Origin of the sequence: Nonomuraea sp. NPDC049695 (genome assembly GCF_040674955.1) — a bacterium.
GTDB classification, from domain to species: domain Bacteria; phylum Actinomycetota; class Actinomycetes; order Streptosporangiales; family Streptosporangiaceae; genus Nonomuraea; species Nonomuraea helvata.
On record NZ_JBFANV010000008.1, the window covers coordinates 1 to 114,440 of the forward strand.

Consider the following 114,440-nt stretch of genomic DNA (forward strand, 5'->3'; position numbering starts at 1 on the left):
GCCCGATCTACCTGCGCACGGCGGGGGACCTGCTGGCCCCGGCCGCCCGCACAACCGGAGGGGGCTGACCCCGCGCCTCACGGGGTCAGCCCCTCTCCCCAGGACGCGGCCCGCTGACTACGCGGGCAGTCCCCTCGCGTCCGGGGCAGCCGCCTCCGCTAGTCCTTGCAGAGGCAGAACGTGTGCCCGGCCGGGTCCAGGAACACCCGGAAGCTGTCGTCCTCGCTGGGCTGGTGCTCGTGCTTGGTGGCGCCGATCTCGAGCACCTGCTTCTCCGCCCTGTCCATGTCGGTGACCGTCAGGTCGAGGTGGAGCTGCTGAGGCCGTTCGGGATCGGGCCAGGTCGGGGGCCGGAAGTCCGGTGCGCGCTGGAACCCCAGCCGCTTCGGGGAGCCGCCGTCGCTCACCACCGCCCACTCCTCGTCCGCGTACGTGACGGGCCAGTCCAGCACTCGCGAGTAGAACTCGGCCAGGGCCCTCGGATCGGGACAGTCCAGCACGGTGGTGCGGAACTCCGCGATGCCGCTCACTCGATTCACCTCTCAGGGTCGTTTTGCCGGGACAACGTCAGACAAGAATGAATGCCATGGCTGCCAACTCGTTCATGGTGCCGCTGGGCACTCCAGCGCCCGCCTTTGACCTGACCGCCATCAACGGCGGCAGCGTATCGCTCGAAGACCTCAAAGATTCACCCGCCACTCTCGTGGTCTTCCTCTCCAACCACTGCCCGTACGTGCGGCACATCGAGAAAGGCCTCGGCACCCTCGCCGCCGACTACGGCGCCAGGCTGTCGATCGTCGCGATCTGCAGCAACGACAGCGTGACCTACCCGGACGACGATCCGACTCACCTGGCGGAGCAGGCCGCTCGGGCCGGGTTCACGTTCCCGTACCTGCTGGACGACACCCAGGAGGTGGCCAAGGCGTACCGGGCGGCGTGCACGCCGGACTTCTTCCTGTATGACGCGCAGCTCCGGCTCGTCTACCGGGGTGAGTTCGACGGCGCGAGGCCGGGCAACTCGCTGCCGGTGACCGGGGAGTCGCTGCGTGCGGCCATCGACGCCGTGCTCGACGGCCGGCCGGTGCCCGAGGAGCAGAACCCGTCACTGGGCTGCGGCATCAAGTGGAAACCGGGCAACGCACCCGCGTGATCCACGTGCACGCCGTTTCCGTCGGGGCTACTGGCCGGCGGTGGCGATGGCGGACGGGAGCGCGAGCAGCAGTTCGTGCGGCTCGCCGCCCTGCCAGTGGCGGACCAGCCGGTTGCCCGCCTCCCCGGGGTCGAAGCCCTCACAGCCCAGGGGGCCGAAGCAGCCCGCCTGGTCCAGCATGAGGATCAACGGGTCGTCATCGGGGAGCCTGGCCGCGTAGGCGGCGGTGTCGAGGAGAGCCAGGGCCGTCCTGGCGTTGCGGCCCTCGTCCTTGGACTCCACGCGGTCGAGGCGGCGCCATGCCTGGGCACGGAGATACGCGGCGAGCGATTCGGACCTACTCACGACAGACCTTCTTCGATCACGTACAAAGGGCTACGACATCATCACGCAAAGTTACGCGCTTTCGTGGGATGTTTGCCAACTCCAGCCAGTCGGGACCCCGTTCACCACCAGCCATGGGGCACAGGGCATCATTTGTGGCATGAGTGCGTTCGACGACCTGTATGCCGCCAACGCGAAATTTGCCAAGAGGTTCGCAGACTCCGGGCTCACCGGCCGGGCCGCTCGCGGTCTCGCCGTGGTGACCTGCATGGACTCCCGCATCGACCCGCTCGGCCTGCTCGGCCTGAAAGCCGGCGACGCCAAGATCATCCGTAACGCCGGCGCCCGGGTGACGGACGACGTGCTGCGCACCCTGGTGCTGGCCGTCTACGTGCTCGGGGTGGAGCGCGTGCTCGTCATGCCCCATACGGACTGCGGCATGGCCAAGGTCACGGATCCGGACGTGCACGCGCTGACTCAGGAACGCGGGGTGGACACCCGCAGCCTGGAGTTCCACACGGTGCCCGACCAGAACGAGGCGCTCCGCCACGACCTCACCCGGATCAGGTCCACGCCGTTCCTGCCTCAGGGGATGCCGGTGGCGGGCGCCATCTACGACGTCCACACCGGCCGCCTGACACCTGCGCCGTTCTGAGTCAGTTCACGGATGAGAGGTGCCCGGTTGTGGCGGCGGCACAGCACGACCGGGCACGCAAACCACCGCGCCAGAGCCGCCGAGCGGCGCGCCGTGGACCGATTCCCTTGGGAACAACCGCCACACGGCCCTACAGGAGCCCCTGAGGCGTCCGTGCGCGGCCCCCCGCACTCCGGGCGTCCCTGTGGGCCCCCTGACGCCTGTACGTCGTTCCTGGCCTCATGAAGGGTGATGCCCACCCGCTGCCTAGGACGACCGCGCCACTGGTCAAGAGCACCCGGTTCTTCACAAGCGCGCAAAGGCGCCGACCAGCGTCGAGCCCCAGCGGCCCTTACCAGGCGCGCCGGGACCGACAGCCGGGCGGATCGTCAGGCGTCGATGTGGTCGCGGTCCACCTCGGCGGCGCTCTTGACGATGAACTCCCGCCGTGGCGCCACGTCGCTGCCCATCAGCAGGTTGAAGATGGCCTCGGCCTCTTGAACGTCCTCGATGCGGACCCGGCGCAGGATGCGGTGGCGCGGGTCCATGGTCGTCTCGGCCAGCTGGTCGGCGTCCATCTCGCCCAGACCCTTGTAACGCTGCACCGGGTCCTTCCACCGCTTGCCGCGCCGTTCGAGATCCCGCAGCACCTTCTGCAGCTCGCCGTCAGAGTAGCAGTAGATGTACTTCTCCTTGCCCCGCCCGGGGTTGGTCAGCTCGATGCGGTGCAGCGGCGGCACCGCGGCGAACACGCGCCCCGCCTCCACCATCGGCCGCATGTAACGGTGGAAGAGCGTCAGGAGCAGGCAGCGGATGTGCGCGCCGTCGACGTCGGCGTCGGCCATGAGGATGATCTTGCCGTAGCGGGCGGACTCGATGTCGAACGAGCGCCCGGACCCGGCCCCGACCACCTGGATGATGGCGGCGCACTCGGCGTTCTTGAGCATGTCGCTCATGGACGCCTTCTGGACGTTGAGGATCTTGCCCCGGATCGGCAGCAGCGCCTGGAACTCCGAGTCGCGAGCCAGCTTGGCCGTGCCGAGCGCCGAGTCACCCTCGACGATGAACAGCTCGCTCCGGTCCACCGCGTCGTTGCGGCAGTCGACCAGCTTCGCCGGGAGCGCGGAGTTCTCCAGCGCGCTCTTGCGGCGCTGGTTGTCACGGTGCTCGCGGGCCGCGATGCGGGCCTTGGCCGCGGCGACGATCTTCTCCAGAACGGCGCGGAGCGGCTGCTTGTAGCCGCGCGGCGGGTTGGTGAACAGCTCCCTCAGCTCGCGGGAGACCACGTGCGAGACGATGCGGGTGGCCGCCGAGGTGCCGAGCACCTCCTTGGTCTGGCCCTCGAACTGCGGCTCCGGCACCCGGACCGTGACCACGCCGGTCAGGCCCTCGGAGATGTCGTCCTTGGTGACGGGGTCGTCGCCGTTCTTCAGCAGGCGGGTCTCGCGCAGCAACTCGTTGATCGTGCGGACCAGGCCGCGCTCGAAGCCCGTCACGTGGGTGCCGCCCTTGGGGGTGGAGATCACGTTGACGAACGAGCGGACGGTCGACTCGTAGCCCTTGCCCCAGCGGATCGCCACGTCGACGGTGAGCTCGCGCTGCACCTCGGTGGGCGTCATGTGGCCCTGGTCGTCGAGGACCGGCACGGTCTCGTGGAAGTGGCCCTCGCCCTGCAGGCGCAGCACGTCGCAGACGGCCTCGTCGCGGGCCAGGAACTCGGTGAACTCGGAGATGCCGCCGTCGAAGCGGAACTCCTCCTCCACGCGCTCCTCGTGCCTGCTGTCGAAGACCGCGAGGGTCAGGCCGGGCACCAGGAACGCGGTCTGCCGCAGCCGCACGTGGATCTCGTCGAGCGAGACCTCGGCGTCGGGCAGGAAGATCTGCTTGTCGGCCCAGAAGCGCACGCGGGTGCCGGTGGCCTGCTTGGGGCGCGTGTCGCCGATCCGGAGCCCGGACTTCTTCTTGAACTTCGCGGTGGGGCCGGGGCCGTCGAAGACGCCGGGGACGCCGCGGCGAAAGCTGATCTCGTGCACGCGGCCGTCGCGGTCGACCTCGACGTCCACCCGCGAGGACAGGGCGTTGACCACGGAGGCGCCGACGCCGTGGAGGCCGCCGGAGGCGCCGTAGGAGCCGCCGCCGAACTTGCCGCCCGCGTGCAGCTTGGTGTAGACGAGCTCGACCCCGGCCAGGCCGCTCTTGGGCTCGACGTCGACGGGAATGCCCCGGCCGTTGTCGCGCACCTCGATGGAGCCGTCTGGGTAGAGCTCGACCTCGATGCGGTCGCAGTGCCCTGCGAGCGCCTCGTCGACGCCGTTGTCCACGATCTCCCAGAGGCAGTGCATGAGCCCGCGGCTGTCGGTGGACCCGATGTACATGCCGGGCCGCTTGCGAACCGCTTCAAGGCCCTCAAGCACCGACAGGTGACGAGCCGTGTAACCCGCCTCCACTAGCGTCACTCCAGCTCCCCTGGTCTAGGCATCGAACACGTGTGCGTAGCCTACCGTTCTTCCCACACGCGCGCGTACAAGCTTGCCACGCCGACACGTTTGCTGTTACCAACCGGCTGATCGTCATTACTTTGGGACACATTCCGCTCTGGGCGTAGCGAAGGGGCGGTTGGGAACGTCCACGTCCGGTTAGATGTTGTTCCAAGTGACTGACGCCAGATCCTCGCTTCGGCGGGGGTGACCCGAAAGGCGATACGTGACTGGAGCTCTCGCCCCCGTTAAGCCGCTGACGGCCCTCGACCGCTGCGACCGCTGCGGCGCCCAGGCCTACATTCGCGCGACCCTGCCTGTGGGTGGGGAGTTGCTGTTCTGCGCCCATCACGGGCGTCAGCACATTGCAGCGCTGCGCGAAAAGGGCGCCGACATCCTGGACGAGTCGGCTCGACTCAGCGAAACCCCTTCAATTGCCCACAACGACGAGCGCTGAGGCAGCGCTCGTCGTGCTGAGATAACCACATATTGCGTCACACAGAACGGCGACCCCGGCCCACCCGGGGCCGCCGTTCTGTGCGTCCGCATACCAAGAAGCGCTCGGGGGCGGCAGACCGCGCGTGTCAGCGCACCCGGTAGTGATACCGGCCTGCGATCTCCAGGCCCTCGCCGCGATAGAGCGCCTGGGCCGTCAGGTTCGCGGCGGTGGTGACCAGGTAGGCGGACTCAGTGTCCGCATGCCGCACCAGCGCCCGCAGGACCGCACGGGCCAATCCCCGGCGGCGGGCCTGAGGCAGGGTGGCCATGCAGTAGATCCCGAGCGTGTCGCCACGGGACATTCCTGACACACCCGTCCCCGGCGCATTCACCGGATCACCCTGCGGCACGGCGCGCCCGACGGCGAGGGCCACGCCGTCCTCCTCGTACGCCGCGTACCACGCCGGCACCCCCGTGCAGATGCGCTCCGCGTCCTCGAATCCGCTGCGGTACCGGCCGTCCACGGCCCACCACGCCTCCAGCCAGCCCCCCCACGGCCGGTCCTCGATCCTCACCTGGTACGCGGGCGGGCCGGCGGTGGGCGAACCGGCCATGACGACGGTCGGGTCGACCAGCTCGTAGCCTCGCCGTTCCAACTCCTCGTCCAGCCCGGGCGTGGCGTTCAGGCCCAGCGAGAAGACGCAACGCTGCCCGCGCTGCCGGTAGAACGCCTCCGCCGCCTCGATGGCGCCGCCCAGGTCGGCGGGCTCGCCCAGAGCAAGCACGGAGTTGGCCCGCTTGGTCACACCACCGGCATGACGGAACACCCATCCGTCATGGGCGTGCTGCTCGTAGGCGGGCCAGGCCTCATGGACAAGGAGGTCGAAATTCACCCGCGCAGCCTAACCGACCTCCAGGAACCTCCTTGACCAACCGGACCGCAGTCCGATAGCTTCCACAACGACCATAATCGGACCACAGTCCAGTTAATTGGAGTAAACGATGACCGCACTCATCACCCGGGAAGAGCTCAAGGCCGCCATCGACGCCGGCACCGTCACCGTCATCGACGCGCTCGGCGGCGACTACTACGCCAAGCAGCACCTTCCCGGCGCGATCCCGCTGGTGGAGGCCGAGGTCGCCGACCGCGCCGCGGAGCTGCTGCCCGACAGGAACGCCGCGATCGTCACCTACTGCAGCAACCCCGCCTGCAACAACAGCCAGGCTGTCGCCACCCGCCTGGAGGGCCTCGGCTACACCCACGTCCGCAAGTACCGCGAGGGCATCGAGGACTGGGCCGCAGCGGGCCTGCCGCTGGAGGGAGCGGCCACCGCGTAACCGTACGGCGTCGGCATGCGGCGGTGAGAAGCCTCCTACCAGGAGCAATAAGGTAGGGGCGTGCTGATCCTGTTGCCGCCGTCCGAGGGGAAAGCTTCTGAAGGCAGCGGACCGCCCGTCGGCGAGCTGTCTTTCCCCGCCCTCGACAAGGCCCGCAAGCGCGTGCTGAACGCGCTCATCCGGGCTTCCAAGCGCCGCGACGCCCTCGACGTGCTCGGCCTCACACCCGGGCTGGCGGGCGAGCTGGCCAAGAACGCGGCACTCAAGACGGCCCCCACCCTGCCCGCAGCCGGCCTCTACACCGGCGTCCTCTACGACAACCTCGGCCTCGACACCCTCGAGGACGAGCCCAGGAGGCGGGCGGAGGACTCGGTGCTGATCTTCTCCGGCCTGTGGGGCGTGGTGCGGATCACCGACCGCATCCCGCCGTACCGCCTGTCCATGGGCGTGAATCTGCCGCCCATCGGAGGGCTGGCCGCTTTCTGGCGTCCGCTGATCGCCAAGGAGCTGGATCGGGCGCCGGGGCTGGTGGTGGATCTCCGCTCGGCCACGTACGCGGGCGCCTGGCAGGCCGGTGAACGTTCGGTGACGGTACGGGTGTTCCGGGACGGCAAGGTCGTCAGCCACATGGCCAAGGCGACCCGGGGCGAGATCGCCCGAGCCCTCCTACGGCACGACACCGCCCCCGGCACGCCGGACGAGCTGGCCAAGACCCTCGACTCCCTGGGCTACACCGTCAACCTCGCCGCACCCACCCGCGCCAAGCGCCCCTGGACCCTCGACGTCCACGTCACCGAGCCGTCCTGATCCGTTACCGTCCCCGCCAGGCGAGCCCTTCACCGTGGTGGGTGCTCCTTGAGGGAGAACGCTCCTCGATGGCGAGCGCGCCTCGGCGACGGACGCTCCTTGGTGGCGGGCCCTCCTCGGTGACGGACGCTCTCCCGATGGCGGGGCCTTTCGGGGACGGGGGCCTTTCGAGGGCGATGACTGCGCTCGGCTGGGCGGCAATGCGCGCCGGCCACCGCCCACGTTGCGCCGAGCACCGCCGCCCAGCGCCTCACCGACCCGGCGCGGGATGGTGGCTGATGGCTCGGGCATCCGTCGGTCGCGGGACACGACGGTGCGGCACCGGTGCGGACGCACTTGGGGTGCGCTGTGGGAGGGCGCGGGACACCACATCGGCACAGGCGGGACACGCCGGCGGCGCAGGCATGGGCGTCACAACAAGCACAGGCCGGGCCGCCGGCGGCCCGAGCGTGGGCGCCACAACGAGCACAGATGGGAGCGCGGCCCGAGGGGCCGTGGCCACAGTGGGGTGAAAAGCACAGTGGGATGAAAAGCCGCCGCCCCACACCGGAAAGCTCCGGGCGGGGCGGCGGGTGGGGCAGGGGTCAGTCCAAGTAGTCCCGGAGGACCTGGGAGCGCGACGGATGGCGCAGCTTGGACATGGTCTTCGACTCGATCTGGCGGATGCGCTCGCGCGTCACCCCGTAGACCTTGCCGATCTCGTCCAGCGTCTTGGGCTGCCCATCGGTGAGACCGAAGCGCATCGAGACGACGCCCGCCTCCCGCTCCGACAACGTGTCGAGAACGGAGTGCAGCTGCTCCTGGAGCAGCGTGAAGCTGACGGCGTCGGCAGGGACGATGGCCTCGGAGTCCTCGATGAGGTCGCCGAACTCGCTGTCACCCTCCTCACCCAGCGGGGTGTGGAGCGAGATGGGCTCACGGCCGTACTTCTGGACCTCGACGACCTTCTCGGGCGTCATGTCCAGCTCGCGGGCCAGCTCTTCCGGCGTCGGCTCGCGGCCGAGGTCCTGCAGCATCTGCCGCTGGACTCGGGCCAGCTTGTTGATCACTTCGACCATGTGGACCGGGATGCGGATGGTCCGCGCCTGGTCGGCCATGGCACGCGTGATCGCCTGCCGGATCCACCACGTGGCGTAGGTGGAGAACTTGTAGCCCTTGGTGTAGTCGAACTTCTCGACGGCCCTGATCAGGCCCAGGTTGCCTTCCTGGATCAGGTCGAGGAACAGCATGCCGCGCCCGGTGTAGCGCTTGGCCAGCGAGACCACGAGCCGGAGGTTGGCCTCCAGCAGGTGGTTCTTGGCCCGGCGGCCGTCCTCGGCGATCCACTCCAGCTCGGCCTTGACGTCGACCGGCAGGCCGTCGGCCTCCCCGCCGCCCAGCTGCTCCTCGGCGAACAGGCCCGCCTCGATGCGCTTGGCCAGCTCGACCTCCTGCTCGGCGTTGAGCAGGGGGACCTTGCCGATCTGCTTGAGGTAGTCCTTGACCGGGTCGGCCGTGGCGCCGGCGGCGGCGACCTGCGCGACCGGGGCGTCATCGTCGTCGTCGGAGAGGATGAGGACCTCGTCCTCGGTCTTCTGCGCCGCGGCGACGTCGGCGGCCTTGGGCTCGTCGTCGGAGTCGTCGTCGGAGTCGGAGTCACCCTCCTCGGAGTCGCCCTCGGCGACGATCTCCTCGTCGTCGACGTCGATGTCCTCGAGGTCCTCCAGCTCGACGTCGCCGTCGAGCTCGAGGTCCTCGTCGTCGTCCACGTCGCCCCGCGGGGCGTCGGGTGCCTTCGGCTTGGTCTCGGCAGGCCCAGCGCTCTTAGGCTCGGCCTTCTTGGCGGCGGCGGGAGCCGCGGCCTTCTTCGCCGCCGGAGCGGCCTTCTTGGCTGGGGCCGCCTTCTTGGCGGCCGGCTCGGCTTCAGCGGTGCCCACGACCGCGGTCACGGTCTCGGGCTGCTGCTCTTTGGCGGCCGCCGCCGTCTTGGTCTTGACGGGGGCGGCAGTGCGGCGCTTTGCTGGACCACGAGACTTCTTCGGCGCAGCCGAATCCGCGGCGGTCACCACCACGGTCACGCCCTCTTTGCTGAGGTTCCGCAAGAACGCGGCGGCGTGCGACATGGGGATGTCCGCCTCCTCGAAGGCCTGACGAACATCCTCAGACTCGAGGAAACCCTGCGAGCGCCCACGCTCGAGCAGTCGCTGAATGACGGGCTCGTTCAGCTCTTGTGGCTTCGAGCGAGTCGAACTTGCAGGCGACACGAACACCTCTCGAACGAACGCGTGGCGACAATGGACCAAGATGCCCGCTGGGGGGCTGTTGCCTCTCTCGGAGATCGGTGAGGCCGTGCGGACCGCGACGGACCTGCACAGCATTGTGGCACGACCCTGCACTCCATACGGCCACCTCCCGGCGGTTGACCTCCACCCTAGGCCGACCAAGACAGTAGTGCGTACGGAAGCGGGGCACTGATACCCGAAAGCAACCGTTATGACTGTTTCATTCAGTCACTCTTCGTGGCTGGCGGGACGTGTATAGCTAGCGCGGTAACGTCATCATCCTGTTCATATCCAGACAGCATCCGGTCAACCAGGAAGTCCAGCAACATATGCGGACTACTGACCACCTCAGGCGGCGCTTCGGTCACAACACTGCAAAGGTCTGCCAAACCCGCGTCCAATCCGCGCTTCCTGTTCTCCACGAGGCCGTCGGAGTACAGCACAGCGGTATGGCCGGGCGGCACCACGAACCGGAACTGCCTGCGGCTGGTCGGCCAGCCTAGCGGCGTGCCGGGCTCTCCGTCGCTCAGGATCGCCGTGCCCTGGGGCGAGACCAGGACGGGTGGCGGGTGCCCGGCCAGAGCCAGCGTGCCCTCGCCGGTGCCCGGCTCGACGACCATGTAGGCCAGGGTCGTGACCTGCTCTTCCTCCTCCGTGGCCTCGAAGACCCGGTCGAGGCCGGTGAGCACGGCCGCGGGCGGCGGGTTGGTCAGCGCCAGCGCCCGCATGGCGTTGCGGATGCGGCCCATGCCCGCAGCGGCCTTGACGCCCTTGCCCATGACGTCGCCGACGACCGCCGCGACCCGCCCGTCCTGCAGCACGAACGCGTCGTACCAGTCACCGCCGACCTGGACGTGGCGGCTGCCCGAGCGGAATCGCTGGGCCAGCACCAGGCCCTTGACCACGGGCAGGCGGTCGGGCAGCAGGCTGCGCTGGAGCGTCTCGGCGGTGCGGTGCTCGCGCTCGAAGAGCGTGGCCCGCTCGACCGCCAGGGCGCACTGACCGGCCAGCGCCTCCAGGAAGACGCCGTCCTCCTGGGAGATCTTCTGTGGCCTGGTGAAGGAGAATCGGAGCGCTCCCAAGGCCCGCCCTGCGGCCAGCAGCGGCAGGCCCACCCAGGCGCGCTCGTCGCCGTGGGTGAGGAAGCCGGCCAGGACCTCCTCGTCGTCGCCCGCCTCGAGCAGCTGAGCCTTCAGCGACTCGGGCGACTCGGCGAAGACCGGCCTGCGGCTGTTGACCGCCATGGTCATCACGTTGGAGTGGGACAGCGGGATCTCGTCGCCGGTGACCCCGGAGGCCTCCAGGATGCCCTCGCCGTTGATCACCTTGAGCGCCGCGCGGTCGGGGTCGAGCAGCGCCACGGCCGAGCGGTCGGCGGCCAGGGCGGTGCGGCCGACGTCGATGATGACCTGCACCACCTGCTCGACCGTCAGCGCCTCGGCCAGCTGGGCGGTGGCGCCCTGAAGCCTGGCGGTGCGCAGGGCGGCGGCGCCGAGCTGGTCGGTCAGCCTGCCGCGCATCTCCTCGGCCTCGCGCTGCGGCGTGACGTCGGTGTTGGCGCCGACCCACTCGACGACCCTGCCGTGCCTGATGATCGGCACGGCACGCACCTCGAAGTGGCGGTAGCCGCTGGCGCGGGTGCGCACGCGGTAGTTCCACTCGAACATGGTGCGTCCGCGCAGCGCCTCCCGCCACGCCTCCTCGGTCTGCTGGCGCTCGTCGGGGTGGACGACCTCCAGCCAGCCGCTGGCCAGGTATTCCTCCAGGCCCTGGCCGGTGATGGCGCGCCACTGGGGCGCGTCCTCGACGACGGCGCCGGTGGGCGAGGTGATCCAGACCAGCTGCGACTGGGCCTCGACCAGGGAGCGGTAGCGCTCCTCGCTGCGGCGCAGCGCCTCCTCGGTCTGGCGGCTCTCGGTGACGTCCTGCCCGATCAGGGCGACCGCGCGCAGCTCGCCCGCCTCGTCGTGGACCGGCGAGAACGACAACGACCAGTGCCTGGTGTCGCCCTCCACCGACCGCACGCGCACGCGGCTCTCGGTGACCGGCGCGTCGCTCTCGATGACGGCCTGCACGGCGTGGGTGATGATCTGGCTGAGGTCGGCGGCAAGCACCTCGACGGGCTGACGGCCGGCCAGCCGCTCGGCGGGCACGTTGACGACGTCGCTGAACACGTCGTTGGCCCGCTGGATGAGGCCATCGCCGTCGAAGAACGCGAAGGCGAACTCGGCCTCCGACAGCATGCCCTTGAAGAGGGCGGAGTCTGAGATGTCCACATCCGACTCCCGGGGACGGGGAACGGAGGTCTCGGCGCTCATGGTCGGCACCTCCGTCGCGTGCCAGGGTCTCCCACGCGGCACATCTCCATAACTGTGTATCGGCGTAGCGCAGCTCCGGGCGACCGGATCCTGCAGTACATCATCGGCGATGGGCCGGTGCGGACGGAAGCCCCCGCCGCGGCTCGGTCGCCTTTAGGGTCTACGCATCCTGTCAAAGTCGCTCCACATTGCGCAGCAAGATCAGGTTACAGCGCCAGATTGCCGGGAGCCGAGTCCCGGCCACCAACTACTTGGCCGCGCGCTTGGCCTCCTGCTTGGCGGCCCGTACGCGGGCCAGGCTGTCGCCGTCGACCACGTCGGCGACCGATCGGTGTGACCCCTCCTCGCCATAGAGTCCGGCCGCCTCACGCCATCCTGGCGGTTGGACCCCCAACTGCTTCCCCAGCAATGCCAGAAAAATCTGGGCCTTCTGCTTGCCGTATCCTGGCAGGGCCATCAGTCGTTTCAACAGCTCTTTGCCGTCGGCCGCGTCGGCCCACATCTTCTCCGGCCGGCCGTCGTAGTGCTCGACGAGGTAGGCCGCGAGCTGCTGGACCCTGGCCGCCATGGACTTGGGATAGCGGTGGACGGCCGGCTTGCCGGCCAGCAGCGCGGCGAACGCCTCCGGATCGTAAGAGGCGATCTCCCCGGCGGTGAGGTCGTGCCCCAGCCGCTGGGAAATCGTGTACGGACCCGTGAACGCCCACTCCATGGGGATCTGCTGGTCGAGGAGCATGCCGACGAGCAGGGCGAGCGGACTTCTGCCCAGGAGCTCGTCTGCCTCGCTCCGCTGGGCGAGCTGGATGCGCATGGAGACAGCTTCGCATGAATGGACACCTGGTGAAGTGAACACAACCATCGCGGAGCCTTGACACCGGCCCGAGAAAAGGTGAAATGGGAGCGCAAGTCGCCCTGCAGCCATTCCTGGGGGTTTGCCCCTGGGTCTCCAGAGGAATCTCACATCTATGCTCGCTCTGGCCACACGGTTCCTGCGGGAACCGGTCAGTCTCAGGCTGGCCGAAGAGTTCCTGACCGTGCCCGTGGACACGATCGACCGCTGCGTGGCCGACGTGTGCGCGTGTGCGCAGCATCTCGGCGTCTCCGCGACGCCGGAGATCGTGGAGCGCATCGCTCGCGAGCACCTGCTCGCGATCGTCAACTCAGCGCCTCCACCCCGAAGTTCCCGGTAAGACAAAGAAGGCCCGAAAGTTCAGTTAAGTCCCATCCGGAAGTCCCCGATAACATCGGGGTCACCAGGCCGAGTTCTACGCACCGTTTACGCCTGGAATACGAGAGAGTGAGGGCGTGCGCCGACACCGACGAGATCCCCGGGAGAGCACCCCGCCAGACGACGTGTTCAAGGAGATGGTGCAGGCAGCTCGCGAGCTGCTGGCCGTGCGCACCCCGCTTGACGCGGAACTGATGGTCTCCGACATGATCGGCGCCTGGTGGGGCAGGCGGGTCAGGGGCGGCGACGTCGAGCAGGTGCTCGGGGAGGGGCTGGTCGACTATGCCGCCAAGGCCGGCACGCCGGCCTCGCTGACGTTGCTGATCTGCCTGGCCTATCTCGGCACGGCCCGCCAGGGCGCCAAGGCCGAGGGCGCGGCGCTGGCGATGATGGAGTCGGGGGTGGCCAGGCCCGGCTGGGCCGACCGGGTGGGCGCGGTGAAGCCCGCCGGATGCTACGTCTCCCGCGACGCGTACGGCGACCAGGACACGGTGATCTGCACCTTCGCCTACCGCTGGAACGAGGAGTCACTCCCGGCGGACCGCCACGCGCTGGTCATGGTCGTCGACTACAACATGAGCGGCATGGCCCGCGACGCCTGGGTGTCCTCGCAGGTCGACAAGCTGCTGGAGCAGGCCAGGGCCGAGGCGGCGGGCAATCCGCTGCTGCTGTTCGAGGAGATCGAGCCCGACCAGGCCAGGGCGCTGCTGGAGTCGGCCATGAAGGCCACGCGTGAGCCGAAGACGCCGCCGCCCGTCAGCGACAGCTACAGCGCCTACCACGCCTTCGCCAGGGCCAGGCTGAAGGCGCTGCCGCCGGGACGCAAGCGGCCGGCGCCGCGGCACACCGAGGCCCCGTACAGCAAGGAGCGCCGGGCCATGCTGGCGGCGGAGTTCCTGGCGTCCGACGCGGCCGAGCACCTGTCCGACCCCTCGGCGGCCTCGCGCTGCGCCGACCACATCATCGACTACGGCTGCGACCAGGACTTCAGCCGGCCGCTGCGGGTCTCCCCGACCAAGTGCGAAACGTTCCTGCTCGACTGGCTGCCGCGCAAGGTGATGCTGAGCGTGGCCGAGCAGGAGGCCATGCCGCACGTGCTGTCGGCGTGGGTGCGCTTCGCCGCCGCCCGTACGGGCCTGCCCGAGCAGGGGCTCAAGGCCACGCTGGACGCGGTGTGGGAGGCGATCGGCAAGTTCCCCGAGGCCTATCGCGACCCGACGTCGTTCGGTCTCGACCGGCCGCTGCTGGAGCGGCTGCTGCCGGACGGCGACCTGTCGGCGCTGGCCAGGCGGGCCTTCGCGTTCCCGTTCCTGCAGGGCACGCACAACGGGATCGAGCTCGACAAGCTCAACCCGGCCGACGAGGCGGACCGGCGCACGCTGCTCGAGATCGACCACGGCGCCACGATCGACCAGGAGCACCTGGCCTGGCACGAGGAGATCGCCACCCGGCTGTGGGAGGGCGACCCGCCGCAGCTCTGGGAGGCCGCCCAGCGCCTGCTGGACCTCGGCCACGACCGTCACGACGTGCTCCACGTGTTGATCGAGATCGCCGAGCGGATCGGCGACGACCCGGACGAACTGGCGGCCGCGCTCGACGACATCGCCGACATTCCCGACGAAATCTAGGTACGGACCGGCCGATCGGCCTTGAGCACGGGGAACTCCGTCGTTGTTCGCCACGCCGGGAGAGGCGCCGAGATAGCCTCTACTGCCATGGTGATCGACCTCAACGCCGACCTGGGCGAAGGCTTCGGGATCTGGCGGCTCGGCGACGACCTCGCGCTGCTCGACATCGTCACGAGCGCCAACGTGGCCTGCGGCTTCCACGCGGGCGACCCCGTGACGATCAGGCGCACGTGCGCGGCGGCGGTCGACCGCGGGGTGACGATCGGGGCGCAGGTGTCCTACCGCGACCTGGCGCACTTCGGGCGCAGGGAGATGGACGTCGAGCCGGAGGAGCTCTGCGCCGAGGTGCTCTACCAGATCGCGGCGGTCGACGGCATCGCCAGGGCGATGGGCGGCCGGGTCTCCTACGTCAAGCCGCACGGCGCGCTCTACAACCGGATCTGCCGCGACGAGGTGCAGGCCGCGGCGGTGATCGACGCGGTGGCCGACTACGAGCCCTCGCTGCCGGTGCTCACGCTGCCCGGTTCGGCGGTGCACGCGGTGGCGGCGGCCGCGGGCGTCCCGACGGTGAGCGAGGCGTTCGCCGACCGGGCGTACACCCCCGAGGGCACGCTGGTGCCGCGCAGGGAGCCGGGCGCGGTCGTCCACGACGCCGCCGCCGTGGCCGACCGTGCCCGCCAGATGGCCGTGGAAGGCTCCGTGACGGCCGTCGACGGCAGCCGGGTACCGATTTCCGCCCGTTCCATCTGCGTCCACGGAGACACGCCTGACGCCGTCCGGCTGGCACAGGGGGTGCGGGACGCGTTGCTGAAGGCCGGAGTGGTCCTGCAGGCGTTCGCGTGATCCGTACGGCCGGGGAGCACGGGCTGCTCGTGGAGACCGGGTCGCTGGAGCTCTCGCACCGGCTGGACGCGGCGCTGCGGGCCGATCGGCCCGCGGGGATCGTCGAGATCGTGCCGGGGCCCGAGACCGTGCTCGTCCTGGCTCCAGGAGCGGATCAGGGGCGGTTGCGTACGCGTCTGGCGGACGTCGTGGAGCGGGAGCGCGGCAAGGGCGGCGCGGCGGCGGCCGAGGGGGCGGCCGTGACGATTCCCGTCGTCTATGACGGGGCGGATCTCGATTCCGTCGCGGCGCTGGCGGGCATCTCGGTGGACGAGGTGATCTCCCGGCATTCGGGGCGCGAGCTGGTGGTGGGGTGGCTGGGGTTCGCCCCGGGGTTCGCCTATCTGACGGGGCTCGACCCGGTGCTGGAGATGCCCAGGCTGGACACGCCGCGCACGTCGGTGCCCGCCGGGTCGGTGGCGGTGGCGGGGCCGTACTCCGCGGTCTACCCGACCGCCTCGCCGGGCGGGTGGCGGTTGCTCGGGCGCACGTCCGTGCGGGTGTGGGACGTGACGGCCGACCTGCCCTCCCTGTTCAGGCCGGGCATGCGCGTGCGGTTCGAGCCGGCATGATCGAGGTACTGGCGCCCGGTCCGTACGCGACCGTCCAGGACCTGGGGCGGCCCGGTTTCGCCCATTTGGGGGTGCCCCGTTCGGGAGCGGCCGACGCGAGGAGTCTGCGGCTGGCCAACAGGCTCGTGGGCAACGCGGAGGGGCTGGCCGGGATCGAGCTGACGCTGGGGATGGCGCGGCTGCTGTTCCACGACGGCGCCTGGGTGGCACTCGCGGGCGCGCCCCTGGACACCGCTGCGGGGATGGGGGCGCCGTTCTGGGTGCCGTCCGGAGCGGAGCTGCGGCTCGGCATGCCCGCCTGGGGGCTGCGCACCTACCTGGCCGTGCGCGGCGGGATCGCGGTCGAGCCGGTGCTGGGCAGCCGCTCCACCGACTCCCTGTCCGGGCTGGGGCCCGAGCCGCTGCGGGCGGGCACGCTGCTGCCCGTCGGCCCGCCGGAAGGCGAGATCTCCGTCGATCTGGCGCCGCCGCCCGAGCCCGGACCCGCCGTGCTGCGGGTGACGCCCGGGCCGCGTGACGACTGGTTCGCGCCGGACGCGCTGGGCGTGCTGTGCGCGCGGCCGTACACCGTGAGCCAGGACAGCAACCGCGTCGGGGTGCGCCTCGGCGGCGCCGAGCTGGTCAGGGCCAGGGAGGGCGAGCTGCCGAGCGAGGGCATGGTCACGGGGGCGATCCAGGTGCCGCCGAGCGGGCAGCCGATCGTCTTCCTCGCCGACCACCCGCCGACCGGCGGCTATCCGGTGATCGGCGTCGTGCGCGAGGCCGACCTGCCGGTCGCCGCACAGCTCAGGCCGGGCGACGAGGTGCGGTTCACAGCTCGACCTGGCCGGTGACGCAGGTCACGACGGAGCCGCTCACCCACACGTTCCCCTCCTCGTCGGTGGAGATGTGCACCCGTCCGGCACGGTCGAGCACCGTGCCCTGGCTCGCCACGTACGGGGCCTTGGCCCGGCCCGTGCGCAGCAGCCACTGCGCCAGAGAGGCGTTGAGGCTGCCCGTCACGGGGTCCTCGATGGTGGAGCCGTGCGCGTGCGTGAACGCCCGCACCTCGAAGTCGTACGGCGACCCCTCGGGGTACGGGCCCGCAACGCCCAGGAAGTTGGGGACCAGGCCGGGCCGCAGCGCGAGCACCGACTCGGCGTCCGCGAGGAGCACCGCGATCCAGCCGGGCCCGTTGTCGGCCCACTCCACGTCCACGATGTCGTCGCGCTTGATCCGCAAGGACTCGGCGATCTTCTCGACCAGCGGCTCCTCCACGGGTCCCGACCTCACGAGGGGCGGCGCCTGGAACGCCAGCCCGCCCTGGGTCCTGCGCACCCGCACCAGCCCGGCCCCGCACTCCTGGACGATCTCTCCCTCCTCGTGCGGCACTCCCCCGGCTTCCAGCCAGGCGTGACAGGTGCCCAGCGTCGGGTGCCCCGCGAAGGGCAGCTCGACGGACGCGGTGAAGATCCGCACCCGGTAGTCCGCCTCGGGTGTGCTCGGGGGCAGCAGGAAGGTGGTCTCGGCCAGGTTCGTCCACGAGGCGAACCGCTGCATCTCCTCGGCCGTCAGGCCCTCGCCGTCGAGCACGACCGCGAGCGCGTTTCCCTGGTACGGGGTGGCGGTGAAGACGTCCACCTCGGTAAATGGGCGCAACATACCTGGAGTCTCGCAGACAGGTCTTTTCCCACCGGCACGGCGCCCCCAGACTGGACGGTGTGGCGGACTTTGACGTTGTGGTCCTGGGTTCCGGGCCAGGTGGGCAGAAGGCCGCGATCGCGGCGGCGAAGCTCGGCAGGCGCGTCGCGGTGGTCGAGAAACAGCACATGCTCGGCGGCGTGTGCATCAACACGGGAACGATCCCCTCGAAGACCCTCCGCGAGGCCGTCCTCTATCTCACCGGGCTCAACCAGCGGGAGCTGTACGGCGCCAGCTACCGCGTCAAGGACGAGATCACGGTCACCGACCTCGGGATGCGCACCCAGCACGTGATCGGCCGGGAGATCCAGGTCATCCGCAGCCAGCTCGCCCGCAACCACGTGACCGTGTTACAGGGCACCGGCCGCTTCCTGGACCCGCACACCGTCGGGATCACGCATGAGGAGGGCAAGACCGAGGAGACGAAGATCACCGCCGAGAAGATCGTGATCGCCACCGGCACGTCGCCCGCCCGTCCCGACAGCGTCGAATTCGACGACAGGACGATCATCGACTCCGACGCGATCCTCCATCTCGACCGGATCCCCGAGACGCTCGTCGTGGTGGGGGCCGGGGTCATCGGCATCGAGTACGCCTCCATGTTCGCCGCGCTCGGGACCAAGGTGACGGTGGTGGAGCGGCGCGACCGCATGCTGGAGTTCTGCGACCTGGAGATCGTGGAAGCGCTGAAGTACCACCTGCGCGACCTGGCCGTGACGTTCCGCTTCGGGGAGAACGTGGCCGCGGTCGAGCGCCGCCCGGGCGGGGCGCTGACCCTGCTGGAGAGCGGCAAGAAGATCCCCGCCGACTGCGTCATGTACTCGGCCGGACGGCAGGGCAAGACCGCCGAGCTGTGCCTGGATGCCGCCGGCCTGGCCGCCGACGCCCGCGGCCGGATCACGGTGGACACGCACTACGCGACCGAGGTGCCGCACATCTACGCCGTGGGCGACGTGATCGGCTTCCCCGCGCTGGCGGCCACCTCCATGGAGCAGGGTAGGCTCGCCGCGCAGCACGCGTGCGGCGAGCCTGTCGACGACATGCACGAGCTGCCGCCCATCGGGATCTACACCATTCCCGAGATCAGCTTCGTCGGACGGTCGGAGGACGAGCTGACCCGGGACAAGGTGCCGTTCGAGGTGGGCATCTCGCGGTACCGGGAGCTGGCCAGGGGCCAGATCATCGGCGACTCGTACGGGATGCTCAAGCTGCTCGTCTCCCCCGAGGACCGGCGGTTGCTGGGCGTCCACGTGTTCGGCACGGGGGCGACGGAGCTCGTGCACATCGGTCAGACGGTCATGGGGTGCGGCGGGACCATCGACTACCTGGTCAACGCGGTGTTCAACTATCCGACGCTGGCGGAGTCGTACAAGGTGGCCGCGCTGGACGCGATGAACAAGATGCGGGTGGTCGCCCGGCTCACCTCGGGCATGTGATCAAGTTCTATAGGGTCCACTTCTGGTTGGCGGCGCCCGTGCAGGTCCAGATCTGCAGGCGGGTGCCGTCGGCGCTGGAGCTGCCCGTGACGTCGAGGCACTTGTTCGCGGCCGGGTTCACCAGATCCCTGCCCGAGGTGTAGGTCCACTGCTGGTTGGCGCCGCCGGAACAGCTCCAGAGCTGGAGCCTGCTGCCGTCGGCGGTGCCGCGGTCCACCACGTCCAGGCACTTGCCGAGCGCGCGCAGCGTGCCGTCGCCGGGGCGGGTCCACTGCTGGGCGGCGGAGCCGTTGCAGGTGTAGAGCTGCACGGCGGTGCCGTCGGCGGAGCTGCCGCCGGCCACGTCCACGCACTTGCCCGCCAGGCCTGTGATGGCGCCGCCCGGGCTGCCGCCCGGCGTGCCCGACCAGGTGAAGGTGGCGGTGGTACGGGCCGGCAGCGCGTACACGAACGACTGGTCGCCCCAGTTGACCCTGACCGACTGGGCCGAGGTCCCGCCGTTGTGGGCGATCAGGGCCTTGGAGCCGTCGGGGTTGCGCCAGGCGACGTTCTGGATCGTGGAGTTGGCGGTGGAGTCGATCCGGTACGCCCCCGGCTTGACGAACTTGGTGAGGTGGCCGGTCGTGTAGTACTCGATCGTGTAGTCCACCTGGCCGGCGCGCGAGCCGCCCTCCTGGACCGTGATCAGGCCGGTGCAGGTGCCGCAGCCGCCGTTGTGCGGGCCCATGGACTGGTTGACCCCCAGGCTCCACTTGACCACGCTGCGGCTCCAGTTGCGGGTGTAGGTAACGATGTCGGCCATGTCCTCGTTGTGCTGGTTGCCGATCCAGGTGCCGCCGGAGTGCTCGGTGCTGAACATGGGCACCGACGGGTACTGGCCGTGCACCTGGCTGCCGACCGAGGGGTCGCCGGAGTAGCCGTGCCAGGCGATGCCGCCGAACAGCGGGTCGCCGCGCAGCGCCGAGTCGGCCAGGATGGGGCCGCCGATCTGGCCGTAGTCACCGTAGTTCCAGTCGTGTACGAGCACCTTTGTGTTGATCCCGGCGGCGCGGAAGGCCGGGTAGACGAAGTTCTTGGTGAGCTCGGTCAGGCCGGAGGCGTTCCAGTTCATGCCGGGATAGTCCATGGCGGTCGGGTTGGACGCCTGGCAGCAGTTGGGCTCGTTCTGGACCGAGAGGTAGTCCACCGGGACCCCGGCCGCCTGGTAGCTCTGGATGTACTTGACGAAGTACTGGGCGTACGTGCCGTAGTGCTCCCACTTCAGCCAGCCCATGTGGTCCATCCGGCCGTTGTCCTTCATCCAGCCGGGGGCGCTCCACGGCACGGCCATGACCAGCAGCGCGGGATTGAGCTGCTTGGCCTGGACGGTCAGCAGGCGGACGTCGGTGTCGTAGCCGTTGGCGCCGAAGTCGCCGAGGTCGCAGCAGGTGTCGTCGAGCGAGACCATGCCGGGGTGCGACAGGTCCGAGGCGCCGATCGGGTTGCGGACGAACGACAGGCCGATCCCGTCCGTGGGCGAGAACAGCTTGCGCATGACCGCGTCGCGCGTGGCCGCGGTGACGGGGCCGCCGCGCAGCAGGTAAGCGGTCGTGTCCGTGATCGACGCGCCGGCGCCCTCGAACTGCTGGTACGTGGTGCCCTCGTTGACGGTGATCGTCTGGTTGGCGGTGCCGCCGGCCGGGCCGAAGGCGATCGGGGTCTGCTGCTGGAGGCCGCGGGTGACGCTCCGGCCACCCGAGTCGGAGGTGGTGGTGAGCCAGACGTTCACCGGCTCGCCGGCGGCGTGGGCCGGGATCGGCACGGCCAGCCCTAAGAGGATCGCGCAGGCGAGCGTGAGTATTCGGGACACGGCTCTGCTTCCCTTCCGGGCGGGGGGTGATGCCCTTGAAACAAATGAAACAATAAAGAAACTTTCTTTTAGGTCAGCACGGGCAAAGAGCCGCGTCAAGCGATGAAACAAATGAAACAGAGTCAGACCGGACCGGTGGAGCCGCGGACGATCAGCTCGGTCTCGAGCGAGACGTGCAACGCCTCCACCGCGTGGCGGCTGAGCAGCCGCACCAGCAGCGTGACCGCCATCCGGCCCATCTCCTGCAGGGGCTGGCGGACGGTGGTGAGGGCGGGCGAGGTGGCCCTGCTGACGTCGATGTCGTCGAAACCCGCCACGGAGAGGTCACCGGGGACGCTCAGCCCGCGCTCGGCCGCCGCCCACAGCGCCCCGACGGCCATCTTGTCGTTGAACGCCACCAGCGCCGTCGGCCGCTCCGGCAGGTCGAGCAGCTCGCACGCCGCCAGGTAGCCGTGCTCGGTGCTCGGCTCCGGCACGTTCCGCACCAGCTCGGGCGCGAGCAGCACCCCGGCGTCGGCCAGCGAGGCCGTGTAGCCCGCCAGCCTGGCCTCGCTCGGCAGCCACGCCACGGGGCCGCCGATGATCCCGACCCTGCGGTGGCCGAGCCCGGCCACGTGCGCCATCAGCTTGCGACCACCCGCGAAGTGGGCGGCCGACACCGCGGCGATGTCCTTGGGCGGCGGTGTCCTCGGGTCGATCACCACGAACGGGAAGCCGCGGTCACGCAGGAGCGCCAGCTCCTCGCCCGGCTCCGGAGGCAGGATCAGGATCGCGCCCGCGATGTCCTGCCTGTCGGGAAGGCCGGGGAGCACCGGGGCGGCCTGGGCGGCCTCGCCCGCGCTGAGGATCATCTGCCTGCCGTGCAGCTCGATGGTCTCCCCGACCGAGGAGACGATGAGCCCGAAATAGTCCGTCAGCACGTACGGGCAGCGCACGTACACGGCGCCGGGCGACGGCTCGCGGATCGCGCGCGGCCTGGGCGCCTGGTCGCCGAGCCGGCCCACGGCGCGCTGCACGAGCTCGCGGGTGTGCGGGGCGACGTTGGCCTGGCCGTTCAGCACGCGGGAGACGGTGGCGATGGACAGGCCCGTCTCGGCCGCGATGTCACGCACCGTCGCGCGCGCCCTGCCGGCCCTGGCCGCCATCCCACGCCCCCTGCCTCCGCCTGCCGCCAGGATAGCCACCACGTGCGGGGCCCCGCCGCTCGACGGCCCGCGCCAACGGACCAGGGGGTGGGTCAGGGGGGCGCCGTCAAGGGGGCGCGTCGGGTCAGTCGGCGGCGGGGCGGCGGGTGCGGGGGGTGGGCTTCTTGCGGCCCGCCACCAGCGTGTCGCCCGGCGCCGGCGCCGGGTCCTCCGCCTGTGTGGTGTCCCGCTTCTGGGCGCGGGGGCGCGGGTGCGGGGCCGTGTCCTCCGTGGCGGATACCGGGGACTCCTTCGGATCCGGGGCGGGTGACTTGTCGGGTTCACGGAGTGAGGCGATGACGCGGTCGGCCTCCGAGTCCGCGGCGAACTCGTTCGCCGCCTCCGTCTCCCTCCTCCTGATCACCACCATGTGGTCCACGGACACCCGTCCCGCGCCCACCACGGCGAGCAGGAGGGAGGCGGCCCCGAGGAGGATGAGCTCGTTCATGCTGATCGGATTGAGCGGCGGGGCGACCAGGAAGACCGCCAGCGCCTCCGCGAACAGGACCAGCCCGGTGATCGAGACGGCCAGACCGGCGATGAGCAGCGCGCCGCCGATGAGCTCGGTGAGCATCGTGACCGTGGCCCAGGCGCCGGGCGCGGGGGCTCCTTGCTGGAGAAACTTCACTCCGGTGGCCTTGAGCCCGTCTTCCAGCTTGGTCCAGCCGTTGGCGAAGAAGATGCCGCCCACGCCGACGCGGGCGACTAAAGCAGCAAGATCACGGAGGGCCTGTTTCACGGTAGTTGTTTGCCCTAATCGGGACATGACACACCTCAATCACGGCTGAGCAGCATGGCCACCGCGACGGCGGTCAGGCTGAGCAGGACGACGCTGACGATCACGGTCGTGTGCAGAGCGTTCACGAAGGCCCACCGGGCGGCGTCCATGAGCGCGCCGCCCGCGCTGCCGCCGATCTCGTGGGCGACGTGCGCGGCCCCCGCGAGCGACTGCCTGGCCTGGTCCATGCCGCTCGCGGACACGCCGGGCACGGAGGGCAGGCCGGGGGCGTACACGATCGTGGTGATGGTGCCGAGCACGGCCACGCCCAGACCGGCGCCCAGCTCGTACGCGGTCTCCTCGATGGCCGCGGCCCCGCCCGCCTGGGACTCCGACGCCGACGACATGATCGTGTCGGAGGCCGCGAGCAGTGCCACCTGCACCCCGAACCCGATGCCCACGAAACAGATCGCGAGCGTCACGGGATGGGCCTCGACCCCCCAGCTCAGGGTGGGGGCCAGGGAGAGGGCGACGAGCCCGAGCCCGCCGCTCATCGTGGCCCGCATGCCGATCCTCGGCAGGATGTGGGCGGCGGCCAGACCTCCGGAGATGGCCGAGATCACCAGCGGCAACATCCTGACGGCCGCGTGCAGCGGACTGTCGCCGAGCACGAGCTGCAGGTATTGCGCGAGCATGAGCTGCAGGCCCACGAGGGAGAACACGCCGAGCAGCACGCCCGCCACCCCGGTCGCGAATTCGCGCCGCCTGAAGAGCCCCACCTCCAGCAGCGGCGCGCGCAGCCGCAGTTGCCGGCGGACGAACAGGCCCAGCAGGGCGAGCCCGCCGAGGAACACGAGCACCGACGCCCACAGCGGCATCAGGTTGCCCGCGCCCGCCTCCTTCAGCCCGAACGCCAGCGCCAGGATGCCGAAGACCGACAGCACCGCGCTCACGCCGTCCCATGGGCGGTCCTTGCGCACGGGCGACTCAGGGAGCAGGCGTACGGCGGCGGGCAGCAGCGCAAGGAGGATCGGCACGTTGATCAGGAAGACGGCGCCCCACCAGATGCCGACGAGCACGCCGCCGATGAGCGGGCCGACCGCCGCTCCGGCCGCCGCGACCGCGCTCCAGACGCCCAGGGCGATGGCCCGCTCACGTCTGTCGGTGAACACCTGGCGGATCAGCGAGAGCGTGGCCGGCATGATCATCGCGCCGCCGACGCCGAGCAGCGCCCGGGCGAGAATGAGGGTCAGCGGTGTCGGGGCGAACGCGGCCCCGGCCGAGGCCAGGCCGAACAGCACGTAGCCGCCCAGGACCAGCCGTTTGCGCCCGTACCGGTCGCCGAGCGTGCCGAACATGATCAGCAGCGGCGCGACCACCAGGGAGTAGGTGTCGATGATCCACAGCAGCTCCACCGCGGAGGGCTCGAGCGCGGCCGTGAGAGCGGGCACCGCGATGTGCAGCACCGTGGCGTCGACCGTGATCAGCAGCAAGCTCACGCAGAGCAGCACGAGAATGGACCAGCGGCGGTCCCGGTGCTCCTGATCGGCAGTCCGTATGAAAGGTGCGGCCTGTGTGACGGTCATGGGGCTCCTTGCGGGGCCGATCCGTTGACAGGGCCCGCACGTGCTCTTGGTCGGTGGTGCGGGAAGCCCGGCCGACGCTCGCTCCTCCCGAGCTCCTCAGCCTCGACTCCCACCGCTCCGGCTTGCGTCGCAGCTTAGGGTATGTCAGGCGCGCGTCATAGCGGTATCGGACGATCCACCCCTGACCGGAACCTCTCTAGAGAGATACAGCCATATGTCGGCATCTATCCAACATTGGCTTGCCAACCGATCATGGACCTGTGGGGATCGACGCAAGTGGCACAAATGACGATATTTCCGACAGGTCCTCACGCGAATGGTGTGACGAGTCCCTTGCCCGGCTGACCGCCGGCCGTCCGGAGTCCGCGCTCGACGCCGCCCGCCGCGCGGCCGACCTGGATCCGGGCGCCGAATGGGCGTACCGGCTCATCAGCCTCGCCCACGAGCGGCTGGGCCGCGACGCCGACGCGGCGCCGGCCGCCGAGCAGGCCGTGGAGCTGGCCCGCGGCTCCTGGCCGGCCCGGCTGCGCCTGGCCGCGGTCCTGCGCCGCGTCCCCGGCCGCTGGCGGGAGGCGGTGGAGCACGCCACGCTCGCAGGGAAGTTCGCGCCGGAGGAGCCCGGCCCCGAGGTCATGCGGGGCGACCTGGCCCTGCTGCGCGGCGACCACACCGGCGCCGTGCAGGCGTACCGGGCCGCGCTCGCCATCGACCCCGGACACCCCCAGGCCCGCGTGAACCTCGGCCTGGCCCTGCTGCGCTGGGACCGGCCGCGCCCGCACCACGATCCCGCCTGGCCCGTCGACCCGCGCGACACGGGCAGGGCCAGGCGGGCCCTGGAGGTCTGGTCCCGCCAGGCCCGCCTCCTGGTCGCCGTCGCCACGCTCGGGATCGCCGGGGCGGCGCTCTTCCTCGACTGGGGCTCCGGCGCCGTGCTCGGCGGGTTCGCGGTGCTCGTGCTGCTGGCGCCGCTGACGGTCAGGCAGGCGCGGCGGGTGGGCCTCTGGTCATACGTGCCCGCGATGCTCTGCAGGGATCCCTGGCTCGGCGCGGCGCTCGTGTCGAGCGCGGTGTCGGTGCTCGCGTTCGCCGCCTGGCTGCTGCTGGGCGCGATGCCGTCCGTGCCGTCCGCGTTCGATCCGGTATGGGCGGGGCTGGCGGGCATCGTGGTGCTGGGCTGGCCGGCCCTGGCGGCCGTACGGGCGCTGGCAGAGGCGTGGCGCGGCCGCCCGCTGCCGGCGATGGCCGAGACGGAGCGCGCCCTGACGGATCAGGTCCAGGCGCAGGCGGAGCGGACCGCGAAGAGGAACGTCGGCGTGATGCTCTGGATCGTCCTCGGCCGGACCTGGTCCGTGCTGGTCCCCCTGGTGGGCGGGGCCCTGGCCGTGGAGCCGAGGGCGGCCGTCGCGGCGGTCGCGGTGCCGTACCCGATGGTCCGCGGCTACCTGCGCGCCCGCCACCGCGACGATCGGTGGCTGCCGGTCGCCGTCACCCTCGTCGTCCTGTCCGCCGCCGCCTGCGCGGCGGGCGGCCTGCTGGAGGCCTGGCGGATCGAGCCGGCTGCGGCGTGGGCGTGGCGGGCGGGGCTGGGCGCGATGGGCGCGGCGCTGGCCGTGTTCGCCGCGAGGGTCGCGCGCGCCTGGTGGCGGGGCGGGCCGGGCCCGTGGCGGGCGTCCCTGATCATGTGCGACCTGCCCGTGGGCGCCGAGCCCTCCGTCGCGCTGGACCCGGAGGTGCGCCAGACCTTCTCGTACGCCCGCAGCATCGTGCTCTCCTTCGGCGACTCCCTCGGACCCAGGGTCGCGGGCGCGGTCGCGTCCGTCACCTCGTCGGGCGAGCTGCGGGTGATCACGGAGACGGAGGCGTGGGAGGCCATCGAGACCGATCCCCGCGTGGCGGTGTTCGCGGCGGACCCGCTGCAGCGGCGGTTCTGGGTCGAGGTGCGCGGGATCGCCATGGCCGACTCGGACGTCCTGCGCGTCACCCCCAAAGAGGTGCTCGTCGGGGAGTTCCCCGGCCGGCACCAGCGACGCTAGCTAGAATCTTGTTCTATGCGTACTTTGCGCACGCCGGAGGAGCGCTTCGCGGACCTTCCCGACTTCCCGTACGAGCCCCGCTACGCCGAGGTCGGCGACGGCCTGCGCATGGCGTACGTCGAGGCCGGCCCCGCCGACGGCGAGCCCGTCGTCCTCCTGCACGGCGAGCCGACCTGGTCGTTCCTCTACCGGCACGTCATGCGCGAGCTGGCCGCGGCCGGGCTGCGCGCGATGGCGGTGGACCTGATCGGGTTCGGCCGCTCGGACAAGCCGGTCGATCCCGCCGAGCACACCTACGCCAGGCACGTCGAGTGGACCCGCGCGCTGCTGCTTGACGCGCTCTCCCTAAGCCACTTCACCGTGGTCGGGCAGGACTGGGGCGGCCTGATCGGGCTGCGGATCGCCGCCGAGCATCCCGGCGCCATCGCCAGGATCGTGGCGGCCAACACGGGCTTGCCCACGGGTGACACTCCCATGCCCGAGGTGTGGCACCGGTTCAAGGACGCCGTGCGCAAGGCCCCGGTGCTGGACATCGCCAGGCTGGTCCAGGCGGGCTGCAAGACGGAGCTGTCCCAGGAGGTGCGCGCGGCGTACGACGCACCGTTCCCGGACGAGTCGTACAAAGCGGGTCCACGGGCCATGCCGGGCCTCGTCCCGATCACGCCCGACGATCCGGCCGCGCCCGCCAACCGCGCTGCCTGGCAGGTTCTCAGGACGCTCGACCGGCCGTTCCTGGTGGCGTTCTCCGACGGCGACCCGATCACCGGAGGTATGGCACCCGTTCTGCTCAGATCGATCTCCGGCACGTCCGGCCTGCGGCATCCCGTGATCCGCGGCGCAGGACACTTCCTGCAGGAGGACGCGGGCGCCGAACTCGGGCGGCTGATCGCCGCTTTCGTGACCTCCACCTAGCGTGTCAGGAGCGCCCAATCGTCGGTCTGGTGCGGTATAACCGGGGGCGGACCGGGGAGGCGTGATGCAGGAGTCCGGCAGGGCCCAGGCCGCGGGGCGGGCCGTGGCGCGGGATCTGTTCGAGAAGGTTCGGCTGCGTTATTACCAGATTCCCCCGGGGGTGCGCCGGGTGCTCTATGTGGTCGTGCTGGTCGCCACCATGGGCGTGGGCGCGGCGCTCGGGTGGGATCTGCTCAAGACCTTCCCCGTCGTCCTGCTGCTGCTCGCGTTCGTCGCGCTGACCATGCGCTTCCCCCGGGCGGCGGCCACCGTCCTGGTGGTGGCGGGCTGGATCCCCCTGGCGCTGCTCATCTTCTCCGGGCTCGACCTGTTCCCCCCGGGCTCCAACGCGGTGCACCTGATGGTCGCGCTGGCCCTGCCCGTCGCCGGGGGCGCCCACCTCATCCGCTGGGTGGCGCCGTGGGCCACCACGCTGCTGGCGCTCGCGCCCGCCGCCGTCCTGGCCGTGCCGTTCTCCTTCGTCACCGCGAGCGTGGCGGTCTGGGTGGCGTACGCCGTGGCCGCCGCGGTGCTGGTCTACCGCTTCCTGCTGGCCCGCAAGGTCAGGGCGGAGCGCGCCGCGGCCGAGGAGCAGCAGGTACGGGTCAGGGTGCGCGAGGGCAGGTTCGAGTCGCCGCAGGACAAGACGGGCGCTCCGCCGCAGATCTCCGTCGAGGAGGCGCTCGGCGAGCTCGAGAGCATGGTCGGCCTGGCCCCGGTCAAGGAGCAGGTGCGCTCGATCGCCGCCTCCATCGAGGCGTCCAGGCTGCGTGCCGAGGCCGGCTACACCACCGAGCGGCCCACCAGGCACTTCGTGTTCGTCGGCCCGCCCGGCACCGGCAAGACCAGCGTGGCGCGCGCGCTGGCCAAGATCTTCTACGCGTTCGGCCTGCTGGAGACCCCCTACGTGGTCGAGGCGCAGCGGGCCGACCTGGTGGGCGAGTTCCTGGGCGCGACCGCGATCAAGACCAACGAGCTGGTCGACAGGGCGCTCGGCGGCGTGCTCTTCATCGACGAGGCGTACGGGCTGGTCAACTCCTCCGACGGGCAGCCCGACAGGTTCGGCGCCGAGGCCGTGCAGACGCTGCTCAAGCGGGCCGAGGACGACCGCGAGCGGCTGATCATCATCCTGGCCGGCTACGAGCAGGAGATGAGCACGTTCCTGTCCAGCAATCCCGGCCTGGCCAGCAGGTTCGCCACCCGGGTGCGCTTCCCCGGCTACTCCCCCGCCGAGCTGGTCGAGGTCACCGAGCTGCTCCAGCGGCGCAGGGGCGACACGATGGACGCCGAGACCAGGCGCGTGCTGCTCGGCCGGTTCGAGGACGTGCACCGGCGCGGCCTGGTCGACGAGCTGGGCAACGCCAGGTTCGCGCGCAGCCTGGTCGAGGCCGCCGCGCAGGCCCGCGACGTGCGTGTGGTGGGCGCGGGCGGCACCCCGACCACGCAGGACCTGGTGACCACCACGACGCCCGACGTGACCAAGGCGTTCGACGAGCTGACCGCGCGCTTCCGCGGCTACGTCGCCACCCCCACGCTGGAGGAGGCGCTGGCCGACCTCGACAGGATGGCGGGCCTGGCGCCGGTCAAGCGGCAGGTGCACGCCATCGCGGCCCAGCTCCAGGTGGCGCGGATGCGGCAGGAGCGCGGGCTGCCCACGCCGCCGCAGATGCGGCACTTCGTGTTCGTCGGCCCGCCCGGCACCGGCAAGACCACGGTCGCCAGGGTCGTGGGCCGCATCTTCGCCGCGCTCGGCCTGCTGGCCAGGCCCGACGTGGTCGAGGCGCACCGGGCCGACCTGGTCGGCCAGCACCTCGGCTCGACCGCGATCAAGACCAACGAGCTGGTCGACAGGGCGCTCGGCGGCGTGCTCTTCATCGACGAGGCCTACAGCCTGGTCAACCCCGGCTACCAGGGCGGCGACGCGTTCGGCGCCGAGGCCGTGCAGACCCTGCTCAAGCGGGCCGAGGACGACCGCGACCGCCTCGTGATCGTGCTGGCCGGCTACGAGCGCGAGATGGACGCGTTCCTGACCACCAACCCGGGTCTGGCCAGCCGGTTCAGCCAGCGCGTGGCCTTCCCCAGTTACTCGCCGGGCGAGCTGTCCGAGATCGCGGTGCTGCTGGCGGAGAAGGCCGGCGACACCTTCGACGACGAGGCGCTGCGCGACCTCGACGAGGTGTTCGCCTGGGTGTGCGAGGAGCGGCTGATCGACGGCCTCGGCAACGGCCGCTTCGCCAGGTCGCTGTTCGAGCGCGCCGCCATGCGCCGCGACGTGCGGCTGGCCGCCCACGCGTCGCGCGGCGGGTCCGCCAGCTCGGCCGACCTGACGACGATCACGAGCGAGGACGTGCGCACCGCGGTCGACGAGCTCTCCGGGCGCTGAGGCCCCTCGCCGGTCCTCCGCCGGGGCCAAGGCGGAGTCCCGGTCCATGTTCCCCCACAGTGACGGGGCGATGTCGTAGAGTGAGCGGCGTCGGCGGTGACCAGGCCGATGCGCGGTGCACGGCGGAGGGGGAGCGATGGCGGGGTTCTTGGCCCGCAGGCTGCTCAACTACGTCGTGCTGGTCGTGGTGGCCGCCAGCCTCGCCTACCTTCTGGCGGCCACGGCCCTCGATCCGCGTTCCAACTACGCGCAGCGCACGCCCAAGCCTCCGCCCGCCGTCGTGGACGCGCAGCTCACGGCGCTCAACCTCAACGACAAGACGCCGCTGCTGCAGCGTTACGCCACCTGGGCGAGCGGGGTGCTGCACGGCGACTTCGGCAGGTCCGTCGGGGGCGCTACCGTCAACGACGATCTCAAGCGGCGCATGGGCGTGACGTTCCGGCTGGTCATGCTCGGGATGGTGTTCGGGAGCCTGTTCGGGGTGCTGCTGGGCGCCTTCGCGGCGGTCAGGCAGTACGGGTGGTTCGACCGCCTCTCGACGGCCCTGTCCTTCGTGCTGCTCGCCGTGCCGGTCGTCGTGCTGGCCAACACGCTGATCCTGGCCGGCTCCTGGGCCAACGAGCACGTCTTCAGGACCCTGGTGTTCATGGTGAGCGGCGAATACAGCATCGGGCTCGAAGCCGGGTTCTGGAGACAGCTGCTCGACCGGCTGCAGCACCTGATCCTGCCGACGATCTCGCTGTCGCTGGGCCTCGTCGCGGTCTTCAGCCGCTACCAGCGCAACATGATGCTCGACGTGCTCGGCGCCGACTTCGTCCGCACGGCCAGGGCCAAGGGGCTGACCAGACGCCAGGCGCTCATCAAGCACGCGCTGCGGACCGCGCTCATCCCGGTGGCGACGTATTTCGCGTTCACGTTCGCGGCGCTGCTGATGGGGGCCACGTTCACCGAGAAGATCTTCGGCTGGCACGGGCTCGGCGAGCAGCTGATCAACTCCATCTTCAGCAACGACGTCAACACCGTCGCGGCCATCTCCCTGCTGGCGGCGGTCGCCGTGCTCTGCGCCTCGCTCGCCTCCGACCTGCTGCAGGCCGCGCTCGACCCGAGGGTGCGGGCGTGATGACGCTTTCCGACGAGGAGCTGGCCGAAGAGCTGTCCGGCGGCGCCCTGGCCCGGGTGCCGTCCAGGGTGCGGGTGGTCTCCGCGCGCTTCTTCCGCTCCACGCAGGGCCTGATCGGGTTCGCGGTGCTGGCGCTGATGTTCCTGCTGGCCTTCGCCGGGCCGCTGTTCAGCAGGTGGACCTACACCGACAAGGACTTCACCGCGTTCATGCAGCCGCCGTCGCCCACTCACTGGTTCGGAACGCTCCAAACCGGGGCAGACGTGTACGCGGTGACGCTGCGCGGCATGCAGAAGTCCCTGGTCGTGGGGCTGCTCGCGGCCCTGGTCTCCACGGCGCTGGCAGCCCTGGTCGGGGCGTTCGGCGGCTACTTCCTGGGGTGGACGGACCGGGCGCTGAGCTGGATCACGGACCTGCTGCTCGTGCTGCCGGGCTTCCTGATCCTGGCCATCATGTCGCCGCTGTTCGGCGCCGGACAGTGGCCACTGTTCGTGATCATGCTGGCGCTGTTCCTGTGGATGGTCACCTCGAAGATCGTCAGGGGGATGACGATCTCGGTGAAGGAGCGGGAGTTCATCCAGGCCGCCCGCTACATGGGCGTATCCCCCGTACGGATCATCTTCCGCCATGTGCTCCCCAACCTGTCGTCCCTGCTCATCGTGGACGCCACGCTCAACGTCAGCAGCGCCATCCTCACCGAGACCTCGCTCTCCTACTTCGGGTTCGGCATCCAGCCGCCCGACGTGTCGTTCGGGACGCTCATCGCCGACGGGTCCAGGACGGCCGTCTACGCGCCGTGGACGTTCTGGTTCGTGGCGGGGCTGCTGGTGGTCACCGTGCTCGCGGTCAACCTGGTCGGCGACGCGCTGCGTGACGCGTTCGACCCCTCGGCCTCACGGAAGGCCCGGCGGTGAGTCCGGTCCTCGAGGTCAGCGATCTGTACGTATCCTTCGACGGCGTCCCGGCCGTGCGCGGGGTGAGCCTCGACGTACGGCCGGGTGAGGTCCTCGGCATCGTCGGCGAGTCGGGCTCCGGCAAGTCGGTCACCTCGGCGGCCGTCATGGGGCTGCTGCCGCCGGGCGCGCACGTCACCGGGTCCGTACGCCTGCACGGCAGGGAGCTGATCGGGATCTCGGACCGGGAGCTGACGTCCTTCCGCGGCAAGTCCATCTCGATGGTCTTCCAGGACCCGCTGTCCGCGCTGACCCCCGTCTACCGGGTGGGCGACCAGATCGCCGAGGCAGTGCGCGTGCACCAGCGGGTGAGCAGGGAGACGGCCATGGTCAAGGCCGTCGAACTGCTCGAACTCGTGGGCATCCCACATCCGGCCGAGCGGGCGCTGGCCTTCCCGCACGAGTTCTCCGGCGGCATGCGGCAGCGCGTGGTGATCGCGATGGCCATCGCCAACGACCCTGACGTGATCATCTGTGACGAGCCGACCACGGCGCTCGACGTGACCATCCAGGCGCAGGTGCTGGAGGTGCTGAAGAGGGCGCAGCGCAAGACCGGCGCCGCGATCATCATGATCACGCATGATCTCGGGGTGGTGGCGGGGTTCGCCGACCGGGTGCTGGTCATGTACGCCGGGCGGCCCGTCGAGGTGGGCGACGTCGACGACATCTTCTACGGGATGCGGATGCCGTACACGGTGGGGTTGCTCGGCTCGATCCCGCGCGTGGACCGTGGCGGGCGGCAGCCGCTGACGCCCATCGAGGGCAACCCGCCCACTCCGCGGGCGCTGCCGCCGGGGTGCCCGTTCGCGCCGCGCTGCCCGATGAAGATCGACGCGTGCGACGAGGGGGAGCCGCCGCTGTTCGAGGTGGGGGCCGGGCACCGGGCGGCCTGCATCCGCTGGTCCGAGGTGCGCCCACGCGTGCCCGAGCCCGTCCACGCGGAGCCGGCGCCGCAGGTGCGCGAGGAGCGCACGGTGCTGGAGATCAGCGACCTGGTCAAGGAATATCCGCTGTTCAAAGGGGCGGTGTTCAAGCGCAGGGTGGGCACCGTGCACGCGGTGGCGGGGGTCAGCTTCGACCTGCGGCACGGCGAGACGCTGGGTCTGGTCGGCGAGTCGGGCAGCGGCAAGACCACCACGCTGACGCAGATCCTGGAGCTGGCCCAGCCCCAGAGCGGCCGCATCGTCGTGCTCGGGCGCGACACCGCACGGCTCGGCGGCTCCGAGCGCAGGGCGATCAGGCGTGACATGCAGGTGGTCTTCCAGGATCCGCTGGCCTCGCTCGACCCTCGCATGACGGTGCACGACATCCTGGCCGAGCCGCTGCGCACCCACGGGCAGCGGCGACCGGGGCGGCGGATCGGCCAGTTGCTCGCGCTGGTCGGGATGGACCCCTCACACGCCGCCCGCTACCCGCAGGACTTCTCCGGCGGCCAGCGGCAGCGCATCGGCATCGCCAGGGCGCTGGCGCTGGAGCCCAAGCTGCTGGTCCTCGACGAGCCGGTCTCGGCACTGGACGTGTCGATCCAGGCCGGGGTGATCAACCTGCTCGGCTCGCTCAAGGCCCGGCTGGGGCTGTCCTATTTGTTCGTGGCGCACGACCTGGCCGTGGTGCGCTACATCGCCGACCGGGTGGCGGTGATGTACCTGGGCAGGATCGCCGAGATCGGCCAGGTGGACGCCGTCTTCGACGGCCCGGCGCACCCGTACACGCAGGCTCTGCTGTCGGCGATCCCGCTGCCTGACCCGGTACGCGAGCGCGCGCGGGAGCGGATCCTGCTCGAGGGCGACCTGCCCAGCCCGGCCAACCCTCCGACGGGCTGCAGGTTCCGTACCAGGTGCCCGAAGTTCCGCGCCCAGCTCACCGACGAGGAGCGGCGGCTCTGCGTGGACGTCGAGCCCGAGGTACGCCCGCTGGGCGAGGACCAGGGGGCGGCCTGCCATTACGCCGAGAGGCGCGAAGTCGTCTAGACCTCGCGCATACCAGGAGGAATTCGCTCGATGAAAGCATCACGTCGTGTCGTGGCCGTCGTAGTGACCGGCTCGCTGTTGCTGGCGGGCTGCGGCGGGGAGCGGGCGGGCGGCCCCGGCGGCCGGGCGAGCGGCGGGGACGAGCGTACGATCAAGGCCTTCGACATCAACCTGCAGCCGCGTGACAAGGTCAAGGACGGCGGGACCCTGCGGTGGGGGATCAACGAGTTCCCGGCGCAGTGGAACAGGAACCATGTGGACGGCAACCTCGCCGTGGCCGCCTCGGTCAGCAACGCGCTGCTGCCCTCGCCGTTCCTGTCCAACGAGAAGGCGGATATCTCGGTCAACCATGACTATGTGCTCGACGCCGAGATCACCCGGCAGCAGCCCAAGCAGGTGATCACATACCGGCTGAACCCCAAGGCCAAGTGGTCCGACGGCAAGCCGATCACGTGGACCGACTACCAGGCGCAGTGGCACGCGCTGAACGGACGGAACCCCGCCTTCCACATCGCCTCGCCCACCGGCTACCAGGACATCGAGAAGGTGGAGCGGGGCAAGGACGACTATGAGGTGGTGGTGACGTTCGACAAGCCGTTCGGGGACTGGCAGTCGCTGTTCGGGCCGCTGCTGCCGGCCTCCACCAACCAGACGCCCGAGGCCTTCGACAACGCCTGGCTGAACAAGATCCCGGTGACGGCGGGGCCGTTCAAGTTCGGCGGGTTCGACCAGACGGCCAAGACGATCACGCTCGTGCGGGACGACTCCTGGTGGGGGAACCGGGCCAAGCTCGACAAGATCATCTATCGGGCGTCGGAGCAGGACTCGCTGATCGGGGCGTTCAGCAACGGGGAGCTCGACATCATCGACGTGGGGCCGTCGGCTCCCGACTACGCGCGGGCCAAGGGAACGCCGGGCGCGCAGGTGCGGCAGGCCGCCGGACCCGATTTCCGGCATTTCACCTTCAACGGCTCCAGCGACCTGCTCAAGGACCAGAACGTACGCCAGGCCGTCCAGCTCGGCATCAACCGCCAGGCCATCGCGCAGTCGGACCTCCAGGGCCTGGACTGGCCGATCACCCTGCTGAACAACCACTTCTTCATGAACACCCAGGAGGGCTACCAGGACAACGCCGGCAAGCTCGGCGTGTACGACCCCGCTCGCGCCCGCCAGCTCCTGGACGCCGCCGGGTGGAAGCTGAACGGCGCGGTCAGGCAGAAGAACGGCAAGACGTTCGACCTGCGGTTCGTGGTGCCGTCGGGGGTGCAGGTGAGCAAGCAGGAGGGCGAGCTGGCGCAGACCATGCTGGCGCAGATCGGCGTGAAGCTGACCATCAAGGCCGTGCCCAGCGACGACTTCTTCACCAAGTACGTCATCCCCGGCAACTTCGACATCACGCCCTTCGCGTACATCGGCACGCCGTTCCCCGTTTCCAGCAGTTACGGGATCTACGCGAACTCTCCCGACGGCAAGACGTGGAACGCCAACTTCGGCCGCACCGGCTCGGCCGCCATCGACCAGGCCATGAGCCGGGCCGCGCAGACCCTGGACCCGGCGCGGGCCCGTACGTTGACGAACCGGGCGGATGAGCTGATCTGGCAGGCGGTCAATGTGCTGCCCCTCTACCAGCGCCCGCAGAACGTGGCCACCCGGCAGACGCTGGCCAACGTGGGGGCGCGCGGCTTCTACGACACCCGCTACGAGGACATCGGCTTCACCGGCTGACCACCCTTTCCGGGTTTGTCGGCGGCGAGGTGTAGAAGTGTTCGCGTGGCGACGAAGGTGACCTGGTCCCAGATCCTCGCGTGGCGCCTGCGCAGACAGTTCGTGAGCGGGGGCGACGCGCCGGACGCCGTGGCGGTCGCGCGGCGGCTCTGCGGCGTCCAGGCCCAGGTCGCCTCCTCGGCCCAGCTCGCGGTGGCGGTCAGGCGGGCCACGCCCGACCACGACGAGATCGACAGGGCTCTGTGGGGTGACCGCACCCTGGCCAAGACGTGGATCATGCGGGGCACCCTCCACCTCGTCCCCTCCGACACGCTGGCCGACTACTGCGCGACCCTGAGCACGCTGCGGTTCTGGGAGAAGGGCTCGTGGCAGCGCGGCCACGGGGTCACGGCCGACGAGATCGCCGCGATCGTCGACGCCGTGCCCCGCGCGCTGAGCGACGGTGACGCGCGGGCGCTGACCAGGGAGGAGCTGGTCGAGGCCGTGGTGGCGGTGACGGGGGACGCTCACCTCAGGGAGGCGCTCTCGTCCGGCTGGGGCGCCCTGCTCAAGCCGCTGAGCCGCCTCGGCGAGCTCTGCTACGGCCCGCCGCGCGACGGCAGGGTGACCTTCACCGCCCCGCGTGCCTGGCTGCCGGGGTGGCCGGCCACGCTGCCGCCGTACGAGGAGGCCGGGGTGCGGGTGGCCCGGGCGTTCCTGGGCGCGCACGGGCCGGCGACGCCGGAGATGTTCGACACGTGGCTGTTCGGCGGCGTGGCGAAGAAGGCGGTGCTGAAGGGCTGGTTCCGTGCGCTCGCGCCCGAGCTGACCGAGGTGGAGACGGACGACGGACGGCCACTGCTGGCGCTGACCGAGCACCTCGACGACCTGGCCGCCACCCGGCCCTCGGCCGAGGTCCACCTGCTGCCGGGCTTCGACCAGTACATCCTGGGCGCCCCACGCTCCCTCGCCCCGCTCATCCCGCCGCCGCTCAAGCCCAAGGTGAGCCGCCAGGCGGGGTGGATCTCCCCCGTGGTCGTGCACGAGGGGCGGGTCGCGGGCGTCTGGGAGGCCAGGAACGGCCACATCACCGTCGACCTCGCGACCCCGGTCCCTCAGGAGCGCCTCGACGAGGCCATCACCCGCGTCCGCTCCTTACTGCCGTAGCCCTGGGTTTCAGGTGGAGGCCATGACGCGGTCGACGAGACCCTTGGTGCCCTCCTCACGCGCACAGTGCGCGCAGCAGTACCAGTGCTCGCCGGACTGCACCCCATGTCCGATGACCTTGGTGCCGCAGTGCTCGCAGATGGGCGCCATGCCCTCGATCGCGCACTGGAAGCAGTCGAACGTGTGCACCGCGCCCTGCGCATGCACCTCGAACGCCATGTCGTACTCGTTTCCGCAGGTCTCGCAGACAGCCATGGTGGTCCCCCTCGCAGTCGATCCGCCGGGGGGATACCCGGTTACGTGGTCTTTCTTCCTCAAAGAACCGCCAATTTCCCCCATATGGGGCTAAGTCAGGACCGATCCATCACGAAACGGGCCACCAACGGCAGACCCAGGAGCCCGAGGGCGGCCAGGGCCATGGGCAGGCCGAGCCGGGCGCTCAGACCGGCCACGAGGAGCGGGCTGACCACGAACCCCGTGTACGAGATCGTCGAGACCCACCACACCAGCGTCCCGCTCGGATCGTCGGCGGCGGCCCTGCTGAGCAGGGCGGGCACCAGCGGCGCCAGCGCCAGGCCGGTCAGCGCGAAGCCCGCCATGGAGATCAGCACGCTCCCGCCGAGCCCCGCCAGGGCGATCCCCGCGCCCCCGCCTAACCCCGCCACCAGGTACAGCGCCTTCAACGGCACGCGTGGCAGCGCCTGCACGAGGAGCCGCCCGGCTGTCAGTGCGGCCATGTAGACCGAGGGTGCGGCACTCGACACCAGAGGAGCGGCGCCCCGGTGCTCCTCCAGGAGCAGCACCGACCACTGCTCGACCGAGTTCTCGATGATCAGCACGCAGGCCGCCAGCGCCCCCAGCACGATCGCGGCGCCCCACAGGCCTCCCTTGCCGGTGTCCGGCGAGGTCGCGGGCGCCCCCTGGCCTGCCGGCAGGGCAAGGACCGACAAGGACGTGACGATCACGATCAGGGCGACGAGCAGGAGGACCGTGCCGACGCTCAGGCCGAGGGAGCGGGCCAGGCCGGTGGCGGGTGCCGCCGCTATGACCGCGACAGGAAAGGCCGCGTGCACCGGCTGGAAGAGCCGGCGGCCGGTCTCGCGCTCGGCCCGTCCGGTGGCCAGGTTCAGCGCGATGTCGAGCGCCCCGCTGGCGGCGCCCACCACGAGCAGCGCCGCCGCGAGCTGCCAGGGCGCGGCCACCAGCCCGATCCCGGCCACGCTCAGCCCGAACAGGGCCGTCGTCATCATCAGCGCCGCCCGTTCACGGCCCCGCGCCAGCCGTCCGGCCAGCGCCATCGCCGGCAGGGCCCCCACCGGCACGGCGCTCAGCGCCAGCCCCAGATCGCCTGCCGAGATGCCCAGCTCCAGCTTGATGGCGGGCAGGAGGGCCGACCAGGAGCCCCAGAAGACGGCCCAGGCCGCCGACACCGCAATAAGCGGCATTTACCACAACCTCCTGCGCAATTTTCGGTAATGTCACCGCGAAGATCAACGACGTCCTTAATACCCTGCCGAAGGGAAAATCGTGCTCATCCGAACCGCCATCGCGACCGCCCTGGTCGCGGCCGGTGTCGCCGCCATCCCCTCCTCCGCGTACGCCGCCACGGCCGCCTACACCCCCGAGCGCGTCTGCGGCCCCGGCTTCCACCGCGTCAAGGACGGCCACCGAACGATGGAGACCCGGGAGGGCGCGGTTTTCGGGCACGTGTACCTGCTGTACAACAAGCGCTCCGGCAAGAACTGCGTGGCCGCGATCAAGACCGCGTACACGGGCACCCGCACGCTCACCGGCGCCTACCTGGAGGTCAAGGACGGCGGCAGGTCCGAGGACGTGCGGAAGTACCAGTACTACGCCGAGACCGGCCACATCGACGGCGCCTGGAAGTGCGTGCGGTACGCCGGCTGGACCCGCGACCCGAGCGGCCGCGTGGAGGCCTGGGGCGGCCGCAAGGACTGGGACAACTGCAAGGGCTGAACAGCTCGCAGGACCGCGGGCGGGCGTCCCATCGCGGCACCCGCCCGCTACGGGCAGACGTCCTGGTACGGCGCACCGCCCAGGTACCGCTCCCACTCGGCGGGCGACAGCGAGCGCCCGGCCCGCGCGCACACCTCCCGCGCGACCCGCTCATCCTGAACGGCGATCGCATGCACCGCGCCGTCCGCCCCGGCGTACAGCGTCCCCCCGTCCGCGCTGAACTCCAGCGAGGCCACAACGTCCTCCCCCAGCTGGTACGAGCCGCCGAGCCGCCGCCTGGACGCCACGTCCCACAGCTCGAGCACGCCCTGCTCCGTGACGGTGGCCAGGGTCCTGCCGTCGGGTGAGAAGGTCAGCAGAACCAGGTCGGCGGCGGCGCGGGGCATGGCGGGGCGCAGCCGCGTGGGCCCGTCCACCGACCACAGCCCGACCCGTCCGGTGGCGCCCTCCTTCACGGCCATGAGCCCGTTCCGGCTGAACGCGATCGCGTTCGTGGGCCCGAACCCCAACCCCACGGCCTTGCCCGTGGCCAGGTCGACGAACCTGCCGCCGAGCAGCGACGCGTACGCCTTGTCGCCGGGCAGCAGCGGCCCGCCCTGATACCGGGTACTGGTCGAGCTGAGGACATGACCATCGGCGGCGTCGAGCACCACTTCCTTGGCCATCGGCTTCTGCTCGAACACGACGTTCATCGCCAGCCGCCGGCCGTCCTGGGTGAAATGCACGTCGGTGAGGACGCCGCCCTGCCCGCCGATCCGGGCCGTCCAGAGCTTCGTCAGGGTCCGCGCGTCCCAGAGCGCGATCGAGCTGCGGTCGTTGACGGCCAGCCTCGTCCCGTGGAACTCCTCGGGGTCCCACTCCTCCCGGCTGACGGGGAGACGGCCGACCTCCCTGCCCGCGCGCACGTCCCAGATCCGAAGCCCCTGGTCGGATTCGACCGCTGCCCACCGGCCGTCCGGGCTGAGTCTGCTGGCCGAGCCCGGCACGGCCGTCACGTGAGTACGCGGCCGCAGGTCCAGGCTGACGACGGCGTCGTCCACCACGTACCGCAGCGTCCGCCCGTCGGGGTCGAAGGCGACGTCGGTCAGGTCACCCTCGGCGCGGTAGTTGAGCGTCGACTCGCGGGTGCGAACGTCCCAGACCTGCACATCCCGGCCCCTGAAGGCGGCGAGCCGGCCACCGTCCGGGCTGAAGCGCAGTCGGCCCTCGGAGCCGCAGATGCCGCAGTTGAGGGTGTCGCCGCGGGCGCGACCCGAGGCGACGTCGACGAGGGCGATGTCGATCCCGTTGCCGCAGGCGAGCGTCCTGCCGTCCTGGCTGTACGCCGCCATGTCAGGATGTGCCGCGCAGGCGGGGAACGGCCGCTCCACCCGCCAGTCCGGCAGCGAGCGCTGGTCGAGGCGCTCTCCCGGCAGCAGCAGGTGCCTGCCCGACGGGTCCACGAGCGGATTGCTCACCTCCACCTCGCCACGCTCCTCGAAGACGCCCTTGCCGAACCGCCTGCCGGTGGAGACGTCGAGCAGGTAGTAGATCTCCTGCCCGGCGTACACCAGCGTGAGCGTGGTCTCGTGCTCGCCGAAGACAGCGGTGTAGGTGCCCTCGAAAGCCGGGGGGATGCGCCGTTGGAGCACCTTCCTGCCGGTCGTGAGATCCCAGACTCCGAGCTCTTCCGTGGAGGTCTCGGCCAGCAGCCGGCCGCTGCGGCTCAACGCGGGCGAGCCCACCATGGTCCCGTTCACCGTCATCCCGGGCCATCTCGCCGTACGCCGGCCCGTGCGCACGTCGTACACGTTCACCCCGCCCTCGCTGGCGCTGACCAGCGTGCGGCCGTCGCGGCTGAGCATCCGTGACGCGGCGCCCTTGACCGGCGGGTCGCGGAAGACGGCCGTCTCCTGCTGCTGGAGCGAGGCCGTCAGGCTGGAGCGGGCCTCCGGCTGCGCCGGCGAGACGCGCCAGGCCGCCACGCTCAGCAGCATCGCCAGGGAGGGGTCGATGGTCCGCTGCCGGTCCGCCTCGGTGGCCGCCTGCTTGGCGGCCAGGATGTCGCGCTGCCGCGCTGTCTCCTGGCGCTGCCGGACGACCAGTCCGCCGGCCACGAGCGACACGACCAGGAGGCCGGCCAGCGCGACCGTGGTCAGCGTCCTGCGCCTGCTCCGCCGCCTGGTCAGCTCGGTGCCGGCGCGCAGGAAGTCGCGTTCGAACGGGGTGAGGGTGACGTGGCGGCGGCCGGTCGTGGCCCAGCTCAGTGCCTGCTCCAGGCGGCTGCCCTGGAGCACGTCGGCGTCGCGCCTGCCGTTCTCGGCCCAGTGGCGGGCGGCGGTGTTGATGCCGTTCAGCAGGGCCAGCCCGTCGCGGTCGGCCTCCACCCACATGCGCAGCCTCGGCCAGGCGCGCAGCAGGCCGGGGCGCGACAGGGCCACCGTGCCGTCGCCATTGGAGATCACGTACGAGAACGCGTCCAGCACCCGCCTGACCGCCGTCGACTCCCGGTCGGAACGCCCCTCGAACAGCTCGTCGTACCCGGCCGACCGCCCGGCTTCGTGCCCGTACTCGTCAACCGTCACCAGTCGCAGGAACACCTCGGCCGCCACCTCCCGCTCCTCGGGACTCAGCGACTCGTAGGCGTCCTCGGCGATCGTCCCAAGCGCGGGATCGCCCTGCTCCGGCCCGTGCACGCCCCGGGCGGACCTGCTGCCCGCCGCCAACAGTCCCTTGGTGTCGGAGCCGTTCCCGCTGACCAGGGCCAGCAGCAGGTCGCGGGCCGCGGGACGGGCCGCCGGGTCCTTGTCCATGGCCGCCTCGACCAGCGCGGCCAGCCGCGGCGGCAAGGCGCTCAGGTCGGGCCGGTGCGACAGCACCCGGTGCATGACGCCGCCCAGGTTCTCGGCGGCGAACGGCTCGCGTCCCGTGGCGGCGAACACCATGATCGAGCCCCACGCGAAGACGTCGGCGGGGGCGCCCGCCCGCTCCCCCGTGAACACCTCGGGCGCCATGTACGCCGGCGTGCCCGACACCTCTCCCGTCCTGGTCAGCGACATGTCGAGCGTACGGGCGATGCCGAAATCGATCACCCGCGGGCCGTCGGGCCCGAGCAGCACGTTGTCCGGTTTGAGATCACGGTGCACGACCCCCGCGTCGTGGATCGCGGTCAGCGCGGTGGCCACCGCCGTGGCCAGCCGGTGCAGGTCGTCGCCGGTGAACCGGCGTCCCTCGCGCACGGCCGCGCCCAGGCTCGGCCCCGGCACGTACTCGGAGACCAGGTACGGCCTGTGCCCGTCCAGATCGGCGGCCAGCACACGCGCCGTGCAGAACGACGACACCCGTCTCGCGGCCGTCGCCTCCTTCGCGAACCGGCCGCGGACCGCACGATCGCCGGCCGCGTGCAGCACCTTGACCGCAACCCGGTTGCCGTCGGCGTCGTAGGCGTCGTACACCACGCCCTGCCCGCCCGAGCCGAGCCGGCCGGCGAGCCAGTAACTCCCGATGCGCTGGGGATCCCCCGCGCTCAGCGCGTCCATGGCGGGTTAGATGTCACTTTTTTCGCGGAAGTTGTCACAGGTAGGGGGGCTGTCCCGTCCTTCTCCTGCACAGACACATGAGGAGGCTCACATGACCCAGCGGATCAACGTCGCCCAGCAGGTCCCCCAGGCGTACCACCACTTCATCGCCGTGGAGAAGCTGCTGCACGACAGCGAGTTGCCGACCACCACCATCGAGCTGGTCAAGCTGCGCGCCAGCCAGATCAACGGCTGCGGCTACTGCGTGGACATGCACAGCCGTGACCTGAAGAAGGCCGGTGAGAGCGACGAGCGGCTCTGGTCGGTGGCCGCCTGGCGGGAGGCCACCGTGTACACGCCGGCCGAGCGGGCCGCGCTGGCGCTGACGGAGGAGGCGACCAGGCTGGCCGACCGCGAGGCGGTGCCGGACGCGGTGTGGGAGGAGGCCGCGCGGCACTACAGCGAGAAGCAGCTGGGGCTGCTCGTCGTGGCCCTCGCGATGATCAACGCCTGGAACCGGATCGGGGTCACGGCCCGGCTCACCCCCGGAACCTGACCATTCGTGGAAATGCGTTGAGCGATCGGAGGTAGCCGGTTAGGTTGGCGCGCATGGCGGGCGACAGGCGCCCGCCCTGCCGCCGGCGGGTCGCACACTTCCCTACTGAATCGCTCCTTACACCAAATTTATCGTGGGTTCTGTAGATAACATAGGTAACAAAGTCATCACAGGGGGCTCACGATGAAGAGGCTTGTGGCGGTGCCGCCACGCATCGCCAGGCACAAGGTTCGCGACATTCGTTCCGCTGACCACCGCAAGCCACCCGCCGATCCCAAGGTGATCGACCTGCGGGCCTACACCGGCCGCAACGTCATCCGCTTTCCCGGCGGTCCCACCCCCGCCGCCTGACGCCGGCTTTCCGCGTCAGCCGTAGAGGCGCTTGGTGTAGGCGTCGCCGTAGTACTCCTCCAGCTGCTCGAGGGTCTCCTCGACCACCTGCACGTCCTTGACGAGCTTGGCGTGCGCGGGCAGGACGTCGGGGTTCCAGGTGTCCGGCTTCCAGAGCGCGGAGCGCAGGAACGACTTCTGGCAGTGGAAGAAGATCTGCTCGATCTCCACCACGAGCGCGAGGTGCGGGCGGTGGCCCTTGACGATCATCTCGTCGAAGAACGGGGCCTCCCTGATGAGCCTGGCCCGGCCGTTGACGCGCAGGGTCTCGTGGCGGCCAGGGATCAGGAAGATCAACCCCACATGCGGATTTTTGAGGATGTTCCGGAATCCGTCCGCTCTGCGGTTGCCCGGTCGGTCCGGGATGGCGATGGTCGCGTCGTCGATGACGTGGACGAACCCGGCCGGGTCGCCCTTGGGCGAGACGTCGCAGTTTCCGGCATCGTCGGACGTGGCGATCAGGCAGAACGGAGAGGCCGCCAGCCACTGGCGGTCGCGCTCGTGCAGCCGTACGCGCTCCTTGGTCGCCGCCCTCGGCATGACCTCACCGAGCACCTCGCGCAACTCCGCCTCGGACCCGATCTCCGTCCAGCTCATCTGCTCTCCCTTCGCGGTTTCCCCCATTTTGTCAGGATCCGCGGCTGGAAGTCCGCGCCATTTCGCAGAGCGAGACTCCCCCACCGCACAGGGGCGGCGGCGAGCTGGGTTACCAGCGGCGGGCGTGGGACATTGCCGTCAGGTACGTGTCGCGTTCCGCCGCGAACCGGGCCGGGTCCATGTCCTGGCGTTCGGCCCGCACGTGCAGCATGGTCAGCTCGGTGGCCGCGTGCTGGTAGTCGCTCATGGCCCGGCCGAGCCCCACTTTCCTCGCCCACTTGCGGGCCGCCTTGCGTGCGGACAGCGTGCTCAGCATGCGGACGTCGGCCTGCGTGACCAGGCCGGTCTGCTGGTAGCCGGGCAGGTAGACGCCCATCCTGGCGACGAGCTGGCGGCGCTCGACGACGGTCACGACGACCAGCAGCACGAGCACGGCCATGATCACGAGGTATGCGACCCCCAGCCAGACCAGTGGCGACGTGGTGGCGGCGCCGTTCCAGAGGCCGTGCAGGGAGACCGCGCCCAGGTAGCCGAGCGGGATGGCGGCGAACCTGGCCCGGGTGCGGCGGGTGAGCGCGTACGCGACGCCGAGGCCGATCAAGGAGGTGTAGATGGGGTGGCCGAGCGGGTCGATGAGCCCCCGCATCACGAACAGCTGGACCGCCCCGCCGGCGCCGTCCGCGTCGTACGCCAGCAGGTAGTAGCCGATGTTCTCCACGGCGGCGAAGCCCAGGCCGGCCATGGACGCGTACACGATGCCATCGGTCAGCCCGTCGATCTCCTGCCGCCTGCGCAGGAGCAGCAGCAGCGCCGAGCCCTTGAGCGCCTCCTCGGTCAGCGGGGCGAGCAGCACCTTGCCCACGTCGTCGACGACCGCGGCGCCGAGCCCGGCTCGGGTGAACAGCGCCTGTCCCGCGAGCGTGAGCGCGACGCCCAGGACGATCGCCACCCCGCCACCCCACGCGAACGCGAACGCCAGGTGCAGCTTGGGTTCGGGCTCCAGGCGGTCGAGCGAGAGCACGGCCGCGAGCAGCACCGGCAGCGGGGCCACGGCGAGGAGCGCCGACAGGGCGAACCCGATGGGGCCGCCCGACACCAGCATGAGGGCCAGCACGATCAGGGCGAGGGCACTGGAGACGACCAGGCCGATCAGGAGTGCCACGCTGGGTCGCTGCGCTGTCATCGTGATCCCTTTCTATCCACCGCTGCGCCCACTATGCGCGGCCCGCATCTACAGCCGCTTAACGGTCACTTGATTCGCGGTAGTACGGATCCGCGACGACGGACTCGCCGTCGGCGTACGTGTACACCTCACGACCGGAGACGAACACCCGCAGCGCCCGGCTCATGACGTCCAGCGGGTCCCCCGACCAGATCACCACGTCGGCGTCGAGGCCGGGCTTGAGTGCGCCGACCCGGTCGTCGAGGCCCATGATCCGGGCCGGGTTCAGCGTGATCGAGCGCAGCGCCTCGGCGGGGTCCATGCCCTCCTTGACCGCCAGCGTCGCCTGGTGGACGAGGAAGTGGATCGGCACGACGGGATGGTCGGTGGTGATGGCCAGCTCCACCCCGGCCCGTGCGAGGATGCCCGGGTTGCGCAGCGAGCGCTGGCGCAGCTCGACCTTGGAGCGGCTGGTGAAGAGCGGGCCGATGATGACGGGGACGTTCCTGGCGGCCAGGGTGTCGGCCAGCAGGTGGCCCTCGGTGCCGTGGTTGATGATCAGGCGGTAGCCGAACTCGCCGGCCAGCCGGAGCGCGGTGGCGATGTCGTCGGCCCGGTGCGTGTGCTGGCACCACGGGAGCTCGCCGTCCAGCACGCGGGCCAGGATCTCCAGCGTGCCGTCGCGGTCGAACGGCTTGCCGTCCGCCGCGGCCGCCGCCCGCCTGGCCTGGTAGTCCTGCGCCTTCATGAACGCGTCCCGGATCACCGCGGCCACGCCCTGCCGGGTGGAGGGCAGCTTCTTCTGGTCGCCGTACACGCGCTTGGGGTTCTCACCGAGCGCGCTCTTGACGCTCACCGGCTCCTTGACCAGCATCTCGTCCACGGTCCTGCCCCAGCACTTGACCGCGACCGTCTGCCCGCCGATCGGGTTCCCGGAGCCCGGCTTGATCACCGCGGTCGTCACGCCGCCCGACAGCGCGTCGGCGAAGGCCAGGTCGGCGGGGTTGATGGCGTCGAGCGCGCGCAGGCGGGCACCGTTGGGGTCGGTCATCTCGTTGGTGTCCTGACCGGCCCAGCCCTCCGCCTCCTCGTGCACGCCAAGGTGGCCGTGGGCCTCGACGAAGCCGGGCAGCACCCAGCCGCCCGCGGCGTCCACGACGGGGATCCCTTCGGGCACGGCCACGTCCCGGCCGACCGCGGTGATCTTCCCGTTCTGTACGAGCACGGTGCCGCCGTCGATGGGGTCGCCGTCGATCGGCACGACATATCCACTGGTAATGGCAAAATTCATGTCTTGAAACTTATCGGGCACCGGGTAGCACCTGCCCGACGGGCTCGCGCGGCGTGCCTGGCACGAACCCCACCGAGGGTAGGGATAGGCTTACATATCCGTATTTGCAGGGGTCGTGCAGGGAGTACGGCGAATGTCGCAGGAGTACGGGCCAGAAACAAGCCCGGCCCCCCGGTCGCTCAGCGACGAGGAGCTCTCGAGCCTGCTGTCCGGCCAGCGGTTCGGCTCGCTGGCCACGAACAAGGGCAGCGGCGATCCTCACCTGTCCACCGTCATCTACACCTGGGACCCGCACCAGCGCGTGGCGCGCATCTCGACCATCGCCGACCGGCTCAAGGTCCGGCAGCTCCACAAGGACCCGCGCTGCGCGCTCTACGTGGCCAGCGACGACTTCTGGTCGTACGCCGTGGCCGAGGGCGAGGCGGAGCTGTCGCCGGTCAGCACGGAGCCGGGCGACGAAGTGGGCATGGAGCTGCTCGCCATGCACGAGGGCGTCGAGGACCCGTACGCCTTCCTGCGCCAGATGGTCGAGGACCGGCGGCTGGTGATCAGGATCCGGGCTGCGCGCCTGTACGGGACCGCTCTGCCCGCGTCCTCCTGATGGCGCGGTGCCTGTTGTAGGCCACCGACGCGATCACCACCAGCACCAGCACCAGGTCGATGCCGGCCGACCAGCGCATGGCGAGGACGTGGTGGCCGCCCTCGGCGGCCGCGAAGAACACCGCGCCGATCACGGCCACGCCGCCCGCGCCCGCGAACTGCTGCGCCGTGCTGAGGATGCCCGACCCGATGCCGGCCTGGTGCGGCGCCACCTCGACCAGCGCCGCCCCGATGAGCTGCGGCAGCACCAGCCCGTTGCCCGCGCCGACGAGCATGAGCGCCGCCATGACGTACGGCAGGCCGAGACCGGCCGTGACCACCAGCAGCGCGAGGCCGAGCCCGGTGACCGTGCCGCCGATCATGACGACGATCAGGCCGTACCTCCTGACCAGCCGCGTCCCCAGGATCGAGGTCACCGAGAACAGCACCCCCATCGGCGCGAACGCCAGCCCCGCCTGGAAGGCCGTCAGCCCGAGCCCGCCCTGGAGCAGCAGCGTCAGCGTGAACATGAACGACGCGAAGTACGCCATGAACGCGACGATCGACCCTACACCCGCCAGGTAGGAGTGGACCTTGAGCAGCGCCAGGTCGAGCACCGGCTGCCCACCGCGCGCTCCGAGCACCCGCTGCCAGCGCCAGGTGAACGCGAACACCGGTACGGCCGCCGCCATGCTGACCCAGGTCCAGGCGGGCCAGCCCAGGCTGTTGCCGAGGCCGAGCGGCACCAGCACCAGGGCCAGCCCGGCGGCCAGGCCCGCCGCGCCCGGCAGGTCGAGCCTGGCGCGGCGGGCGGTCTCGACCTCGGGCAGCAGCCGGACGGCCAGCGGCACCACGATCAGGCCGACGGGCAGGTTGACCAGGAAGATGATCCGCCAGCCGAGCCCCAGCACGTCGGTGGTCAGCAGCAGGCCGCCCAGCACCTGCCCGGCGATCGAGCCCAGGCCGCCCGCGACGCCGTACCAGCCGAGGGCCCGCCCCCGCTCCTCCGGCGGGAAGACCGCGGAGATCGTGGCCAGCACCTGCGGCACCATCGCAGCGCCCGTCAGTCCCTGGAGCAGGCGCGCGGCCACCAGCTGGGGCGGGTTCGCGGCGATCCCGCACAGGACCGACGCGAGCGTGAACGCGGCCACGCCCCAGATGAACAGCCGCCGGTAGCCGTAGCGGTCGCCGAGCCGCCCTCCGGTGATCATGCCCGCCGCGTAGGTGAAGGCGTAGCCGCCCACGATCAGCTCGAGGGCGGCCGGGCCCGCGTTCAGGTCGTGTTCGATGGAGGGGGCGGCCACGTTGACCACGAAGAAGTCGAACTGGGCCATGAACCAGGCCGACAGCAATACGGCCAACGTAGCGCCATATTTCACACTATTCAGGCTAGTGCTTCATGAACACCTCAGCCCCACTGGGGTTCTCCGGGCCCTCAGCAGCGGGGGCGCATTCGTCAGGCGCTCAGTAGGTCGTGCAGGACATCGGGTCTGTTGGTGATGATCCCGTCTACCTTGTAGCCCAGCATCCGGCGCATGACGTCCGGGTCGTCCACCGTCCAGGCGAGCACCTTCATGCCGAGTGCGTGCACGCGGCGTACGTACGAGGAGGTCAGCGAGGTGTACGGCGGGTTGATCTGGTCGGCGAACTTGGCCAGCCCCGGCAGCTGCGCCGTGGACGGCGTGCCGAGCAGCCCGATCGGCACGTCGGGCAGCAGCCGATGGAAGGTCCGCATCGACGCCCAGCTGAAGGACTGCACCACCAGCCGCCCGGGCGCGAGCCAGCTCGAATGGCGGCGCAGCTCGGAGGCGACGCGGGCCTCGATGCCCGGGTAGAGCTCCGGCTCCTTGATCTCCAGCAGGAGCCCCATGCCCGAGCCGTTCATCTCGCTCAGCGTCTCGCCGAGCGTGGGCACCTTCTCGTCCTCGAACTCCCCGGAGAGCCACGAGCCCGCGTCGAGCTTGCGGATCTGGGCGAGCGTGAGGTCTCCGACCTTCCACGGGGACAGGTCGGGGAAGACCCGCTCGGCGTCGGTGGTGCGGGTCAGGGTCGTGTCGTGCATCAGGACCAGCTGGTGGTCCTTGGTCTCCTGCACGTCGAGCTCGAACATGTCGGCCCGCTGCTTGCCCGCCAGCTGGAAGGCGGCGATGGTGTTCTCGGGAGCGTACGCGGAGGCGCCGCGGTGGGCGACGCCGGTGACGGCGGTGGCCGCGTGGGCCGGGGTGGTCAGGACGGTGGTCGAGATCGCGAGGATGACGGCGAGTCGCCTGATCATGGGTCTCCTCGGGGTGTGGGAGGACTACGACTCGACGATGACGAGATCTCGTGACTGCGAGTTGAGGGCAGAGTAGCCGAGCGGTGCCCGCGCGATGAGCATTCGACACGCGGGACCCCGCACCTGGCGCCCATCCTTGTTGGAGCCGACGCCCCGGTGCACTGGGACATGACGGAACGGGGAGCCGAGTCCGCCTCGACTCCCCGTTCCGGACGTGCCTGTTGCCGGCTACGCGCCTGTGGCGATGTCCGCCCGCCCGGCGGCTTCAGCCGGATGACTGAGTGCGCAGATAGCTCATCTGGGCGTGACTGAGATCGTGCGCCTTGCGCATGTGATGGGTGATCACTTCGAGCTCGTCCTCGGTGTGCTCGTCGAGCAGGGCCTGCCAGTTTCGGCCAAGGTCGTCCCATACGGCGGTGACGCGGGCGACGCGTTCGGGGACCAGGGTGACCAGGACGCGGCGCCGGTCTCGGACGTCGGGGGTGCGCCTCACATAGCCGTCGCGTTCGAGCCGGTCCACCAGCCGGGTGGCCGATCCGGTGGTCAGGCCGGTCAGGTCGGAGATCTGCCGGACGGTGCGCGGCCCGGGCTCGTCCGTCAGCAGGCTGAGAGCCTGCACGTCGGTGGGATGCAGCCCGAGATGGTCCGCGATCGCCTGGTTGAACAGCACGTACGCGGCCAGATAGCGACGCGACTGCTTGGACAGCTCGGCGTACAGCTCGGCTCGGCGACTACCTGCCGTCTCGCCTGTCATATGCATCACGCTCCCCAGATTGCTGCGCGGTGCAGCGAATCCTGCTATGTTTTTTGCGTGACGCAGTTAATGCGCCACGCAGCAATCCTATGACAGGAGAACCATGCTCACCATCGCCGTCACCGGAGCCACCGGCGCCCAAGGCGGAGCCACCGCCCGCTCCCTGCTAGACGCCGGACACCGGGTCCGCGCCCTGACCCGCCGCCCCGGCTCCCCCGCCGCGGAAGCCCTGCGCGAACGCGGCGCCGACGTCCGGTACGCCGACCTCGACGCCCCCGCATCCCTCGACGCCGCGCTCGACGGCGCCGACGCCCTGTTCGCGGTCACCACGCCGTTCGGCACCGACACCGCCACCGAGACCCGCCAGGGCCTGGTCCTCATCGACGCCGCCCGCCACCTCGGGCACATCGTGTTCACCTCCGCCGCCCACGCCGACCGCGACACCGGCGTCCCGCACTATGAGAGCAAACGCGAGATCGAGCAGTACCTGCGTGGCTGCGGCGTGCCCTGGACGGTGATCGCCCCCGCGGCGTTCATGGACAATTACGCCGACGGCTGGACCCTCGACGGGTTGCGCGACGGCGTGTTCGCCTGGCCCATGCCCGCAGACCGCCCGCTCACCCTCATCCCCGCCGTCGACATCGGCGCGTTCGCCGCCCTGGCCCTGCAGAACCGCGACCGGTTCGCCGGTGCGCGCATCGACATCGCCTCCGACGAACTCACCCCCGCGCAGATCGCCGACATCCTCGGCTCCGTCATCGGCCAGGCCACCGTCCACCGGCAGGTGCCGCTGGACTACGTGCGGACGCGTTCGGAGGACCTGGCCGCCATGTTCGCCTACTTCACCACCACCGGCCTCGACGTCGACGTCACCGGCCTGCGCCGCGACCATCCCGAAGTCGGCTGGCACAGCCTCGCCGAATGGGCCGCCGGCCAGAACTGGCCCACCCTGCTGACCACCAACCACTGACCGAAAGGATCGATCCAGCATGAAGCCCATCGGCTACTGGCTCAACCGCACAGACAAGGCCCTCACCGGCTACATGAACGACATGCTGGCAGAGTTCGGCCTCACCCGCCTCGCCTGGCAGGTCCTCAACGTCATCGAGGACACCGGCGACACCGCCGACGACCAGGTCCTGACCGTCCTGTCCGCCAACGCCGACGTCCCGGCGCTCACCACCGCCATCGAGACCGTCCTCGCCGACGGCTGGGCCGCCCGTCCCGCACCCGGACAGCTCGCCCTCACCGCCGAGGGGACCGACCGCCTGGCCGCGGTCGCCGAACGGGTCGCGGCCTTCCGCGACCTGTCCATGACCGGCATCTCCCTCGACGAGTACCGCACCGCCGTCAGCGTCCTGGAACGCATGACCGCCAACCTCAGGCCCGTTGTCTGATCCGCCTGCACAGCCGCCGCAGGCCGGCGGCCTTCTCCTCCAGGGAGTGGGGTCCGCCGCCGGCAAGCGCCCACCCCGACACCTCCGGTTGCGCCAACCATTGCTGAGGCATCTATCGCCACCGCCATGCCTGAACTCGCCGGAGGGGACCCGGAACGATGTCCGGACCCTCCTCAAGCAGGCACACGGAGCTTTTGGCCATCAGTCCCGGTGTCGCAATACTGGGTGAGATCACTTATTCAGAGGGTGCAGTATTTCCCCTCTGGAGATCCTCAGCCCGGACGGCGAGACAGGCGTTTGCGATGTCGGCCTACCGAACGGCGGTGTTGATGTGCAGGCCGAGGATGTCTGCCATGACCGGCGCGGGGATGTCTTCCACCAGAGCGATGAGGGCAGCGTTGCGTGCCGGGCGGGGCTCGATACCGTGCTCGCAGATCTTGCGGCCGAACGCAGACGAGCTCGCGGGCCGGCCAGGGCGAGGCCGGGAAACAGCCAGGTGACCGGGACAGCCATGTTGCTGCGGTTGACCGGGGTAGCGGCCAGCTCACGAAGCCTGTTGACTTGCGCACGCTGATCGTCAACCTCGGACTTCTTCAGATTTGGAGCTTCCGAGACCCGCTTCCACTGCGTTGCATCTCATGCAACGTTGTTGCTCCTGATTGCTTACGCCCGACCCACCTGGGCCGGGCGATGTAGGGGCGGCAAGGCAACATACCTCGCCACCCCTATTGACCAGCAGCTATCTCGTTAGGCGCGCAACGCCGAACGTTGCATCCGCTACAACTTGGCCTGTTGGCTAGCTGCAGCCGCTGGTCGAGCCGCAGCCCTCGCAGACGTAGCAGCTTCCGGCCGGGCGCATCTTGGTGCCGCAGGTCATGCAGAGCGGCGCGTCGGCCGTGAAGCGCTGGTGGCTCTCCAGGGTCAGCTCCTTGACCGCCGGCTGCTGCTCAGCCTCCGCCTTCGGCTTCTCCTCGATGGGCGCCGACTGGGCCAGCGCCTCGCGGTCGACCGCCTCCTGCAGCGCCGCCGGGTCCTCGCCGCGCTGCTGCGCGGCGCGCTCGGTCGCCGAGAAGATGCCCAGGGCCGCCCGCTCCTCGTAGGGGAGGTGGTCGAGGGCCAGGCGGCGGAAGATGTAGTCCATCACCGACGTCGCCATCCGGATGTCCGGGTCGTCCGTCATCCCGGCGGGCTCGAACCGCATGTTGACGAACTTGCTCATGTACGTCTCCAGCGGCACGCCGTACTGGAGCCCGATGGAGATCGCGACGGAGAAGGCGTCCATGACGCCCGCCAGGGTCGAGCCCTGCTTGGACATCTTGAGGAAGACCTCGCCAAGCCCGTCGTCGGGGTAGGACGAAGCGGTCATGTAGCCCTTGGCGCCGCCCACCGTGAAGCGGGTGGTCGTGCTCGGCCGCTGGTTGGGCATGCGCCGCCGGGTCGGCCGGTTGACCTCGATGACCTTGACCTCGGGCTCCTTGGCCTCTTCCTTCTTGGGCTCTTCCTTCTTGGAGCCGTTGCCCGCCGACAGCGGCTGGCCGACCTTGCAGTTGTCGCGGTAGACGGCCAGGGCCTTTAGCCCGAGCCTCCAGCCCTCCAGGTAGACCTGCTCGATGTCGTCGATCGTGGCCGACTCGGGCAGGTTGACCGTCTTGGAGATGGCACCGGACAGGAACGGCTGGGTGGCCGCCATCATGCGTACGTGGCCCATGGGCGCGATCGCCCGCTCGCCCATCGCGCAGTCGAACACCTCGTAGTGCTCCTTGCGCAGGCCGGGCGCATCGACGACGTGGCTGTGCTCGGCGATGTACTCGACGATGGCCTCGATCTGCTCCTGCTGGTAGCCGAGCTGCTTGAGCGCCCGCGGGATCGTCTGGTTGACGATCTGCATGGAGCCGCCGCCGACGAGCTTCTTGAACTTCACCAGCGCCAGGTCCGGCTCGATGCCGGTGGTGTCGCAGTCCATCATCAGCCCGATGGTCCCCGTGGGGGCCAGCAGGCTGGCCTGGGCGTTGCGGTAGCCGTTCTTCTCGCCGAGCTTGAGGCACTCCGACCACTGGCGCGACGCCTCGCTGTGGATCTTCGCGTCCATGGAGCCGATCGTGCGCAGGTTGTCGTTGGCCGCCGCGTGCTTGCGCATGACGCGCTTGTGCGGCTCGGCGTTCCTGGCGTAACCGTCGTACGGGCCGACCACCCCGGCCAGCTCGGCGCTGCGGCGGTAGGAGACGCCGGTCATCAGCGACGTGATCGCCGCCGCCACGGCGCGGCCGCCGTCGGAGTCGTACGCGTGGCCCGTCGCCATGAGCAGCGCGCCGAGGTTGGCGTAGCCGATGCCGAGCTGCCGGTACGCCCGCGAGGTCTCGCCGATCTTCTCGGTCGGGAAGTCCGCGAACGTGATCGAGATGTCCATCGCGGTGATGATCAGCTCGGTCAGCTTGACGAAGTTGGCGACGTCGAAGGAGTTGTCGTCCTTCAGGAACTTCAGCAGGTTGATGCTGGCCAGGTTGCAGGAGGAGTTGTCCAGGTGGACGTACTCGGAGCACGGGTTGCTGGCCGTGATCCGCCCCGTCTCCGGGGTGGTGTGCCAGTCGTTGATCGTGTCGTCGTACTGCACGCCCGGGTCGGCGCACTCCCAGGCGGCCTTGGCCATCTTGCGGAAGAGCTCCTTGGCGTCCACCGTCTCGATGACCTCACCGGTCAGGCGGGCGCGCAGGCCGAACTCGCCGCCCTTCTCCACCGAGCGCATGAACTCGTCGGAGACGCGCACGGAGTTGTTGGCGTTCTGGTACTGGACGGAGACGATGTCCTTGCCGCCCAGGTCCATGTCGAAACCGGCGTCACGCAGCGCGCGGACCTTGTCCTCCTCGCGCGCCTTGGTCTCGATGAACTCCTCGATGTCGGGGTGGTCGACGTCGAGCACGACCATCTTCGCCGCCCGGCGGGTGGCGCCGCCCGACTTGATCGTCCCCGCCGACGCGTCCGCGCCGCGCATGAAGCTCACCGGGCCGCTGGCCGTGCCGCCGCTCGACAGCAGCTCCTTGGACGAGCGGATGCGGGACAGGTTGACCCCCGAACCCGAACCGCCCTTGAAGATCACACCCTCTTCCTTGTACCACTCGAGGATGGACTCCATCTGGTCGTCCACGGAGAGGATGAAACAGGCGCTCACCTGCTGGGGCGACTTGGTGCCCACGTTGAACCAGACCGGCGAGTTGAACGCGAACACCTGGTGCGCCAGGGCGTGCTTCAGCTCGTGATCGAAGATCTCGGCGTCCTCGTCGCTGGCGAAGTAGCCGTGCTCGATCCCCGTCTCGGTGTAGACGCCGACGACCCGGTCGATCAGCTGCTTCAGGCTCCACTCGCGCTGCGGGGTGCCCACGGCCCCGCGGAAGTACTTGGTCGTCACGATGTTGGCCGCATTGACCGACCAGAACGCGGGGAACTCGACGCCCCGCTGCTCAAAATTGACCGAGCCGTCGCGCCAGTTCGTCATGACGACGTCGCGGCGCTCCCACTGGATCTCGTCATACGGGTGCACGCCGGGCTTGGTGAAGATCCGCTTCATCTTCAGTCCCTTGCGCGGACGCTTGCCACCCCGCGCGACTGAACCGCTGGCCGTCTCCGTCATGACTCCCCCTTCTCCGCCTTCAACTGTGAGATCTCGGCCTCGAAGTCCGCCAGGCTCTCGAAACCGCGATACACCGATGCGAACCGCAGGTAGGCCACCTCGTCGAGGTCCCGCAACGGGCCCAGGATGGCCAGGCCCACCTCGTTGGAGGGGATCTCGGCCGCACCCTTGGCCCTGATGGCCTCCTCCACCCGCTGCCCGAGCTGCGCCAGCGAATCCTCGCTTACCGGCCTGCCCTGACACGCCCGCCGCACGCCCGCGACGACCTTGTCTCTCGAGAACGGCTCCGTCACTCCGCTGCGCTTGCTCACCATGAGCAGTACGGTCTCCTGCGTGGTGAACCGGCGCCCGCACTCGGGACAGGTGCGGCGACGCCTGATCGCCGCGCCGTCATCCGTGGAGCGACTGTCGATGACCCTGGTGTCAGGGTGGCGACAGAACGGACAGTGCACGCTTTCGCCCTCCTAGACCCGCGGCCACCACACGCGCGAAAACCGTCCTCACGGGACGCTCGCGCACGCCCCACGGCTGGCCATGGAGCGGTCACGGAAACACAAGGTGTGGTGAACTACATCGGTGTAACTACTAGATGTTGTGGTCCAACCGTAGAAGCGCGCGACCATGAACGCAAGTTGAGCGGCCCTGTCGGAGCGAAGTCGCTGATCAGCCCATCGTCACCGCCGGGATCCGGGCGTGTCGCTCCGGACGGCGATCTTTGCGCTGCTGGGGGCGTCACATGAGTTGCGGTCGGCCTCGCATGTGAACAAACCTCACAAAATTATCCGACGCCCCTGCGCCCACGAACACCACCCGCCCACCGGGCTCCTCCACCCGGACGGTCACCCCTGGGCACGGCGTCGCCTGAGACCAGAGGCAGGCACAAGCTCTCGTTCCCACCAGGGCGCGTGGATGTGCCGGCCGACCCCATGCCTCCCATGTCGCCCCACACCCAGCGCATCAGCCTGGGGGCGATGTGACGCCTGGACGGGCGAGTCCGCGTTCATCCCGGCCGTGGGCTGCGGGTGAGCGGGTCGGCGGACGTGCGGGTCGCGGGTGTGCGGGTCAGCGGGTGTGCGGGTGGGCGGGCGATCAGCGTAAGGCGGCGGTGTCGCCCGGGACGTAGAGCCGGGTGCCGGGCCGGATGAGCGAGTCGGACAGTCCGTTCAGGCGCTTGATCTCCTCCACGACCGGGCCGGGATCGTCCCCCTGGGCGAGCGCCTCGGCGACGTGCCAGAGCGTGTCGCCCTCGTGCACCTCCACCCACGGCAGGCCCGCGTGGCCGGTCACCACGACCCGGACCTCCGCGTGCCCGGCCGCGCGCGTGCCGAGCCAGAACCCGCCCAGCGACAGCAACGCCATCGCGACCACCACCACGACCCGCCCGCGCCGGGTCAACCGCAACGGCGGTGCGGACCGCCGACGCATCCGCGCCACCGCCCGCCGCTCACGCCATCTCGCCACCCGCCGACCCAACGGCCGACTGCTCCGCTTCCGGACGCCGCCGACACCACGCCGAGAGCGCCCCTCCCGCACGACGCGACCCTCAGCATCCCGGCCGCCACCGCGCACGACGCGACCCTCAGCATCCCGAGCGCCTCCCCGCACGACGCCTGCTTCCGCACCATCGGCGCCTCCCCGCGCCCCGGAAGCACCACCGCCCCGAGCACCCCGAGCAATACCTCCGCGCGCACCGGGACCGACTTGTCGCGCCGTCCCCGGCACGCCTCCCCGCATGCCCCCAGCACGACCTCTCTGGACGGCCGATCCACCATCCCGCGCACCGCCGGGCGCGCCTACCAGCGCATCCCCCGCCAAACCTCCCCGCATTCCCCCGGCGCGGGCTCCTTCCGCGCCTGAAACGCCTTCCCGTGCAGTCCCGGCCACGCGCCCCCGCGTGCCCGAACCGCCTTCCCTGGCACCCCCGGCCACGCCTCCCCGCGCGCCGACGACACCTTCGCGAGCATTCCGAAGATCCGGTGGAGGACCCTCGACACCACCACCCCTGGAACCGCCGACCCCCCGCCTACTCGCCGTCGCCCTTGCCCCAGAACCGCCCAGCCCGCCCCCCTTCGCGGCTGTCCGCGGCCGCGCGTTCGCGGCAGGTGGTCGTACCACCCCTCGATCGTTCATCCCCATCCCCCGATCCACATCGGCACCACCCCCCGGGCGCCGCGGCCTCCCGTCCGCGCCGGACCTCCGGCCAGGCACCGTCTCGCCACCGCCGTCCGCACGGGCTTCCCCCTTGCCCGGCGATACGGTGACGGCCGCGTCGGCGCCGGAGCGCGGTGGCGGGACCAATCGCAAATGGGGCCTTCCCCCGCGACTCGTACGGGGCCCCAACCTCTTCCCGGAATTGCCGCTGAAACCGGCCTCCGTCCGCGTATCGTCTCCTCGATCGTTACTCTGCGTGGCATCGGCGATGAGCGTGAGTCGTTTGGCGTCTTGGCTGGTCGTGTCCGCATTTGTGGGTGTTCGCATGATTGACCTCCTGCCGTGCGGCCTGAGGGAAAGGCCAAATAAAGATCAGCAAATCGAACACGGTGTCGATCGAACTCCCGTACGATGTTGTACACCACACTGGCGACAATTTCGAGGAAGACTCGAACAATTGTTTGAAGATGATCTTCAACCGAGATACGGTCGCTGTGTGCGACATCAGGACCACGGACCGGGAGGTTCGCCGGTGAGGCGGCCCGCCGGGCGAGGAGGAAAGCATGAGTGAGCGGGATGGCGCAAACGGGGTCAGCGACCTCGCGGTGCGCCGGCGCGATTCTCTGGGCCTGACGCCCAGGCAGCGCAAGATCCTCGAAGTCATTCGCGACTCAGTGCAACAGCGCGGCTATCCGCCCTCCATGCGCGAGATCGGCGAGGCGGTTCAGCTGACCAGCACGTCGAGCGTGTCGCACCAGTTGACGGCGCTGCAGCGTAAGGGCTATTTGCGACGCGACCCGCACCGGCCGCGCGCGCTCGAGGTGCGCCTCCCGGGTGAGCCCGTGCTGTGGGTCGACCCCGACGCCACCAACGAGGAGCCGACGATCAGCCGCCCCACGGCGGCTTACGTCCCGCTTGTCGGCCGCATCGCCGCCGGTGGTCCGATCCTGGCCGAGGAGAGCGTCGAAGACGTCTTCGCACTGCCCAAGCAGCTTGTCGGCGAGGGCACGCTGTTCCTGTTGCAGGTCGCTGGTGACTCGATGATCGAGGCCGCCATCGCCGACGGCGACTGGGTGGTCGTACGCCAGCAGCCCGTGGCGGAGAGCGGCGACATCGTGGCCGCCATGATCGAGGGCGAGGCCACCGTCAAGACCTTCAAGCGCAAGGACGGTCACGTCTGGCTCGTTCCGCACAACTCCAACTACGAGCCCATCCCCGGCGACGAGGCCAGCGTCCTGGGCAAGGTCGTAGCGGTCCTGCGCCGGTTGTAACGGACCAGGGCTTGTAGGGGCCTCGGCGCGCGTCATCTCACACGCGCCGTGTTCCGGCGCGCGCCGAACACACCTCCCGCGGGGGACGCCCTCGCGGGCATCACCATGTCGCCACCCGACATCCCCCGTGACGTCAGCCCATGGGCACACTGAGACGTCGGCCTTGGCGTCTCACAGAGCCGTTTCACCGCGCCCGCCGACCGGCTGAGGAGCACGTCGCCGGCCCCTGCCCATTCCTCCCGCTCCGCCACAGCAGGGCCCGGCGCAGGCCGCACCGCGGGTCGCTCAGTCCACTGGCATCCCTTGTCGCCCCGCGTCGTTCATCCCGCTTACATCCCTTTGCGCCCCGCGGGTCGCTCAGTCCACTGCCATCCCTTGCCGCTCCGCGAGTCGTTCATCCCGCTGACATCCCTTGCCGCCCCGACAAGGCGTGGTGCGCGCATTCGGTCCCGGGCCCGAGCCGCCGTCAACGCCGGCCGGCCCGAGTCGCAGCCCGCGTGCAGCCCTACCGGGCGGCGTACAACTCGTGCGCGGCCGTGATCGCCTGATCGGCGAAGCCCAGCACGTCGCGCCTGCGCTCGAACGGAGAGCCGTACATGGAGGTCCTGGGCGTGCCGAAGTGGTCGCCCAGCCCGCTCACCGCGCTCGCGACGGTCGGCAGCGCGGTGTCTGCCTCGCGCAGGCGCAACGCCTCGTTCACCACACGGTGCCAGCGCTCCGGGAACGCCTCCAGCGCGTGCCGCCCGGCCCCCGCCTTGGAGGTGATCTCGCCGGTCGCCAGCGTGTAGTGCAGCCGGGCGACGCCCGTGACGATCCACACGGTGCCGTAGTTGCCCAGGCTGGCCAGACCCCAGGGCGCGGCCAGTCGGGAGGCCCGGGTCACCAGGCGTCGCCAGTAGCGGTCGAGGTTGTCGTCCGTCCAGGCGGCCAGCGCGGCTGGATCGTGCCAGAGCTCCAGCTCGTCCGGCTTGGGTCCGCGGCAGGTCAGGCCGTGCCTGGCCAGCGTGTGCCAGGTGACCGGATTGAGGTAGCCCCGGGGGTGCAGCTTCCCGCCGTGCGCCCTGGGGCGCGGCCCCAGCCCGGAGGGGTCCAGGCGGAGGTCGTCCCAGGTGAGGTAGCAGCCCTCGAACGGGTACGCGCCCAGCCGGGTGTGAATGCGTTCGAGCACCTCGAACGGCGGCTCGGCGGCCGTCACCGCGACGAAGTCCACGTCGCTCGTGTCGGGCCGGTAGTCGCCCAGGGCCGCCGAGCCCTCCAGATAGAGACCCTCCACCAGCCCGGGAGCCTCCGCGTCGGCCACCGACAGGTAGGTCTCGACAATGGCATCGATCTTGGGGTAGGGCGTCATGGCCGCCCAGCCTGCCACACGGGGGGTCGCCGCCTCATCACATTCAACAATCCTAGAATTGCCGGGTGAGTGAGGCATATACCCCTGAAGACCTCAAGGCAACACACGACGGGATCAAGTGGGCAGAAGTCGCGCCGGGCGTCATCCCCGCCTGGGTGGCCGACATGGACCTGTCCACCGCGCCCGAGGTGATCGAGGCCCTCCAACAGCGGGCCTCCGGAGACCTCGGCTATCCCACCTGGCTGGACCAGCCCACGGCCGGACCGCTGGCGGAGGCGTTCGCCGAACGCATGACGAACCGGTACGGCTGGGCGGCCGACCCCTCGCTCGTGCGCTCGTTCAACGACGTCAACCAGGCGCTCCAGGTCTTCCTCCAGATCTGGACCCGGCCTGGCGACGGCGTCGCCCTGCACACTCCGGCCTACCACCCGTTCCTGACGACGCTGGACGTCATGGATCGCCCCCTTCACCCCATCCAGTTCGAGTCCGACGGGGACTCGTGGCGTTTCGAGGTGCCCGATCTCTCGGGCTGCCGGGTGCTCCTCCTCGTCAACCCGCACAACCCGACCGGACGCGTCTTCACCCGCGAGGAGCTGAACGCGCTGGCCGAGCAGGTCGAACGCCACGACCTGCTGGTCCTCTCGGACGAGATCCACGCGGATCTCACCTACGAGCCGCACCGGCACATCCCGTTCGCCACGATCCTCCCCGACCGCACTGTCACGCTGACGTCCGCGACGAAGGCGTTCAACCTGGGCGGCATCCGCTGCTCGGTCGCCCACGTGGGACACGCGGGTGTCCGCAAGGCCCTGGAGGCGCAGCCGCCCTTCCTGTACGGCTCGGCGAACCTGTTCGGCGTGGAGGCCACGGTGGCGGCGTGGCGGCGCGGAGACGCCTGGCTGGAGTCCACCCGTGCCCTCCTCGACCGCAACCGCCACACGATCGCCTCCCGTCTGCCCTCGACCGTCGACTACCGGCTTCCGGAGGCGACGTACCTGGCGTGGCTGCACGTAGGCCGGCCGGGGATGGCGGAGGTGTACGAGCGGGAGGCCAAGGTGCGCCTGAACGACGGCTCGATCTTCGGGCCCGGCGGTGATGGGCACGTACGCCTGAACTTCGCCACGACGGAGCCGATCCTCAGCGAGATCCTCGACCGCCTGGCTCGCGTGCTCTGACCCCGGCTCCCCTGGCACCGCATGCACGCACACACGACCCGCCCGCGATGGCAAGCGCACCATCGCGGGCGGACGCCTGGGCAGTCCGAGCGGCAGGACAGCCCGGCCCCGAACCGAGACGGCCCGGCCCGAGCGGCCAGGGCTGGACCGGCCCGCCGGGGTCAGGGAAGGGGCGGGAGGTCGGGCGGGGTGGCGGCGGGGTGCTCCTCCAAGGCGGCCAGTGCCAGCTCGACCGCCTTGTCCAGCTGCGGATCCCGCCCCGCCACCCGGTCCTGCGGCGTGATCACCACCTCGATGTCCGGCTCCACGCCGTAGTTCTCCACCCCCCAGCCCTGGCCCTCGATCCAGAACGAGTAACGGGGCTGCGTGACCCGGGTCCCGTCCACCAGCGAGTACCGCGAGTCGATCCCGACCACCCCGCCCCACGTACGCGTCCCCACCAGCGGCCCGATCTGGCGGACCTTGATCCCGGCACTGACGATGTCCCCGTCCGAGCCCGCGAACTCGTCGGTGACCGTCACGATCGGCCCTCGGGGCGAGTCCGCCGGGTACCGCATCGGCTCGTACCCGCGCGCCCGCGACCAGGCCGTGACCTTGCGCGACAGCTTCTCCAGCACGAGCTCCGACAGGTGCCCGCCGCCGTTCGCCCGCACGTCCACGACCAGCCCGTCGTAGGCCATCTCGGTACGCAGGTCCCGGTGGAACTGCGCCCACCCCCACGGCGCCATGTCGGGCACGTGCAGGTACCCGAGCTTGCCGCCGGAAGCCTCCCTGACCAGGGCGCGGCGGCTCTCCACCCAGTCGTGGTAACGCAGCTGGGTCTCGTCCGTGATCGGGGTGACCACGACGCGGCGCGTGTCCCCGCCGGAGGCGGGTCGCACGGTCAGCTCGACGGGCTGGCCGGCCGTGCCCGCCAGGAGGGCGAGCGGGCCGCGTACCGGATCCACCGGGCGCCCGCCCACTGCGACGATCGCGTCGCCGGGACGGACGGCCACTCCGGGCGCGAGCAGCGGCGAGCGGGCGGCGTGGTCGGAGGACTCGCCCGGCAGGATGCGGGTGACCCGCCACACCCCGTCGCCGTCCCTGGACAGGTCCGCGCCGAGCAGGCCCTGGCGGCGTCGGGGGTCGTAGCCGCCGCCGTTGTTGTACGCGTAGGCGTGCGAGGTGGCCAGCTCGCCCTGCGTCTCCCAGAGCAGGTCGATCAGCTCCGAGTGCGCGCCGATGCGCTCCACCAGGGGCTCGTAGCGGTCGAGCACGCCCTGCCAGTCGATGCCGTTCATGTCCTCGCGCCAGAAGTGGTCGCGCATGAGACGGCCCGCCTCACGGAAGCCCTGCCGCCACTCGGCGACCGGGTCGATCTGGACGGTGATCCGGTCGAGGTCGATGCCGACCACCTCGTCGCCCTCGGTGGCGGCGCGGGTCTGCAGGCCGTTCTTGCCGTTGGTGACGAGCCGGCCGCCGTCCCCGCTCACCTCGAACGAGCGCACCTCCCTGCCCAGCTCGGCCTTGGCGCGCTTCTTGAGGTCATAACGCTCCAGCACGCTCTCGCCGGCGGACTCGGTGCCGTCGCCGAGCTGACCGGCGAGGGGGTGGCGCAGCCAGAGCAGGGCGTCCTTGGTGGTACGCAGGTTGCCGTAGCGGCCGGCGGCCACCGGCACCGGCACCACGCGCGAGGAGAGCCCATCGGGATCGACCTCGGTCCTGGGCGGCTCGTCGTCCTTCTTGTCGTCCTTGCCCGGCTTGTCGTCCTCGCCGTTGAACCCGCGCCCCTGCAGCGAGGGGTCGAAGGGCGACGGCGTGGTGGCCTTGAGAGGCACGATGTACGGCTTGCACCCGACGGGGAACGACAGATCGAAGACGTGCGCGTCGTAAACCGGATCGAACGTCCGCACCGACAGGAACGCCAGATGCTTCCCGTCCTTGGTGAACACCGGGTCGTAGTCGGCGAACCGCACCGGCGTCACGTCGATCACCGAGGTCCCGTCGACCCGGCCCATCCTGATCTGCGACAGCGGCTCGTCATGCGGATGCACCCAGGCCAGCCACGCCGAGTCCGGCGAGAACGTCAGCCCGCTGACGTCCCCCTGCGTGGTCCGGTCGAGCTCCCGGGTGTCCCCCGACTCGAGGTCGACCACCAGCAGGCGCCCGTCGTGCGTGGCGACCGCCACGTGCTTGCCGTCGGGCGCGGCCTCGAGCTGGAGCACGCGCCCGAGCTGCCCGGCGGCCAGCGTCCTGATCTCGCCGCCCGGCGCGCCGATCTCCAGCCCGTCCTCCCCGCTGGCGTCCGACACCCACACGGCGCGCCCGTCGGCGTCGATGGCGCGCGGCAGGCGTACCCGGACGCCCGGCTCCGCCCGCAGCGCGCCCACGGGCCCGTCGCGGTGGGTCACCCAGTGCGCGGTCCCGCGGATCTCCACGGCGCTGGCCCGCCCGGTCGCGTCCGGCGAGAACGAGCCGACCCGCAGCGGCGCGGGGCGCCTGGCCCGTCCCGGTCGCGGCCCGCCCAGCCGCACATCCAGCCGGTACGGCTCCGCGTCCAGGCTCTCCAGCAGCCACAGGTCACCGGCGTGGCTGTAGACGACCCGCTCACCGTCGCTCGCGGCGTGACGGGCGTAGAACTCCTCATGGGAGCTGTGCCGGCGCAGGTCGGAGCCGTCGGGCAGGGCGGAGTAGACGTTCCCGACACCGTCGATGTCGGCCAGGAAGACGATCCGGTCCCCCACCCAGCTGACCGACCAGTACTGCGCCGTGCTGTCGGCGAACAGCCGGGTGAACTCGCCGTCGCCCTCGGTGTCGACCCAGATCTTGCCGGCCGTGCCGCCCCTGTACCGCTTCCACTGGGACGGCTCGCGCCACAGCGCCGACACGGTGGCCACCCGCGCGCCGTCCACGGCCACGTCGCTGACCCACCCGTACGGCAGGCGCGTGGCCGGTCCCCCGTCGAGCGGCACCGCGTACGCCCAGTTCCTGCTGCGCTCGCTCTCCCCGGCGGAGGTGATCGCGATGACGTCGCCCTCGGCCGTCCACCCGCGCACGCCGGTCGTGGCGCTCCCCCAGTAGGTCAGCCGATCGCCCTCAGGGCCGTCGATCTCCGCCGCGAACACCTCGGGCGCGCCCTCCTTGCCGCTCGTCCAGGCGATGCGGGCGCCGTCGGGCGAGAACCTGGGGTGCGACACCGGTGCCCGGTCGGCGGTGAACCGCCAGGCCCTGCCTCCGGACAGGGGAGCCAGCCAGATATCGTCGTCGGCGACGAAGGTCACCACGTCGCCGTGCACATGCGGGTATCTCAGGTATGCGCCATTTGTCACAGGTGCACACTAATGCCCGCCCGCCAAGGTCAGCCCAAGAATTGTCCCCCGGGCGGCCCTGCCACGTCCCGTGAACGGCCAAGTGCGGGATGCGCCGGAAATGTACGGGAAGGGCAAGAACTATGAAGCTTCTCGCCCGTACACACCAGTTCCCGGCACGCCTGGCGGCCGGGGCCGTCATCCTGAACTCCGGACTCGGCAAGGTCGACGCCGACGAGCAGACCGCGGCGGGCCTGCACGGCATGGCCTCGGGCACCTACCCGTTCCTGCGCGACATGGACCCGGTGGCCTTCGCCAAGCTGCTCTCCAGGAGCGAGATCGCGCTCGGGACGGCGCTGCTGGCCCCCTTCGTGCCGTCGCTGCTGGCGGGGGCCGCACTGACGGGGTTCGCGGCAGGGCTGCTCGGGCTGTATCTCAAGACGCCGGGGATGCGGCGGGAGGGCAGCCTGCGCCCGTCCGAGCAGGGCATCGCGCTGGTGAAGGACGTCTGGCTGCTGGGAATCGGCCTCTCGCTGGTGGTCGAGGAGCTCATCGACCGATGATCTCCGGTCCGCCACCACTAAGGCGGACAAACACGGGTAGCCCGGGACGCATGGTACAAATCGGCTACACCTTGATGTCCGAACAGACTCCGGCACGGGAGCTGGTCGACTACGCCGCGACGGCCGAGCGGATCGGTTTCGACTACGCGGTCATCTCCGACCACTACTTCCCGTGGGTCGAGGAGATGGGGCACTCGCCGTACTGCTGGTCGGTGCTCGGCGCCGCGGCCCAGGTCACCGAGCGGCTGCCGCTCATGACGTACGTGACCTGCCCGATCATGCGTTACCACCCGGCCGTCGTGGCGCAGAAGGCGGCCACGATGGGCGTGCTCAGCGAGGGCAGGTTCACGCTGGGCCTCGGCGCGGGCGAGAACCTCAACGAGCACGTCGTCGGCGAGGGATGGCCGCCGGTGGACACCAGGCACCGGATGTTCGCCGAGGCGGTCCAGATCATCAAGGAGCTGTTCAGCGGCGACTACGTCACCTACCAGGGCGAGTTCTACGACGTGGACTCGGCCAAGCTCTACGACCTGCCCGACCGGCCGGTCCCGCTCGCCATCGCCGCCTCGGGCGGCCAGTCCGCGGAGATCGCGGCCGAGTACGGCGACATGCTGGTGGTCAACGATCCGATGGCGGACGTGGTCAAGCAGTTCAACGCCGCGGGCGGGCAGGGCAAGCCGGTCTACGGGCAGCTGGCCCTCGCGTACGACACCGATGCCGAGGCCGCCAAGCAGCGGGCCCACAAGCTCTGGCGGTGGGCAGCGTGCGGCGGCTGGAAGGTCATGGCCGAGCTGCCGGGGCCGGTGAACTTCGCCGCCGCCGCCGGCACGGTGCGCCCGGAGGACGTGGCCGAGAGCGTGCCGTGCGGCAGCGACGTGAACGCGGTCGTGGAGGGCGTCAGGAAGTACGCCGACGCGGGCTACACGCACGTGGCGCTCGTCCAGGTCGGGCACGACCAGCAGGAGCCGTTCTTCGACTGGGCGGAGAAGGAACTCCTCCCGGCCCTCCGCAGCCTCTGACCGCCCCCGTGAACGCGCCGCGCGTGGCGGCTGAAGGCCGGTCACGTCCCGGGCACTCGCCCGGGACGGTGCGGGACTCAGATGGTCACGGGACGATGTTGACCAGCTTGGGAGCCCTGACGATCACCTTGCGGGGGCTGTTCGTCAGGTAGGGCGCCACCTTCTCCGAGGCCAGGGCCAGCTCCCGCAGCGCTTCCTCGCTGATGTCAGGCGAGACCTCCAGCCGGTCGCGCACCTTGCCCGCCACCTGCACGACGCAGGTGACCGACTCCTGCACCAGCAGCTCCGGCACGGCGGAAGGCCAGCCGGCGAAGGCGACGGGGCCGGTGCGGCCCAGCCGCTCCCAGCCCTCCTCGGCGGTGTACGGGGTCACCAGCGACAGCATGATCGCCAGCGTCTCCGCGGCCTCGCGCACGGCCGGGTCGCCGGCGCCGGGACCGGAGTCGATGGCCTTGCGGGCGGCGGAGGTCAGCTCCATCATGCGCGCCACCGCGACGTTGAAGCGGTAGGACTCGACCAGCTTGGTGACCTCGTCGATCGTGCGGTGCGTGACCTTGCGCAGCTCCACGTCGCCGGTCTCGAACGGCACGCCGGGCGCGGAGGACACCTCCGACATGACGCGCAGCGCGCGGGCCAGGAACTTCTGCGACGCGGCCGGCGAGACGTCGGCCCAGTCGATGTCGTCCTCGGGCGGCCCGGCGAAGATCATGGTCAGGCGTACGGCGTCGACGCCGAAGTCGTCGATCTGCTGGCCCAGGTCCACGCCGTTGCCCAGGGACTTGGACATGGCCTTGCCGCCGTTGATCACCTGGCCCTGGTTCAGCATGCGCCTGAACGGCTCGGTGAAGTCGACCATGCCCATGTCGTGCAGGACCTTGGTGAAGAACCGCGAGTACAGCAGGTGCAGCACCGCGTGCTCGATGCCGCCGACGTACTGGTCGATCGGGCCCCACTTGCGCACCTGCTCGACGTCGAACGGGCCGTCGGTGTAGCCGGGCGAGCAGTAACGCAGGTAGTACCACGACGAGTCGACGAACGTGTCCATCGTGTCGGTGTCGCGCTTGGCCGCGCCGCCGCACTTGGGGCACTCGACGTTGACCCACTCGGTGGCGCTGGCCAGCGGGGAGACGCCCTTGGGCGCCAGCGCCTCGCCGCGCATGTCGGGCAGCGTGACCGGCAGCTGGTCGTCGGGGACGGGCACCTCGCCGCAGTCGCCGCAGTGGATGATCGGGATCGGCGTGCCCCAGAACCGCTGGCGGGACAGCAGCCAGTCGCGCAGCCGGAAGTTGACCGCGCGCGTGCCCCTGCCATCGCGCTCCAGGATCTCGATGATCTTGGAGATGGCCTCGGCCTTGGTCAGGCCGTCCAGCGGCCCGGAGTTGACCAGCGTGCCCTCGCCCGGCGTGGCCTCGCCGGTCTCGCCCGGGTCGGCCAGGCCGGTGTGCACGACCACCTTCACCGGCAGCTCGAACTTCAGCGCGAAGTCCAGGTCGCGCTGGTCGTGGGCGGGCACGGCCATGATGGCGCCGTGGCCGTAGTCGGACAGCACGTAGTCGGCCGCCCAGACCGGGATGCGCTCGCCGTTGACCGGGTTGATCGCGTAGCGGCCCAGGAAGACGCCGGTCTTCTCCTTGTCGGTGGACAGCCGCTCGATGTCGCTCAGCTTGGCGACCTCGGCGCGATAGGCCTCGAAGGCGGGACGCTGCTCGTCGGTGACGATCTCGTCGGCCAGCTTGGCGTCCACGGCGACCACGAAGAACGTGGCGCCGAACAGCGTGTCGGGCCGCGTGGTGTAGACGTGCACCGGCTCGTCGCGGCCCTCGATCTCGAACAGCACGTCGGCGCCCTCGGAGCGGCCGATCCAGTTGCGCTGCATGGTCAGCAGCCGCTCGGACCAGCCCTCGTTCAGCTGGTCCATGTCGTCCAGCAGGCGCTGCGCGTAGTCAGTGATCTTGAAGTACCACTGCGTCAGCTCGCGTCGGATGACGTCGGCGCCGCAGCGCTCGCACTTGCCCGCCACGACCTGCTCGTTGGCCAGCACGGTCTGGTCGTTGGGGCACCAGTTGACCAGGCCGCCCTTGCGGTAGGCCAGGCCGCGCTCGAAGAACCGGTTGAACAGCCACTGGTTCCACCGGTAGTAGTCGGGGTCGCTGGTGTGCAGGCGGCGCGACCAGTCGAAGGAGATGCCGTAGCGCTTGAACGAGGTGACCTGCGTCTCGATGTTGGCGTAGGTCCACTCGGCCGGGTGGGCGTTCCGCTTGATCGCGGCGTTCTCCGCGGGCAGGCCGAAGGAGTCCCAGCCGATCGGGTGCAGGACGTTGTAGCCCTTCTGGAACCAGTAACGCGCGACGACGTCGCCGATGGCGAACACCTCGCCATGACCCATGTGCAGGTCGCCCGACGGATAGGGGAACATGTCGAGCATGTAGCGACGCTCGCGCGGGTCCGCCGGGTCCTCGTTCGCCCGGTAGGGTTCCTGCTCCTCCCATCGCTGCTGCCACTTGGCCTGCAGCGCCTGCGGATCGTACTCACTCACGGCTACTGTCCTTCTGGCTTGATTCGGACCCATAAGAAAACCCCCCGTGGACACAACGAGGGGTAGCCGCGACGGCGGGAATCTTCAGGGCCGTCGCGGCCCGCTAAGAAGCAGGGTCGCGGAACGCACGTGTCAAGCGTAGCGCACGTCTTCGGCTGAATGCAGATACTCGTGGGGGGTCTGCAGGCACAATGGGTCCTTCAGGTCCAGTGAGACCTGAAGGTGATGTATCCGTTGTGACCCATTCGTCCCAGAAGAATACCCTTGTCACCATGGTGTACCCAGCTGAGCCCGATCGACCGGAGGTAGGCCTGCCCATGCAGGACCCGCCTACGGATCCTCATGGCTTCGCTGGTTTGGCTGCGGGATCACCTGCATCTCCTGGAAAATCCCATGAGATCATGCCTGGTACGTCAAATCCGGATATAACGGGTTATCCGGACAGAACCTCGGGAGGGGCGGCAGCAATGGCAGCGGAGAATTCCGGACCCCACCTGCCACCGTCCTGGCCAGAGGCGCCTCGTCGCGACGCATCCGGCTCCCCGGCCTCGGAGGTCCCCATGTCATGGCCCGAGGCCCCGCGCCCCGCCCACCAGGACCCGTCGTGGCCGGAGCCGCCGCGCAACGACGACGCCTGGCCCGAGCCGCCGCGCCACTCCCGCCCCGAGCCCGCCCGCCACGAGGCGTCGGGCCCCTCGTCGTGGCCCGATCTTCCCCCGGCCGCCTCCTCCTGGCCGGACCCGTCCCCGCAGAGCGCCTCCGCCCCGTCCTCGTGGGACGCTCGGAGCGCTTCCGGCCCGTCCTCATGGGACGCGCCGCCGCCGGGCAGCACCGAGCCGTCCTTGTGGCCGGACATGCCGCCGCAGGGCGGCACCGGGCCGTCCTCCCCGCTGGACACGCCGTCACAGAAGGGCAACGGGCCGCAGCAGGGCAACCGGCCGTCGTCCTGGCAGGACGCGCCGCCGCAGGACAGCCTCGGGACGCCGGCCTGGCCCGAGGCGCCGCGCCGGGACGCGGGCCTGCCGGAGGCGCCGCGCCGGGACGCGGGCCCGCCGGACATGCCGACGTCGTGGCCGGGGTCGTCCCCGCAGGACGTCCCCACCTCCTGGCCCCAGGCGTCGGGCCCCTCCTCGTGGCCGGACGCGCCGCCGCAGGGCGCCGCCGAGCCCGCCGCCCGAGCCGGCGACCGCCCTCCGGTCCCGGATCCGGTCCCGGCGTGGGCGCAGCCGCCGGCCCCGTCCTCCGACTCCTGGTCGAACCTCTCCTCCCCCGCCCCCTGGCCGCCCGCCGAGCGGAACGCCGCCGACGCGCCGGAGGAGCGCACGGCGATGTACCAGATCGACGACCTGCCTCAGGGAGCGCACGCGCCGCCCCAGGGCCACCCCGCCGAGGACCGGACGGTCACGTACGCCCAGCACTCAGAGAACCTGCTCAACGACCGGGCCGCCCCCATCATGGACTCATCGAACTCCAGCACCACGCCCCCCACCGAGGACCAGAGCGGCCCCCGCCCCGGCTCCAACCTGAGCCGCGACCCCTCGGACCCCGACCGCCCGTTCGTGACCGCCGGCCAGATCAGCGGCTCCCGCACCCCGCCTCCCGAACGCCAGCAGGAGCTCTGGAACACCGTCTTCGGCGACGACTACCAGGCCATGGGCGAGCAGGACTCCCTGGACGAGAGTCAGGGCAAGCCCATCTGGATCTACGCACTCGGCGGGTCCGTGGGGATCGCCCTGGTGGCCGCACTGCTGTGGGCGTTCCTGGCGGGCCCGCTGGCCAGCGACGAGCCCGCGTCCAACGCCGTGGCGGAGGCTCCCACGAGCTCGCCGAAGCCCTCCACCACCAGGTCCTCGACCTCGATCGGCGCGCTGCCGAAGTTCTCCGGCAAGGCCGCACCGGTGATCGGCCGGGTGCCCGACGCGGGGGCCGGCGTCTCGCTGCCGCGCCTGGGCGGCACCTGGCGGCTGGACCAGCGCGCCACGGTCAAGACCACGTACGGCTACGACACCCGCCAGTACGTCCAGGTCGCGCCGGAGAAGTACGCCCAAGTCATGTCGGGTCCGCTGGCGCAGAAGCTGGCCTCGTACTACGAGAAGGACAACCTGGAGCCGGTCATCAGGCAGGTGGTGCTGGATGCCCGCAAGCGCTTCTTCCCCACCGGCAACAAGGTCAAGAAGATCGCCCAGCAGCCCATCAAGGTGGGCAACTCGACGGGACGCCTGATCGCGTACTCGCTGACGTCGCCGACCGAGGAGGCGACGATCGTGACGATGGCCGTCAACACCGGCGGCAACGTCCCGGCCATCGTCTACATGTCGATCCCGTCGGACAGCAAGCAGCTCATGCCCGACATCCACACGGTGAAGAACCAGCTGAGGCTCGGCACCCAGGGCTAGAAGACGCACTCCATGTGCTTGATCCCGTTGATGAACATGGAGTGCAGCCGGTCGGGCCTGCCGCCCTCGATGCCCGGGACGCGGCGCAGCAGCTCGCGGAACATCACCGTGATCTCCCGCCTGGCCAGGTGCGCGCCGAGGCAGAAGTGCGGGCCCGGGCCGCCGAAGCCGACGTGCGGGTTGGGGTCGCGGGTGATGTCGAAGCGGTACGGGTCGGCGAAGACGGCCTCGTCCCTGTTCGCCGCCCAGTAGAACAGGACCGCCTTCTCGCCCTTGCGGTAGAGGTGCCCGTTCATCTCGTGGTCCCTGGTGAGTTTGCGGCGCATGAAGTTCACCGGGGAGGCGAGCCGGACGATCTCCTCCACGGCCCCGGGCGCGTGCCCGTCGATGTCCTCCAGCCAGAGCGCGCGCTGGTCGGGGTTCTTGGTGAGCAGGCGCAGTCCGTACGAGATGGCGTTCCTGGTGGTCTCGTTGCCCGCCACCACCAGCAGGATGAAGAACGACCCCAGCTCCTGCATCGTCAGCCGCTCGCCGTCGATGTTGGCGTTGACCAGGGAGGACGTCAGGTCGCTCGTGGGGTGGTCGGCGCGGTGGGCGGCGAGGTCCTGGACGAGCTGCTGCAGCTCCATGCCGGCGTTGAGCAGGCGCTCGGCGAGCTGCTCGAGATCGGCGCCGCCGTATTCGGGGTCGAAGCCGCCGAGGATGATGTTCGAATGGTCGAAGACGAACTGGTAGTCCTGCTCGGGGATGCCCATCATGTCGCAGATGATCTTCAGCGGGAGCCGGGCGGCCACCTCGGTCACAAAGTCGCAGCCGGGCCCCTTGTCCAGGAGGTCGTCCACGATGGCGGCCGCGGCCGCGTCCACGTCCGACTCGAACTGCTTGATCATCTTGGGGGTGAACGCGCGTGAGACGATCCTGCGCAGCCTCGCGTGGCGTGGATCGTCCATGTTGATCATCGAGCCGAAGTACTCGGCGAACTCGGCCGGCATGTCGGGCACGTTCGTCGCGCCGCCGTCACCCGAACAGAAGATCTCGGGAGTGCGGCTGGCCTCGAGGATGTCGGCGTGCTTGACCAGCGCGTGGTAGCCGGGGCCCCTGGGCGCGAAGTCGATCTCCATCTCCTGGAAGAAGACCGGGGCCTCCAAGGAGCGCAGGCGCTCGAACGCCGCCTCGCGCTCTCTCATGGGCCTGGCCCAGAAGTCGCGGTCCGACAGGTCGAAGTCGAGAACGCCCATGAGGCCATCATTCGAAAAGCAGCCACTTACGTCAATGGGTAGGACGTACACCGTACGTACTTATGGCCTCCACTCCGTGGAGGCGGGCTCGGTCGCTGGATAGCCGCCGCCTTCCCTCGTCGCTCTGGTCGCTACGCTCCCGACGCTCCTCAGTCCAGGCGGCGGCGCTCCCTCGCGGGGGAAAACCTGTGGCCCCCACCGGGGGGCCGGCCCTAGGGTGACGCGCGTGACGTTCTTCTACCGACGTTAGCGATCCGCCGGCGGGTCGCGGAGCACCCCACCGCCGGCGATGCGGGACGGCTGAGCAAGCGCCGTCCCGGGTCGCGACGTGGGAGAAGGACAGTTGCATACGTTTGCTGTGGCCAGGGCCGTGCATGGCATCGAGCCCCTGGTGGCCACGGAGATTCGACGTTCCCGGCTGGGCGTGGTGCGTGGGGTGCGCCATCGCGAGGTCTGGTTCGAGGCCTTGCCGGGGGCCGACCTGATGAGCCTGCGGACGGCGGACGACCTGCTGCTCGCCGCCGCCGTGGTGGACGGGATCGGCCACGACCGCTCCGCGCTGCGCCGGCTGGCGCGCGCGGCTCGCGCCATGAATGTGGACGTGGACGGGTTCGCGCACGCCGCGAGTGCGGTGGAGGTGTCTGCCTCCTTCGTCGGGCGCCGTAACTACACCCGCTTCGAGATCGAGGACGCGGTGGGGGCCGAGCTGGCGCGGCCGTTGCGGCTGCCGTACCACTCCAGGAAGGACGGAGCACGGCCGCCTCGAGACGCCATGTCGTGGCGGGTCACCATCGAGGGCGACCAGGCGCTCATCGCGCTGAGGCCGGCGGCGCGGCCGCTGCACCGGCGGGCGTACAAGACGGCCTCGATCCGGGGCACGCTGCACCCGCCGGTGGCCGCGGCCATGGCGGCGCTGGCCCGTCTCGAGGATGCCGGGACGGTGCTCGACCCGTGCTGCGGGGCGGGCACCACGCTGATCGAGGCCCACGCGCTGGCGCCCGGCGCGCGCCTGCTGGGCTTCGACCACGACCCCGCCGCCCTCCACGCGGCGACCTCCAACGCCCGGACCGCCGCCCTCCAGGCGGCGACCTCCAACGCCCGCACCGCCGCCCCTCATCCGCAAGCCACCGGCATCGCGCCGCCCTTGAGCGACGCCGTCCGCCTGCCGCACGATGCCCCGCTCGAGCCGCCCCCTGCCGGATGCACGCCCTGCGGCGCCGCTTGCCTCCCCGGCGAGTGCGCGGCGCACCCGCCGGGCAACGTCGAGCGGCGCTCGCGCTTCCACAACGCGCACAGCAACGCGCACGGAGACCCGCACAGAGCGGAAGGCCCGGCGTTGTCCGCGCCGGCCGACACGGAGGGCGGCTCACCGTTCCCGCGGGCCGACGCCGGAGGCGCGGCGTTGTCCGCATGGGCCGGCGCGGAGGGCGACTCGCGGATCGGCGCGGAAGGCCGAGTGTCGTTCGCGTGGGCCGTGGCGGATGCCGGGCGGATTCCTATGGCCGGAGGGGGCGCGGATCGGGTGCTGGTGAACCCGCCCTGGGGGCGCCAGGTGCCGCCGCGTGGGCTGCTGGCACGGGACCTCGGCCCGCTGTGGCGGGAGGTCCGGCGGGTGCTGGCCGACGACGGGGTGGCCGTGGCGCTGGTGCACGACGAGATCCCGCCCGGGTTCGCGGTGGAGGAGGCGGTGCGGGTCAGCCTGTCTGGGCAGCACCCCGTCATCGCGGTCCTCAGGAAAGCGAGGAGGTGACCGGCGACGACACCCCTCAGAAGGTGAACCCCGTCGGCCGGACCTGCGTCATCTCGGCTGCGGACGGGGCGCCCAGCCAGTCCAGGATGAGGCGGTTGACCTCGGCCGGGCGCTCCAGATGGAGGAAGTGCCCGGCACCCGCCACCTGGAGCGCCTGCGAGCCGGCGGGCAGGTGGCTCAGCGCGTTCTTGGCCAGCTCGGGACTCAGGCACCCGTCCTGGGCGCCGTGCAGGTAGAGGACCGGGCCGGTGATGCCGCCCTCCAGGGCCGGGTAGCGGCCGGAGGGTGGCGTGGTGCCGAGCATGGCCCGGTAGTAGCCGAGTGCCGCGCTCAGGTTGGCGGGCTCGCCGATGCTGCGCCGTACGAACTCCAGGTCCTCGCCCGGGTCGTAACCCGGCGACCAATCGCGCCAGAGGTTCTCGAGGAAACCGGGGGTCGCGACGGCCGCCTCGCCCAGGTACGTCTGGAAGAGGAAGACGTAGAAGGAGCGCTTGAGCTGGTCGTACTCCAGGAAACCTGCGCCGAGCGCGCCGGGCGGCGGCACGGCCAGTGTGACGGCGCGGCGGAAGCGGCCGGCCAGGTGGTACACGGGGAAGGCGCCCCAGTCGTGCCCGATGACGACCGCGTCCTGGTCGCCGCCGAGCTCCTCGTGCAGCGCGCGGACGTCGGCGACCAGCGCGGCGTCCTCGTACGCGCCGTCGGCCGGCACCTCGGTGGGCGCGTAACCGCGCGTGAACGGCGCGACCGCGCGGTAGCCGCGCTCGGCCAGCGCGGGCATGAGGTACCGCCAGGTGTGTGCCGTGTCGGGGAAGCCGTGCAGGCACAGCGCCAGCGGCCCCTCTCCAACCGTCAGATACGCGAACTCCACACCGTTGGCGTGGATAGTCCTGATCTCCATGAATGCGAAACCTAGCATTCGGCCCGCCCTAGGAGTACCACTACGGCAGGGGCCGGTCAGAAGGTGTAGCGCATGTGCTTGATGCCGTTGATGAAGTTGGACAGCAGGTAGTCGGGCTCCCCCACGGACTTGATGTGCGGCAGCCGCGTGTACAGCTCCCGGAACATCACGGTCATCTCCCTGCGCGCCAGGTGCGCGCCCAGGCAGTAGTGCGGCCCGGGGCCGCCGAACCCGACGTGGGGGTTGGGGTCGCGGGTGATGTCGAACGTGTCCGGGTCCGAGAAGACCGCCTCGTCGCGGTTGGCGGAGTTGTAGAAGAGCAGGACCTTGTCGCCCTTCTTGTACCGCATGCCGTTCATCTCGTGGTCCTGCGTCAGCGTGCGGCGGAACTGGATCACCGGCGTGGCGTACCGGATGATCTCGTCGCACGCGGAGACGATGTGGCCCTCGAAGTTGTTCATCAGGATCGCGCGCTGGTCGGTGTGGTCGGTGAAGAGCTTGAGCCCGTGCGCGATCGCGTTGCGGGTGGTCTCGCTGCCCGCCACCACGAGCAGGATGAAAAACGAGCCGAGTTGCTGCGGGGTGAGCCGTTCCTCGCCGTTGACCAGCAGGCTCACCAGGTCGCCCGTGGGCCGCTTGCGCCGCTCGTCGCCCAGGCGGGCGGCCAGCCGGTTGAGCGAGTAGCCGGCGCGCATCAGCTTGGCCAGGCCCTTGGCGACGTTGCGGCGGGTGAGGTCGGGGGCGACGCCGGTGTACTCGGGGTCGGTGTTGCCCAGAATGATGTTGGTGTTCTGCAGCACCATGTCATGAGATTCGGGCGGAATCCCCATCATGTCGCAGATGACCCGTACGGGAAGCCTGGCGGCCACCTGAGCGACGAAGTCGCTCGGACCGTCCTCGATCGCCTTGTCCACGATCTCGGCGGCGGCCCTGGCCAGGTCCTCTTCCATCTTCGACAGGATGCGCGGCGTGAACGCCCTGGACACGATCCTGCGTAACTGGGCGTGCCGGGGGTCGTCCATGTTGATCATGGAGCCGAAGTACTGGCTCAGCCAGCGCGGCATGTCGGGAATGCTGTTGGAGCACGGCTCGCTGCTGAACACGGCCGCGTTCCTGCTGGCTTCGATCACGTCGGCGTGGCGTACGAGCGCGTAGAAGCCCGGGCCGCCGCCGATGAACGGCACGACCTGCTCCCGCATGAAGACCGGGTGGTCCATCTGCCTCAGCCTGCGAAAGGCCTCTGCACGCTCGGCCTGCGGCAGACCCCAGAACGGAATCTGCGACAGGTCCAGGTCCGCGGTCAGCGTCATACCACCCAAGCCTTCTGCAAGTAACCACTTACGTCAAGGTACTTAAGGCGCCTTCCTTATCAAATCAGCGCCTTTCTCGCCGATCATAATGGCCGGTGCGTGAGTATGTCCGCGATTCAACGTCGGCATGATCGAGACGTCCACCACTCTGAGCCCCTCGACGCCGCGCACCCGGAGCGAGGGGTCGACCACGGACGAGTCGTCGGTCCCCATGCGGCAGGTGCCGACCGGGTGGTAGAGCGTCTCGCCGCGCTCGCGGACCCACCGCGCCAGCTCCTCGTCGCTCTCCGGCGCCCAGTACGGCGCCATCGGCCCCCCCGCGTACGGCTTCATCGCCGCCGTGGCGAAGACCTGCTTGGCCATCTTCAGCCCTGCGACCAGGCGCTTGGTGTCGGCCTCCGCGGTCAGGTAGGCGGGGTCGATGACGGCGTCCCTGCCGTTGAGCCCGACCCTGCCGCGGCTCTCCGGCTGCAGCAGCACGACGCCGACGGTGAGCCCGTGGCCGGTCGGCGGGGTGAGCCCGTGGTCGACGAACGGCACGGGAGCGAAGATCAGCTCGACGTCGGGCGCGGGCTCCTCGTCCGAGGTCCTGATGAACGCGACGGCCTCCCCCACGTTCGTGGTGAGCATGCCGGAGCGCAGGACGATGTACCGCAGCAGGTTGCTGATCGACTCGGCCTTGGTCAGCGTCACCGGCTGCTTGCACTCGACGAACACGCCGCTCGAGAGGTGGTCCTGCAGATTCTTGCCGACCTCGGGCAGCTCGTGCACGATCGCGACCCCGGCGTCGCGGAGCTCGCCGGGCGCGCCCACGCCGGAACGCATCAGCAGGTACGGCGAGCCGATTGCGCCGGCGGCCAGGATGACCTCCCTCCTGGCCCTGACCTGGGCGCCGCCGCTGTGCTCGACGCCGGTCGCGCGCCTGCCGTCGAACACCACCCGGTCCACGGTCGCCCCGGTGATCACCTGGAGGTTCGGCCGCGACGCGGCCGGGCGCAGGTAGGCGTCGGCCGAGCTCCACCTGCGGCCGCGGTGCTGCGTGACGGGCGTGGGAGAGTAGCCCTCGTTGGAGCGCCCGTTCAGCTCACCGAGCCGGGTCAGGCCGAGCTCCTCGCAGGCCCTGAGGAAGGCGGCGGTGGTGACGTTGGGGCTGCGCAGCTCGGAGATGTAGAGGGGCCCCGCGGTGCCGTAGACGTCGCCCTCGTTGCTGCCGACGCGGTGCTCGGCCCTGGTGAAGTACGGCAGGACGTCGTCGTACGACCAGCCGGGAATGCCCCACTGGTCGTAGTCGCGCTGGCAGCCGCGCACCCACATCTGGGCGTTGAGCGAGGACGAGCCGCCGATCACGCGGCCTCTGGGCCAGTAGAGCTTCCTGCCGGACATCTCGCCCTGTTTGGCCGTGGTGTAGTTCCAGTCGTAGTCGGTCTTGAAGAGCTTGGCGAAGCCCGCGGGCATGCGGATCTCCAGCTTGTCGTCCTTCCCGCCCGCCTCGACCAGCGCGACCGACACGCCGGGGTCCTCCGAGAGCCGGTTGGCCAGCACGCACCCCGCGGACCCCGCTCCTACGATCACGTAGTCGTACTCCATGGCTCCTCCAAGTAACTTGGTACTTGCTTACTCCAGGCGGGCGGACGCGTCCATATCCAGTTGTGACCTGGAATTACCTACCGGTCGGTATGGACGGCTGCAAGGATGGCGCTCGAAGCCCGGCTTAGAGGAGGAAGGCGTCATGCTCAACCTGTCCATCGTCCTCGAGGACAGCGCCAGGAACACCCCCGACGGCACGGCCGTCGTCTTCGGCGACATGCGGCTCCCGTACTCCATGATCGACACCGTCGCCAACCAGGTCGCGAACCTGCTGGTCGCACGGGGTGTCGGCAAGGGGGACAAGGTGGCGCTGGCGTGCCCGAACCTGCCGTACTTCCCGTTCGTCTACTTCGGCATCCTGAAGACCGGGGCCGCGGTGGTGCCGCTCAACGTGCTGCTGCAGTCGCGGGAGATCGCTTACCACCTTGAGGACAGCGACGCCAAGGCGCTGTTCTGCTTCGAGGGCACGCCCGAACTGCCGCTGGGTGAGCGCGGCAAGGCGGGTTTCGAGGCGGCGCCGGGCTGCGAGCACTTCTTCGTGCTGCCCGCCACCCCGCTCGCGACCGAGTCCCCGTACGGCGAGTCGATCTGGGCGGCGCTGGGCGGCATGGCGAGCGAGTTCGAGACCGTGCAGACGGCCCCCGACGACACCGCGGTGATCCTCTACACCTCGGGCACCACGGGACAGCCCAAGGGCGCCGAGCTCAGCCACCAGAACATGCTGCTGAACGCCATGGTCAACGACAAGATGTTCCCCCGCGCCGACGGCGGGGACACCTACCTGGCGGTGCTGCCGCTGTTCCACTCCTTCGGCCAGACCGTGGTCATGAACACCGGCTTCCTGCGCGGCGCGAGCATCGTGCTGATGCCGCGCTTCGATCCGGGCGAGGCGCTCGCGCTCATGTCCAAGGAGGGCGTCACGTTCTTCGCCGGGGTGCCGACGATGTACTGGGGCCTGCTCACCAAGATCCACGCGGAGGGCGCCGAGGCGCCCCGCACCCTCCGGGTCGCCGTCGCGGGCGGCGCGTCCTCACCGGTGGAGGTGCTCAAGGACTTCGAGCGCACCTTCGGCATCAGCATCCTGGAGGGGTACGGCCTGTCGGAGACGTCCCCGGTGGCCAGCTTCAACCAGATCCACCGCCCCACCAAGCCCGGCACGATCGGCTTCCCCATCTGGGGCGTGGAGATGAAGCTGATCGACGGCGACTGGAAGACCGTCGAGGGCGAGGGCCCCGGCGAGATCGCCGTCCGCGGCCACAACATCATGAAGGGCTACTACGGCCGCCCCGAGGCCACGGCGGAGGTGATGAAGGACGGCTGGTTCCGCACGGGCGACATCGCGACCCGTGACGCGGACGGCTACTACTCCATCATCGACCGGGCCAAGGACATGATCATCCGCGGCGGCTTCAACGTCTATCCGCGCGAGCTCGAAGAGGTCCTGCTGACCCACGAGGCCGTGTCACTGGCCGCCGTGGTGGGGGTGCCGCACGAGTCGCACGGCGAGGAGATCAAGGCGTACGTCATCCGCACGCCCGGCTCGACGATCACCGAGGACGAGCTGATCGCGTGGACCAAGGAGAACATGGCGGCCTACAAGTACCCCCGGATCGTCGAGTTCCGCGATTCGCTGCCCATGACGGCCACGGGCAAGATCCTCAAGCGCGAGCTCCGTTGACCGGACTGCCGGCGGGCACGAGCGCCACGACCCGGCCCCTCGCCCTCTTCGACCTGGACAACACGCTGATCGACCGGCTGGGCGCGTTCAGGCTGTGGGCCGCCGAGTTCGCCGCGCAGCGGGGGCTGGGCGAGGAGGCGGTGCCGTGGATGGTGGAGCTGGACGCGGACGGTTCCCTGCCCATGGACGCCTTCTTCGGGCTGGTACGCGAGCGGTTCGGGCTGGCCGAGCCGGTCGAGGTGCTGTGGGCGGCGTACCGGGCGCGGCTGCCGTACCTGGTCTCCTGCCCCGCCGACGTGCTCGACGGGCTCGACCTGCTGCGGGCGGCCGGGTGGGCGGTGGGCATCGTGACGAACGGGATGGCCGACAACCAGACGGGCAAGCTCCAGCGGACCGGGTTGGCGGACCGGGTGGACGGGTGGGCGATCTCGGGAGCTGAGGGCGTACGGAAGCCCGACGTGCGGCTCTTCGAGATCGCCGCCCGAAGGTGCGGCGCGTCGCCGGCCTCCGGCGGCTGGATCGTCGGGGACGACCCCGAGAAGGACATCGCGGGCGGACGGGACGCGGGGCTGCGGACCATCTGGATCGACCGGGGCGTCATCGGCGGAGTCCTGGCGGATCACACGGTGAGCGACGCGCGCTCTGCCATCGAGCTGCTTATCCAGCTGAACTGACCCCTCCGGCCTCGATAGCGTGGCCGGATGCGGGACAGGCCGGATTCGTTCGACGAGGGGTTGCTGGGGCCCGCGCTCGGCGCGTGGGGCATCGAGGCGGGTGCGCTGGACTACGCGCCGGTGGGGTTCGGCGACTACCACTGGGTCGCCGACGGGCGGTGGTTCATCACGGTCGCGGACGTACGGCGCCGCAGCTTCGACGGGCTCCGACTGGCCATGGACACGGCGGCGGCGCTGCGCGAGGAGGCAGGGCTCGACTTCGTGGTGGCGCCGCTGCGCGCGGCCGACGGCACGACGCTCCTGCGCCTCGACCGCCACCGGTGGGCGATGAGCGTCTTCCCCTTCGCGGACGGGGCCTCCGGCGAGTTCGGGCAGGAGCGGACGGCCGAGGACCGGGCCGCGGTCATCGACCTGCTCGCCGCCCTCCATGCCACCCCGCCGCCCCTCTCCACGCCCTCGCGTCCGCTCGAACTCTCGGACCGGGCCGGGCTGGAGCAGGCGCTCCAGGAGCCTGGTCTGCCCTGGCTGGGCGGTCCGTACGCGGAGCCCGCCAGGGAACTGATCGCCGAGCACGCCGGGGCGCTGCGCCGCAAGCTCTCGGAGTTCGACCGGATGGCGGCGAACCCCGGCGAGCCCGTCGTGACGCACGGCGAGCCGCACCCGGGCAACCTGCTGCGCTCCGGCGAGCGTCGGCTGCTGGTCGACTGGGACACGGTGGGGCTGGCCCCGCCCGAGCGCGACCTGTGGCTGGTGGCCAGGGACGCCGACGACCTCGCCCGGTACGCCGACGCCACCGGCCGCACGCCGAGCCGCGCGGCTCTGGAGCTCTATCGGCTGCGCTGGGCTCTGGATGACGTGGCCGAGTTCGTGGCGTGGTTCCGCTCGCCGCACGGGCGCACGCCGGACGCCGAGGTGAGCTGGACCGCTCTCACGAACACCCTCGAGATCCTGGCCGAGGGCGTCGTCATGTGACCACCGGTCAGTACCCTCCGGCTTGCCTGCGTGCATAGTGTAGCCATATGGTCACCCTAAGGAATCGGGTTCGGCAAAGGAGAGCACGTGGGCAGGCACGCCAAGCCCCATACTCCCAAGGAGGAGCCACCGGAGCCCCAAGAGGACTCCGGGGAGGACGAGGTCCACACGAGTCGCGGCAAGCACGCCAAGGAGAAGCAGCCGGCGCGTTGACATGCCCCCTCGGGCTGCAGCACGGGGGATCTACCTGCGCCGCCGTTCTGGCGGCGGCGCTCCTCGCGTGAGAGCGCCCCGACGCCGACTGCGTGCGCGCCGGGGCCTCATCTACCTGCGTGACCTGCGATTACGGCCAGTCGATGGCCGGGCGGAGTGGGACGCCGGAGCGGCCGTTCTTGTCGAGCTTCACGCCCAGCACCTGGTGGAGCTGGACCTTGTTGCGCTCGAAGCCCACGATGCAGCCCGCCATGTACAGGGCCCAGACGCGGGCCGTGCCCATGCCGACCTCCTCGACCGCGTCGTCCCAGTTGGCGTCGAGGTTGTCGCACCAGTGGCGCAGCGTCTTGGCGTAGTGCTCCCTGAGGTTCTCCTCGTGGCGGATCTCGAAGCCCAGGTCCTCCATCTGCCTGACCAGCCAGCCGACCGACTCCAGCTCACCGTCGGGGAAGACGTACCGGTTGATGAAGCCGCCCTTGTTGAACGTCTTCTCCTTGCCGGTCGGCCGGGTGATGCAGTGGTTGAGGAGCCGCCCGCCCGGCTTGAGCTTGCTGTACAGGAAGGAGAAGTACGAGGGGAGGTTCGCCTTGCCGATGTGCTCAGTCAGGCCGATCGAGCTGACCGCGTCGAAGCCCGTCTCCTTGACGTCGCGGTAGTCCATGAACCGGACTTCCGCCAGCTCCTGCAGGCCCGCCTCGGCGATCGCCTTCTGCGCGTACTCGGCCTGCTGCCTGCTCAGCGTCACCCCGAGGGCCTTGACGCCGTAGTGCTTGGCGGCGTGCATGACCATGCCGCCCCAGCCGCAGCCGACGTCGAGCAGGCGCATGCCGGGCTTGAGGTCGAGCTTCCGTGCCACCAGGTCGAACTTGGCGAACTGGGCCTCCTCCAGCGTCGCCTCCTCCGAGGGGAACACGGCGCACGTGTACGCCATGGACGGCCCCAGGACCCACTCGTAGAAGCGGTTGGAGACGTCGTAGTGGTGGTGGATGGCCTCCGCGTCACGCTGCTTGGCGTGGCGGGAGCCCAGCCTGGCCAGGGCGCTCTGGCGCATCTCCTGCGGGGGCGGCGGCACGCGCATGAGGAGCGGCTTGACGCCCAGGGCGCGGACGGCCTCGAGCTTCTCCTGGGCGGTCAGGTCGTTGGTGGTGATGTTCCACATGCGGTCGAGCAACGTGTACAGGTCACCGTGCACGTCGAGGTGGCCGGAGATGTACGCCCTGGCGAGGCCCAGCTCGCCCGGCGCCTGCGCCAGGTAGGCGACCGCGATGGGGGATTTGACCTCGATGCCCAGGTCGGCCCCGTCCGGCCCCGCCTTGCTGCCGTCGTACGCCTGGAACGCGACGTTCGCACCCGTACCGACGATCTTCTCAAAGATGGATGCAAGAGCCATTGCTCACCTTCCCCGTACACACTTTTCGTACAGGTCCAGCAGGCGACCGTTCGGGTCGTATTCCCGCTTGACCGGCCAATAGGCGTCGCCGTTGTACAGCTCCCAGAACTGCTCGCGAGCGTAGAACGAGGTCGAGTAGAGCGACTTGTGGCCGTCGAGCTCGTGTACCTCTCGCTCTATCAGCTGGTTGTAGTAGCCGTCGAACTGCCCCCGCGGCAGTGGCACCATGCCCCAGAACCCGAAGTTGACGTAGAGCCTGCCCGGCTCCAGGGGGTAGAGCGGCCAGCGGGAGCCGGACCGCAGCGGGCACATCCACACCGGTGTCATGCCCACCTTGTCGTGGAAGAATTCCAGGAACTCGGCCCCTCGCTCCACCGGTGCCTCGACGTCCTGGATGACGGACTCCTGCACGGGCTGGTCGCGCCACCTGTCGATGCGGGCGGTCAGGCCGTACTTCCTGTCGAGCGCCACCAGGCGGCGGTAGACGTCGGAGCGCATCCAGCGGCGTGGCATGAGCGAGCGGACGACGGGCTGCTGCACGCCGAACGCGCGCGAGCACCAGAACCAGTCGGTGTCCCAGCGCCACAGGTAGTCGCGGATGGTCAGCCAGTCGCGGTTGCGCTGCCTGATCGACTGGTAGTAGATGCGCATCCCGGTGTAGTCGGAGACGTAGGGGGCGCGCTCGGCGAAGCGGCCGAGCGTGATGTACATCTCCTGCGGGCTGAAGAAGACGCCGTCGACGAAGTCGACGCTCTCGCCGTCGTGCACCATGCTGTCGCAGATCTCCTGCATGGCCAGCATGCACTTGGCCGCGTCGGTGAACTTGACGTGCGTGAGATGCACGTACGGCTGGACCTTGCGCAGCTTGATCCTGATGCGCAGCGCGTAGCCGAGCGTGCCGTAGGAGTTGGGGAACGACCGGAAGAGGTCACGGTGCTCGTTGTCCTCGCGCGCCACGATGACCCGACCGTCGCCGGTGAGGATCTCCAGCTCCTCCACCGACTCGTGCGGCAGGCCGTCCCTGAAGCTGGTCGACTCGATGCCGAGGCCGGTGACGGCGCCGCCGAGCGTGATCGTCTTGAGCTGCGGCACCACGTACGGCATGAGCCCGTACGGCAGCGTGGCGTCCACCAGGTGCTCGTACGTCGTCATGCCCTGGACCTCGGCCGTCATGGTCTCGGGGTCGACGCTGATGACCTCGTCGAGATCCCTGGCCGACAGCTTGGCCGTCCTGCCGGAGTCGCGGAACCTGAAGAGATTGGACGTGGACTTGGCCAGGCGCGGGGCGGCACCGCCCGGAATCTCGGCGTACGACTGCCGGATCTGCTCTACTGCCCGTTGGTGTGTCGACATCGTCGTCGTCACTGCGTAAGCACCCCCCTTGAGCTGGTAGAGATCGTCGCGTAAGACGGTATCTCTCACGAGCTACCTCGAACAGACCGGGGTCGTTAAAGACACGAAAACTGTTCATAGTGCCAGGTGAAATGCCTATGTGGTAGGCGATTGCGTAAACTTCCTGGAGATCATCGGGGATACGGCGTTGAGCACGTTTTGCACCTCGCGCCCCTCCAGAGCGGCGCCGAGGTTGTCCAGGGTGGCCGTGAGCAGGCGGCCGGTGGACTCCGGCGTGACGCCCGCGACGTGCGGCGACAGCAGGACGTTCGGCAGGTCACGCAGCGGGTCGTCCGCGGGCAGGGGCTCCACGTCGAAGACGTCGAGCGCGGCGCCGCCCAGATGGCCCTCGCGCAGGGCCGTGACCAGCGCCTGCTGGTCGACGACGCCGCCGCGCGCGGCGTTGACGAGCAGGGCGCCCTGCTTCATGCGGCGGGGATCCACCAGACCTCGGGTCTCGTCCGAGAGCGCGATCACCACGACCACGACGTCACTGGAGGAGATGAGCGCCGTCAGGTCCTCGAAGGCCGGGTCCTCGCGGGGCGTGCGGGTCCAGTAGGAGACGTGGCAGCCGAGCGCGCGGAACATCTCCGCGCTGGTGGCGCCGATCGGGCCGTAGCCGACGATGCCGACCCGGCGGCCGCGCAGCTCGTGGGGCTGCAGGCCCTGCTGCGGCCATTCGCCCGCGCGTACGGCGGCGTCGGCGGCGGCCAGCTTCCGCGACAGGGACAGCGTGGCGGCCAGGCACCACTCCGAGACCGCCACCGCGCTGACGCCCGGCGTGTTGGCCAGCGGCACCCCGGCCTGCGCCAGGGTGTCCAGGTCGTGGCCGTCCACGCCCACGGACGGCTGCTGCACGAACGCCAGCAGCGGCGCCGCCTTGACCGCCTCGGCGTCCAGCGCGAGCGTGCCCGTCCAGTCGCCGAGCACGATCTCCGCCTCGGGCAGCGCCGCCAGCAGGGCGTCCCTGTCGCGGGCCGCGGGCACGCGTACGGCCACCTGGTCGCCGAGCGGGGCGAGCAGGTGACGCAGGAGCTCCTCGGGGAGCGGGGGCAGGGCGAGCAGGTTCCAGGGGGTCATGCCCCCACAGTAAAGCTGTTGATCACCTGCCGCATAAGCCCCTTGTTACGCATCCACTGGGCCTCGGTGGCCGTCCAGGACAGGATGTACGCGGTGTCGCCGATCGCCACGACCCGGCGCACCTCGTGGTACCGGGTGCCCGGCGTGACCCAGCGGGCGTCGCCCCCGGTGCCCGCGGTCCAGGAGAACTCCCACTCCGCGGCCTTGGTGCCCTGGTGCACGACCATCCTGCGGCCGCGGTTGACGATGTCCTGGGCGTTCTGCTTGAACGTCTCCTCAGAGTCGCGCAGAACCTGGTTCGGGTCGGTACGGGAGTAGACGGCCTCGACACCGACGTGCGCGGTCCTGTCCCTGCGGGTCCATTCGGTGTACGCCTCGCTGAGCGCGCCCCGCCAGCCGGTCGGCCGCATGATCGACCAGCCGTCGCGCGACTTCCACATCCGGATGACCGGGACGGCCCGCGTCACGCTCGGCGTCGGGGTGGGCGTGGCGCTCGGCTCGGGCGTCTGCGCGGCCGTCGGCGTGAGCGGGCTGGTCGCGGCGGCGGGCTGGGCGGTGGCGCGCGGCGCGCCCTCCGCCGGGGAGGCGAGCTTGAAGTACGCCACCGTGCCGCCCGCGAGCACCACCACCGCGGCCGCGGCCGCCGCGAGCAGGGTCCGCCCCCGGCCTCCGCCCGGCTTCCTCTCCGGCACGTCCCGGTCGTCGTACGCGGGCTTGGTCGCGAGGATGGCGGCGAGCAGCCGGTCGGCCTCCTCGGCGGTCGCCCGCTGCTCCGGCTCCTTCTGCAAGAGGCCCTTGAGGACCGGGTGCATGGCCGGCGGGATCCTGCGGTAGTCGGGCTCCTCGCTGAGCAGCGCGTTCAACGTCGACATGGGATCGCCCCGCTCGAACGGCGAGCGCCCCACCATGCACGCGTACAGCGTGGCGCCCAGCGACCACAGGTCGGAGGGCGGCCCCGCGTTCTCGGCGCGGACCCGCTCGGGGGCGAGGAAGCTCGGCGAGCCGGTGACCATGCCGGTCTTGGTGAGCGAGGGGTCGCCCTCCACCTGGGCGATGCCGAAGTCCATGAGCACGGCCCGGCCGTCGTCGGCCAGCAGGATGTTGGCCGGCTTGACGTCCCGGTGCAGGATGCCCGCCTCGTGAGCCGTCCTCAGCGCGGACAGCACCTGCCGGCCCAGGTCGGCCGCCTCCCGCACCGGGAGCGCGCCCGAGGTGAGGACGACCTCCTCGACCGTGGGGTGGCGCACCAGCTCCATCACGATCCACGGCCGGCCGCCCTCCTCGACGACGTCGTAGATCGCGACGACGGAGGGGTGGTTCAGCTTGGCCGCGGTACGGGCCTCGCGGGCGGTCCTCAAGAGCTGGCGCTCCTGCTCGCCCGGCGACAACCCGTCGGGCAGCAGCACCTCTTTGATGGCGACCTGCCGGTTGAGCAGGGTGTCCTGCCCTTCCCAAACGACGCCCATGCCGCCACGGCCCAGTTCACGTACTAACTGGTAGCGGGCTGCGATGAGCCGGTTGCTATCCGAAACCATGTCCTACCCCTGTAGACCACCCGAACATAGTGGGCAAGTTTCCCATACCTCCCACGCCTTCGCCGGAAGGTCGCCAAGGCCGCTTGCAACAGATCACCGAAGGTTGTTCTACTGGGGGGATGCCTGACGTTCGTAGCGGCCCGCTGGCCGGAGTGCGCGTGCTGGAGCTGGCCGGTCTCGCCCCGGGGCCTTTCGCCGGGATGATGCTGGCCGACCACGGTGCCGAGGTGCTGCGGGTGGACCGGGTCAAGGCGGTCTCCGACCGGCCGCGCGGCGACGTCATGGACCGCGGCAAGCACACGATCGGGCTGGACCTGAAGTCGCCCGAGGGCGTGGCGGCGTTCAAGGAGCTGGCGCGCCACGCCGACGTGGTGATCGAGGTGTTCCGGCCGGGCGTGGCCGAGCGGCTCGGCATCGGCCCCGAGGACCTGCACGCCGTGAACGAGCGGCTCGTCTACGGCCGGATGACCGGCTGGGGGCAGGACGGGCCGCTGGCGCCCACAGCCGGGCACGACATCGACTACATCGCCGTCTCCGGTGTCCTGTCGATGCTGGGCCGCGAGGGCGGCAAGCCGACCCCGCCGATCAACATCCTCGGCGACTTCGCGGGCGGCGGGCTCATGCTCGCGTACGGGGTGCTGCTCGCCCTGTTCGAGCGCGAACGGACCGGCAAGGGGCGGGTGATCGACGCGGCCATGGTGGACGGCGCGGCGATCCTGTTCTCGATGTTCTACCAGGCCGCGCAGAGCGGTCATTGGGGGCCGCGCGGGACGAACCTCCTCGACACGGGCGCCCCGCAGTACGACACGTACGAGACGGCCGACGGCCTGTTCGTGGCCGTGGGGGCGCTGGAGCCGCAGTTCTGGGACGCGATGGTCACCCTGATGGGGCTGACCGACCTGCCCGACAGGAAGGACAGGGCTCAGTGGCCGGCGCTGAGGGCCCGCCTGGCGGAGGAGTTCGGGAAGCGGACGCGGGCGGAGTGGGAGGCGTTGTTCGAGGGCTCGGACGCGTGTGTCTTCCCCGTCCTGTCCATGGCCGAGGCCGCCTCCCACGCGCACAACACCGCCCGGGGCTCCTTCGTCGAGGTCGGCGGCGTCACCCAGCCGGTGCCCGCGCCCCGCCTGCTCGGCGTCCCGGTGCAGGACCTCTCCCCCGCCACCCGGCTCACCGATCTCTCCCGGTGGGGGCTGTCTCAGGAGGAGGCGGAGAAGCTGCGCGGCCAGGGGGTGCTGTCGTAGTCCTTCAGCGCGATCGAGTCGTGCAGGCGCACGCCCTTGCTGCTGATCTTGGAGGCCGCCGTGGTGAGCGCCACCGGGAGATGGTTGATCAGCCGTACGAGGCCGGTGAGCGCCCACAGGTCGAACCGGGTGCCCGGGACGATGCGCTTGGCCGCGTTGACGGCGAACGTGCGGCTGCGGCGTACGTAGTCGCCGATCTCCGCCTCGTAGGCGGGGAAGGCCCGCGTGTGGTCGCCGCCGTACGCGGCCAGCTCGCCCGCCAGGACGTACGCCCCCACGACCGCCAGGCTCGTGCTCCCGCCGACGGCCGGGCCGGGACAGTAGCCGGCGTCGCCCACGAGCGTCACCCGGCCGCGTGACCAGCTGTCCAGGTGGAGCTGCGTGATCGAGTCGAAGTAGAACGCGGGCGTGCGGTCCAGCTCCTCCAGGAGCCGCGGCACCTGCCGGCCCATCCCTTGGAAGCGCTCGCGCAGGAGCTCCTTCTGCCTCGGGACGTCGCGGTAGTGGTAGTCGAGCTGCTCCGGCGTCCTGAACAGGAACACCGCCCGTGCGTCGTCCATGTGCCTGGCCCTGCCGACCCCGGCCATCCTGCCGATCCCCGCGACGCTCTCGATGCGGCCCTCGAGCCCGAGATGCTGGGGCACGGAGACGACGGCCAGGTAGGCGCCGATCCAGGTGGTGAACCGCGACTCGGGGCCGAAGACCAGGCGGCGCACGTTCGAGTGCAGGCCGTCGGCGCCGATGACCAGGTCGAACACGTCCTTCCTGCCGCTGTCGAACGTGACCTCGCCGTCGTCGGAGATCGAGGCGATGGAGTCGCCGAAGACGTAGTCGACGTCGTGGCGGGTGGCGTCGTAGAAGATCTCGCTCAGGTCGTCGCGCATGATCTCGACGTGCCGGTCGGAGACGGCCGACATCACGCGGCGCAGCTCCAGCTCCACGGGCCGCGACTCCCCCTCCCTGTGCATCGTGAGCCACTCGACGCCGGTCCTCTTCGCCACGACCTGGTCCAGGACGCCCATCTTCTCGACGATCGACATCGCGGGCCTGAACAGGTCGACGGCGTGGCCGCCTGTCTTGCGCAGCGCCGGTGCCCGCTCCACGACGGTGACGGCGAAGCCGTACCTGGTGAGCCAGTACGCGAGGGCCGGGCCGGCGACGCTCGCGCCGGAGATGAGGATGCGCATGACACCTCCTTACTTAACGGATGGTAAGTACGAGGCTAGCAGCTTACTTAACGGTAGGTAAGGGGTATTCTTGATCCATGCCCAGTGACACGAAGGCCCGCATCCAGGAGGTGGCCCGTGAGCTCTTCGTCTCGCAGGGCGTCCAGAACACCAGCCTGCGCCAGATCTCAGACCGGCTGGGCATCACCAAGCCGGCGCTCTACTACCACTTCGCCTCGCGCGACGACCTCGTACGCAGCATCGTCGAGCCGATGGTGGAGGACATCGAGCGGTTCGTGGCCACGCGGCAGCCAGGCGATCCGCGGCAGCTGCTCGGCGACTACTTCGAGCTGATCTGGCGGCACCGCGAAGTGATCACCATGATGGTGCGGGATCTGTCCGTGCTGGGCGTGCTCGACCTGGGTACGCGCATGTTCGACTGGCGGCGCCGGGTGATCGCGCTGCTGCTGGGCTCCGGCCTCACGCAGGCGCAGCACATCCGGGCGACGGTGGCGCTGGGCGGCATGTCCGACTGCTCGGTGGAGTACGCGAGCCTGCCGATGGAAGAGGTCAAGCCGGCGGCCGTCGAAGCGGCGGCCGCCGCGCTCGGTCTCTGACCTAAACCGCTATGTAGAGGTCCGCTCCCTCCGGGTGGTGCACCTCGAGATCCGTGGTGAACGCTCGCGACGGCGTACCCCCTGACTCCGTGTGCTTCCACACCTGCTGCCACGCGTCGACCAGGGCCTGCGGCATCGGGCCGCGGACCTCCAGCTTCAGCGACTGCGCGGCCGGCACGCGTACGGCGACCATGCCCTCCGGCAGCCGCGGCACGGTGCGCACGCCGGTGCCGACGATCTGCGTATAGGCCCCGTTGTGGTCGCTCTCGTAGTCGGTCAGCACGGCGTAGAGGTTCTCGTCCACGCGCCCCGGCACATGCGCGAAAGCCCCGGGAGCGCCCGCCCGCTGCCAGAGCGTGGGCAGCTTGGCCCGCCCCGGATCCATCTCGTCGGCATTCGTGGTACGTACGGCGAAGCCGACCACGATCAACTCGGCCCGTTCAATGACGTCCACAGGCCCTCCTCCCCCAAAAGTGTCCCGGCCGATCATAAGCCCCCGCCAACCGCGGAACCGCTCGTAGCGGCATCACCGCATAAGAGCGACATCAGCGCATAAGATGGACGAACGTGAAGTTCCTCAACGGCCTTGAGCCTCATCACGACCTGACCTACAGCGACGTGTTCATGGTCCCGTCGCGCTCCTCGGTCGGTTCCCGGCTCGAGGTCGACCTCTCGACGCACGACGGCACGGGCACCACCATCCCCGTCATCGTGGCCAACATGACCGCGGTCGCCGGCCGTCGCATGGCCGAGACCGTGGCACGGCGGGGCGGCATGGCCGTGATCCCGCAGGACATCCCGCTGGACGTGGTGACGGACGTCGTCGACTGGGTCAAGAAGCGCGACCTCGTGCACGACACGCCGCTCACCCTCACCCCCCACGACACGGTCGGCGAGGCGCTGCAACTGCTGCCCAAGCGGGCGCACGACGCGATCATCGTGGTCGACTGGGACAACCGGCCGGTCGGCGTCGTGACCGAGGCCGACTGCCAGGGCACCGACATGTACACCCAGCTCTCGCAGGTCATGTCGAGCGAGCTGCTGACCCTGCCCGCCGGGCTCGACCCGCGTACGGCCTTCGACCGGCTGCACGGAGGGCGGCACCGGCTGGCGCCCATCGTGGACGGGAACGGGCGGCTGGTGGGCATCCTCACCCGGCTGGGCGCGCTGCGTGCCACCCTCTACCAGCCCGCGGTCGACGACCAGGGACGGCTGCGCATCGCGGCCGCGGTCGGCGTGAACGGCGACGTGGTGGCCAAGTCCAAGGAGCTCCTGGAGGCGGGGATCGACTGCCTGGTCGTCGACACCGCGCACGGCCACCAGGAGAAGATGCTCTCGGCGCTGCGCGCCGTCAGGGCGGTCGAGCCCGGGGTGCCCGTCGCGGCGGGCAACGTGGTGACGGCGGAGGGCGTGCGCGACCTGGTGGACGCGGGGGCCGACATCATCAAGGTCGGGGTCGGGCCCGGCGCGATGTGCACCACGCGGATGATGACCGGGGTCGGCCGGCCGCAGTTCTCGGCAGTGCTGGAGTGCTCGGCCGAGGCCCGGCGGCTGGGGCGGCACGTGTGGGCGGACGGCGGGGTGCGCCACCCGCGCGACGTGGCGCTGGCGCTGGCCGCGGGGGCGTCGAACGTGATGATCGGCTCGTGGTTCGCGGGGACCTACGAGTCGCCCGGCGACACCCATACCGATGCGAACGGGCGCAAGTACAAGGAGAACTTCGGCATGGCCTCCGCGCGGGCCGTGCGGCTGCGGACGGCCGACGACTCGGCGTTCGAGCGGGCCAGGAAGGCGCTGTTCGAGGAGGGCATCTCGACCTCCCGCATGTACCTGGACCCGAAGCGGCCGAGCGTGGAGGACCAGATCGACGGCATCGTGGCGGGGCTGCGGTCGGCGTGCACGTACGCGGGTGCGTCGAGCCTGGAGGAGTTCCACGCGAAGGCCGTCATCGGGATCCAGGGCTCGTCCGGGTACGCCGAGGGGATGCCGCTGCACCAGAGCTGGTAGTCAGGTTCTCCGCCAGCCGCCTGCGGCGTGGATCCCGCCGTCCACGTGCAGTGTCGTCCCCGTGACGAACCTGGCCAGGTCACTGGCCAGGAACACGGCCGCCCCCGCGGCGTCCCCCGGGCCGCCGAGATGGCCGAGCGGCGGGACGCGTACCGGGTCGTAGGGCAGCGGGCGGGCCAGCATGCGCTCGCGCACGCCTGACTCGCCCTCGGTCTGGAGGGCGTCGGGCGCGATCGCGTTCACCCTGATGCCCTTGGGGGCCAGCTCAAGCGCGAGCGTCTTCGTCAGGCTCTCCAGGGCCGCCTTCATCGCCGCGTACACGGCGAACCCCGGAGCCGCCTGGTGGGCCTCGCTGGACGTCACGTTGATGATCGAGGCGCCCGGCCGCATCATCGGCAGCAGCCGCCGGGTCATGCCGGTGACCTGCGTGAAGTTCTCCTCGATGAGGATCTGCTCGCCGCGGGGCGAGGTGTCGGCGAACGAGGCGTGGAAGGTGCCGCCCGCGTTGTTGACCAGGATGTCCACGCGGCCCCAGCGCTCCCGTACGGCCTGGGCGAAGATCTCCACCGCCACGTGGTCGCGTACGTCGAGGGTCATCGCCAGTTCGGCGTGCGGCCTGTCGCGGTCGCAGACGGCGACGTGGGCGCCGAACGCGGCGAACGCCTCGGCGATCGCCAGCCCGATGCCCCTGGCCGCCCCGGTGACAACGGCCACGCGGTCGGTGAGCAGAATCGCATCGGGAGAAAGGGCTGCCACGAACGACGACGATATCCCGACCGCATAGAGTCGTCGGGTCTCATTGTCAGCAAACATCAACTGGAGCACTTCGTGGCACTCGACAAGCCCGAGATCGACTTCCCCGAGGGCAACCCGCCCGCCGACCTGGAGATCGTCGACCTGACCGTGGGCGACGGCCCGGAGGCCAAGCCCGGCCACAACGTACGCGTCCACTACGTCGGCGTGGCGTTCTCGACCGGGGAGGAGTTCGACGCGTCGTGGAACCGCGGCGACACGTTCGAGTTCCCCCTCGGCGCGGGGCGCGTCATCGCCGGCTGGGACCAGGGCGTCGCGGGCATGAAGGTCGGCGGGCGGCGCAAGCTGGTCATCCCGCCGCACCTCGGTTACGGCAGCCGCGGGGCCGGCGCGCGCATCAAGCCGAACGAGACGCTCATCTTCGTCGTCGACCTGCTCGGCGTCAGCTAGCGGCTCTTACGGGGGGCGGGCCGCCCCTGACGGCCTCTCACGGCCTTTCACGGCGGCCCGCCCCTTTTTCTTCGCCTCCGGCGCCTTTGCCGCGGTCACGCGCGCCAAGCGGCCCCATCACTCCGGCCACGCGCGACAGACGGCCCCCTGCGATCATGCGGGGCAGACGGCCTCCTCATCCCGGTCAGGCGTGACAGGCGGCATCTGCATCTCCATCCCGCCCGTCGAACCCCGGTCTCCCCGGTCTCCTCGCCAATGCCCGGTGCCGTGCCGGGAACAAGGCAGACACTTGGTCGATATCGGGTGGGGAAATGTCGGCGTCGTGAGGCACCATAGGCGTGTGCTTCTGATCGACGTGGTCCGGGTTTCCGAGGCGGTGACGCGCACGTCCGCCCGGCTCGGCAAAGTGGGCCATCTGGCGGAGCTACTCGGCCGGGTCGGCCCGGATGAGGCGGAGATCGCGATCTCATACCTCTCGGGTGAGCTGCCCCAGCGGCAGGTGGGCGTGGGCTGGCGCACGCTGGAGGACATCCCCCAGCCCAAGCTGGCCGCCACCGCCACGCTGAGCGCCGTCGACGAGCTGCTGAGCAGGATCAAGGCGGTTTCCGGGCCGGGCTCGCAGGCGGCGCGCAGGGCGCTGGTGGCGGAGCTGTTCGCCGGGCTGACGAGCCAGGAGCAGCAGTTCATGCGCCGGCTGCTCTTCGGCGAGCTGCGGCAGGGCGCGCTCGACGGCGTCATGATCGAGGCGGTGGCCAAGGCGTCCGGCGCGCCGTCGGCCGACGTGCGGCGGGCGCTCACGCTGCGTGGCTGGCTCCCCGCCGTGGGCGCGGCCGCGCTGAGCGGCGGGGTCGAGGCGCTGCGCGCGTTCCGGCTCGAGGTGGGGCGGGCGGTCTCGCCCATGCTGGCGGGCAGCGCGCCCAACGTGGCCGCCGCGCTGGAGAAGGCCGGAGGCCCCGCGGCGCTGGAGTGGAAGCTCGACGGCATCCGCGTGCAGGCCCACCGCTCGGGCCCGGAGGTGAAGGTCTTCACGCGCACGCTCGACGACATCACGCCGCAGGTTCCCGAGCTGGTCGAGGCCGTGCTCGAGATGCCGTACGACGATCTCGTGCTGGACGGCGAGGTGCTCGCGCTGCGTCCTGACGGGCGGCCGCATCCGTTCCAGGTGACGGCGAGCCGGGTCACCACCAAGACCAACGTCGCGCAGCTGCGCGAGCAGACGCCGCTGAGCGTGTTCTTCTTCGACGCCCTGCGGGTCGACGGCGCCGACCTGCTCGATCTGCCCTATTCGCAGCGCCAGGAGGCGCTGGCTCGGGCGGTCCCCCAGGGCCTGCTGACGCCGCGGCTCGTGACGGGAGACGTCGCCGAGGCGGAGAAGTTCTTCACCGACGTGGTCAAGGCGGGCCACGAGGGCCTGGTGGTCAAGTCGCTGGCCTCTCCCTACGCGGCGGGCCGCCGGGGCGCCGGATGGATCAAGGTCAAGCCGCGTCACACGCTCGACCTGGTGGTCCTGGCCGCCGAGTGGGGCCATGGGCGGCGCGAGGGCAAGCTCTCCAACCTCCACCTCGGGGCGCGTGATCCCGAAGGCGGGTTCGTGATGCTCGGCAAGACGTTCAAGGGGCTGACGGACGAGCTGCTGGCCTGGCAGACCGAGCGCTTCCTCGAGCTGGCCGAGGGGCCGACCGACCGGTGGACGGTGACGTTGCGGCCCGAGCTCGTGGTGGAGATCGCCTTCGACGGGGTCCAGCGCTCGCCGCGCTATCCCGGTGGCATGGCCCTCCGGTTCGCGCGGGTTCTCCGTTACCGCCCGGACAAGCGGGTCGAAGATGCGGACACGGTCGATACGGTGCGCTCGCTGATGTTCTAGGCGCTGATGTTCTAGGCGCTGTCGCCGTTCGCCGCGGCGGCAGCGTCGGCATCGACGAACTCTGAGATCACTATCACTGAAGATCAGCGGCTTGATCGGAATTAGCCGGGATGACATTACCTCCCGCCCGATCAAGCCGCTCTTTCGCGTTTTACCGAATTCCCGAAGATCCACGGTTTGCGCGGGGCATTATAGGCGATCTTGGGACGCAGGTGAGATATATCACTGGATGTGGCATTAAGTTGCCTTTACCTGGCCTTTGTCGCATATGTTCGACCCCATCGCGCGGGACCCCCGGCCTCGCCCATGGATCGGCCGCAATACGCCCACACTGCCTGCGGGCGCGGCCTTTCCCTTCCCTATCCCCTAGCTAGGACTGTGGTTTACCTTGGGTCAGCATTCCGTCAAGCCATCCCCTCAGTTCCGCAAGCTGATCGCAGGCAAGCGCCGCTGGACCGCCATCGCCGCGGGCGCCGCCGTCGTGGCCGCCGCTTCCACCACCGCCTGGGCCGCCATCGGCAACGCGGACTCCCCCGAACGTGCCGCGGCCGCCGCCACCACTCCGGGCCAGGCCAAGCCTCTGAACGAAGCCGCCCGCCAGGCAGCGCCCCAATCGCCTGCCCCGGCCCCCAAGCCCCCCGCGGCGGCCCGTCCGAAGACCACCGCGACGCTGCCGAACACCACGAAGACGCCGACGGCAGCCGGCCCGAAGAGCACCAAGACCCCGAAGGCAGACCAGCCGGACACCACCAAGTCCGCGGTGGCGAGCCACTCGAAGCCGGCCACCGACACCACGGCCGCCCCGAAGACGACGAAGTCCCCGGCCCACAAGCCGAAGACCCGCGTACTCGCCTCCGGGACCTGCGGCGCCTCGTACTACGCCGAGGGCCAGATGACGGCGAGCGGCGAACGCTTCGACCCCTCGGCCATGACCGCCGCCCACAAGACGCTCCCCCTGGGCAGCAAGGTCCGCGTCACCAACCCGAACAACGGCGAATCTGTCACGGTCCGCATCAACGACCGCGGCCCGTACGTGAGCGGCCGCTGCCTCGACCTCTCAGAAGCCGCCTTCGCCGCCATCGGCAACACCGGCGCCGGGGTGATGCGCGTCAAGTACGAGGTCCTGTCCCGCTGACAACCCACCGGCACGGGTCAGGCGCCACCGACAACCCGCCGGCACGGGTCAGGCCATGAAACGCCTCAAGCCGTGCCGCCCATGACCGACCGCACAACCGCACGCGCGCCGGCTCACAGAGGCATGACGTGGCGCTCTCACTTCACCAGGCGCACCGTCAAGGGATAGCGGAAGTTGCCTTCCGTCAAGGCCGAAATTCCGCCGACGATGGAGAAGGCGACGGCCGCGACCCAGATGATCGGCACCAGGACGACACCGATGACCGTGAACGGCAGGAGGAACGTCGCCCCCAGCACCGTGATCTGGAAGTTGAGCGCCTCCAGCGCCTGCCTCCGGATATAGGGCGAGGTCTTGCCGCCGGTGAGCAGCAGGATGAGCGGGCCGACGATCGGAATGCCCACGGCCATCAGCAGGTGACCGACGGCGGCGCCCAGACGTTCGTTGCTCTCCGGTGCGCGCTCATGGCGGACCGGGGGCGGGAGCGGGGCGAGCCGGGGTACGGCCTGGGCGCCGTACAGCTCGGTCATGATGGGCATCAGGTCACCGTGCGTGCGCGCCGTCATCGCGCGCTCCAGCCGGTCGTCGAACTCGAACTTGTCGAAGCGCCCCTCCGCGTAGGCGACCTTGACGTGCTCGACCACGTGCTCTCGGTCCTGGTTGGTGACGCGCAGATGAGCTGGCGGCACCTGTCCCGGCCCAGGGGTTTTCGGTACCCCAGCCATAATCGCCATGCCTCTCCCTAGTGCATCGAATAGTCACCTCTCATGGTGCGCTGCCGGAAGCCCCGGTGCTATCGGGAAAATCCCGGAGGTGTCCCCTAGATCATCCCCGACGCGCAACGGCTCCAGACGGTATAAAAAGGATTCATGAGATGGCGAGACCGCTACGGAATTCGTCGGCTGCGCGGCCCTAAGGTCGCGAAGTTCGACCGCGAGGCGACAGACGCCGACATCGAAGCGCTCATCGCCTTCGCCCGTTCGCGGCGTGGCGTCGAGTTCTATGTCGAACCAGAGACCTTCGCCACTGACACGACCGCTGTGGCGGTCGCCGACGACGGCGAGTGGACCAGGCGCCGGGTCGGGTCACCCGCCGTGATCCACAAGGTCGCTCGCGATCTCGCCCTCCCGGTGTACGACGTTCAACTCACGGGGTATCCGCCGCGCATGCGCGCGTACAACGAGCGCCGCCGCCGCGAGGAAGACACCCTGTAGCCGGCCTGCTCTCCCGCCCCTCACCTCGGCCCCGACACGCCGGCGCCTCACCGGCTGACAGCTCACCGCTGGGCGGCTGACGACTCACGGGCTGGCAGCTCACAGGGCTCACTGACGCACGGCCGGCAGCTCACAGCTGACGGCTCGCGGCTCACCGGCCGGTAGCTCGCGGCTCACCGACTCACGGCTCACCGGCCCACAGCCGACGGCTCGCAACTCACCGGCTGGCGGCTGGCGGCCTGAAGTTACGTCCGGTGGTGGTCAACGCACCCTGCGCCTGATGACGGTCACCGCAATTGCGCCTGACCCGTGTTCCGATGAGCCCGCCTGGTGGATGCCCCCGATGAGCCCGCGCTTGCCGGCGTCAGTCGAATGGGATCTGGTGATCCTCCTCGTCCAGCAGGTTGACCAGAGGAAGGAGCCAGGATGGATGAGGCGGCCCCATGGCGGCGTCGAGCTCGGCCGGGGTGGGGAGGCGGCCCCGGAGGATGGCGGGCGAGAGGAGGTTCTGGAGGGCGTGCATGAGAAGGTTGGCCATCGAGTAGCTGGGGTCGATGGTCAGGGCGCGCTCCAGAGCGATGGTGGCCTGGATGCTGTTTCCCTCGCGCCAGGCAGCCATGGCGAGGAGGGATGCCGCCGGTGGGGTGAAGCGCGGCTCCAGTCTGCGGGTCAGGTCCTTCCAGAGGAGTGCGTGGGAATCTTGCATGAGGGTCCAGGCCTCGTCGCGGACCCTGGTGACGGCCAGCGCCAGGCCCAGCTTCGCGGCCTCCGCGTCGTCCAGGCGGCCGCCCTCCTCATGGGTCCGCAGGGCTGATCGCACCCTGGCCAGGCTCTCTGCCACGTAGTGGGCGGCGAAGGTGTCGAGGTCCGAGGTGTTGGTCAGGCCGGCTCGGAATGCTGCGACCGCGTCGACTGTGGCACGGCGCATCGCCATGCGTACGGGGCCCGTCATGGGGGCGACGGTGCGTTCCAGGGATTCGCGGTCGGGCAGGGCCACCAGGCCGCGTACCGTCGCCTCTGCGGCGATCTGACTGGTGGACAGGTCATAGGGCGTGCCTTCGGCGGGACAGCACGACGGCAGGTCGCAGAGGTACGACCAGTAGCGGCCCTCGTGGGCCCGTAGTGCCTCGCCCACGTGGATCTCCGTCTTCGCCGCGAAGAGCCTCGCCTCGTCGACGGCCGGCGTGACCAGGTCTCCTGGGCCATACCCGACGATGACGATCTCCGTCACGCCTTCCCGCTCGAAGGCGGGCTCCAATGCGGCGAGGGTGCCGGGCGGGAACGGGAGACTCCATCTGGCCACCACCTTGGCCTGGCGGCGGTGGATGCCGATCACGATGAGGCTGGATTTCGGATGGAAGCCGACGAGGTAGGGGACGGCGGCCAGGATGTCGGTGGGGCTGGTGAGGGTGAGGCAAGGCTCCGAGGTGAAGTCGGAGGTGGAGGCGGTGGGGTGGGAGGAGGCCGGGGCGGGGTGGTTGGTCGTCATGGGCCCCTAGGGTGCCCGGGACTGTCGGTGGGGCGTCGGGCCGAAAGCCGTTCTGGGGACAGGGCGACAGGGCACGGCCGGGGTTGTGGATAACGGCTCCTGGCCGGCACGGGCGCGACGCGGTGATCAGGACGTTGGGTGGCGCGTGGCGCAGGGCTAGGAAGTGGCCGCCAGGCGGGTGCGTACGAGCAGGGCGGCGCCGGCGACGGCGGCGGGCATCGCGATGACCGCCACGAACGGCACCAGGAACAGCAGGAACACCGCCACCCCGAACCCGAGCGCACTGGCCTTGTTGGCGCGCAGCAGAGCGAAGCGTGCCTTGCGGGCCATCCCCCGGCGCTCAAGAGCCAGCGTGGTGAGCTCCACTGTCAGGAAAAATCCGGACACGAGGGCTCCGAGCACCGGCACCACCGTCTGCCCCACCACGGGCACGAACCCCAGGAAGAACAGCGGCACAGTGAAGACAAGCACATAGAACAGGGTGACCAGGCTGTCCCTGATGGAGCGCGGCAACGTCCGCCACCACGGCTGCTCGTCCGCCGACTCCAGCACGTCCACCGCAGCCGACAACCGCTCGTAGAACGGCTCCCCGATCGCCAAGGTGATCGCGGTGAACGTCAGCACCGCCAGCGCCAGCCCGCCGAGGAACAGGGCGATCCCCACCAAGGTACGGAACAGCTCCCGCCAGCTCCACGAATCCGCGAACGGCGTCAGGAACGTGGCCACCTCAGTGGCGTTGTTGCCGAGGAAGATCAGCGCCACCACGTACACGGAGAACGCGATCAGCGCCGGGATCAACCCGAACAGCCACCACCGCCCGTTCCTGGCGACCCACCCCAACCCCTGGAAGAAGAAGCCGACGCCGGACGTGAAATCGCGCACTGATCGCATGCCCGGCAGGCTAGCGCCAGAAGGACGTCACCGCGTAGCCGAGCTCCTCGAACAGGTCTCGCACCAGCGGCAGCGAGATGCCGAGCACGTTGCCGTGGTCGCCCTCGATGCCCTCGACGAACCATCCGCCGCGCCCGTCGAGGGTGAAGGCCCCCGCCACGCCGAGCGGCTCACCCGTGGCGACGTACGCGGCGATCTCCTCGTCGGACGGCCGGCCGAAGCGCACCACGGTGCTGGCCACCTCGGCCGCCTGCCTGCCGGCGGCGACGTCGATCACGCAGTGGCCCGTCACCAGGCGACCCGTGCGCCCCCGCATGAGCCGCCACCGCTCGGTGGCCTCCTCCTGTGTGGCCGGCTTGCCGTACGGACGGCCGTCGAGCTCCAGGATCGAGTCGCAGCCGATGACCAGGCCTTCGTCCAGCCCGCTCGCGACCGCTTCCGCCTTCGCCTTGGCCAGCGCCAGGCTGAGGGCGGCCGGGCTGTGCGCGGAGAAGGACTCCTCGTCGACGCCGCTGACGATCACCTTGGGGTCGAGGCCGGCGCTGCGGAGGAGGGTCAGGCGTGCGGGGGAGGCTGAGGCCAGAACGATCACGCGACCAGCCTACCGGCGACCAGGGGAGCTCTACGTCACCAGTCCGAGTTGGAGCTGCCCGGGGCCAGCTCGTGACCGTCCGGCGCCCCGTGCCCGCCCGCGCGCGGACCGGGCTCGTACGGCCCGCTCTGCTGCGGCACGCCGCCGCCGAAGATGGTGCTCAGCAGCCCGTCGAGCAGGTCGCCCAGATCGTCGGGTAGGGTGGCCTGCTCCCTGTTCAGGTCGTCGGCCAGGGCGTCCGCGTCCAGGTCGCGGCTCGCGGCCCGGTCGGCGAGCAGGGACATGATCATGGGGGCGATCAGGGGCAGGAGTTTCATGACGCTCCCCGAGTCGATCCCGGCGAACCGCGCCAGTCCGGCCGCGGCCTGCTCCGTCCCCTGCCCGCCCAGCACGTGGCCGAGGATGCTGTGCCCGTCGCGGGTCAGCGAGGCCACGTCGCCGCTGAACGGGTCGGTGTCGACGTGGTCGTCGAGCGCCCCGCGCAGGGCCTCGGCCCCGTCCAGGTAGCGGGTGTTGGCGGCCATGCCCCCGATGATGACGCCCGACACGGCCTGGACCACGTCGCGGGCCGTGGTCGTGCCCGTGCCGAGCATTCCGGCGATCTGCTCCAGCCCTGGGTCTCCGAGCCCGGCGAGGAGCTCGTCCGTCAGCGTCACGACAGTCCCCCCGCTCCGCTCGCTAGGCCCCTCGATCGTCAGGCCCCCCGATCGTTGTCCGGGAGGGTTCCCCGATCAGGACCGAGCCAACGCCCGATTTGCGCTAATTCTCGGAAAAGCCCGCGGGCTGGGCCTCCGGCACGGACGCGGAGCTGATCAGGCCTGCCGCCGCGTACGCGCTGGCCTCGTCGAGCGTCTCGTGTTCGAGCAGGGCCGCCACGATGGCGTCGAGCTTGTCGCGGTTGTCGGTGAGGATCCGGATCGCGCGCTCGTAGCACTCGTCCACGATCCGCCGCGCCTCCTCGTCCACGGTGGCGAGCGTCGCGGGCGAGGCCTGCGGCTGCTGGCCGTCGTTGGGCAGGATGGTCAGCGGGCCGACCTTCTCCGACATGCCCCAGCGCCCGACCATGCCCCGGGCGATCATGGTCACCTGCTCCAGGTCGTTCTCGGCGCCCGTGGTGATGACGCCGTACACGACCTGCTCGGCCGCCATCCCGCCGAGCGCTCCGGTGATGCGTCCGCGCAGGTACTGCTCGTCGTACGCGTACCGGTCGGTGTCGGGGGTGGACAGCGTGACCCCGAGTGCCCGCCCGCGCGGGATGATCGAGATCTTCCTGACCGGGTCGGCGCCCGGCTGGAGCATGCCGAGCAGCGCGTGACCGGCCTCGTGGAAGGCGGTCCTGGTGCGCTCCTCCTCCGGCATCACGATGCTGCGGGCCGCGCCGAGCTGCAGCTTCTCCAGCGCGTCGGCGAAGTCGGACGTCCCGACCTTCTCCCTGCCGCGCTTGGCGGCGAGCAGGGCGGCCTCGTTGACGAGGTTGGCGAGGTCGGCGCCGGTCATGCCGGGGGTGGTCTTGGCGAGCTGGTCGAGGCTGACCTCCCCGTCCAGCGGCACGCTGCGCGTGTGCACCGCCAGGATCGCGGTGCGTCCCGCCGCGTCCGGCAGGCCCACCTGGACCGTACGGTCGAAGCGGCCGGGACGCAGCAGCGCCGGGTCGAGGACCTCGGGACGGTTGGTGGCCCCGATGACGATCACGCCCTCGGCGCCCGAGAAGCCGTCCATCTCGGTGAGGATCTGGTTGAGCGTCTGCTCGCGCTCGTCGTGGCCGCCGAGGCCGCCGGCCCCGCCGCGGGCCCGGCCGATGGCGTCGATCTCGTCGATGAACACGATCGACGGCGCCACCTTCCGCGCCTCCTCGAAGAGGTCGCGCACCCGTGAGGCGCCCACGCCGACGATCATCTCGATGAACTCGGAGGCGCTGGCCGAGAAGAACGGCACCTTGGCCTCGCCCGCGACCGCCCTGGCCAGCAGCGTCTTGCCGGTGCCCGGAGGGCCGGCGAGCAGCACGCCCTTGGGCAGCTTCGCGCCGAGCCTGCGGTATTTGCCGGGGTCCTTGAGGTAGTCGACGACCTCGACGAGCTCGTTCTCGACCTCGTCGATGCCGGCGACGTCCTCGAACGTGACACGCACCTTGCCGGCCTCGACCGGCTTGGCCGCCTTGGACTTGCCGATCCCGCCGAGGCCGCCGCCCATCAGGCTGGCGCCGCGGCGCATGACCCAGATCCACAGCGCGGCCAGCAGCAGCACGGGCAGCAGCGACAGCAGCAGGTTGGAGAAGAAGCCGCGGGTGAGCGGCTTGGAGGTGATCTCGACCTGGCCGGTGGTGAGCTGCTGGTCGAGCTGGTCGGTGTTGGCGAACGCCGGGATCTCGGTCGCGAACTTGGTGTAGGTGGAGCTGCTCTCCGGGTTCTTCGCCGCCGACCTCAGGTCGCCCTCGACCGACAGGCCCTGGGCGTAGATGTCCTTGACGTTCTTGGCGTTCACCTGCTTGGTGAACTCGGTGTACGAGATCGTCTCGACGGATCCGCTGTCGACGAAGGAGGACACCAAGAAGAAGCCCGCGTACACCACGAGCAGGGTGACGACGAATCGCCACCAGTTGATCTTGGGTCGGCCTCCGGGCGTGCCGGGCAGGCCCTCCGAGCGCCAGGGCGGTTTGCCCTTGCCGTTCTTCGGTGCCTGCGGCGTTCCAGAGCGTTCCACGGCGTCACTCCCCACATCGCCGCATACATGATCTTTCTAGCCTAGAACACGCACCCCGGCGACCACGCGGCCGATGTCACGCCACTGCTTGCGCTGCGAGTCAGGCACTGTGACGAACGCCAGGCCCGGCTTGCTCATTCCCCCGTCCATCACGACGACGGCCGCACGAGACTGATGTCTTCCGTATTTGACCCGATAAATCAGGAGCCAGCCGTTTTTGACGGGCTGTGAGGCGAGCCAGGTGATCTTGGAGCCCTGGGGGTGATGATTGAGCGTCCAGCGGGCGGCCAGCAGCGCCGTGTCGCGCGCCGACTTCTGCCGCATGATCGGCAGCGGACATGTGACGAACGTCCCACGCAGGCGCGCGCCATGCTTCCTGGGCAGCACCTGCTTGCTGGTGAACGGCGCCGCGCCGTACGTCTTCCACGGCCTGGGCATGTCCGGGACGGCCAGCCCCGTACGCGTGTCCTTGACGACCCGGCGCGGCGGCTTGGGGAGAGCCATCCGCTTGACCTTGCGCGTCAGCCTGGGCACGCGCCGGTCGGCGTACAGGGCCTCCATGGCCGTGTAGCCCGGCGCGAGCGACGGCCCGGGAGAGGGTGTGCTCCTGACGGTGGCGACAGGGGAGGGTGCGGGACCGGACGAGGACGGTGCGGCCGGCGGCGCGGTGACCGGCCCCGCCGCGACCTCGTCCGGCCCTGACGGGAGCACCGCGACCAGCGCCACGGCCACGGCCGCGACTGCGCCGACCACGGCGAGCCCCCGGTACACCACCCGCATCCGGATATCTCCGATGCGGGAGCGTTTGGGCGGAGAAGCAGGGATTCCCGGTCTCACTTCGGTCCTCACTCGGGAACCCTTGATCTCTTCTTCCCCATCGAGCACGAGCGGAGCGTACGACATATCCCGCCATCGCGTCCTAGAAGCGACCGAAGTGCAATCATGGCTTCGTGCTACAGGTTGAGCTGCGATTCGACCACGCCTCGCGAGCGTCCCAGACCCACACGAACCTCTCGGCGATCCGGCAGAGCTCAACCGGCCTCTGGGTGGCCGGCGACGAGACCGCCACCTTCGAGCATCTGACGTGGACGGGCGACCACTACGGCGAGCAGCGGACGTTCCGCCTGGCCGACTACGTCACTCTGCCCGCGGGCCCCGAGGACGAGGCCGACATCGAGGGCCTGGCCAGGGCGGACGGCCATCTCTGGCTGGTCGGCTCGCACAGTCTCAAGCGCAGGAAGGTCAAGTCCAAGGACCCGGACAAGGCCGCCGACCGGCTGGCCACGGTGATCAGGGAGGAGAACCGCTTCATCCTGGTACGCCTGCCGCTCCACGGCGAGACGCCCGGCCCTGGAACGGTCCTGTCGGGCAAGGAGGCGCTGACCACGCATCTGCGCGACGACCGGCACCTCGCGCCGTTCCTGGAGCTGCCAGGCAAGGACAACGGGCTCGACATCGAGGGCATCGCCGTCGTGTCCGAGCGGATCTACATCGGGCTGCGCGGTCCCGTGCTGCGTGGCTGGGCGGTGGTGCTGGAGCTGCGGCTCGAGGACGCGGGCAAGGGACGGATGCGGCTGCGCGAGCCGTACCGCAAGCACTTCCTCGACCTGGGCGGGCTGGGCGTGCGGGACCTGTGCCCGGACGGCGACTCGCTGCTGGTGCTCGCCGGGCCGACCATGGTCCTCGACGGTCCCGTACGTGTCGTGCGCTGGCGGCCCGGCCCCAAGCGGCAGGAGGTCGTTCCTGAGGACGAGCTGGAGGCGGTGATCGAGCTGCCCCACGGCCTGAGGTGCGACCGTCCCGAAGGACTGGTGCGGCTGGCCGACGGCCGGCTCATGGTCGTGTACGACAGCCCGTCGCCCGCGCGGATGACCCCGGCGGGCGGCGTGCTGGCGGACGTCTTCACGATCTAGCCACGCGCCCCTTGAGCCAGGGGGCGTCCGCCACGAACGTGCACGAGCCCGGCTCGATCTCCGTGAACCCGGCGTCGCGCACCACCGGCAGCCCCTCGGCGACCATCGCGCCGAAGTCGGCCTGCGAGGCCGCCGTCCGCACGCAGACCGCGAGGCCGCGGGCGCGCCAGGCCTCCCGCTCGGCCGCGTCGCTGGCCCACCAGGCGAGCTGGGCGGCGTGCCCGGCCTGCGCCATGGCCTTGCCCGCGGACATGGCGAGCTCGGGGTTGGCCCACAGGATCGGCGGCTCGGCGGACGGCGGGTCGGCGGTGTCGCTCAGCTCGGTGCCGCCCACCTGCAGCCGCGCGAGGTCACGCGGCCAGCCGTCGAGCGGTACGGGCGGGTGCACGCGTACCTCGGCCGTGCGGTGCTCGACGGTGCGCCCCGGCAGCGCGACCGCCCTGCGCCACTCGGCGCCCCTGGCCCGGCGCACCACCTTGCGGATCTTGCCGGTCGACTGCCAGGTGTGCAGCTCGGCGGCCCACTCCCCCGGGTCGTCCAGCAGGCTCAGCACGGCCATGGCGGCCGCTTCCAGGGCATCTGTCCGCTCGGGGGGAGCGGCTCTTTCGATCCTGACGACCAGCGGCAGGACATAAAGCTCAAAGCTCTCGGGGTTCTCGGAGTTCATCGCCCTCTAGCATGCCCGATGGCCACCGACATGCCGGCGGCCAGGAGGCACAGAGCGCCGGCGCCGTACCAGGCGAGGTCGTAGGCGCCCAGGTGGTCGCGGGTGAGCCCGGCGCCCACGGCGGCGAACGCCGCGCCGACCTGGTGCGAGCCGAACACCCACCCGAACACCACGGCCCCGTCGGCCCCGTAGATCCGCCGGCACAACGCCACCGTGGGCGGCACGGTGGCCACCCAGTCCAGCCCGTAGAACACGATGAAGATCAGCATGCTGGGCTCGGTCGTGGCCGCGAACAGGCTCGGCAGCACCATCAGGGAGAGCCCGCGCAGCGCGTAGTAGACGCCCAGCAGCACCTTGGGGTCGATCTTGTCGCTGAGCCAGCCGGACGCGATCGTGCCCGCGATGTCGAAGATCCCGATGACCGCCAGCAGCCCCGCCGCGACGGGCTCGGCCATGCCGTGGTCGTGCGCGGCCGGGATGAAGTGGGTGCCGACCAGGCCGTTCGTGCTGGCCCCGCAGATCGCGAAGCCGCCCGCGAGCAGCCAGAACGGCCGCGTCCTCGCCGCCGAGGCGAGCACGGTGACCGCCCTGACGGCCGCGTTCACGGTGCTCGGCGGCGTACGGACCGCGCCGGGATCCGCGCCGAGCGCCGTCGTGCCCACGTCTTCGGGACGGTCGCGCAGCAGCCACCACACGAACGGCACCACGGCCAGCGCCGCCCCGGACACGGTCAGCGAGGCGAAGCGCCACCCCGGCCCCTCGGCGAGCTGGGCGAGGACCGGCAGGAAGATCAGCTGCCCCGTGGCGCCGGCCGCGGTGAGCACGCCGGTGACCAGCCCGCGGTGCCGCACGAACCAGCGGTCCACCACGGTCGCGGCGAACACCAGCGCCATCGAGCCCGTTCCGAGCCCGACCAGCACGCCCCAGAACAGCAGGAGCTGCCAGCTCGCGGTCATCAGGACGGTGAGGCCGCTGCCCGCGGCGATCAGCAGCAGCGCGACGGCGACCACCCGGCGCATGCCGAAGCGGTCCATCAGAGCGGCGGCGAAGGGTGCGGTCAGACCGTAGAGCACCAGGTTGATCGAGACGGCCAGTGAGATCGTGCCGGCCGACCAGCCGAACTCCTCCTGGAGCGGGGTGATCAGCACGCCGGGGGTGGCGCGGAACCCGGCCGCGCCCAGGATCGCCACGAAGGCGACGGCCGCGACGAACCAGGCTCGGTGCATGCGGCCGCGCGTGGGGGTGGTGCTCAACGTCATGCGCCAATCCTGCTTTATCCCCTTACATGGTCACGAGTGGCCGGAAAGCCAATATGTGAAAGAATCTGGCCATGACACACCGGATCGTGGTCGTCGCGCTCAACCACTTCGCCCCGATCGACCTCGGCGTGCCCGGGCAGGTGTTCGGGGTGGCCGAGACGGCGGACGGCGAGAAGCTGTACGAGGTGGTGACCTGCTCGGAGGGGCGCATGCCGGTCCGCTGTTCCGCGGGCTACAGCGTGCTGCCCGACCACGATCTCGACGTGCTCGACACCGCCGACACGGTTGTGGTGCCCGGCATCCACGCGGGCCGGGCCATGCGGTACGGCACGATCTCTCCCGCGCTGGCCGAGGCGCTGCAGGGGCGGCCTCGTACGATGTCGATCTGCACGGGGGCCTTCGTGCTGGCGGCGGCAGGGCTGCTCGACGGCCGTCCGGCCACCACGCACTGGCGCGACGCCGAGCTCTTCGCCCGGCTGTTCCCGCAGGTGAAGCTGGACCCGGACGTGCTGTTCGTGGACGACGGAGACGTGCTGACCTCGGCCGGGGTGGCGGCCGGGATGGATCTGTGCCTGCACGTGATCAGACGCGACCACGGCAGCGAGGTGGCCAACCGGGCGGCCCGCCGCTGCGTCATGCCGCCGTGGCGGGAGGGCGGCCAGGCCCAGTACATCGACCGGCACCTGCCGTACGCGGGCGGCGGCACGGCGGCCACGCGCGACTGGATGCTGGCCCACCTGGACCGCCCGCTCGACCTGACCGCGCTGGCCGGGCACGCGAGGATGAGCGTGCGCACGTTCACCCGGCGCTTCCGCGACGAGACCGGCATGAGCCCGGCCAGATGGCTGAACGGGCAGCGGGTCCAGCACGCCAGGCGCCTGCTGGAGACGACGGACCTGGGCGTGGAGGAGGTGGCCAGGAAGGCCGGGTTCGGGACGGCGGTCTCGCTCCGGCAGCACCTGCATGCCGCCGTCGGGGTTTCGCCGCTGGCGTATCGGCATACGTTCCGCCGACCCTGAGTTTCTTGCGACAAAAGCCACATACCCCCCTAGAATCGCCGCAAGAAGAAGATCGACAAGGAGGGGTCGTCACATGGCCGACGCGGACCACTTACCCGCGGGGATCAACCCGAATGTGCCCAGCGTCGCCCGCATGTACGACTACTACCTCGGCGGCCGGGACAACTTCGCCGCCGACCGCGAAGCGGCCGAGAAGATGATGGAGATCGGCCGGAGGATGGGCAACGACGCCCGCGAGATCGCCCTGGCCAACCGCGCCTTCATCGGCCACGCCGTACGCATGCTCGCCGAGGCCGGGGTGCGCCAGTTCATCGACATCGGCGCGGGCCTGCCCACCCAGGACAACGTGCACCAGGTGGCCCAGCGGCACGCTCCCGGCTCCCGTGTCGTCTACGTGGACAACGACCCCATCGTGCTGATCCACGCCCGCGCGCTGCTGGCCAGGGACCCGGACGTCCTGGCGATCGAGGGCGACCTCAAGGACCCTGACGCCATCCTGGACGACCCGCGCGTCGCGGAGCATCTCGACCTCTCCCAGCCGTACGCCGTCCTGCTGGTCGCGGTGCTGCACTTCATCCCCGACAACGCCGAGGCCGACCGGATCGCCGCGCGCATCCGCGAACGCCTGAGGCCCGGGGGCCATCTGGTGCTGTCGCACCTCCTGTACGCGGGCCACGAGATGGACGATGTCGCCACGGCCGGCCAGCAGGTCTACTCCGGCACGACCTCGGGAGGCCTGGCGCGGCGCGGCTACGACGAGATCGCCTCCTTCTTCGACGGCCTGGAGCTGCTCGGCCCGGGCGTCGTGCCGGTGGCCGACTGGACGCCCGACGCTGCCCCCGGCGGTACGTACGACCTCGCCAAAGGCGGCATCCTGGCCGGGGTCGGCCGCCGCCCGGACTAGGCCGTCGCCGTCGTCAGGCAGCCGTTGTCCCCCGGCTAGATTGAGGGGGTGTCCCTGACCCTCGATTTCGTCAGCACGATCAGGGCCGAGCGGTCCGGCCTGATCGACACGCTGTCCGACGTGGACGGCCTGACGGCCTGGACGCGTACGCACGCGGCCGACCTGGGCGACTTCACCGTCACGGAGGAGCTGCGACAGGAGACGGTGCGCCTGCGGCAGGCCGTACGCGCGCTGCTGGCCCGGGCCGTGGCGCCGGAGCCGCCGAGCCGCGCCGACGCGTCGGCCCTGCCCGGATTCGAGGAGTCACTGACCCTCGTCAACGCCACCGCCCTGGCCGCACCCACCGCGCCCCAACTGCGCTGGAACGGCGAGCCGGCTCTCGTCACCGCGCCCGCCATCGAGACCGACCCGGGGACCCGGTTGCGCGCCAGGCTGGCCACGGCAGCCGTCGAGTTCCTCGCGGGGCCGGAGCGTGCCCTGCTCCGCACCTGCCAGGCGCCGCGCTGCGTGCTCTATTTCCTCAAGGAGCACCCGCGTCAGGAGTGGTGCTCGACAGCCTGCGGCAATCGCGCCCGAGCGGCCAGGCACTACAAGGAGCGCCGGAAAATCTAACGTTTGCAATGTCGTCTTGCCGTTATATGCTCTCGGTCTAACGGCAAGACAGCCATGCATGCGTTAGAGGAGAGTGGGATGTCCTTCCAGACCGGACACATCGGGCTCAATGTCACCGATCTCGACAAGTCCAAGGAGTTCTACACGCGCGTCTTCGGGTTCACGGTGGCGGGCGAGTCGCACGAGGACGGCCGCAGGTACGCGTTCCTGACGCAGGACGGAACGCTGGTGCTGACGCTCTGGCAGCAGAGCGAGGGCCGCTTCGCCACCGCCCTGCCGGGGCTGCATCACCTGTCGTTCCAGGTGGCGGAGCTCGAAGCGGTACGGCGCGCGGAGACCGTGCTCAGGGAGATCGGCGCCACCCTGCACCACGACGGCATCGTGCCGCACCGCGAGGGCGCCTCGTCGGGCGGCGTGTTCTTCGAGGACCCCGACGGCATCCGGCTGGAGATCTTCTCCCCGGACGGCGCCGGCGACCGCCCCGCGCCCGCCTCCGACGCGCCGACCTGCGGTTTCTTCTAATGAGACATCCGGGAGAGGTCGCCGTACAGCGGCGGGCGGGGGTGCGGGCGGAGGACCACGGCAGCTCGCGGACGCGCCCGCAGATCCCGGAGGTGGCGGCCGAGTTCCTGCGGAACCAGCACATGATCGTCCTGGGCGCGGCCGACGACGGCGGGCGCGTCTGGGCCGGCGTGCTGACGGGCCCCACAGGCTTCGCCTCGCCGTCGGACGACCGGACGATCGTGCTGCACGCCGTGCCGGACACCGCCGATCCCCTTCACGGGCTGTTCGCACAGGAGCGGGACATCGGCCTGCTGGCCATCGAGCCGCACACGCGGCGCAGGATGCGCGTGAACGGCACCGCGGTACAGGCCGGTGAGGCTCTGGTGGTGTGGACGGAGCAGGTCTACTCGAACTGCCCCAAATACATTCAGACCCGCTCCCCCACCTCCGCTCCGGGCACCCCCGCGGGCCTGGGGCGCGGGACCTCGCTGTCCGACCGGCACCAGAGGTGGATCGCGGAGGCGGACACGTTCTTCATCGCCACGCGAGCCGACGGGCTCGGGGCGGACGTGTCACACCGAGGCGGCAACCCGGGGTTCGTCCAGGTCACGGGAGCGCGCTCGCTGGAGTTCCCCGACTACCAGGGCAACTCGATGTACATGACGCTCGGGAACCTGGAGCTGGACCCGGCGGCCGGGCTGCTGTTCGTGGACTGGGAGCGCGGGGAGACGCTGCAGCTCACGGGCCGGGCCTGGGTGGAGTGGGGGGACCGGCGGGTGGTGCGTTTCGAGCTGGACGAGTACGCGCACCTGGCCGACACGGTGTCGGCCGGCTGGACCGCTCCCGGGTACCACCGCTTCAACCCACCGGTCTAGCGTCCCGGTCCAGGAAGGCCGCGGTGCCCGCGCAGGCCGCCGCGACGAAGAGCGTGATCACGAAGACCGGCAGGGTGTCCAACGGCGCCGTGTTGTGCACCAAGCCGACGATCAACGTGAGCTGGACCACGGTCAGCGACTCGAGCCGGGGGCGGCGTGCCTGGGCCGCCATGACGAGCAGAACCACGAGGACCGGGAGGTAGGCGGGAGCTCCCTCGTGCTCGGAGGAGCCGTCGACGTACATGGAGAGCATGGCCGCGGCGATGAGGATCGTGGCCGCCGTGCTCAGCACGATGGGTCGTCGAGCGTGGCCTGCCCGCCAGTCCTTGGCCGCCCGGACGGCGACCCCGAGAACGAGGACGCCCGCGGCCGTCAGTACGAGCCTCTCGCCGCCCGTCCCTGAGACCATTCTCGGGGCGACCAGGTCGATGACGATCAGTGCCAGGACGAGCAGCCCCGCGACCGCGGCCACGGCCCTGCCCACACCCTCGTGGGCCAGGGCCGTTTCGGCGAGCACGACCACAAGGATCAGCAGCGCGCCCGCGATGAACGTCGTCATCGGCGGGGTGGGGAATCCTGTCCAGAAAAGCCGGGCGATCAGGCCCAGGTGGAGCGCGGCCGATCCGGCCGCCGCACCCAGAAGCGCCGCGCGCCTGCGTCCGTCCGGCAAGAGGCCGATCGCAGCCGCCGCGGCGGCCGTCAGAATGCTCCAGAGCGGGAGCTCGCCCAACAGATCGGCGGGGAAGCGTCCCCCGCCGAGGCCGCTGTTCGCCGGGGCGACCATGAGGAGGAACGCGGCCACGAGGGCGGACGCACGCCGAACCAGCTCCCACCGCCGCCCACCCGGAGCCCGATCCCGTCCGAGGACGGCGGCCACCGGCTCCCCGGCCGCGCCCGGCGCGGCCGTACCGGATCCCGCCACGACGCCTCCCTTGGACGGTGGCGCCGGTCTGGCTGGTGTGCTCGGTGTGCCGGCCTTCGATCGCCGCACCGGCGGCTCGACGTCCGACGTCCCCGACGGCGCGGGAGATGGCGGCGGTGCAGCCGGACTTCGAGCGGCACCCGAGCCAGGGCCGGGAGATGGCAGCGGTGCAGCCGGACTTCGAGCGGCACCCGAGCCGGGGCCGGGAGGTGGAGTGGCGGACGCGTGGACGGGCCCCGCTCCCGGGCCGCGGAGCGGAGTCGCGAGGACGCGGGCGGCGGCGGCCGAGACCATCCGGCTGTCGTCGTCAGCCAGCTCTTCCAGCGCCAGCCGGGCCGCCAGCGCAAGGCCGGCGTGCCGGCTGTGCCGCAGTCGTTCCAGCGCGTCGATCGTACCGGCCCTGATCTTGGCGATCGGATGGTCGATCGCCTCCTGCAACTCCGGAGGCAGTGGCGCCGGCTGGTCCACCGGGCGGCCGCGGCGCGCGATGACCAGGTCACCCTGCACGTCGAACGTCCACTTGCCGGGCGTCTGGTTGGGCGTGACCGCGCGCACCCGGTCATAGACGTAGTCGTACAGCTCGTCGATGCCCACGTAACCGTCCAGGTCGCGATCGGCGTCGCCCGTCTCCAGCCCCTGCACCAGCGCGCTGGTGAAGACCGACGGCGACGTCTCGCGAGCGTCGGCGAGATCGGTCCCGTCGAAGGCGTACTCCATCGCGTTGGAGGCGGTGATGACCACCCGCCCACGCCCGCCGAACTGCTCCTCCACGTGGACGTCCGCCCCTGCCCTCGGCAGCGCGCCGCGCGTGAAGGCACCCGCGTAGCAGCAGTCGAGCAGCAGCACGACGCGCCTGCACCGGCTGCGGCTCATCCGCCGGTTGACGAACTCGGCGGACACAGCGGTTGCGGCGAGCCGGTTGAGCTTGGTGCTCGGGGTGGCGAAGTAGAGTTCGCCGCTGTCGTCCTTGACCCCGTGGCCGGAGAAGTGCAGCAGGAGCAGGTCGTCGGGGTGTCGATCGGCGAAGAACTCCTCCACGGCCTCGTTGATGACGGCGGTGGGCTCGTTGAGCATCGTGCGCACGTCGAACCCGCCGATGGACTCGTCCCCCAGCACCCTGGCCAGCGCCTCGGCGTCCAGCGCGGGCGCCCGCAGCCCCCGCAGCCCGGGATCCCGGTATTCGTCGTTGGCCACGACCAGGGCCGTACGCCTGCCTGCCCGCGCGGGCGTGCCCGACTGCCTTCGCCGTAACCAGACCTCAGTGAGCCGGCGTTGCTCGGCGGAAGCGATGCCGGTCAGCTCAAGCACGTCTCCCTCGATGTCCAGCTTGACAGAGCGGTGCTGGTTGCGGGTGAGCCAGGCGGTCACCGCGTTCACGATGGCGCCGAGCAGCTCCGTGCCGGCCAGCGCGACGACCAGACCGCCGACCGTGAACGACAGGACCGCCCTCGCCCCTTCGGGCGCCTCTCCCGCCTCGGCGGCGCTCGCCGCCACGTCGAGCTCGAGCAGCTCGGCGCGGAGCCGCGCGGTGGCCTCGTCCAGCTCCTGCGGGTCGGCGGCGTCAGCGACCACCTGCAGGCGCAATTGGGTCGTCTCACTCACCATGGGCCACCTCTCAAGGCAGCTGGAGGACCGCGTCGCAACGCATTGTAGGCACTACGGTGCGTGTGAGTCAGCGCCTTTCCCGCCGCGTGTCAGCCCGTCCAGATCCACGGCTCCGCGATCGGCACCGCGCTGTAGTCCTCACCCGCGACGGGGCAGATCTCCTCCCAGTGCACCCATCGCGCGCCTTCACTCGCCTTCGGCGGCCAGAGCAGATAGCCCCACCGCACCCCGTCGGTGTCATCACCCCAGGCCAGCAGATAGCGCGCCGACGCGGCGTGCTCCACGATGGGCGGCCGCCAGAGCTCGGGCAGATCCCGCGTGTTCAGATCCATACCAACCATTATAAGAACACATATTCGATTTGCGCGGAATGCTAGCCTATGACTTGATATCCGATCCAGTCATAGGGATACACATGGCTGTGGCATTCACGGCGGAAGACCGGGCGCGCATCACCGAGTCCCTGTTCGACGTCGCCGAAGAGCTCTTCGCCACCCAGGGCCTGAAGAAGACCTCGCTCGACGAGCTGGTCGCCGCCTCGGGCATCGCCAAGGGCAGCTTCTACGCGTTCTTCGACTCCAAGGAGGAGCTGTACAAGGAGGTGATGATCCGTAGGGCGCCGATGCTCGGCAAGCGGCTCGCCGCCGCCCTGGACCGGCCGCCGAGCGCCGAGGCCCTCGCCGCCCTCATGCGGGAGATGATCGAGGTGCTCACCACCGACCCGTTCTACCGGCGACTGCTCACCCGCCCCGATGAGCTGGAGGCGGTGACGCGCAGGGTCGGGGCCGAGGAGATCGCCCGTGTCACCCCTCACCTGCTGACACCGCTGCTCGACTACCTCGCCCAGGGGCAGGCCGACGGCGTCATCGTCGCGGACGCCCCGCCGGAGGTGCTGGTCGGCGTGCTGCGCACGGCGGGGCTGCTGGTGCTCAACCGCGACAGGTTCGGGCCGGACCACGCCCAAGTGGTCGAGGCCACCATCAACGCGCTGGCAAGGGGGCTCGTCGCATGAGTGTTCTGAAGAGGTACGCGCAGGCGGCCGGGATGACGGACGAGGCCTGGAAGCGGCACGCCAACCCGTGGAGCGTCTGGACCAGGTTCGCGGCCATCCCGCTGATGATCGCGGCGATCTGGAGCAGGGAGTGGATCGGCTGGTGGGCGCTGGTCCCGGTGGGTCTGGTGGTCGTCTGGCTGGCGCTCAACCCGCACGTCTTCCCTGCCGTCGAGCAGCCCGACAGCTGGACGGCCAGGGGCATCTACGGCGAGAAGCTCTGGCTTCGGGACCGGTCGCTGGTCACCGGCGACCACCGGAGCGTGCAGCGGCTGCTCATCGCGGTCGGCGTGGCGGGCTTCGCCCTGCTCATCTGGGGGCTGATCGCGCTGGAGCCCTGGCCGACCGTCTTCGGCGCCACGCTGGTCACGATCGGCCAACTCTGGCGCATCGACCGCCTCGGCCAGCTCTACCTGGCGCACCAGGCCGCCTCCCCCGAATAGCCGGGGCGGCGCCTACGCGCCGCTGCTCACAACCCCCCACCGGTGGCTCAGCGAACAGAACGTCATCGCGCTCGGCTGAGCTCGACGGTCGGGAACGTCACCGGTGCCGGGGGCAGGCCGGCCTGCACCATCCAGGCATTACCGGTTTCGCCGCCACGCGCGATCGACTCGACCGCCTCGGCGACCTCGTCCGGCT

The 114,440-nt window shown here is 70.4% G+C and carries 100 protein-coding genes (1 of these 100 running past the window's edge); 50 read left to right on the plus strand and 50 right to left on the minus strand.

Annotated features, from left to right (window positions below; genetic code table 11):
• Positions 1-158: 158 nt before the first annotated feature.
• Positions 159-530, minus strand: coding sequence for a VOC family protein (locus tag AB0J64_RS09680; RefSeq protein ID WP_364023344.1), 372 nt, complete (start codon positions 528-530; stop codon positions 159-161).
• Between the two features lie 56 nt (positions 531-586).
• On the opposite strand from AB0J64_RS09680, the gene AB0J64_RS09685 reads away from it, so the two are divergent.
• A complete protein-coding gene (locus tag AB0J64_RS09685) occupies positions 587-1,150 on the plus strand; it encodes a thioredoxin family protein (protein WP_364023347.1) in 564 nt (187 codons plus the stop codon).
• A gap of 27 nt (positions 1,151-1,177) precedes the next feature.
• Here AB0J64_RS09685 and AB0J64_RS09690 read toward each other — a convergent pair whose 3' ends face one another.
• Complete coding sequence (locus AB0J64_RS09690; protein WP_364023349.1) at positions 1,178-1,495, minus strand: hypothetical protein; 318 nt, start codon at positions 1,493-1,495, stop codon at positions 1,178-1,180.
• 139 nt (positions 1,496-1,634) lie between these two features.
• On the opposite strand from AB0J64_RS09690, the gene AB0J64_RS09695 reads away from it, so the two are divergent.
• Positions 1,635-2,129, plus strand: coding sequence for a carbonic anhydrase (locus AB0J64_RS09695; protein ID WP_364023351.1), 495 nt, complete (start codon positions 1,635-1,637; stop codon positions 2,127-2,129).
• A gap of 368 nt (positions 2,130-2,497) precedes the next feature.
• Here AB0J64_RS09695 and AB0J64_RS09700 read toward each other — a convergent pair whose 3' ends face one another.
• A complete protein-coding gene (locus AB0J64_RS09700) occupies positions 2,498-4,564 on the minus strand; it encodes a DNA topoisomerase IV subunit B (protein ID WP_364023353.1) in 2,067 nt (688 codons plus the stop codon).
• Positions 4,565-4,811: 247 nt separating this feature from the next.
• On the opposite strand from AB0J64_RS09700, the gene AB0J64_RS09705 reads away from it, so the two are divergent.
• A complete protein-coding gene (locus tag AB0J64_RS09705; RefSeq protein ID WP_357600707.1) occupies positions 4,812-5,042 on the plus strand; it encodes a hypothetical protein in 231 nt (76 codons plus the stop codon).
• Between the two features lie 127 nt (positions 5,043-5,169).
• Here the strand turns inward: AB0J64_RS09705 and AB0J64_RS09710 are convergent, their stop codons facing one another.
• Positions 5,170-5,916 (minus strand): GNAT family N-acetyltransferase, encoded by a 747-nt coding sequence (locus AB0J64_RS09710; protein WP_364023356.1) that lies wholly within the window; start codon positions 5,914-5,916, stop codon positions 5,170-5,172.
• Between the two features lie 109 nt (positions 5,917-6,025).
• Here AB0J64_RS09710 and AB0J64_RS09715 point away from each other — a divergent pair, with 109 nt between their 5' ends.
• Together AB0J64_RS09715 and AB0J64_RS09720 are read left to right on the plus strand one after the other, a co-directional pair.
• Positions 6,026-6,361 carry a rhodanese-like domain-containing protein gene (locus AB0J64_RS09715; protein ID WP_364023359.1) on the plus strand — a complete coding sequence of 112 codons (336 nt, stop codon included), beginning with the start codon at positions 6,026-6,028 and terminating at the stop codon, positions 6,359-6,361.
• A 60-nt stretch (positions 6,362-6,421) separates the two neighbouring features.
• The gene (locus AB0J64_RS09720; protein ID WP_364023361.1) at positions 6,422-7,168 is read left to right on the plus strand and encodes a peroxide stress protein YaaA; all 747 of its coding nucleotides are present in this window, start codon (positions 6,422-6,424) and stop codon (positions 7,166-7,168) included.
• A 584-nt stretch (positions 7,169-7,752) separates the two neighbouring features.
• Here AB0J64_RS09720 and AB0J64_RS09725 read toward each other — a convergent pair.
• The 3 genes from AB0J64_RS09725 to AB0J64_RS09735 form a co-directional block, all read right to left on the minus strand.
• Positions 7,753-9,411 carry an RNA polymerase sigma factor gene (locus AB0J64_RS09725; protein WP_364023364.1) on the minus strand — a complete coding sequence of 553 codons (1,659 nt, stop codon included), beginning with the start codon at positions 9,409-9,411 and terminating at the stop codon, positions 7,753-7,755.
• A gap of 242 nt (positions 9,412-9,653) precedes the next feature.
• Entirely contained in the window at positions 9,654-11,747 is a 2,094-nt protein-coding gene (locus tag AB0J64_RS09730; protein ID WP_364023367.1) for a SpoIIE family protein phosphatase, read from the minus strand.
• Between the two features lie 247 nt (positions 11,748-11,994).
• On the minus strand, positions 11,995-12,558 hold the full coding sequence (locus AB0J64_RS09735) for an HhH-GPD-type base excision DNA repair protein (protein WP_344989161.1): 564 nt from the start codon (positions 12,556-12,558) through the stop codon (positions 11,995-11,997).
• Positions 12,559-12,712: 154 nt separating this feature from the next.
• Here AB0J64_RS09735 and AB0J64_RS09740 point away from each other — a divergent pair, with 154 nt between their 5' ends.
• The 5 genes from AB0J64_RS09740 to AB0J64_RS09760 all read left to right on the plus strand — a co-directional run bounded on the left by AB0J64_RS09740 (position 12,713) and on the right by AB0J64_RS09760 (position 16,890).
• Complete coding sequence (locus AB0J64_RS09740) at positions 12,713-12,937, plus strand: hypothetical protein (protein WP_185078019.1); 225 nt, start codon at positions 12,713-12,715, stop codon at positions 12,935-12,937.
• A 175-nt stretch (positions 12,938-13,112) separates the two neighbouring features.
• Positions 13,113-14,603 carry a hypothetical protein gene (locus tag AB0J64_RS09745; protein ID WP_364023848.1) on the plus strand — a complete coding sequence of 497 codons (1,491 nt, stop codon included), beginning with the start codon at positions 13,113-13,115 and terminating at the stop codon, positions 14,601-14,603.
• Positions 14,604-14,690: 87 nt separating this feature from the next.
• Positions 14,691-15,446, plus strand: a complete 756-nt coding sequence (locus tag AB0J64_RS09750) for a 5-oxoprolinase subunit PxpA (protein ID WP_364023370.1) — start codon at positions 14,691-14,693, stop codon at positions 15,444-15,446.
• A complete protein-coding gene (locus tag AB0J64_RS09755) occupies positions 15,443-16,057 on the plus strand; it encodes an allophanate hydrolase subunit 1 (RefSeq protein ID WP_364023373.1) in 615 nt (204 codons plus the stop codon). The genes AB0J64_RS09750 and AB0J64_RS09755 overlap by 4 nt, the downstream gene beginning before the upstream one ends.
• On the plus strand, positions 16,054-16,890 hold the full coding sequence (locus AB0J64_RS09760; protein ID WP_364023376.1) for a biotin-dependent carboxyltransferase family protein: 837 nt from the start codon (positions 16,054-16,056) through the stop codon (positions 16,888-16,890). Before AB0J64_RS09755 ends, AB0J64_RS09760 begins: the two co-directional genes overlap by 4 nt.
• Here the strand turns inward: AB0J64_RS09760 and AB0J64_RS09765 are convergent.
• Complete coding sequence (locus AB0J64_RS09765) at positions 16,868-17,698, minus strand: PhzF family phenazine biosynthesis protein (RefSeq protein ID WP_364023379.1); 831 nt, start codon at positions 17,696-17,698, stop codon at positions 16,868-16,870. The genes AB0J64_RS09760 and AB0J64_RS09765 overlap by 23 nt on opposite strands.
• A gap of 59 nt (positions 17,699-17,757) precedes the next feature.
• On the opposite strand from AB0J64_RS09765, the gene sthA reads away from it, so the two are divergent.
• Entirely contained in the window at positions 17,758-19,173 is a 1,416-nt protein-coding gene (gene sthA / locus AB0J64_RS09770; RefSeq protein WP_364023382.1) for a Si-specific NAD(P)(+) transhydrogenase, read from the plus strand.
• Positions 19,174-19,180: 7 nt separating this feature from the next.
• On the opposite strand, the gene AB0J64_RS09775 is transcribed toward sthA, so the two are convergent.
• From AB0J64_RS09775 to AB0J64_RS09790, 4 genes are all read right to left on the minus strand, one after another.
• Positions 19,181-21,022 carry a ricin-type beta-trefoil lectin domain protein gene (locus AB0J64_RS09775; protein ID WP_364023385.1) on the minus strand — a complete coding sequence of 614 codons (1,842 nt, stop codon included), beginning with the start codon at positions 21,020-21,022 and terminating at the stop codon, positions 19,181-19,183.
• Between the two features lie 122 nt (positions 21,023-21,144).
• A complete protein-coding gene (locus tag AB0J64_RS09780; RefSeq protein WP_364023388.1) occupies positions 21,145-22,167 on the minus strand; it encodes a LacI family DNA-binding transcriptional regulator in 1,023 nt (340 codons plus the stop codon).
• A gap of 124 nt (positions 22,168-22,291) precedes the next feature.
• Complete coding sequence (locus tag AB0J64_RS09785) at positions 22,292-22,945, minus strand: DoxX family protein (RefSeq protein WP_364023391.1); 654 nt, start codon at positions 22,943-22,945, stop codon at positions 22,292-22,294.
• A 35-nt stretch (positions 22,946-22,980) separates the two neighbouring features.
• Positions 22,981-24,510 carry an MFS transporter gene (locus AB0J64_RS09790; RefSeq protein ID WP_364023394.1) on the minus strand — a complete coding sequence of 510 codons (1,530 nt, stop codon included), beginning with the start codon at positions 24,508-24,510 and terminating at the stop codon, positions 22,981-22,983.
• 260 nt (positions 24,511-24,770) lie between these two features.
• Here AB0J64_RS09790 and AB0J64_RS09795 point away from each other — a divergent pair, with 260 nt between their 5' ends.
• The 8 genes from AB0J64_RS09795 (at position 24,771) to AB0J64_RS09830 (ending at position 36,791) form a co-directional block, all read left to right on the plus strand.
• Complete coding sequence (locus AB0J64_RS09795; RefSeq protein WP_364023397.1) at positions 24,771-26,543, plus strand: tetratricopeptide repeat protein; 1,773 nt, start codon at positions 24,771-24,773, stop codon at positions 26,541-26,543.
• A gap of 15 nt (positions 26,544-26,558) precedes the next feature.
• On the plus strand, positions 26,559-27,455 hold the full coding sequence (locus AB0J64_RS09800; RefSeq protein WP_364023400.1) for a haloalkane dehalogenase: 897 nt from the start codon (positions 26,559-26,561) through the stop codon (positions 27,453-27,455).
• 64 nt (positions 27,456-27,519) lie between these two features.
• Positions 27,520-29,877, plus strand: a complete 2,358-nt coding sequence (locus tag AB0J64_RS09805; protein ID WP_364023403.1) for an AAA family ATPase — start codon at positions 27,520-27,522, stop codon at positions 29,875-29,877.
• A 136-nt stretch (positions 29,878-30,013) separates the two neighbouring features.
• Entirely contained in the window at positions 30,014-30,997 is a 984-nt protein-coding gene (locus AB0J64_RS09810; RefSeq protein ID WP_364023406.1) for an ABC transporter permease, read from the plus strand.
• Positions 30,997-31,911, plus strand: a complete 915-nt coding sequence (locus tag AB0J64_RS09815; protein WP_364023409.1) for an ABC transporter permease — start codon at positions 30,997-30,999, stop codon at positions 31,909-31,911. Before AB0J64_RS09810 ends, AB0J64_RS09815 begins: the two co-directional genes overlap by 1 nt.
• Complete coding sequence (locus tag AB0J64_RS09820) at positions 31,908-33,920, plus strand: ABC transporter ATP-binding protein (RefSeq protein ID WP_364023412.1); 2,013 nt, start codon at positions 31,908-31,910, stop codon at positions 33,918-33,920. Before AB0J64_RS09815 ends, AB0J64_RS09820 begins: the two co-directional genes overlap by 4 nt.
• A gap of 30 nt (positions 33,921-33,950) precedes the next feature.
• Positions 33,951-35,645 (plus strand): ABC transporter family substrate-binding protein, encoded by a 1,695-nt coding sequence (locus AB0J64_RS09825; protein ID WP_364023415.1) that lies wholly within the window; start codon positions 33,951-33,953, stop codon positions 35,643-35,645.
• 45 nt (positions 35,646-35,690) lie between these two features.
• A complete protein-coding gene (locus AB0J64_RS09830) occupies positions 35,691-36,791 on the plus strand; it encodes a winged helix DNA-binding domain-containing protein (protein ID WP_364023418.1) in 1,101 nt (366 codons plus the stop codon).
• 9 nt (positions 36,792-36,800) lie between these two features.
• Here the strand turns inward: AB0J64_RS09830 and AB0J64_RS09835 are convergent, their stop codons facing one another.
• Positions 36,801-37,046, minus strand: coding sequence for a hypothetical protein (locus tag AB0J64_RS09835; protein WP_364023421.1), 246 nt, complete (start codon positions 37,044-37,046; stop codon positions 36,801-36,803).
• A gap of 95 nt (positions 37,047-37,141) precedes the next feature.
• The gene (locus AB0J64_RS09840) at positions 37,142-38,236 is read right to left on the minus strand and encodes an MFS transporter (RefSeq protein WP_364023424.1); all 1,095 of its coding nucleotides are present in this window, start codon (positions 38,234-38,236) and stop codon (positions 37,142-37,144) included.
• An 82-nt stretch (positions 38,237-38,318) separates the two neighbouring features.
• Here AB0J64_RS09840 and AB0J64_RS09845 point away from each other — a divergent pair, with 82 nt between their 5' ends.
• Positions 38,319-38,768: a hypothetical protein gene (locus AB0J64_RS09845; RefSeq protein WP_364023427.1), complete on the plus strand. Its 450-nt coding sequence runs from the start codon at positions 38,319-38,321 to the stop codon at positions 38,766-38,768.
• Positions 38,769-38,815: 47 nt separating this feature from the next.
• Here AB0J64_RS09845 and AB0J64_RS09850 read toward each other — a convergent pair whose 3' ends face one another.
• Positions 38,816-42,286, minus strand: a complete 3,471-nt coding sequence (locus AB0J64_RS09850; protein WP_364023430.1) for a WD40 repeat domain-containing serine/threonine protein kinase — start codon at positions 42,284-42,286, stop codon at positions 38,816-38,818.
• Between the two features lie 91 nt (positions 42,287-42,377).
• Here AB0J64_RS09850 and AB0J64_RS09855 point away from each other — a divergent pair, with 91 nt between their 5' ends.
• Together AB0J64_RS09855 and AB0J64_RS09860 are read left to right on the plus strand one after the other, a co-directional pair.
• Positions 42,378-42,821: a carboxymuconolactone decarboxylase family protein gene (locus tag AB0J64_RS09855; protein WP_344989220.1), complete on the plus strand. Its 444-nt coding sequence runs from the start codon at positions 42,378-42,380 to the stop codon at positions 42,819-42,821.
• Between the two features lie 183 nt (positions 42,822-43,004).
• A complete protein-coding gene (locus tag AB0J64_RS09860) occupies positions 43,005-43,172 on the plus strand; it encodes a hypothetical protein (RefSeq protein WP_364023435.1) in 168 nt (55 codons plus the stop codon).
• 15 nt (positions 43,173-43,187) lie between these two features.
• Here AB0J64_RS09860 and AB0J64_RS09865 read toward each other — a convergent pair whose 3' ends face one another.
• The 3 genes from AB0J64_RS09865 to AB0J64_RS09875 form a co-directional block, all read right to left on the minus strand.
• The gene (locus AB0J64_RS09865; protein WP_364023438.1) at positions 43,188-43,808 is read right to left on the minus strand and encodes a pyridoxamine 5'-phosphate oxidase family protein; all 621 of its coding nucleotides are present in this window, start codon (positions 43,806-43,808) and stop codon (positions 43,188-43,190) included.
• A gap of 109 nt (positions 43,809-43,917) precedes the next feature.
• Positions 43,918-44,991, minus strand: a complete 1,074-nt coding sequence (locus AB0J64_RS09870) for a PrsW family intramembrane metalloprotease (protein WP_364023441.1) — start codon at positions 44,989-44,991, stop codon at positions 43,918-43,920.
• Positions 44,992-45,049: 58 nt separating this feature from the next.
• Positions 45,050-46,261 (minus strand): amidohydrolase, encoded by a 1,212-nt coding sequence (locus AB0J64_RS09875; RefSeq protein WP_364023444.1) that lies wholly within the window; start codon positions 46,259-46,261, stop codon positions 45,050-45,052.
• Positions 46,262-46,394: 133 nt separating this feature from the next.
• Between AB0J64_RS09875 and AB0J64_RS09880 the strand changes: the two genes are divergently transcribed.
• A complete protein-coding gene (locus AB0J64_RS09880; protein WP_364023447.1) occupies positions 46,395-46,862 on the plus strand; it encodes a PPOX class F420-dependent oxidoreductase in 468 nt (155 codons plus the stop codon).
• On the opposite strand, the gene AB0J64_RS09885 is transcribed toward AB0J64_RS09880, so the two are convergent.
• The 3 genes from AB0J64_RS09885 to AB0J64_RS09895 form a co-directional block, all read right to left on the minus strand.
• Positions 46,810-48,219, minus strand: a complete 1,410-nt coding sequence (locus tag AB0J64_RS09885) for an MFS transporter (protein ID WP_364023450.1) — start codon at positions 48,217-48,219, stop codon at positions 46,810-46,812. The genes AB0J64_RS09880 and AB0J64_RS09885 overlap by 53 nt on opposite strands.
• A 77-nt stretch (positions 48,220-48,296) precedes the next feature.
• A complete protein-coding gene (locus AB0J64_RS09890) occupies positions 48,297-49,115 on the minus strand; it encodes a glycerophosphodiester phosphodiesterase family protein (RefSeq protein ID WP_364023453.1) in 819 nt (272 codons plus the stop codon).
• Positions 49,116-49,380: 265 nt separating this feature from the next.
• Positions 49,381-49,869, minus strand: a complete 489-nt coding sequence (locus AB0J64_RS09895) for a MarR family transcriptional regulator (protein ID WP_364023456.1) — start codon at positions 49,867-49,869, stop codon at positions 49,381-49,383.
• A 103-nt stretch (positions 49,870-49,972) separates the two neighbouring features.
• On the opposite strand from AB0J64_RS09895, the gene AB0J64_RS09900 reads away from it, so the two are divergent.
• The gene (locus AB0J64_RS09900; RefSeq protein WP_364023459.1) at positions 49,973-50,839 is read left to right on the plus strand and encodes an NmrA/HSCARG family protein; all 867 of its coding nucleotides are present in this window, start codon (positions 49,973-49,975) and stop codon (positions 50,837-50,839) included.
• A 19-nt stretch (positions 50,840-50,858) separates the two neighbouring features.
• Positions 50,859-51,266 carry a MarR family winged helix-turn-helix transcriptional regulator gene (locus tag AB0J64_RS09905; protein ID WP_364023462.1) on the plus strand — a complete coding sequence of 136 codons (408 nt, stop codon included), beginning with the start codon at positions 50,859-50,861 and terminating at the stop codon, positions 51,264-51,266.
• 796 nt (positions 51,267-52,062) lie between these two features.
• Here the strand turns inward: AB0J64_RS09905 and AB0J64_RS09910 are convergent.
• The 3 genes from AB0J64_RS09910 to AB0J64_RS09920 all read right to left on the minus strand — a co-directional run bounded on the left by AB0J64_RS09910 (position 52,063) and on the right by AB0J64_RS09920 (position 56,352).
• Positions 52,063-54,891 carry a vitamin B12-dependent ribonucleotide reductase gene (locus AB0J64_RS09910; protein ID WP_364023465.1) on the minus strand — a complete coding sequence of 943 codons (2,829 nt, stop codon included), beginning with the start codon at positions 54,889-54,891 and terminating at the stop codon, positions 52,063-52,065.
• A complete protein-coding gene (nrdR, locus tag AB0J64_RS09915; protein WP_111183346.1) occupies positions 54,888-55,343 on the minus strand; it encodes a transcriptional regulator NrdR in 456 nt (151 codons plus the stop codon). Before nrdR ends, AB0J64_RS09910 begins: the two co-directional genes overlap by 4 nt.
• Positions 55,344-55,980: 637 nt before the next feature.
• Entirely contained in the window at positions 55,981-56,352 is a 372-nt protein-coding gene (locus tag AB0J64_RS09920) for a LysM domain-containing protein (RefSeq protein WP_364023468.1), read from the minus strand.
• A 1,253-nt stretch (positions 56,353-57,605) separates the two neighbouring features.
• Between AB0J64_RS09920 and lexA the strand changes: the two genes are divergently transcribed.
• Positions 57,606-58,313, plus strand: coding sequence for a transcriptional repressor LexA (gene lexA / locus AB0J64_RS09925; RefSeq protein ID WP_364023471.1), 708 nt, complete (start codon positions 57,606-57,608; stop codon positions 58,311-58,313).
• 505 nt (positions 58,314-58,818) lie between these two features.
• Here lexA and AB0J64_RS09930 read toward each other — a convergent pair.
• A complete protein-coding gene (locus AB0J64_RS09930) occupies positions 58,819-59,661 on the minus strand; it encodes an aminoglycoside adenylyltransferase domain-containing protein (RefSeq protein WP_364023474.1) in 843 nt (280 codons plus the stop codon).
• A gap of 65 nt (positions 59,662-59,726) precedes the next feature.
• Between AB0J64_RS09930 and AB0J64_RS09935 the strand changes: the two genes are divergently transcribed.
• Positions 59,727-60,836, plus strand: coding sequence for an aminotransferase class I/II-fold pyridoxal phosphate-dependent enzyme (locus tag AB0J64_RS09935; protein ID WP_364023477.1), 1,110 nt, complete (start codon positions 59,727-59,729; stop codon positions 60,834-60,836).
• Between the two features lie 161 nt (positions 60,837-60,997).
• Here AB0J64_RS09935 and AB0J64_RS09940 read toward each other — a convergent pair whose 3' ends face one another.
• A complete protein-coding gene (locus AB0J64_RS09940) occupies positions 60,998-64,144 on the minus strand; it encodes a PDZ domain-containing protein (protein WP_364023479.1) in 3,147 nt (1,048 codons plus the stop codon).
• A gap of 122 nt (positions 64,145-64,266) precedes the next feature.
• Between AB0J64_RS09940 and AB0J64_RS09945 the strand changes: the two genes are divergently transcribed.
• Together AB0J64_RS09945 and AB0J64_RS09950 are read left to right on the plus strand one after the other, a co-directional pair.
• On the plus strand, positions 64,267-64,686 hold the full coding sequence (locus tag AB0J64_RS09945) for a hypothetical protein (protein ID WP_344989263.1): 420 nt from the start codon (positions 64,267-64,269) through the stop codon (positions 64,684-64,686).
• A 50-nt stretch (positions 64,687-64,736) separates the two neighbouring features.
• Entirely contained in the window at positions 64,737-65,705 is a 969-nt protein-coding gene (locus AB0J64_RS09950) for a TIGR03557 family F420-dependent LLM class oxidoreductase (protein WP_364023482.1), read from the plus strand.
• 85 nt (positions 65,706-65,790) lie between these two features.
• Here the strand turns inward: AB0J64_RS09950 and leuS are convergent, their stop codons facing one another.
• Positions 65,791-68,274 carry a leucine--tRNA ligase gene (gene leuS, locus AB0J64_RS09955; RefSeq protein WP_364023485.1) on the minus strand — a complete coding sequence of 828 codons (2,484 nt, stop codon included), beginning with the start codon at positions 68,272-68,274 and terminating at the stop codon, positions 65,791-65,793.
• Between the two features lie 527 nt (positions 68,275-68,801).
• On the opposite strand from leuS, the gene AB0J64_RS09960 reads away from it, so the two are divergent.
• The gene (locus AB0J64_RS09960; RefSeq protein ID WP_364023488.1) at positions 68,802-70,637 is read left to right on the plus strand and encodes a hypothetical protein; all 1,836 of its coding nucleotides are present in this window, start codon (positions 68,802-68,804) and stop codon (positions 70,635-70,637) included.
• Here the strand turns inward: AB0J64_RS09960 and AB0J64_RS09965 are convergent.
• On the minus strand, positions 70,634-71,875 hold the full coding sequence (locus AB0J64_RS09965; RefSeq protein ID WP_364023491.1) for a cytochrome P450: 1,242 nt from the start codon (positions 71,873-71,875) through the stop codon (positions 70,634-70,636). The genes AB0J64_RS09960 and AB0J64_RS09965 overlap by 4 nt on opposite strands.
• Before the next feature lie 343 nt (positions 71,876-72,218).
• Between AB0J64_RS09965 and AB0J64_RS09970 the strand changes: the two genes are divergently transcribed.
• Positions 72,219-73,625, plus strand: coding sequence for a hypothetical protein (locus AB0J64_RS09970; RefSeq protein WP_364023494.1), 1,407 nt, complete (start codon positions 72,219-72,221; stop codon positions 73,623-73,625).
• A 16-nt stretch (positions 73,626-73,641) separates the two neighbouring features.
• Here the strand turns inward: AB0J64_RS09970 and AB0J64_RS09975 are convergent, their stop codons facing one another.
• The 3 genes from AB0J64_RS09975 to AB0J64_RS09985 are packed head-to-tail and all read right to left on the minus strand — an operon-like array spanning position 73,642 to position 77,420.
• Positions 73,642-74,523, minus strand: coding sequence for an alpha/beta hydrolase (locus tag AB0J64_RS09975; protein ID WP_364023497.1), 882 nt, complete (start codon positions 74,521-74,523; stop codon positions 73,642-73,644).
• A 56-nt stretch (positions 74,524-74,579) separates the two neighbouring features.
• Positions 74,580-75,833, minus strand: a complete 1,254-nt coding sequence (locus AB0J64_RS09980; protein WP_364023500.1) for a cytochrome P450 — start codon at positions 75,831-75,833, stop codon at positions 74,580-74,582.
• A 42-nt stretch (positions 75,834-75,875) separates the two neighbouring features.
• Positions 75,876-77,420 carry a GMC family oxidoreductase N-terminal domain-containing protein gene (locus AB0J64_RS09985; protein ID WP_364023503.1) on the minus strand — a complete coding sequence of 515 codons (1,545 nt, stop codon included), beginning with the start codon at positions 77,418-77,420 and terminating at the stop codon, positions 75,876-75,878.
• Positions 77,421-77,562: 142 nt separating this feature from the next.
• Here AB0J64_RS09985 and AB0J64_RS09990 point away from each other — a divergent pair, with 142 nt between their 5' ends.
• From AB0J64_RS09990 to AB0J64_RS10005, 4 genes are all read left to right on the plus strand, one after another.
• Positions 77,563-79,098: a long-chain fatty acid--CoA ligase gene (locus AB0J64_RS09990; RefSeq protein WP_364023506.1), complete on the plus strand. Its 1,536-nt coding sequence runs from the start codon at positions 77,563-77,565 to the stop codon at positions 79,096-79,098.
• Positions 79,095-79,772, plus strand: coding sequence for an HAD family hydrolase (locus AB0J64_RS09995; RefSeq protein ID WP_364023509.1), 678 nt, complete (start codon positions 79,095-79,097; stop codon positions 79,770-79,772). Before AB0J64_RS09990 ends, AB0J64_RS09995 begins: the two co-directional genes overlap by 4 nt.
• Positions 79,773-79,799: 27 nt before the next feature.
• Complete coding sequence (locus tag AB0J64_RS10000) at positions 79,800-80,744, plus strand: aminoglycoside phosphotransferase family protein (RefSeq protein WP_364023512.1); 945 nt, start codon at positions 79,800-79,802, stop codon at positions 80,742-80,744.
• An 87-nt stretch (positions 80,745-80,831) separates the two neighbouring features.
• Positions 80,832-80,957 (plus strand): hypothetical protein, encoded by a 126-nt coding sequence (locus AB0J64_RS10005; protein ID WP_357600861.1) that lies wholly within the window; start codon positions 80,832-80,834, stop codon positions 80,955-80,957.
• Between the two features lie 130 nt (positions 80,958-81,087).
• Here AB0J64_RS10005 and AB0J64_RS10010 read toward each other — a convergent pair whose 3' ends face one another.
• The 4 genes from AB0J64_RS10010 to AB0J64_RS10025 all read right to left on the minus strand — a co-directional run bounded on the left by AB0J64_RS10010 (position 81,088) and on the right by AB0J64_RS10025 (position 86,354).
• Positions 81,088-82,347 carry a cyclopropane-fatty-acyl-phospholipid synthase family protein gene (locus tag AB0J64_RS10010; RefSeq protein WP_364023515.1) on the minus strand — a complete coding sequence of 420 codons (1,260 nt, stop codon included), beginning with the start codon at positions 82,345-82,347 and terminating at the stop codon, positions 81,088-81,090.
• Positions 82,348-82,350: 3 nt separating this feature from the next.
• Complete coding sequence (locus AB0J64_RS10015; RefSeq protein ID WP_364023518.1) at positions 82,351-83,700, minus strand: FAD-binding oxidoreductase; 1,350 nt, start codon at positions 83,698-83,700, stop codon at positions 82,351-82,353.
• A 135-nt stretch (positions 83,701-83,835) separates the two neighbouring features.
• On the minus strand, positions 83,836-84,819 hold the full coding sequence (locus tag AB0J64_RS10020; protein WP_364023521.1) for an NAD(P)-dependent oxidoreductase: 984 nt from the start codon (positions 84,817-84,819) through the stop codon (positions 83,836-83,838).
• Positions 84,816-86,354, minus strand: coding sequence for a serine/threonine-protein kinase (locus tag AB0J64_RS10025; protein WP_364023524.1), 1,539 nt, complete (start codon positions 86,352-86,354; stop codon positions 84,816-84,818). Before AB0J64_RS10025 ends, AB0J64_RS10020 begins: the two co-directional genes overlap by 4 nt.
• A 119-nt stretch (positions 86,355-86,473) precedes the next feature.
• Here AB0J64_RS10025 and AB0J64_RS10030 point away from each other — a divergent pair, with 119 nt between their 5' ends.
• A complete protein-coding gene (locus tag AB0J64_RS10030; RefSeq protein ID WP_364023527.1) occupies positions 86,474-87,595 on the plus strand; it encodes a CaiB/BaiF CoA-transferase family protein in 1,122 nt (373 codons plus the stop codon).
• Here the strand turns inward: AB0J64_RS10030 and AB0J64_RS10035 are convergent.
• A complete protein-coding gene (locus AB0J64_RS10035; protein ID WP_364023530.1) occupies positions 87,550-88,782 on the minus strand; it encodes an FAD-dependent monooxygenase in 1,233 nt (410 codons plus the stop codon). The two genes, AB0J64_RS10030 and AB0J64_RS10035, sit on opposite strands and share 46 nt — an antisense overlap.
• A 77-nt stretch (positions 88,783-88,859) precedes the next feature.
• Between AB0J64_RS10035 and AB0J64_RS10040 the strand changes: the two genes are divergently transcribed.
• Positions 88,860-89,378 carry a TetR/AcrR family transcriptional regulator gene (locus AB0J64_RS10040; RefSeq protein WP_364023533.1) on the plus strand — a complete coding sequence of 173 codons (519 nt, stop codon included), beginning with the start codon at positions 88,860-88,862 and terminating at the stop codon, positions 89,376-89,378.
• A gap of 1 nt (position 89,379) precedes the next feature.
• Here AB0J64_RS10040 and AB0J64_RS10045 read toward each other — a convergent pair whose 3' ends face one another.
• The gene (locus AB0J64_RS10045; protein ID WP_344989313.1) at positions 89,380-89,832 is read right to left on the minus strand and encodes an effector binding domain-containing protein; all 453 of its coding nucleotides are present in this window, start codon (positions 89,830-89,832) and stop codon (positions 89,380-89,382) included.
• A 113-nt stretch (positions 89,833-89,945) separates the two neighbouring features.
• Here AB0J64_RS10045 and AB0J64_RS10050 point away from each other — a divergent pair, with 113 nt between their 5' ends.
• The gene (locus AB0J64_RS10050; RefSeq protein ID WP_364023536.1) at positions 89,946-91,385 is read left to right on the plus strand and encodes a GuaB1 family IMP dehydrogenase-related protein; all 1,440 of its coding nucleotides are present in this window, start codon (positions 89,946-89,948) and stop codon (positions 91,383-91,385) included.
• On the opposite strand, the gene AB0J64_RS10055 is transcribed toward AB0J64_RS10050, so the two are convergent.
• Complete coding sequence (locus AB0J64_RS10055; RefSeq protein ID WP_364023539.1) at positions 91,386-92,141, minus strand: SDR family oxidoreductase; 756 nt, start codon at positions 92,139-92,141, stop codon at positions 91,386-91,388.
• A 72-nt stretch (positions 92,142-92,213) separates the two neighbouring features.
• On the opposite strand from AB0J64_RS10055, the gene AB0J64_RS10060 reads away from it, so the two are divergent.
• The 3 genes from AB0J64_RS10060 (at position 92,214) to AB0J64_RS10070 (ending at position 95,587) form a co-directional block, all read left to right on the plus strand.
• Entirely contained in the window at positions 92,214-92,588 is a 375-nt protein-coding gene (locus tag AB0J64_RS10060) for an FKBP-type peptidyl-prolyl cis-trans isomerase (protein ID WP_364023542.1), read from the plus strand.
• Between the two features lie 340 nt (positions 92,589-92,928).
• Positions 92,929-94,452, plus strand: coding sequence for an ATP-dependent DNA ligase (locus AB0J64_RS10065; protein ID WP_364023545.1), 1,524 nt, complete (start codon positions 92,929-92,931; stop codon positions 94,450-94,452).
• A gap of 388 nt (positions 94,453-94,840) precedes the next feature.
• Positions 94,841-95,587 carry a septal ring lytic transglycosylase RlpA family protein gene (locus AB0J64_RS10070; RefSeq protein ID WP_364023548.1) on the plus strand — a complete coding sequence of 249 codons (747 nt, stop codon included), beginning with the start codon at positions 94,841-94,843 and terminating at the stop codon, positions 95,585-95,587.
• 137 nt (positions 95,588-95,724) lie between these two features.
• Here the strand turns inward: AB0J64_RS10070 and AB0J64_RS10075 are convergent, their stop codons facing one another.
• A complete protein-coding gene (locus tag AB0J64_RS10075) occupies positions 95,725-96,273 on the minus strand; it encodes a DUF1707 and DUF4870 domain-containing protein (protein ID WP_364023551.1) in 549 nt (182 codons plus the stop codon).
• 180 nt (positions 96,274-96,453) lie between these two features.
• On the opposite strand from AB0J64_RS10075, the gene AB0J64_RS10080 reads away from it, so the two are divergent.
• Positions 96,454-96,798, plus strand: a complete 345-nt coding sequence (locus AB0J64_RS10080) for a hypothetical protein (RefSeq protein WP_344989334.1) — start codon at positions 96,454-96,456, stop codon at positions 96,796-96,798.
• A 364-nt stretch (positions 96,799-97,162) separates the two neighbouring features.
• Here AB0J64_RS10080 and AB0J64_RS10085 read toward each other — a convergent pair whose 3' ends face one another.
• The 6 genes from AB0J64_RS10085 to AB0J64_RS10110 all read right to left on the minus strand — a co-directional run bounded on the left by AB0J64_RS10085 (position 97,163) and on the right by AB0J64_RS10110 (position 103,250).
• Positions 97,163-98,287 carry a DUF4192 domain-containing protein gene (locus AB0J64_RS10085; RefSeq protein ID WP_364023554.1) on the minus strand — a complete coding sequence of 375 codons (1,125 nt, stop codon included), beginning with the start codon at positions 98,285-98,287 and terminating at the stop codon, positions 97,163-97,165.
• Positions 98,288-98,443: 156 nt separating this feature from the next.
• Positions 98,444-99,178, minus strand: a complete 735-nt coding sequence (locus AB0J64_RS10090) for an EI24 domain-containing protein (protein ID WP_364023557.1) — start codon at positions 99,176-99,178, stop codon at positions 98,444-98,446.
• 10 nt (positions 99,179-99,188) lie between these two features.
• Positions 99,189-99,770 carry a nucleoside triphosphate pyrophosphatase gene (locus tag AB0J64_RS10095; RefSeq protein WP_344989345.1) on the minus strand — a complete coding sequence of 194 codons (582 nt, stop codon included), beginning with the start codon at positions 99,768-99,770 and terminating at the stop codon, positions 99,189-99,191.
• Positions 99,771-99,805: 35 nt separating this feature from the next.
• Positions 99,806-100,426 (minus strand): DUF937 domain-containing protein, encoded by a 621-nt coding sequence (locus AB0J64_RS10100; protein WP_364023561.1) that lies wholly within the window; start codon positions 100,424-100,426, stop codon positions 99,806-99,808.
• 103 nt (positions 100,427-100,529) lie between these two features.
• Positions 100,530-102,470 (minus strand): ATP-dependent zinc metalloprotease FtsH, encoded by a 1,941-nt coding sequence (ftsH, locus tag AB0J64_RS10105; protein ID WP_364023563.1) that lies wholly within the window; start codon positions 102,468-102,470, stop codon positions 100,530-100,532.
• Positions 102,471-102,506: 36 nt separating this feature from the next.
• Positions 102,507-103,250 carry a hypothetical protein gene (locus AB0J64_RS10110; protein WP_364023566.1) on the minus strand — a complete coding sequence of 248 codons (744 nt, stop codon included), beginning with the start codon at positions 103,248-103,250 and terminating at the stop codon, positions 102,507-102,509.
• A 170-nt stretch (positions 103,251-103,420) separates the two neighbouring features.
• On the opposite strand from AB0J64_RS10110, the gene AB0J64_RS10115 reads away from it, so the two are divergent.
• A complete protein-coding gene (locus tag AB0J64_RS10115) occupies positions 103,421-104,383 on the plus strand; it encodes a DUF3616 domain-containing protein (protein ID WP_364023569.1) in 963 nt (320 codons plus the stop codon).
• Here the strand turns inward: AB0J64_RS10115 and AB0J64_RS10120 are convergent.
• Together AB0J64_RS10120 and AB0J64_RS10125 are read right to left on the minus strand one after the other, a co-directional pair.
• Entirely contained in the window at positions 104,373-105,050 is a 678-nt protein-coding gene (locus tag AB0J64_RS10120) for a peptidyl-tRNA hydrolase (RefSeq protein ID WP_364023572.1), read from the minus strand. The genes AB0J64_RS10115 and AB0J64_RS10120 overlap by 11 nt on opposite strands.
• Complete coding sequence (locus AB0J64_RS10125; protein ID WP_364023575.1) at positions 105,047-106,309, minus strand: MFS transporter; 1,263 nt, start codon at positions 106,307-106,309, stop codon at positions 105,047-105,049. Before AB0J64_RS10125 ends, AB0J64_RS10120 begins: the two co-directional genes overlap by 4 nt.
• A 71-nt stretch (positions 106,310-106,380) precedes the next feature.
• On the opposite strand from AB0J64_RS10125, the gene AB0J64_RS10130 reads away from it, so the two are divergent.
• The 5 genes from AB0J64_RS10130 to AB0J64_RS10150 all read left to right on the plus strand — a co-directional run bounded on the left by AB0J64_RS10130 (position 106,381) and on the right by AB0J64_RS10150 (position 110,223).
• The gene (locus AB0J64_RS10130; RefSeq protein ID WP_364023578.1) at positions 106,381-107,328 is read left to right on the plus strand and encodes a helix-turn-helix domain-containing protein; all 948 of its coding nucleotides are present in this window, start codon (positions 106,381-106,383) and stop codon (positions 107,326-107,328) included.
• Positions 107,329-107,401: 73 nt separating this feature from the next.
• Positions 107,402-108,232 (plus strand): SAM-dependent methyltransferase, encoded by an 831-nt coding sequence (locus tag AB0J64_RS10135; protein WP_364023581.1) that lies wholly within the window; start codon positions 107,402-107,404, stop codon positions 108,230-108,232.
• A gap of 48 nt (positions 108,233-108,280) precedes the next feature.
• Complete coding sequence (locus AB0J64_RS10140) at positions 108,281-108,844, plus strand: ABATE domain-containing protein (RefSeq protein WP_364023584.1); 564 nt, start codon at positions 108,281-108,283, stop codon at positions 108,842-108,844.
• Positions 108,845-108,922: 78 nt separating this feature from the next.
• Complete coding sequence (locus AB0J64_RS10145; RefSeq protein ID WP_364023587.1) at positions 108,923-109,366, plus strand: VOC family protein; 444 nt, start codon at positions 108,923-108,925, stop codon at positions 109,364-109,366.
• The gene (locus tag AB0J64_RS10150; protein ID WP_364023590.1) at positions 109,366-110,223 is read left to right on the plus strand and encodes a pyridoxamine 5'-phosphate oxidase family protein; all 858 of its coding nucleotides are present in this window, start codon (positions 109,366-109,368) and stop codon (positions 110,221-110,223) included. Before AB0J64_RS10145 ends, AB0J64_RS10150 begins: the two co-directional genes overlap by 1 nt.
• Here the strand turns inward: AB0J64_RS10150 and AB0J64_RS10155 are convergent.
• Both AB0J64_RS10155 and AB0J64_RS10160 read right to left on the minus strand, forming a co-directional pair.
• The gene (locus tag AB0J64_RS10155; RefSeq protein WP_364023593.1) at positions 110,207-112,750 is read right to left on the minus strand and encodes a caspase family protein; all 2,544 of its coding nucleotides are present in this window, start codon (positions 112,748-112,750) and stop codon (positions 110,207-110,209) included. The two genes, AB0J64_RS10150 and AB0J64_RS10155, sit on opposite strands and share 17 nt — an antisense overlap.
• 89 nt (positions 112,751-112,839) lie before the next feature.
• Positions 112,840-113,082, minus strand: coding sequence for a hypothetical protein (locus AB0J64_RS10160; RefSeq protein WP_364023596.1), 243 nt, complete (start codon positions 113,080-113,082; stop codon positions 112,840-112,842).
• 83 nt (positions 113,083-113,165) lie between these two features.
• Here AB0J64_RS10160 and AB0J64_RS10165 point away from each other — a divergent pair, with 83 nt between their 5' ends.
• Together AB0J64_RS10165 and AB0J64_RS10170 are read left to right on the plus strand one after the other, a co-directional pair.
• On the plus strand, positions 113,166-113,762 hold the full coding sequence (locus AB0J64_RS10165) for a TetR/AcrR family transcriptional regulator (protein WP_364023598.1): 597 nt from the start codon (positions 113,166-113,168) through the stop codon (positions 113,760-113,762).
• The gene (locus tag AB0J64_RS10170; protein WP_364023601.1) at positions 113,759-114,244 is read left to right on the plus strand and encodes a DUF6653 family protein; all 486 of its coding nucleotides are present in this window, start codon (positions 113,759-113,761) and stop codon (positions 114,242-114,244) included. Before AB0J64_RS10165 ends, AB0J64_RS10170 begins: the two co-directional genes overlap by 4 nt.
• 62 nt (positions 114,245-114,306) lie before the next feature.
• On the opposite strand, the gene AB0J64_RS10175 is transcribed toward AB0J64_RS10170, so the two are convergent.
• Positions 114,307-114,440, minus strand: partial view of an SDR family NAD(P)-dependent oxidoreductase gene (locus AB0J64_RS10175; protein WP_364023604.1) — the final stretch only. The gene runs 598 nt beyond the window's last position; the window shows 134 of its 732 coding nt (coding positions 599-732); its start codon lies beyond the right edge, outside the window; it ends in the stop codon at positions 114,307-114,309.

Excerpts from the sequence above, each read along its gene's own strand:
- AB0J64_RS09685 (WP_364023347.1), top strand. The coding sequence starts at position 587 with ATGGCTGCCAACTCGTTCATGGTGCCGCTGGGCACTCCAGCGCCCGCC.
- AB0J64_RS09695 (WP_364023351.1), top strand. The coding sequence starts at position 1,635 with ATGAGTGCGTTCGACGACCTGTATGCCGCCAACGCGAAATTTGCCAAG.
- AB0J64_RS09715 (WP_364023359.1), top strand. The coding sequence starts at position 6,026 with ATGACCGCACTCATCACCCGGGAAGAGCTCAAGGCCGCCATCGACGCC.
- AB0J64_RS09730 (WP_364023367.1), bottom strand. The coding sequence starts at position 11,747 with ATGAGCGCCGAGACCTCCGTTCCCCGTCCCCGGGAGTCGGATGTGGAC.
- AB0J64_RS09735 (WP_344989161.1), bottom strand. The coding sequence starts at position 12,558 with ATGCGCATCCAGCTCGCCCAGCGGAGCGAGGCAGACGAGCTCCTGGGC.
- AB0J64_RS09740 (WP_185078019.1), top strand. The coding sequence starts at position 12,713 with ATGCTCGCTCTGGCCACACGGTTCCTGCGGGAACCGGTCAGTCTCAGG.
- AB0J64_RS09745 (WP_364023848.1), top strand. The coding sequence starts at position 13,113 with ATGGTGCAGGCAGCTCGCGAGCTGCTGGCCGTGCGCACCCCGCTTGAC.
- AB0J64_RS09750 (WP_364023370.1), top strand. The coding sequence starts at position 14,691 with ATGGTGATCGACCTCAACGCCGACCTGGGCGAAGGCTTCGGGATCTGG.
- AB0J64_RS09760 (WP_364023376.1), top strand. The coding sequence starts at position 16,054 with ATGATCGAGGTACTGGCGCCCGGTCCGTACGCGACCGTCCAGGACCTG.
- AB0J64_RS09765 (WP_364023379.1), bottom strand. The coding sequence starts at position 17,698 with ATGTTGCGCCCATTTACCGAGGTGGACGTCTTCACCGCCACCCCGTAC.
- AB0J64_RS09780 (WP_364023388.1), bottom strand. The coding sequence starts at position 22,167 with ATGGCGGCCAGGGCCGGCAGGGCGCGCGCGACGGTGCGTGACATCGCG.
- AB0J64_RS09790 (WP_364023394.1), bottom strand. The coding sequence starts at position 24,510 with ATGACCGTCACACAGGCCGCACCTTTCATACGGACTGCCGATCAGGAG.
- AB0J64_RS09800 (WP_364023400.1), top strand. The coding sequence starts at position 26,559 with ATGCGTACTTTGCGCACGCCGGAGGAGCGCTTCGCGGACCTTCCCGAC.
- AB0J64_RS09805 (WP_364023403.1), top strand. The coding sequence starts at position 27,520 with ATGCAGGAGTCCGGCAGGGCCCAGGCCGCGGGGCGGGCCGTGGCGCGG.
- AB0J64_RS09810 (WP_364023406.1), top strand. The coding sequence starts at position 30,014 with ATGGCGGGGTTCTTGGCCCGCAGGCTGCTCAACTACGTCGTGCTGGTC.
- AB0J64_RS09815 (WP_364023409.1), top strand. The coding sequence starts at position 30,997 with ATGACGCTTTCCGACGAGGAGCTGGCCGAAGAGCTGTCCGGCGGCGCC.
- AB0J64_RS09825 (WP_364023415.1), top strand. The coding sequence starts at position 33,951 with ATGAAAGCATCACGTCGTGTCGTGGCCGTCGTAGTGACCGGCTCGCTG.
- AB0J64_RS09835 (WP_364023421.1), bottom strand. The coding sequence starts at position 37,046 with ATGGCTGTCTGCGAGACCTGCGGAAACGAGTACGACATGGCGTTCGAG.
- AB0J64_RS09840 (WP_364023424.1), bottom strand. The coding sequence starts at position 38,236 with ATGCCGCTTATTGCGGTGTCGGCGGCCTGGGCCGTCTTCTGGGGCTCC.
- AB0J64_RS09850 (WP_364023430.1), bottom strand. The coding sequence starts at position 42,286 with ATGGACGCGCTGAGCGCGGGGGATCCCCAGCGCATCGGGAGTTACTGG.
- AB0J64_RS09855 (WP_344989220.1), top strand. The coding sequence starts at position 42,378 with ATGACCCAGCGGATCAACGTCGCCCAGCAGGTCCCCCAGGCGTACCAC.
- AB0J64_RS09860 (WP_364023435.1), top strand. The coding sequence starts at position 43,005 with ATGAAGAGGCTTGTGGCGGTGCCGCCACGCATCGCCAGGCACAAGGTT.
- AB0J64_RS09865 (WP_364023438.1), bottom strand. The coding sequence starts at position 43,808 with ATGAGCTGGACGGAGATCGGGTCCGAGGCGGAGTTGCGCGAGGTGCTC.
- AB0J64_RS09870 (WP_364023441.1), bottom strand. The coding sequence starts at position 44,991 with ATGACAGCGCAGCGACCCAGCGTGGCACTCCTGATCGGCCTGGTCGTC.
- AB0J64_RS09875 (WP_364023444.1), bottom strand. The coding sequence starts at position 46,261 with ATGAATTTTGCCATTACCAGTGGATATGTCGTGCCGATCGACGGCGAC.
- AB0J64_RS09880 (WP_364023447.1), top strand. The coding sequence starts at position 46,395 with ATGTCGCAGGAGTACGGGCCAGAAACAAGCCCGGCCCCCCGGTCGCTC.
- AB0J64_RS09890 (WP_364023453.1), bottom strand. The coding sequence starts at position 49,115 with ATGATCAGGCGACTCGCCGTCATCCTCGCGATCTCGACCACCGTCCTG.
- AB0J64_RS09895 (WP_364023456.1), bottom strand. The coding sequence starts at position 49,869 with ATGACAGGCGAGACGGCAGGTAGTCGCCGAGCCGAGCTGTACGCCGAG.
- AB0J64_RS09900 (WP_364023459.1), top strand. The coding sequence starts at position 49,973 with ATGCTCACCATCGCCGTCACCGGAGCCACCGGCGCCCAAGGCGGAGCC.
- AB0J64_RS09905 (WP_364023462.1), top strand. The coding sequence starts at position 50,859 with ATGAAGCCCATCGGCTACTGGCTCAACCGCACAGACAAGGCCCTCACC.
- AB0J64_RS09910 (WP_364023465.1), bottom strand. The coding sequence starts at position 54,891 with ATGACGGAGACGGCCAGCGGTTCAGTCGCGCGGGGTGGCAAGCGTCCG.
- lexA (WP_364023471.1), top strand. The coding sequence starts at position 57,606 with ATGAGTGAGCGGGATGGCGCAAACGGGGTCAGCGACCTCGCGGTGCGC.
- AB0J64_RS09930 (WP_364023474.1), bottom strand. The coding sequence starts at position 59,661 with ATGACGCCCTACCCCAAGATCGATGCCATTGTCGAGACCTACCTGTCG.
- AB0J64_RS09945 (WP_344989263.1), top strand. The coding sequence starts at position 64,267 with ATGAAGCTTCTCGCCCGTACACACCAGTTCCCGGCACGCCTGGCGGCC.
- AB0J64_RS09950 (WP_364023482.1), top strand. The coding sequence starts at position 64,737 with ATGGTACAAATCGGCTACACCTTGATGTCCGAACAGACTCCGGCACGG.
- leuS (WP_364023485.1), bottom strand. The coding sequence starts at position 68,274 with ATGGGTCCGAATCAAGCCAGAAGGACAGTAGCCGTGAGTGAGTACGAT.
- AB0J64_RS09960 (WP_364023488.1), top strand. The coding sequence starts at position 68,802 with ATGTCATGGCCCGAGGCCCCGCGCCCCGCCCACCAGGACCCGTCGTGG.
- AB0J64_RS09965 (WP_364023491.1), bottom strand. The coding sequence starts at position 71,875 with ATGGGCGTTCTCGACTTCGACCTGTCGGACCGCGACTTCTGGGCCAGG.
- AB0J64_RS09975 (WP_364023497.1), bottom strand. The coding sequence starts at position 74,523 with ATGGAGATCAGGACTATCCACGCCAACGGTGTGGAGTTCGCGTATCTG.
- AB0J64_RS09980 (WP_364023500.1), bottom strand. The coding sequence starts at position 75,833 with ATGACGCTGACCGCGGACCTGGACCTGTCGCAGATTCCGTTCTGGGGT.
- AB0J64_RS09985 (WP_364023503.1), bottom strand. The coding sequence starts at position 77,420 with ATGGAGTACGACTACGTGATCGTAGGAGCGGGGTCCGCGGGGTGCGTG.
- AB0J64_RS09990 (WP_364023506.1), top strand. The coding sequence starts at position 77,563 with ATGCTCAACCTGTCCATCGTCCTCGAGGACAGCGCCAGGAACACCCCC.
- AB0J64_RS10000 (WP_364023512.1), top strand. The coding sequence starts at position 79,800 with ATGCGGGACAGGCCGGATTCGTTCGACGAGGGGTTGCTGGGGCCCGCG.
- AB0J64_RS10010 (WP_364023515.1), bottom strand. The coding sequence starts at position 82,347 with ATGGCTCTTGCATCCATCTTTGAGAAGATCGTCGGTACGGGTGCGAAC.
- AB0J64_RS10015 (WP_364023518.1), bottom strand. The coding sequence starts at position 83,700 with ATGTCGACACACCAACGGGCAGTAGAGCAGATCCGGCAGTCGTACGCC.
- AB0J64_RS10020 (WP_364023521.1), bottom strand. The coding sequence starts at position 84,819 with ATGACCCCCTGGAACCTGCTCGCCCTGCCCCCGCTCCCCGAGGAGCTC.
- AB0J64_RS10025 (WP_364023524.1), bottom strand. The coding sequence starts at position 86,354 with ATGGTTTCGGATAGCAACCGGCTCATCGCAGCCCGCTACCAGTTAGTA.
- AB0J64_RS10030 (WP_364023527.1), top strand. The coding sequence starts at position 86,474 with ATGCCTGACGTTCGTAGCGGCCCGCTGGCCGGAGTGCGCGTGCTGGAG.
- AB0J64_RS10035 (WP_364023530.1), bottom strand. The coding sequence starts at position 88,782 with ATGCGCATCCTCATCTCCGGCGCGAGCGTCGCCGGCCCGGCCCTCGCG.
- AB0J64_RS10040 (WP_364023533.1), top strand. The coding sequence starts at position 88,860 with ATGCCCAGTGACACGAAGGCCCGCATCCAGGAGGTGGCCCGTGAGCTC.
- AB0J64_RS10080 (WP_344989334.1), top strand. The coding sequence starts at position 96,454 with ATGAGATGGCGAGACCGCTACGGAATTCGTCGGCTGCGCGGCCCTAAG.
- AB0J64_RS10085 (WP_364023554.1), bottom strand. The coding sequence starts at position 98,287 with ATGACGACCAACCACCCCGCCCCGGCCTCCTCCCACCCCACCGCCTCC.
- AB0J64_RS10090 (WP_364023557.1), bottom strand. The coding sequence starts at position 99,178 with ATGCGATCAGTGCGCGATTTCACGTCCGGCGTCGGCTTCTTCTTCCAG.
- AB0J64_RS10110 (WP_364023566.1), bottom strand. The coding sequence starts at position 103,250 with ATGCGGGTGGTGTACCGGGGGCTCGCCGTGGTCGGCGCAGTCGCGGCC.
- AB0J64_RS10120 (WP_364023572.1), bottom strand. The coding sequence starts at position 105,050 with ATGAACTCCGAGAACCCCGAGAGCTTTGAGCTTTATGTCCTGCCGCTG.
- AB0J64_RS10125 (WP_364023575.1), bottom strand. The coding sequence starts at position 106,309 with ATGACGTTGAGCACCACCCCCACGCGCGGCCGCATGCACCGAGCCTGG.
- AB0J64_RS10130 (WP_364023578.1), top strand. The coding sequence starts at position 106,381 with ATGACACACCGGATCGTGGTCGTCGCGCTCAACCACTTCGCCCCGATC.
- AB0J64_RS10135 (WP_364023581.1), top strand. The coding sequence starts at position 107,402 with ATGGCCGACGCGGACCACTTACCCGCGGGGATCAACCCGAATGTGCCC.
- AB0J64_RS10145 (WP_364023587.1), top strand. The coding sequence starts at position 108,923 with ATGTCCTTCCAGACCGGACACATCGGGCTCAATGTCACCGATCTCGAC.
- AB0J64_RS10150 (WP_364023590.1), top strand. The coding sequence starts at position 109,366 with ATGAGACATCCGGGAGAGGTCGCCGTACAGCGGCGGGCGGGGGTGCGG.
- AB0J64_RS10155 (WP_364023593.1), bottom strand. The coding sequence starts at position 112,750 with ATGGTGAGTGAGACGACCCAATTGCGCCTGCAGGTGGTCGCTGACGCC.
- AB0J64_RS10160 (WP_364023596.1), bottom strand. The coding sequence starts at position 113,082 with ATGGATCTGAACACGCGGGATCTGCCCGAGCTCTGGCGGCCGCCCATC.
- AB0J64_RS10165 (WP_364023598.1), top strand. The coding sequence starts at position 113,166 with ATGGCTGTGGCATTCACGGCGGAAGACCGGGCGCGCATCACCGAGTCC.
- AB0J64_RS10170 (WP_364023601.1), top strand. The coding sequence starts at position 113,759 with ATGAGTGTTCTGAAGAGGTACGCGCAGGCGGCCGGGATGACGGACGAG.